The sequence below is a fragment of the Acinetobacter rudis genome (assembly GCF_031157835.1).
Taxonomy (GTDB): Bacteria; Pseudomonadota; Gammaproteobacteria; order Pseudomonadales; family Moraxellaceae; genus Acinetobacter; species Acinetobacter rudis_A.
In genome coordinates this window covers 1-94739 of the sequence record NZ_JAVIDR010000012.1, presented here as the reverse complement: position 1 = coordinate 94739, position 94739 = coordinate 1, and the positions used below count along the sequence as shown (strand labels likewise).

The 94739-nt window shown below is 38.3% G+C and carries 85 protein-coding genes and 1 riboswitch; of the genes, 45 read left to right on the top strand and 40 right to left on the bottom strand.

The window, feature by feature from the left end; genetic code table 11:
* On the top strand, positions 1 to 126 hold a 126-nt coding region (locus RFH42_RS11545; protein WP_308975781.1), incomplete at its 5' end, for a zinc ribbon domain-containing protein.
* A 13-nt stretch (positions 127 to 139) separates the two neighbouring features.
* On the opposite strand, the gene RFH42_RS11540 is transcribed toward RFH42_RS11545, so the two are convergent.
* The 3 genes from RFH42_RS11540 to RFH42_RS11530 all read right to left on the bottom strand — a co-directional run bounded on the left by RFH42_RS11540 (position 140) and on the right by RFH42_RS11530 (position 4838).
* Complete coding sequence (locus tag RFH42_RS11540; RefSeq protein ID WP_308975777.1) at positions 140 to 1921, bottom strand: acyl-CoA dehydrogenase C-terminal domain-containing protein; 1782 nt, start codon at positions 1919 to 1921, stop codon at positions 140 to 142.
* A 242-nt stretch (positions 1922 to 2163) separates the two neighbouring features.
* Positions 2164 to 3966, bottom strand: coding sequence for an acyl-CoA dehydrogenase C-terminal domain-containing protein (locus RFH42_RS11535; RefSeq protein WP_308975776.1), 1803 nt, complete (start codon positions 3964 to 3966; stop codon positions 2164 to 2166).
* 314 nt (positions 3967 to 4280) lie between these two features.
* Positions 4281 to 4838: a hypothetical protein gene (locus tag RFH42_RS11530; RefSeq protein ID WP_308975775.1), complete on the bottom strand. Its 558-nt coding sequence runs from the start codon at positions 4836 to 4838 to the stop codon at positions 4281 to 4283.
* 186 nt (positions 4839 to 5024) lie between these two features.
* On the opposite strand from RFH42_RS11530, the gene baeS reads away from it, so the two are divergent.
* Together baeS and RFH42_RS11520 are read left to right on the top strand one after the other, a co-directional pair.
* Positions 5025 to 6641 (top strand): sensor histidine kinase efflux regulator BaeS, encoded by a 1617-nt coding sequence (gene baeS, locus RFH42_RS11525; RefSeq protein WP_374990755.1) that lies wholly within the window; start codon positions 5025 to 5027, stop codon positions 6639 to 6641.
* A gap of 29 nt (positions 6642 to 6670) precedes the next feature.
* On the top strand, positions 6671 to 7360 hold the full coding sequence (locus RFH42_RS11520; protein ID WP_308975772.1) for a response regulator: 690 nt from the start codon (positions 6671 to 6673) through the stop codon (positions 7358 to 7360).
* 376 nt (positions 7361 to 7736) lie between these two features.
* Here RFH42_RS11520 and RFH42_RS11515 read toward each other — a convergent pair whose 3' ends face one another.
* From RFH42_RS11515 to RFH42_RS11495, 5 genes are all read right to left on the bottom strand, one after another.
* Positions 7737 to 9179 (bottom strand): protein adenylyltransferase SelO, encoded by a 1443-nt coding sequence (locus tag RFH42_RS11515; protein ID WP_308975771.1) that lies wholly within the window; start codon positions 9177 to 9179, stop codon positions 7737 to 7739.
* A gap of 99 nt (positions 9180 to 9278) precedes the next feature.
* Complete coding sequence (locus RFH42_RS11510; protein WP_308975770.1) at positions 9279 to 9923, bottom strand: hypothetical protein; 645 nt, start codon at positions 9921 to 9923, stop codon at positions 9279 to 9281.
* Between the two features lie 179 nt (positions 9924 to 10102).
* A complete protein-coding gene (locus RFH42_RS11505; protein WP_308975769.1) occupies positions 10103 to 11269 on the bottom strand; it encodes an acyl-CoA desaturase in 1167 nt (388 codons plus the stop codon).
* 313 nt (positions 11270 to 11582) lie between these two features.
* Positions 11583 to 12161: a cob(I)yrinic acid a,c-diamide adenosyltransferase gene (locus RFH42_RS11500; protein ID WP_308975768.1), complete on the bottom strand. Its 579-nt coding sequence runs from the start codon at positions 12159 to 12161 to the stop codon at positions 11583 to 11585.
* Positions 12162 to 12241: 80 nt separating this feature from the next.
* The gene (locus RFH42_RS11495; protein ID WP_308975767.1) at positions 12242 to 14086 is read right to left on the bottom strand and encodes a TonB-dependent receptor plug domain-containing protein; all 1845 of its coding nucleotides are present in this window, start codon (positions 14084 to 14086) and stop codon (positions 12242 to 12244) included.
* Positions 14087 to 14122: 36 nt separating this feature from the next.
* A riboswitch (cobalamin riboswitch) is annotated at positions 14123 to 14342 on the bottom strand.
* A 139-nt stretch (positions 14343 to 14481) separates the two neighbouring features.
* Between RFH42_RS11495 and RFH42_RS11490 the strand changes: the two genes are divergently transcribed.
* From RFH42_RS11490 to RFH42_RS11465, 6 genes are all read left to right on the top strand, one after another.
* Positions 14482 to 15123: a phosphoribosylanthranilate isomerase gene (locus tag RFH42_RS11490; protein ID WP_308975766.1), complete on the top strand. Its 642-nt coding sequence runs from the start codon at positions 14482 to 14484 to the stop codon at positions 15121 to 15123.
* Entirely contained in the window at positions 15107 to 16336 is a 1230-nt protein-coding gene (trpB, locus tag RFH42_RS11485) for a tryptophan synthase subunit beta (RefSeq protein ID WP_308975765.1), read from the top strand. The genes RFH42_RS11490 and trpB overlap by 17 nt, the downstream gene beginning before the upstream one ends.
* Positions 16337 to 16347: 11 nt before the next feature.
* The gene (locus tag RFH42_RS11480; RefSeq protein ID WP_308975764.1) at positions 16348 to 16857 is read left to right on the top strand and encodes a DUF1543 domain-containing protein; all 510 of its coding nucleotides are present in this window, start codon (positions 16348 to 16350) and stop codon (positions 16855 to 16857) included.
* Between the two features lie 338 nt (positions 16858 to 17195).
* Positions 17196 to 18839, top strand: a complete 1644-nt coding sequence (locus tag RFH42_RS11475; protein ID WP_308975763.1) for a nitrite/sulfite reductase — start codon at positions 17196 to 17198, stop codon at positions 18837 to 18839.
* Complete coding sequence (locus RFH42_RS11470) at positions 18832 to 19317, top strand: DUF934 domain-containing protein (RefSeq protein WP_308975762.1); 486 nt, start codon at positions 18832 to 18834, stop codon at positions 19315 to 19317. Before RFH42_RS11475 ends, RFH42_RS11470 begins: the two co-directional genes overlap by 8 nt.
* 123 nt (positions 19318 to 19440) lie before the next feature.
* Positions 19441 to 20742, top strand: a complete 1302-nt coding sequence (locus RFH42_RS11465; RefSeq protein ID WP_308975761.1) for a hypothetical protein — start codon at positions 19441 to 19443, stop codon at positions 20740 to 20742.
* A 45-nt stretch (positions 20743 to 20787) separates the two neighbouring features.
* Here the strand turns inward: RFH42_RS11465 and RFH42_RS11460 are convergent, their stop codons facing one another.
* From RFH42_RS11460 to RFH42_RS11450, 3 genes are all read right to left on the bottom strand, one after another.
* Complete coding sequence (locus tag RFH42_RS11460; protein ID WP_308975760.1) at positions 20788 to 21219, bottom strand: VOC family protein; 432 nt, start codon at positions 21217 to 21219, stop codon at positions 20788 to 20790.
* A 129-nt stretch (positions 21220 to 21348) separates the two neighbouring features.
* A complete protein-coding gene (locus RFH42_RS11455; RefSeq protein WP_308975759.1) occupies positions 21349 to 22524 on the bottom strand; it encodes a thiolase family protein in 1176 nt (391 codons plus the stop codon).
* A gap of 83 nt (positions 22525 to 22607) precedes the next feature.
* Positions 22608 to 23165 carry a GspH/FimT family pseudopilin gene (locus RFH42_RS11450; RefSeq protein ID WP_308975758.1) on the bottom strand — a complete coding sequence of 186 codons (558 nt, stop codon included), beginning with the start codon at positions 23163 to 23165 and terminating at the stop codon, positions 22608 to 22610.
* 948 nt (positions 23166 to 24113) lie between these two features.
* On the opposite strand from RFH42_RS11450, the gene omp38 reads away from it, so the two are divergent.
* Both omp38 and RFH42_RS11440 read left to right on the top strand, forming a co-directional pair.
* Positions 24114 to 25169 carry an outer membrane protein Omp38 gene (gene omp38, locus RFH42_RS11445; RefSeq protein ID WP_308975757.1) on the top strand — a complete coding sequence of 352 codons (1056 nt, stop codon included), beginning with the start codon at positions 24114 to 24116 and terminating at the stop codon, positions 25167 to 25169.
* A gap of 139 nt (positions 25170 to 25308) precedes the next feature.
* On the top strand, positions 25309 to 25767 hold the full coding sequence (locus RFH42_RS11440) for an OmpA family protein (protein ID WP_308975755.1): 459 nt from the start codon (positions 25309 to 25311) through the stop codon (positions 25765 to 25767).
* A 54-nt stretch (positions 25768 to 25821) separates the two neighbouring features.
* On the opposite strand, the gene RFH42_RS11435 is transcribed toward RFH42_RS11440, so the two are convergent.
* The 5 genes from RFH42_RS11435 to RFH42_RS11415 all read right to left on the bottom strand — a co-directional run bounded on the left by RFH42_RS11435 (position 25822) and on the right by RFH42_RS11415 (position 31903).
* Complete coding sequence (locus RFH42_RS11435; RefSeq protein ID WP_308975753.1) at positions 25822 to 27027, bottom strand: RtcB family protein; 1206 nt, start codon at positions 27025 to 27027, stop codon at positions 25822 to 25824.
* A gap of 314 nt (positions 27028 to 27341) precedes the next feature.
* Complete coding sequence (locus tag RFH42_RS11430; protein ID WP_308975752.1) at positions 27342 to 28820, bottom strand: amino acid permease; 1479 nt, start codon at positions 28818 to 28820, stop codon at positions 27342 to 27344.
* A complete protein-coding gene (locus tag RFH42_RS11425) occupies positions 28817 to 29857 on the bottom strand; it encodes a class I SAM-dependent methyltransferase (protein WP_308975751.1) in 1041 nt (346 codons plus the stop codon). Before RFH42_RS11425 ends, RFH42_RS11430 begins: the two co-directional genes overlap by 4 nt.
* Positions 29858 to 29924: 67 nt before the next feature.
* Positions 29925 to 31304 carry a uracil-xanthine permease family protein gene (locus RFH42_RS11420; RefSeq protein WP_308975750.1) on the bottom strand — a complete coding sequence of 460 codons (1380 nt, stop codon included), beginning with the start codon at positions 31302 to 31304 and terminating at the stop codon, positions 29925 to 29927.
* A 176-nt stretch (positions 31305 to 31480) separates the two neighbouring features.
* Entirely contained in the window at positions 31481 to 31903 is a 423-nt protein-coding gene (locus RFH42_RS11415; RefSeq protein ID WP_308975748.1) for an Lrp/AsnC family transcriptional regulator, read from the bottom strand.
* 397 nt (positions 31904 to 32300) lie between these two features.
* Between RFH42_RS11415 and RFH42_RS11410 the strand changes: the two genes are divergently transcribed.
* The 5 genes from RFH42_RS11410 to astE are packed head-to-tail and all read left to right on the top strand — an operon-like array spanning position 32301 to position 38390.
* Positions 32301 to 33512, top strand: coding sequence for a bifunctional succinylornithine transaminase/acetylornithine transaminase (locus RFH42_RS11410; protein ID WP_374990752.1), 1212 nt, complete (start codon positions 32301 to 32303; stop codon positions 33510 to 33512).
* A 15-nt stretch (positions 33513 to 33527) separates the two neighbouring features.
* Complete coding sequence (gene astA / locus RFH42_RS11405) at positions 33528 to 34553, top strand: arginine N-succinyltransferase (RefSeq protein WP_308975745.1); 1026 nt, start codon at positions 33528 to 33530, stop codon at positions 34551 to 34553.
* Positions 34554 to 34559: 6 nt separating this feature from the next.
* The gene (gene astD / locus RFH42_RS11400; protein WP_308975744.1) at positions 34560 to 36029 is read left to right on the top strand and encodes a succinylglutamate-semialdehyde dehydrogenase; all 1470 of its coding nucleotides are present in this window, start codon (positions 34560 to 34562) and stop codon (positions 36027 to 36029) included.
* Positions 36030 to 36045: 16 nt separating this feature from the next.
* Positions 36046 to 37383, top strand: coding sequence for an N-succinylarginine dihydrolase (astB, locus tag RFH42_RS11395; protein ID WP_308975743.1), 1338 nt, complete (start codon positions 36046 to 36048; stop codon positions 37381 to 37383).
* Positions 37384 to 37397: 14 nt separating this feature from the next.
* Complete coding sequence (gene astE / locus RFH42_RS11390; RefSeq protein WP_308975742.1) at positions 37398 to 38390, top strand: succinylglutamate desuccinylase; 993 nt, start codon at positions 37398 to 37400, stop codon at positions 38388 to 38390.
* Positions 38391 to 38460: 70 nt separating this feature from the next.
* Here astE and RFH42_RS11385 read toward each other — a convergent pair whose 3' ends face one another.
* A complete protein-coding gene (locus RFH42_RS11385; protein WP_308975740.1) occupies positions 38461 to 39333 on the bottom strand; it encodes a hypothetical protein in 873 nt (290 codons plus the stop codon).
* A gap of 803 nt (positions 39334 to 40136) precedes the next feature.
* Between RFH42_RS11385 and typA the strand changes: the two genes are divergently transcribed.
* Both typA and mscL read left to right on the top strand, forming a co-directional pair.
* Positions 40137 to 41993 carry a translational GTPase TypA gene (typA, locus tag RFH42_RS11380; RefSeq protein WP_308975739.1) on the top strand — a complete coding sequence of 619 codons (1857 nt, stop codon included), beginning with the start codon at positions 40137 to 40139 and terminating at the stop codon, positions 41991 to 41993.
* A gap of 171 nt (positions 41994 to 42164) precedes the next feature.
* Positions 42165 to 42596: a large conductance mechanosensitive channel protein MscL gene (mscL, locus tag RFH42_RS11375; protein ID WP_308975737.1), complete on the top strand. Its 432-nt coding sequence runs from the start codon at positions 42165 to 42167 to the stop codon at positions 42594 to 42596.
* Positions 42597 to 42644: 48 nt separating this feature from the next.
* Here mscL and RFH42_RS11370 read toward each other — a convergent pair whose 3' ends face one another.
* Both RFH42_RS11370 and mutM read right to left on the bottom strand, forming a co-directional pair.
* Positions 42645 to 42929, bottom strand: coding sequence for a peptidylprolyl isomerase (locus RFH42_RS11370; protein ID WP_308975736.1), 285 nt, complete (start codon positions 42927 to 42929; stop codon positions 42645 to 42647).
* A 10-nt stretch (positions 42930 to 42939) separates the two neighbouring features.
* Positions 42940 to 43782 (bottom strand): bifunctional DNA-formamidopyrimidine glycosylase/DNA-(apurinic or apyrimidinic site) lyase, encoded by an 843-nt coding sequence (gene mutM, locus RFH42_RS11365; RefSeq protein ID WP_308975735.1) that lies wholly within the window; start codon positions 43780 to 43782, stop codon positions 42940 to 42942.
* 144 nt (positions 43783 to 43926) lie between these two features.
* Between mutM and RFH42_RS11360 the strand changes: the two genes are divergently transcribed.
* The gene (locus RFH42_RS11360; protein WP_308975734.1) at positions 43927 to 45045 is read left to right on the top strand and encodes an NADH:flavin oxidoreductase/NADH oxidase; all 1119 of its coding nucleotides are present in this window, start codon (positions 43927 to 43929) and stop codon (positions 45043 to 45045) included.
* A 20-nt stretch (positions 45046 to 45065) separates the two neighbouring features.
* On the opposite strand, the gene RFH42_RS11355 is transcribed toward RFH42_RS11360, so the two are convergent.
* The 5 genes from RFH42_RS11355 to ygfZ all read right to left on the bottom strand — a co-directional run bounded on the left by RFH42_RS11355 (position 45066) and on the right by ygfZ (position 50540).
* Positions 45066 to 45866, bottom strand: a complete 801-nt coding sequence (locus RFH42_RS11355; protein WP_308975778.1) for a tetratricopeptide repeat protein — start codon at positions 45864 to 45866, stop codon at positions 45066 to 45068.
* A gap of 239 nt (positions 45867 to 46105) precedes the next feature.
* Positions 46106 to 47263: an esterase-like activity of phytase family protein gene (locus RFH42_RS11350; protein WP_308975733.1), complete on the bottom strand. Its 1158-nt coding sequence runs from the start codon at positions 47261 to 47263 to the stop codon at positions 46106 to 46108.
* A gap of 340 nt (positions 47264 to 47603) precedes the next feature.
* On the bottom strand, positions 47604 to 48311 hold the full coding sequence (locus RFH42_RS11345; RefSeq protein ID WP_308975732.1) for a DsbC family protein: 708 nt from the start codon (positions 48309 to 48311) through the stop codon (positions 47604 to 47606).
* 82 nt (positions 48312 to 48393) lie between these two features.
* Positions 48394 to 49806 (bottom strand): DKNYY domain-containing protein, encoded by a 1413-nt coding sequence (locus RFH42_RS11340; RefSeq protein ID WP_308975731.1) that lies wholly within the window; start codon positions 49804 to 49806, stop codon positions 48394 to 48396.
* Positions 49807 to 49817: 11 nt separating this feature from the next.
* On the bottom strand, positions 49818 to 50540 hold the full coding sequence (gene ygfZ / locus RFH42_RS11335) for a CAF17-like 4Fe-4S cluster assembly/insertion protein YgfZ (protein ID WP_308975730.1): 723 nt from the start codon (positions 50538 to 50540) through the stop codon (positions 49818 to 49820).
* Positions 50541 to 50797: 257 nt separating this feature from the next.
* Here ygfZ and acnD point away from each other — a divergent pair, with 257 nt between their 5' ends.
* Both acnD and RFH42_RS11325 read left to right on the top strand, forming a co-directional pair.
* Entirely contained in the window at positions 50798 to 53392 is a 2595-nt protein-coding gene (gene acnD, locus RFH42_RS11330) for a Fe/S-dependent 2-methylisocitrate dehydratase AcnD (protein WP_308975728.1), read from the top strand.
* Positions 53393 to 53522: 130 nt separating this feature from the next.
* Positions 53523 to 54005 carry a DUF2569 domain-containing protein gene (locus tag RFH42_RS11325; protein WP_308975727.1) on the top strand — a complete coding sequence of 161 codons (483 nt, stop codon included), beginning with the start codon at positions 53523 to 53525 and terminating at the stop codon, positions 54003 to 54005.
* 92 nt (positions 54006 to 54097) lie between these two features.
* On the opposite strand, the gene RFH42_RS11320 is transcribed toward RFH42_RS11325, so the two are convergent.
* Entirely contained in the window at positions 54098 to 56158 is a 2061-nt protein-coding gene (locus RFH42_RS11320; protein ID WP_308975726.1) for an OPT family oligopeptide transporter, read from the bottom strand.
* Positions 56159 to 56501: 343 nt separating this feature from the next.
* Here RFH42_RS11320 and RFH42_RS11315 point away from each other — a divergent pair, with 343 nt between their 5' ends.
* From RFH42_RS11315 to RFH42_RS11290, 6 genes are all read left to right on the top strand, one after another.
* A complete protein-coding gene (locus tag RFH42_RS11315; RefSeq protein ID WP_308975725.1) occupies positions 56502 to 57167 on the top strand; it encodes a pseudouridine synthase in 666 nt (221 codons plus the stop codon).
* Positions 57168 to 57383: 216 nt separating this feature from the next.
* Complete coding sequence (locus RFH42_RS11310; RefSeq protein WP_308975724.1) at positions 57384 to 57755, top strand: ribonuclease E inhibitor RraB; 372 nt, start codon at positions 57384 to 57386, stop codon at positions 57753 to 57755.
* 118 nt (positions 57756 to 57873) lie between these two features.
* The gene (locus RFH42_RS11305; RefSeq protein WP_308975722.1) at positions 57874 to 58422 is read left to right on the top strand and encodes a GNAT family N-acetyltransferase; all 549 of its coding nucleotides are present in this window, start codon (positions 57874 to 57876) and stop codon (positions 58420 to 58422) included.
* Positions 58401 to 58877 (top strand): GNAT family N-acetyltransferase, encoded by a 477-nt coding sequence (locus tag RFH42_RS11300; RefSeq protein WP_308975721.1) that lies wholly within the window; start codon positions 58401 to 58403, stop codon positions 58875 to 58877. The genes RFH42_RS11305 and RFH42_RS11300 overlap by 22 nt, the downstream gene beginning before the upstream one ends.
* 99 nt (positions 58878 to 58976) lie before the next feature.
* Positions 58977 to 59321: a zinc ribbon domain-containing protein YjdM gene (locus tag RFH42_RS11295; RefSeq protein WP_308975720.1), complete on the top strand. Its 345-nt coding sequence runs from the start codon at positions 58977 to 58979 to the stop codon at positions 59319 to 59321.
* 231 nt (positions 59322 to 59552) lie between these two features.
* Positions 59553 to 60017, top strand: coding sequence for a YybH family protein (locus tag RFH42_RS11290; protein WP_308975719.1), 465 nt, complete (start codon positions 59553 to 59555; stop codon positions 60015 to 60017).
* On the opposite strand, the gene RFH42_RS11285 is transcribed toward RFH42_RS11290, so the two are convergent.
* Positions 60014 to 60952 carry a tRNA dihydrouridine synthase gene (locus RFH42_RS11285; protein ID WP_308975718.1) on the bottom strand — a complete coding sequence of 313 codons (939 nt, stop codon included), beginning with the start codon at positions 60950 to 60952 and terminating at the stop codon, positions 60014 to 60016. The genes RFH42_RS11290 and RFH42_RS11285 overlap by 4 nt on opposite strands.
* A gap of 111 nt (positions 60953 to 61063) precedes the next feature.
* Positions 61064 to 61873: a cytochrome C assembly family protein gene (locus RFH42_RS11280; protein ID WP_308975716.1), complete on the bottom strand. Its 810-nt coding sequence runs from the start codon at positions 61871 to 61873 to the stop codon at positions 61064 to 61066.
* A gap of 144 nt (positions 61874 to 62017) precedes the next feature.
* On the opposite strand from RFH42_RS11280, the gene ffh reads away from it, so the two are divergent.
* Positions 62018 to 63424 carry a signal recognition particle protein gene (gene ffh, locus RFH42_RS11275; RefSeq protein WP_308975714.1) on the top strand — a complete coding sequence of 469 codons (1407 nt, stop codon included), beginning with the start codon at positions 62018 to 62020 and terminating at the stop codon, positions 63422 to 63424.
* Between the two features lie 68 nt (positions 63425 to 63492).
* Here ffh and RFH42_RS11270 read toward each other — a convergent pair whose 3' ends face one another.
* From RFH42_RS11270 to RFH42_RS11245, 6 genes are all read right to left on the bottom strand, one after another.
* Positions 63493 to 64200 carry a hypothetical protein gene (locus RFH42_RS11270; protein WP_308975712.1) on the bottom strand — a complete coding sequence of 236 codons (708 nt, stop codon included), beginning with the start codon at positions 64198 to 64200 and terminating at the stop codon, positions 63493 to 63495.
* Positions 64201 to 64451: 251 nt separating this feature from the next.
* Positions 64452 to 64745, bottom strand: a complete 294-nt coding sequence (locus RFH42_RS11265; protein WP_308975711.1) for a protealysin inhibitor emfourin — start codon at positions 64743 to 64745, stop codon at positions 64452 to 64454.
* A 31-nt stretch (positions 64746 to 64776) separates the two neighbouring features.
* The gene (locus tag RFH42_RS11260; RefSeq protein ID WP_308975709.1) at positions 64777 to 65871 is read right to left on the bottom strand and encodes a M4 family metallopeptidase; all 1095 of its coding nucleotides are present in this window, start codon (positions 65869 to 65871) and stop codon (positions 64777 to 64779) included.
* Positions 65872 to 66504: 633 nt separating this feature from the next.
* On the bottom strand, positions 66505 to 67128 hold the full coding sequence (locus RFH42_RS11255) for a LysE family translocator (protein ID WP_308975708.1): 624 nt from the start codon (positions 67126 to 67128) through the stop codon (positions 66505 to 66507).
* A 50-nt stretch (positions 67129 to 67178) separates the two neighbouring features.
* Positions 67179 to 67916, bottom strand: a complete 738-nt coding sequence (locus RFH42_RS11250; RefSeq protein ID WP_308975707.1) for a type III pantothenate kinase — start codon at positions 67914 to 67916, stop codon at positions 67179 to 67181.
* Positions 67913 to 68698 (bottom strand): biotin--[acetyl-CoA-carboxylase] ligase, encoded by a 786-nt coding sequence (locus RFH42_RS11245; RefSeq protein ID WP_308975705.1) that lies wholly within the window; start codon positions 68696 to 68698, stop codon positions 67913 to 67915. Before RFH42_RS11245 ends, RFH42_RS11250 begins: the two co-directional genes overlap by 4 nt.
* 226 nt (positions 68699 to 68924) lie before the next feature.
* On the opposite strand from RFH42_RS11245, the gene RFH42_RS11240 reads away from it, so the two are divergent.
* From RFH42_RS11240 to ftn, 6 genes are all read left to right on the top strand, one after another.
* On the top strand, positions 68925 to 69725 hold the full coding sequence (locus tag RFH42_RS11240) for a sulfite exporter TauE/SafE family protein (RefSeq protein WP_308975704.1): 801 nt from the start codon (positions 68925 to 68927) through the stop codon (positions 69723 to 69725).
* A gap of 149 nt (positions 69726 to 69874) precedes the next feature.
* Positions 69875 to 70570 (top strand): GntR family transcriptional regulator, encoded by a 696-nt coding sequence (locus tag RFH42_RS11235; RefSeq protein ID WP_308975703.1) that lies wholly within the window; start codon positions 69875 to 69877, stop codon positions 70568 to 70570.
* Between the two features lie 10 nt (positions 70571 to 70580).
* The gene (locus RFH42_RS11230; RefSeq protein WP_308975702.1) at positions 70581 to 74030 is read left to right on the top strand and encodes an AAA family ATPase; all 3450 of its coding nucleotides are present in this window, start codon (positions 70581 to 70583) and stop codon (positions 74028 to 74030) included.
* A 1-nt stretch (position 74031) separates the two neighbouring features.
* A complete protein-coding gene (locus RFH42_RS11225; protein WP_308975700.1) occupies positions 74032 to 74967 on the top strand; it encodes a cell division protein ZipA C-terminal FtsZ-binding domain-containing protein in 936 nt (311 codons plus the stop codon).
* Positions 74968 to 75026: 59 nt separating this feature from the next.
* Positions 75027 to 77060, top strand: coding sequence for an NAD-dependent DNA ligase LigA (ligA, locus tag RFH42_RS11220; RefSeq protein ID WP_308975699.1), 2034 nt, complete (start codon positions 75027 to 75029; stop codon positions 77058 to 77060).
* A 330-nt stretch (positions 77061 to 77390) separates the two neighbouring features.
* Positions 77391 to 77855 (top strand): heteropolymeric bacterioferritin subunit Ftn, encoded by a 465-nt coding sequence (gene ftn, locus RFH42_RS11215; RefSeq protein ID WP_308975698.1) that lies wholly within the window; start codon positions 77391 to 77393, stop codon positions 77853 to 77855.
* A gap of 65 nt (positions 77856 to 77920) precedes the next feature.
* Here the strand turns inward: ftn and phoA are convergent, their stop codons facing one another.
* Together phoA and RFH42_RS11205 are read right to left on the bottom strand one after the other, a co-directional pair.
* On the bottom strand, positions 77921 to 79372 hold the full coding sequence (phoA, locus tag RFH42_RS11210; protein ID WP_308975695.1) for an alkaline phosphatase: 1452 nt from the start codon (positions 79370 to 79372) through the stop codon (positions 77921 to 77923).
* A 282-nt stretch (positions 79373 to 79654) separates the two neighbouring features.
* A complete protein-coding gene (locus tag RFH42_RS11205; protein WP_308975694.1) occupies positions 79655 to 80224 on the bottom strand; it encodes a peroxiredoxin in 570 nt (189 codons plus the stop codon).
* Between the two features lie 120 nt (positions 80225 to 80344).
* Between RFH42_RS11205 and RFH42_RS11200 the strand changes: the two genes are divergently transcribed.
* The 5 genes from RFH42_RS11200 to bioD all read left to right on the top strand — a co-directional run bounded on the left by RFH42_RS11200 (position 80345) and on the right by bioD (position 85026).
* Positions 80345 to 81061, top strand: a complete 717-nt coding sequence (locus tag RFH42_RS11200) for a hydrolase (RefSeq protein WP_308975692.1) — start codon at positions 80345 to 80347, stop codon at positions 81059 to 81061.
* A gap of 98 nt (positions 81062 to 81159) precedes the next feature.
* Complete coding sequence (gene bioA / locus RFH42_RS11195; protein WP_308975691.1) at positions 81160 to 82449, top strand: adenosylmethionine--8-amino-7-oxononanoate transaminase; 1290 nt, start codon at positions 81160 to 81162, stop codon at positions 82447 to 82449.
* Positions 82440 to 83597, top strand: a complete 1158-nt coding sequence (locus RFH42_RS11190) for an 8-amino-7-oxononanoate synthase (RefSeq protein WP_308975689.1) — start codon at positions 82440 to 82442, stop codon at positions 83595 to 83597. The genes bioA and RFH42_RS11190 overlap by 10 nt, the downstream gene beginning before the upstream one ends.
* An 8-nt stretch (positions 83598 to 83605) precedes the next feature.
* Positions 83606 to 84385: a malonyl-ACP O-methyltransferase BioC gene (gene bioC / locus RFH42_RS11185; RefSeq protein WP_374990834.1), complete on the top strand. Its 780-nt coding sequence runs from the start codon at positions 83606 to 83608 to the stop codon at positions 84383 to 84385.
* The gene (gene bioD / locus RFH42_RS11180) at positions 84382 to 85026 is read left to right on the top strand and encodes a dethiobiotin synthase (RefSeq protein WP_308975686.1); all 645 of its coding nucleotides are present in this window, start codon (positions 84382 to 84384) and stop codon (positions 85024 to 85026) included. Before bioC ends, bioD begins: the two co-directional genes overlap by 4 nt.
* Positions 85027 to 85089: 63 nt before the next feature.
* Here bioD and rluB read toward each other — a convergent pair whose 3' ends face one another.
* Genes rluB through RFH42_RS11165 form a run of 3 tightly spaced genes read right to left on the bottom strand, consistent with a single transcriptional unit; the run spans position 85090 to position 87555 of the window.
* Positions 85090 to 86139: a 23S rRNA pseudouridine(2605) synthase RluB gene (gene rluB / locus RFH42_RS11175; RefSeq protein WP_308975685.1), complete on the bottom strand. Its 1050-nt coding sequence runs from the start codon at positions 86137 to 86139 to the stop codon at positions 85090 to 85092.
* Positions 86140 to 86179: 40 nt separating this feature from the next.
* Positions 86180 to 86767, bottom strand: a complete 588-nt coding sequence (gene scpB, locus RFH42_RS11170; RefSeq protein ID WP_308975684.1) for an SMC-Scp complex subunit ScpB — start codon at positions 86765 to 86767, stop codon at positions 86180 to 86182.
* A complete protein-coding gene (locus RFH42_RS11165) occupies positions 86764 to 87555 on the bottom strand; it encodes a segregation and condensation protein A (RefSeq protein ID WP_308975683.1) in 792 nt (263 codons plus the stop codon). The genes scpB and RFH42_RS11165 overlap by 4 nt, the downstream gene beginning before the upstream one ends.
* Positions 87556 to 88347: 792 nt before the next feature.
* Between RFH42_RS11165 and RFH42_RS11160 the strand changes: the two genes are divergently transcribed.
* Positions 88348 to 89901 (top strand): class I SAM-dependent methyltransferase, encoded by a 1554-nt coding sequence (locus RFH42_RS11160; RefSeq protein WP_308975682.1) that lies wholly within the window; start codon positions 88348 to 88350, stop codon positions 89899 to 89901.
* A gap of 87 nt (positions 89902 to 89988) precedes the next feature.
* Here RFH42_RS11160 and RFH42_RS11155 read toward each other — a convergent pair whose 3' ends face one another.
* Together RFH42_RS11155 and RFH42_RS11150 are read right to left on the bottom strand one after the other, a co-directional pair.
* Positions 89989 to 90606, bottom strand: coding sequence for an L-threonylcarbamoyladenylate synthase (locus RFH42_RS11155; protein WP_308975680.1), 618 nt, complete (start codon positions 90604 to 90606; stop codon positions 89989 to 89991).
* An 83-nt stretch (positions 90607 to 90689) separates the two neighbouring features.
* The gene (locus tag RFH42_RS11150; protein WP_308975679.1) at positions 90690 to 91352 is read right to left on the bottom strand and encodes an elongation factor P hydroxylase; all 663 of its coding nucleotides are present in this window, start codon (positions 91350 to 91352) and stop codon (positions 90690 to 90692) included.
* A gap of 97 nt (positions 91353 to 91449) precedes the next feature.
* On the opposite strand from RFH42_RS11150, the gene RFH42_RS11145 reads away from it, so the two are divergent.
* From RFH42_RS11145 to acpP, 5 genes are all read left to right on the top strand, one after another.
* Entirely contained in the window at positions 91450 to 92007 is a 558-nt protein-coding gene (locus tag RFH42_RS11145; protein WP_308975678.1) for a YceD family protein, read from the top strand.
* Between the two features lie 74 nt (positions 92008 to 92081).
* The gene (gene rpmF / locus RFH42_RS11140; protein ID WP_004723964.1) at positions 92082 to 92267 is read left to right on the top strand and encodes a 50S ribosomal protein L32; all 186 of its coding nucleotides are present in this window, start codon (positions 92082 to 92084) and stop codon (positions 92265 to 92267) included.
* A 147-nt stretch (positions 92268 to 92414) separates the two neighbouring features.
* Positions 92415 to 93401, top strand: a complete 987-nt coding sequence (fabD, locus tag RFH42_RS11135) for an ACP S-malonyltransferase (RefSeq protein ID WP_308975676.1) — start codon at positions 92415 to 92417, stop codon at positions 93399 to 93401.
* Positions 93398 to 94132: a 3-oxoacyl-ACP reductase FabG gene (fabG, locus tag RFH42_RS11130; RefSeq protein WP_308975675.1), complete on the top strand. Its 735-nt coding sequence runs from the start codon at positions 93398 to 93400 to the stop codon at positions 94130 to 94132. The genes fabD and fabG overlap by 4 nt, the downstream gene beginning before the upstream one ends.
* An 86-nt stretch (positions 94133 to 94218) precedes the next feature.
* Complete coding sequence (gene acpP / locus RFH42_RS11125) at positions 94219 to 94455, top strand: acyl carrier protein (RefSeq protein ID WP_016655185.1); 237 nt, start codon at positions 94219 to 94221, stop codon at positions 94453 to 94455.
* Positions 94456 to 94739 lie beyond the last annotated feature (284 nt).

The window sequence follows — 94739 nt, the reverse complement described above, 5'->3', positions numbered from 1 at the left end:
GGACTTGGAATAAGAGAATGGCAGTGTCATGAGTGTGGTAGCTCATGGGATCGGGATATAAATTCCGCACTGAATATACTTGCGCTTGGACATAAGCGTCTAGCAGTAGGAATCACCCCCATTTAAGGGGGTGAGGATGTCAAGATTGTGTAGTAAAGTAATCTTCACTAAAGCCCATGATGACTTCACAACCTGATTTTATCTTCATAATACGTGAGTTAAGGTCTGGTAAAACACGTTGGATAAAGTAGTGTGTTAGCGATAACTTGTTGCTATAGAATTCACCTTGTTTTGCATAAGCTGCATTGGCGATACGAGCGAACATGTAAGTAAAGCTGAGCAAGCCAACTGCATGTAAATAATCAATTGCTGCAGCATTAGAGAAATCTGGATTTTCAGCAGCACGCTCAATAATACGTTGAGTAACCATTTCAATTTCAGTTGCTACATCGAGTGTTGCATCTTTTATAAAGTTAAGATCCGTATCTAACTCATTTGCAAAATCACGAATTTCAGCAATATATTCGGCAATAAACTCACCATCGCATTTAATGGTTTTACGACCAATTAAATCTTGTGCTTGAACACCATTGGTGCCTTCGTAGATTTGAGCAATACGCAAGTCTCTAACACATTGCTCCATACCCCATTCACGAATAAAGCCATGCCCACCAAAGCACATTTGTGCATCGAGTGTAGCTTGGAAAGCAGTATCCGTCAGGAATGCTTTTGCAATTGGTGTTAGTAAGGCAACACGATTATTTGCTTTAGATACTGCTTCGGCATCAGTAGAGAATTTTGTGATATCAAGTTGTTGACCTACATAAACAGCAAATGCACGAGAAGCTTCGTTATTTGCACGTGCATTGAGTAGCATACGACGAACATCGCCATGCACTAAAATACTGTCAGCTGGTTTCTCTGGAGATTTGGCACCTGTTGTGCTACGTCCCTGAATACGATCAGTCGCATATTGAGCTGCATTTTGGTAGGCAAATTCAGATGCACCTAAGCCTTGTATACCCATAGATAAACGTTCATAGTTCATCATGACAAACATTGCTGCAAGCCCTTCATTTTCTTTACCAACAAGAAAACCTTTCGCACCATCAAAGTTCATTACGCAAGTTGCAGAAGCCTTGATACCCATTTTATGTTCAATAGAGCCTGGTCCAACACTATTACGCTCACCAAGAGAACCATCAGCATTGACTAGAAATTTTGGAACGATGAAAAGTGAAATACCACGTGAACCAGCTGGTGCATTCGGTGTTTTTGCTAGGACAAGGTGAATAATGTTGTCCGCAAGGTCGTGGTCACCACCAGTGATGAAGATTTTAGTTCCAGTAATTTGGTAACTGCCATCACTGTTAGGTTCAGCTTTAGTTTTAATAATACCGAGGTCTGTACCTGCATGTGGTTCAGTCAAACACATAGTCCCAGACCATTCACCTGAATAAATTTTAGGTAAATACGTTTCTTTTTGTTCTTGAGAAGCATAGCTGCTGAGTGCCATACCTGCACCAACAGAAAGTAGAGGGTAGAGCATGAAAGAAGGGTTGGTTGCGAATAGCATTTCATCTGCTAGAACAGTAAGCATTTTAGGCATGCCTTGGCCGCCCCATTCTTCATCTGCAGCGAGCCCAATCCAACCGCCTTGAGCATATTGATGAAATGCTTCTTTAAAACCAGCAGGAGTGGTTACTTTACCATTTTCAAAATGCGCACCTTCTTCATCACCACTACGGTTTAAGGGTAGCGTCACGTTTTGTGCAAATTTGGCCATTTCTTCCAAAATTGCCTCAGCTGTAGCAGCATCGACATGGGCAAGATTCTCATTTGCTTGCCAAAATTGTTCAGCTTGAAAAACATCATTGAGAATGAAACGCATATCAGCGAGAGGCGCATTATAAATTGGCATAGTTGATCCACCTATATTGTTAAGTCACTCGATTAGAGTCATATCCATGTTTCTTAGCTTATGACGAGACTGTCAAATCTAAGATTGTTTTTTTATTCCAAACTATAGTCGTTTTATTTGCCTCTGTGAGGTTTCGCTATATAAAGCGACAAATAAAAAACAGACCACGTTACTTATATAGAAAAAGAACGGCCATTACTATGACCGTCCCCTCAATTTACGCAATTAATGACATGTTTATCTTAAAATGCGAAATGTTCAGCATCGAGTGTCATCAATGGTTCTAGGCCACCTTCGATCACATCAACATGTGAGCGAACGCGTGGTAATATTTTCTTGAAATAGAAAGTTGCTGTAGTTACTTTGGCATTATAGAAGTCAACTTCTGTGCTACCAGCAGCAAGTTGTTGTTTCGCAACAACTGCCATATGTGCCCATAGATAAGCTAAAGTCACATAACCAGAGAAGTACATGTAATCAACAGCTGCAGCACCCACTTCATCTGGGTTTTGCATTGCACGCATTGCGATCTTCACAGTGAGATCACCCCATTCTTTATTGAGTGCAGCTAAAGGCTCAATAAATGCTTTAACTTCAGCATTGTCTTTATTTGCTTCAACAAATTTATGAATGATCTTGGTAAAATCTTTAAGCATTGCACCTTGAGTTTGTAGGACTTTACGACCTAATAAGTCAAGTGCTTGAATCTCAGTAGTACCTTCATAGAGACATGCGATACGGGTATCACGAACAATTTGTTCCATACCATGTTCTGAAATAAAGCCATGACCACCAAAGACTTGTACACCATGTTTTGCTGATTCAGAGCCAGTTTCAGTTAAGAATGCTTTGGCAATTGGAGTGAGTAAAGACAAAATGTTGTCAGCAAATTTACGTTCTTCCTCAGTTTCACCCTGTTCAACGATATCTGCATATTGAGATAATAAGTAAACAAGTGCACGACCACCTTCAGCATATGCTTTTTGAGTTAATAGCATATTGCGTACAGCTGGATGGACAATAATTGGATCTGCTTCTTTTTCAGGTGCTTTAATTCCAGAAAGTGAACGCATTGCTAAACGGTCTTTAGCATAAGCCAATGCACCTTGGAATGAACCTTCTGATGCTGATAAACCTTGAACGGCAGTACCAATACGGGCAGTGTTCATAAAGGTAAACATACAGTTTAAACCACGGTTTTCAGGTCCAATGAGGTAGCCTTTTGCATGATCAAAGTTGATTACGCAGGTTGCATTACCATGAATACCCATTTTGTGTTCGATTGAACCACAGCGTACATTGTTACGATCTAGAATATTGCCTTCTGCATCAACATTAAATTTCGGCACAATAAATAATGAAATGCCTTTAGTGCCTTTCGGTGCACCTGGTAGGCGAGCAAGAACAACGTGGATGATGTTTTCAGCCATGTCATGTTCACCAGCTGAGATAAAGATTTTCTCGCCAGAAATTGCATAACTACCATCTGCATTTGGTTCAGCTTTACTACGAATGATACCAAGGTCAGAACCTGCATGTGATTCTGTTAGACACATTGTGCCTGTCCACTCACCTGTAACAAGTTTTGGTAAATACGTTGCTTTTTGTTCATCTGTACCATGATGTTCAATTGTACGAATGGCACCATGAGAAAGGCCAGGGTACATGCCCCATGCCCAGTTTGCAGTACCAACCATCTCTGAGATAACCGTACCAAGAGAACCAGGCAGACCTTGACCACCATGTTCTTCAGGAACTGCTAAAGAAGGGAAGCCAAGTTCGATATATTTTTGATAGGCTTCTTTAAATCCAGTTGGTGTTGTTACAACGCCATCATCCCACTTACAGCCTTCGCGGTCACCAGTTTGATTGAGTGGTGACAGTTCATTTTCACAAAAGTCAGCAGCAGCTTCTAAATACTGGTCGAGTAATTCGCGACTTACGTTGTCTTTAAACGCAGGTAGTTTTGAATAATGTTCTTCAAAATTGAGTAATTCGTGTAAAACAAATTGCATATCACGTAAAGGCGCTTTGTATTGCGGCATAAGAGATTCCTCAACCCTGGCTAAACCAGATTATTTTTTAAAAATGGTAAACGTCATCATTGACAACTTATTTCTTGTCATACATCGTGCAACAACTCATGGCGTGGCACAAGCGTTTAACTGTGAAAACGTAGTGACTCTAAAGTCAAAAAAAAAATTCACAGTAAGGATTAAATCCTTTAAGTGTAAATAGTTATAGCTGATTCTAGGTTAAACGAAATGTCAAAATCGTAAAAATATATGTCGAAAAAAAAGACGCTTATAGCGTCTTTTTTTTTTAATTTTTTCTGCAAGGAATATTTAAACTAAAGTCATTAGCCATGTTTAACTGTTTGCATATGTTCAGGTTGATATTGTAATACGCATTGGCCTGTTAATTTTTGGTTGTTATATTGAACTTGTACAGTTTGTCCAGCGGCTTGGTCTTGACAAGCAGATTGAAGTTGGGCCCGTAGAGCTTGGCGTTCTGTACGTTTAGCTTGACGTTGTAGTCTGATTTGTTCACGTTGTTCAATGGTCATTTGATTAAAAGCTTGGCGTGATAATCGTTCTGTTGCTGTTAATGTTTGTCGCAGGAGCGTTTTACTGTTGTCATCTAGTTTGAACTGAACTTGGCATTGCCCAACTTTAGTATGATGGCCTTGTTTAAATACGACTGAGTCACCAACTGCTTTACCATCACAGGCTTGTTGGCGTTGTTGTTGCCATTGTTGTTTTTGTTCTTCACTCATCCCATGGTGTTTCATACCATATAGATGACTCTGTGTTGTTTTGAGAGGATCAGTTGTATCACGAGTAGATTGACAAGCACTGAGCATGCCCATGATAAGAAGACTACTACCTAATAAGCCAAGTGCTTTTAAATGTTTCATAGACCAGAATCCTTACAGCGTTCACCGAGTAACTTTGCGTTAAAGATTAAGTAATAATGATGTAGAAACAATGTAGGTATTTTACCGTGATTGTCGGGTAGAATGCTGAAATAGTAGGAATTGTGAGAGTCTTTTTTGAAAAATTGTCGTATCCCCATTGCGTTACGTGTTTTTGTCACAGTTTTAATGACAACATTGGTCATTATTACTGTGAGCTTAGGCGTGTTGCATTGGACGATGCAGAGAAGTTTTACTAAATATGTTGCTGATGTAGAACTACAGAAACTTGGGCATCTCAATGAAAATTTGGCTGGCGTGTATCAGGCCTACCATGATTGGGGTAATGCAATTCAAGCACAGATTCTACAGATTGAAGGTGAAGCGGCGCCAGATGATTATGATAAGTTATCTCAGTGGTGGTTACGCCGTCAGTATGACATTGCTTTACAACAGCGCTATTTCTATGAACATTCTTATGTTGAAGGGGATGCTCCTGAAATTAATAATACGGCACTACTCGATCAACAAGATCTTAAAGTATTAAAAGAAAACCTACCTTCAGAGTATCGGCCTTTTGAGGGGTTAAAATTTCCCTTAAGTGCAAATCAAAATTTTTATCGCACCAAATTTAAAGATCGCCCACGCAACACAGAACCAGAAATTGTCGTTAACCATGGTGGGAAGTTAAATAAGCGCATTATTGCAATGCCGGACCAGTTGGGCTTGAGCTCACGGCTATCTCTCTATGATGCAAATAAAAATTTCATTGTTGGTGAGCGTTCAGATCAAGAGTTATCTTATCAGCCTATTTGGGTAGATGGGAAAATTGTCGGATATTTAGGTTTAAAGTCTGTTTTGGGGCAAGACGATGCTTTAAGTATTAACTTTTTTAGTAACCAAAAACGTTATTTGTTCTTGGTCTATATTTTAACATTTTTGGTTAGTTTGGTTGCGGCGCTCGTATTGGCAACTTATTTTAAAAAACCAATTCAACGTTTACTTAATGCAGCACGTGAACTTACTCAAGGTAATTATCAGCATCAAGTGAAAATTAATCGTAATGATGAGCTTGGTGATTTATCTAATGAAATTAATCAGCTGGCTGAAATATTAGATCAACATGAGCGCTCACGTAAACAATGGGTTGCAGATACCTCACATGAATTAAAAACACCTCTTGCTGTATTGCAGGCACAAATTGAAGCTATGCAAGATGGTATTCGAAAAGCAAGCCCTGAACATTTAGAAGCAATGATGCGTCAGGTGATGAGTTTAAAAAAATTAACTCAAGATTTAGCTGCTTTGGCTCAAGCCGATGCACAGCAATTGACCTGTTATTTAGCAGTTATTGATCCATGGGAAGTGATTGTTCAAGAGGTGGATAATTTTAGACTTAAGTTTGAAAAAGCTCAGATTGAAATTAGGTTAGATGGGTCTGGGGCTCAAGTGTTGTTAGACCGAGATCGCTTTAAACAAATCATCGTAAATCTGTTAGCAAATAGCGAACGTTATACAGAAACAGGTGGAATTATTCATTTGCATACTGAGCAGACTCAAACTCAATGGACATTATATGTTGATGATAGTCCGTATGGGCTGAGTGATGATCAGTTGGCACAACTTGGAAAACGTTTTTATCGGGTTGACGACTCTCGTACTCGATCAACAGGGGGTACAGGATTGGGCTTGGCTTTGTCATTAAAAATTGTTCAAGCTTTGGGTGGTCACTTGGTGTTTGAACATTCACCGTTGGGTGGGTTACGTTGTAAACTTACTTTTCAAAAAAATAATGGCGTTGAATGACGGTCATACGATTGGTAAAGGATAATGTTATGAAATATATAATGTTGGTTGAGGATGAAGTTGAATTAGCGCAACTGGTACGAGACTATTTGGAAGCAGCTGGATTTGAAGTTGGTATGTTTCATGATGGGCAAGAGGCTTACCAAAGTTTTCAACAACGTAAGCCGAGCTTAATGATCTTAGATCTGATGGTTCCTCGTATGGACGGTTTGACTATTTGTCGAAAGGTGCGTGAACAAACTGATCTGCCCATTATCATGGTGACTGCACGTACAGAAGAAATTGATCGCGTTTTAGGGCTTAATATGGGTGCAGATGACTATGTGTGTAAACCTTTTAGTCCCAAAGAATTAGTGGCTCGTGTACAGGCTGTTTTACGCCGTTTAGAGCGTAAAGTTGAACCTGAGACTCATGATCTCTTTAGAATAGACAAAGCTCAACAGCGTATCTGGTTCCAGCAAAAAGCTTTAAGTTTGACACCAACTGAGTTTCGATTGTTAGAACTATTTCTAGAGCATGTTGGGCAAGTATATTCGCGCTCACAACTACTCGATCATATTAATCCGGATAGCTTTGATGTTGCAGATCGAGTTATTGATAGTCATATTAAAAATCTACGCCGTAAAATTGAAGAAGTAACGGATACGGGAAATCGTCATGAGTGGGTTCAGGCGGTTTATGGTGTAGGTTATCGCTTCGAGTATCCAAGCGACATTTAAAACGATTCTGTCGTTCAACAAAAAACGCTTTGAGTTCTTTATTGCTCAAAGCGTTTTTTGCGTTTTTATTGGCCAGCCAAATAAACGACGGAAACTGTTTGTACAACTAATCATCGTGAAAAGATTCTAGTTTTAAATACTCAGGATGATAATTTAATCATTTTTTGAGGACGAAAAAGCATTGCATGGATAACATACAAAATAAAGCGGAACCCTTAGTTTATAGGGTTTCTAAGAAGCATGTTTGCAAATAGACACAAGTTTATCCACAGAAAATGTGCATAACTTTTCAATACATGTTTAACATGTTTTTTAACATAAGTAAAATCTTATTTGACTGATTGGTTGAAAAATAGTGTGTGATCAAAAAGCTGCCCTAAGAGGAGCAGCTAACAGAGATTTCTGCTTGATCACTGGCTAATGGCGCGAGATCAGCCGCGTGTTCGAGGTCTGGCTGGTGTGTATAAGGTTGAGTTAAAAGTTTGAATAACCGATCTAGCTCAGAGAAATCTCCTGCTTCTGCTGCTTGTATAGCAGTTTGCGCCATATGATTTCTTAAGATATAACGAGGATTATGTTGTTTCATTTCAGCATCGAGTTGATGTTGATCTTGGTTTTGACGTATAGCATGGTATTGCTCAACAAACTGATCAAATTGATGTAAATTCAAACAGTCATCTCGAAGTACTTGCCATTGTTTTTCTTGTAAACGAATGAAGCTTTGCGTGTAGTCTAGTTGCTCACTTTGTAAAATATTAAGAAAGCTCATTGCACATTGAAAGCTGTCTTTATGAAAGTGGGGGAGCCCCATTTTGGCACAGAGGCCTTGCTGATAACATTCTAAAAAGGTGGGTTCAAACTGAGCCAGACAGTTGGAGAGGTCTTGTTTAAACTTTTCCTTTTCAGATGCTTGGGCTAAAGGTATGAGATTATTAATCCATACCCAGAGGTTCCAATGAGCAACACTTGGTTGTTGTTGGTAGGTATAACGTCCATGGTGATCGGAATGGTTGTTAATCCAGTTTGGACGAAAACGCTCCATAAAGCCAAAAGGGCCAAAGTCGAGCGTTGAGCCAGTAATATTTAAATTATCAGTATTCATCACTCCATGGGCAAAGCCATGTAGTTGCCAAAGCGCAATCATTTTTGCTGTGCGGCAAATTACATGTTCAGCAAAAGCAAGCACTGGTTGTTCTTCATCTAAGCACTCTGGATAGTGCCATTGAATACAATGCTCAACAAAGTCTGCAAGCAGTTCCGGAGCATATTGATTGATCCATTCAAAATGACCTAGCCTGATATGGCTATCTGCTGTGCGTAAAAGCATGGCACCTGATTCAATTTTCTCACGTTGAATCGCTTGAGTGGATGTTGTAAAACCAATTGCATTACTTGATGGAACACCTAGTGCATTTAGTGCATGTCCAGCGAGATATTCTCGAATGACCGAACGTAGTACGGCACGACCGTCTCCCATGCGTGAATATGGTGTTTTACCTGCCCCCTTAAGATGTAAGTCTACAGTTTTGCCATGACGATCTTGTAGTTGAGCAACCAATAGACCACGACCATCCCCCAGTTGACCTGCCCACTGTCCAAATTGGTGGCCTGCATAGACCATGGCTAAACTTGGAAAATCAGCAAAGCTTTTTTGGCCACTACAATACTTAACCCATTGTTGTTGTTCTTGTTCGCTCCATTGTAATTCTTCTGCTAGAGCTTGATTAAAGTGGCCTGCTTGAGCTCCAGTAAGAGGTTGTGCAGCCTGTTGGTGATACAGTTTGGGATTGAGTTGAGTGTATTGCGAAATAATCTTCATGATATGCAAAGAGGCAATAGAGATTGATGGTTTTGACTATAACAAAAAAATGCGCATCATAAGTAATACTATGCATTAGTCTTTGTTTAAATTGATATTTTATTGGGGTGGTGAAGCGAGTTCTACAGGGACATTACAGTCACTGAAGGTCCATAGACTGGGTTTAAATGTACTTGGTGGGATGGGGAGATTTTTATCATTATAGATTGTTCTTAAGTCGAAATTATTGAGATGGACATTTAAATAGTTTGTTTTGGAGCAGGTGATGGCTTTTCCAGTTTTATCGGTAAAATGATAGTCCTCAGCTAAACGTAGGAAACCTGTTGTAGGTGCAATTTCAATGATGGATATACCATTAATAGTGACTAGATAAGGAAATTGAATGTCCTCAACATCATTTAAATCGGCTGGTGCATTGTATTGATAGCCTTGGGGGATATATTTACGAATCTGTGTCCCTTTAGGCAAAACAATTTCACCAAAAGGTGTGGCTTCTTTTAGGGTAAAGTATCGGTTCTTATCTTTATCTTTTTCAAATCGAACAAATTCTGCATCCTCTTTCATGGCCCAGAGAATTAACAGTAGAAATAAAATAAATAGCACCATAGGGCTATATAACAGATAGCGCTGCCATTTTTTTAAAGGAGGAACAAGTAATCCTAAACGTGTATATTTACATCGCCAAATCATATAGTAAGCCGCTGATCCAATACTGAGCAGTGCAAGCATGATCAATATGAGCAAAATATTAACTCCTGTATTGGTGACAGTAATATTAAACTATAAATATACAGGGAATAGATAAGGCAGAATTTTAGATTTGATGGTGGACAGAGTGATTTGATAAAAAATTATAATGAGATGTTAAATGTTTATCATAAGGTAATCCACCACTAGAGCAAGTGTCTAGTAGTGGAATCTAATTAGTCAGAAACTGCATTTTTTTTGATAGAACGCATCAGTGTTTCTAAGCGTTCACGATGGAAACTTAACTTCTGCTCAACCAATTGGAAATCAACAGTGAGTTTAATATCCATATTATGGATCTTTTCTGCAACAGCTGCTTTCTTTGCTTGAAGCTCTTGTTCTTTTAACTTTGCCCAATCATTTAAGGTATGTGTGAAAGCCTCATACTCTTGAGCGACTTTTTGTTTCATTGCATTAAGGTCTGCATTGACATCGTGGCCATAAACAGCAAGATCTTGTTCTGCATATTTAAATCGCATCGCCAACTCAGCTTTTTTGATATTAAAGCTAGGGATACGACGAAGATTTTTTGCTAAACCTACTTTAGAGCAAGACCAAATGAGCCATTTTGTTGGATCATATTGCCACCACTTTACTCCGTTACGGTAGTCGTATTGGAAAATATGGTGATAGTTATGATAGCCCTCACCCCAAGTTGCAATTGCTAACCAGAAGTTATCACGTGCTGTATTTTCATCTGTATATGGGCGTTTCCCCCACATATGACAAAGTGAATTAATGAAGAATGTAACATGATGACTTAGAATTAAACGGACTAAACCACCTAAAAGCACTACACCCCAAAGGTCACCTACAGCCCAACCTACAGTACCTAAAATAACAACATGAACAGCAATTACTAAGGGTACATAGTATTTATGTTGGAACATGACTAATTTGTCATTGAGTAAGTCTGGTGCATTTTTAAAGTCTGGTTCTGCTGCTGGATAGTTGCGTAGCATCCATCCCATATGTGCGTACCAAAAACCATTATTAATCGAATACGGGTCTTTATCTACATCATCGACATGACGATGATGGGTACGGTGACCCGATGACCAAAACAGAATACTATTCTGAACAGCAAAAGTACCAGCAAGCATTAAAATAATTTTTAATGGGAGAGTCGCTTCATAGGCTCGATGTGCCCATAAGCGGTGATAGCCCGCAGTAATCCCAAGACTACTGACGCCTAAAAGAATAAACATGCTCAACCATGCTGCTAAACTAAAATCGTTATAGTAGGCATAAACTGGGATCGTAATTAAAGCAAGGACTGGTAAGAAGACCAGCGCAAAAATTGCAATCCAGTTGATTGGGGCTTTGGGTAGGGGAGGATTCATCTCCAACAGCACTCCTAAAAACCTAAGAAGGAAGGCAAAACAAATACAAATTATAGTTCAGCGCAGATGCAAAGCGTACTCATTTTTGCACTATAACTTTCGGCCAAATAATAGCACGAGCTCATATGTATTCACTAGTATTATTGTACATTTGTATTTATTTAAGTGTAATGAAAATATAGTTTGTCATGATGTAAATATGTAGTGTGTTTACTTTTAAAAGTAATATATTGATCATCAAGAAAAATTATTCTTGATGATCGTTTTTTATGTCAGAGATATCCACTATTTTAGTCAGGATTTTCGTTGTTGCTTAGATACTTTCGTTGATATTTTTTTGCCACAAGACCTCGCTGCCACCATGAATACGTTGTAGGCTGCGAGAGGCTACAAATAACCAATCTGAAAGACGATTAAGTAATTGTAATGCTGTATTTTCAATATTTTGATCACGTTGTTGTAAGCTTACTAGACTACGTTCTGCACGTCGGCATACAGCACGTGCTTGGTGAGCATAACTACAACTTAAATTGCCAGCAGGTAAAATAAACTCTTTGAGCATAGGCAGATGCTGGTTCATTTGATCAATTTCACTTTCAAGGTATTCAATACAAATCGGTTGTAATAATTTGTAGTTAGGAATACATACCTCACCCCCTAAATCAAATAACCAGTGTTGAATAAGACTTAGAGATTTTTCCCATTGATCTTGTTCAGTGATATCACTGTTTACGATCTGGGCTCGTAATACACCAATGATGGCATTTAACTCATCAACATCACCGAGTGTTTGGATACGAAGGTCGTCTTTAGCTACACGAGAGCCATCTCCAAGACCTGTACTTCCTGAATCACCTGTACGTGTATAGATTTTGCTTAAACGATGTCCCATTGTGAGTTCCCTATAATAAAAATGGATAATGTCTGGCTGACATTATCCATAATATTGATCAAGACTACAGTATTGGATGTTTAGTATTTAAATGTCACACCAGCTGAAGCTAAGCGGCCACCATTCACATACCAATCTGATGAAGGAAAGTTGTTATGAACTTCACGGTATTGAACATCACCTATATTTTGGATATTACTAAATAGTTTTATGTTTGGGTTAATGTTCCAATATGCATTTAAATCAATGGTTGCATAACCAGGGACACGAATTGGGTTAGTGGAATTACTGGCATTTGAATGAGATCTGGAGACGAGCGTTGCACTAATTCCATAAACTGGATTTTCTAAGCCAGCATTTATTGTAAATGTGTTTTTAGGCCGATATGCGATTTCTATACCAGTTGTTTTATTTTCTGTTTCGACATAAGCATATTCGCTAGATACGAACCAATCATCTTTTTTCCATTTTAAAGCTAATTCACCACCAGTAAAGTTTGCTTTTTGAATATTCTCATTGATGTCATTGGTATATGTAATTAGATTATCCAAGTTAGTGCGATAAACAGAGAGACTAGTAAGTAGGTTGTCTGTAATGTAGTGATCTAATCCCAGCTCATAGGAAACACTTTCCTCAGGTTTTAGTTGTGTGTTACCTCCCCATTGTGAATATAACTCATTCAATGACGGTGCGCGGAAAGCACTTCCAATATTGGCATATACACTAGTAGATGGTAGCACTTGGTATCGAATTGCACCCTGACCAACAGTATGTGTGCCAAATTTATCATTATCTTCTAATCGAATACCCACTTGAGTATTTACTCGATCAGATTTGAATTGATGCTGAATATAATAGCCTGTGGTATCTATCGTTTTCTTATTATCCTGAATGGTATTGCTGTCATAACGAGCATTGAGAAGGTTTACGCCAAACAAAACATTTTGTTTTGGGGTGAAATTCCAGCGCAAGTTAATATCACCCTCATTATTTTCAGTATTATAGTGGGAAGCATATACAGGTACATTTTGTTTATCTTTTACATTTGAGTAACGTGCATTAATCGTAAAATCAGAGTTTAAAATATATGCAATTTTAGCGTTGATAAGTTGGTTTTCAAATTGACGTGGTGCTGTATTTCGTATGTAGTCATTACTAAAGATATTAGTTCCTTTGTTCTGACTGATCGCTAAACTTGAATCAATTTTATTTTCTTTGAAATAACCTACTTTGGCATTGAATCCTTTTTGATCAAAAGATGCTTTGTCAGAAGTCGATTGGCTTTCAAAAATACGAGTACCATCACTTTCTAAACGTTGTCCACCTATTTGTGCATAAAGCCCATTGTCAGCAACTAAATCTGCATTGGCAATTACCTTATAGGTTTGATTTTCACCATAGATGCCGGTTAGTGAGGCACTTGTTTTTTCAGGTTTTTTTGAAATTAATTGTATGACACCACCTACTGCATCACTCCCATACTGTACTGATGCTGGGCCTTTTAAAATCTCGATTTGTTGAATATCAGTTGTATCTAAGAAACCTGTATATACAGGTGCGAGATCATTTTGGCTATTGATTCGCGCACCATCTTTTAACAATAAAGTATGAACAGATTTTGTTCCCCGTAAAGATAATTCTGAAGTCTGACCTAAACCACCATTTTGTTTAATAAAAATACTGGCTTCTTTTTGTAATAGGTCGGATAGATTGATTGCAGGATTTTGAGAAATTTCTTGCTGATCAATGACATTCATCCGTGCAGGAACTTTTTCAATTTCTTCTGCTGATTTAGATGCAGTAACAACTAAAGTAGGAAGAACTACACGTTCTTGTTGATCGTTAGCCGCAAAGGTTGTACTGGTTGCACACATTGCTAGAGTGATAGCACTTACAAGTGTGCTGTATTGAAAAATAGATGACATGATCGACTCCATACATTCACCCCCCGTGAATGTTTGATGATGAGAGAGCAACAAGCAGGTTTCCGGACTTGAGTATGAGCAAAATGACGGCACCGTAGTCATTTGCGTACATATCGACCTTCCCACACCAAAGGTGCAGTGGTTTAAGTGGTGACTTATTGGATATGTATTCATTCTTACCGTTGCGGGGGCAGTTTTGGCTTCAACCAAATTCCCTATACCGATGTGTGGTAAGACTCGTTGCAATTTTTGCGCAGTATAAAGACTGTAGTTTATTTAAACAATAAAAAAACGGCTTTGGTGGTTAAGATTTAGCACGACATGACAAAATTACATTACAATGCCATTTCATGGAAATTTTGCTTTAGTTTTATATAGTTCAAATGGATACAACGATGCGTACTCGTGTCAAAATTTGTGGCATTACTCGTGTAGAGGACATTCACGCTGCTGTAGAGGCTGGTGCCGATGCAATTGGTTTGGTTTTTTATGCGCCAAGTCCACGCGCAGTAAATGTAGAGCAAGCCAAATTGTTAGCCGAACACATTCCACCTTATGTCAGTATTGTGGGATTGTTTGTCAATGCGGATGCTGAGGAAATTGCACAGGTACTGCAACAGGTTCCGGTTGATGTGTTACAGTTGCATGGCGATGAAACACCCGAGCAATGTCAACAGATTGCGCAGCGTACTGGACGACGTTGGTATAAGGCATTACAGGTAAAACCTGCATCGGATATGGTTGCAGAAATTGCGTCATATCAACAGAGTGGAGCAAGTGCTGTATTACTTGATGCATGGCATCCAGAGCTGAAAGGTGGGACAGGTTTACAGTTTGACTGGAGCAAATTTCCACAGACTGATTTCCCATTGATTTTAGCGGGCGGGTTGCATGCCGATAATATTCAACAGGCCATTACTGTTACTCAGCCTTATGCAGTTGATGTAAGTGGTGGTGTAGAGTCAGCCAAAGGTATAAAAAATCAACAACTCATTCAACGATTTATGCAAGGAGTCCAAGGTGGATCAGCAAAATAATGTGATTGACTATAGCCAATTTCCCGATGCCAATGGCCACTTTGGTATCCATGGTGGGCGTTTCGTGTCAGAAACATTAATGGCAGCATTGCAAGATTTGGAAAAACTCTATTTTCGTATGAAAGAAGATGCGAAATTCCAAGCGGAGTTTGACCGCGATTTGGCATTTTACGTTGGTCGTCCAAGTCCGTTATATCATGCTGAGCGTTGGTCGGAAGTCCTTGGTGGCGCGCAGATTTATTTAAAACGAGAAGATTTAAATCATACAGGTTCGCACAAAGTAAATAATACAATCGGTCAAGCGTTATTGGCTAAGCTTTCTGGTAAAAAACGTATTATTGCTGAAACAGGTGCAGGCCAACATGGTGTGGCAACTGCAACAATTGCTGCACGTTTAGGTATGGAATGCGTTGTTTACATGGGTGCCGAGGACGTTAGACGTCAAGCAATGAATGTCTATCGTATGCGTTTATTGGGTGCAACGGTTGTTCCTGTAGAAAGTGGTTCAAAAACATTGAAAGATGCCATGAACGAAGCCATGCGTGATTGGGTAACCAATGTGGATAATACCTATTATGTAATTGGTACTGCGGCTGGACCACACCCATATCCTCAATTGGTTCGTGATTTCCAATCGATTATTGGTCGTGAAGCACGTAAGCAAATTTTAGAACAAGCAGGCCGTCTTCCTGATGCATTGGTTGCTTGTGTGGGTGGTGGTTCGAATGCGATTGGTTTGTTTTATCCATTCTTAAATGATACCAATGTCAAAATGTATGGTGTTGAAGCGGCAGGTCTAGGTATTCACACAGGTAAGCACTCTGCACCATTAAATGCTGGGCATGTTGGTGTATTACATGGTAACAGAACCTATTTAATGTCTGATCCACAAGGTCAAATTATTGAAACGCATAGTATTTCAGCCGGTTTAGATTATCCGGGTGTTGGTCCTGAACATAGTTTCTTAAAAGACATGGATCGTGTGCAATATATGCCAATTAACGATGCAGAAGCATTGCAAGGTTTCCGTGATTTAACCCAGATTGAAGGCATCATTCCAGCCTTAGAAAGCTCGCATGCAATGGCTTATGTGACTAAGCTGGCGCCAACTATGTCTAAAGATCAAATTATTATTGCGACGGTATCGGGTCGTGGTGATAAGGATTTAATGACTGTTGCGCGTATAGATGGTGTTGAAATGGTTGATATGTAAGGAATTTGTTTATGCTAAGCTTGTTTGTTGTTATGTTGGGTGGGCGTCATGCTAAAGCCAATACTGAGGTACATGATGTAGTACTTGCTGTTGGTGAGAGCTTGGAACAAGTCTATCCACAGTTAAAACAAGCTTGGTTTGGCGAAGCAAAGGGTTTACATATTGACGCATGGGCTCAAATTCGTGGTGTCAGTTTTGAAGGTCAAAATTATCAGTTACGATTTGAGCCCAATGCAGCTCCCCAATCTGAAGAGAAGTTATATTTAATTAATCTTGGGGGCTATGATCCAAAAGAGTTTGGTGAATTACATCGTTATGTTTTAGTGGTCGCTCAAAATGAAATGGTGGCTAAAGTTAAAGGTAAGCAATATTTTGCTGCCCATTGGCAAAAACAACATACAGATCGCGTACTAGAGGTCGATGATTGTTTGCATATTAGTGAAGTGCAGGGGCAGTTTGTACATTTGAGTCAGGGTGATTTTGCTAGTAATCATTGGGAAAACTGTTATCTCACAATTTAGTGTTGATGACTTGATAATAAAACTCAGATCAGAATACGGATTGTTTGAAATGTAAGTTTAGCTTGCATAATGCAATAAAAAATAGAATGCCTAGAGTTTTATGAAGAAATCCCCATTCAAGTTCAACTCTATCAAATATGCAAAAATGTGATATCTATTTGAGAATAAAGTAAAACTCCTGATTTATGCGCGTCATTTAAGCAAAATCATTGCTTAGCCAACAGTTACACCGCCTATATTTGGAAAACTTCTAATAAGTATTAAGAAAATACATTTATCTGATACATGAATAATCGCTATGCTAGCCGTCTTATTCAGGAACTGACTAGCTAATCGCCATGTACTTATATACTGACTTCGATCAGCAACTGATCAATGAACGAGTTGCGCAATTTCGTGATCAAACACAACGCTATTTAGCAGGTAAATTGACGGAAGATGAATACCGTCCATTACGTTTGCAAAATGGTTTATATGTGCAACGTTATGCACCGATGTTACGTATAGCTGTACCTTACGGTTTAATGAATTCGAAGCAGCTTAGAAAAGTCGCTGAACTTGCAAAAAACTATGACCGTGGTTATGCACATGTTTCTACTCGCCAGAATATTCAATTTAACTGGCCAGCTTTAGAAAATGTTCCTGATATGTTGGCAGAATTGGCAACAGTACAAATGCACGCCATTCAAACATCAGGAAACTGTATTCGTAATACAACCACTGACCAATATGCAGGTGTTGTTGCTGGGGAAGTAGCCGATCCACGTCCAACTTGTGAGTTGATTCGTCAGTGGAGTACTTTCCATCCTGAATTTGCTTTCCTACCGCGAAAGTTCAAAATTGCTGTTTCTGCTTTGTCTGAAGTTGATCGTGCTGCAGTCTCTTTTCATGATATTGGTGTTTATATTGTGAAAAATGATGCTGGTGAAATTGGTTATCAAATTAAAGTGGGCGGTGGATTGGGCCGCACACCAATTATTGGTGTGGTGATTCGTGAATGGTTGCCAAGAGAAGACCTGATTGCATATTTAGAAGCAGTTTTGCGTGTTTATAACTTGCATGGTCGTCGTGATAATAAATATAAAGCACGTATTAAAATTTTGGTGAAAGCATTAACACCTGCAGTATTCGCTGAAAAAGTTGAAGCTGAGTTTCAACATACTGTGAAAACACTAAAAATTCAGGCTGATGTTTTGGAAAAAATGGATCAGGAGTTTCTACCATTTAGTTATCAAAATTATACCGATGAAGACTTTAGTGCATTATTTGCTGAACATCCGAAGTTTAAACAGTGGTTCAATATTAATACCCATGCACATAAAGTGAAAGGTTATCGTGTTGTAACGATTTCACTGAAACGTGCAGGTGTCGCACCAGGTGATATTACCTCTGAAGAGATGAATGTTATTGCAGATCTAGCAGATCAATATACCTTTGGTGAGTTAAGAACAACACATGAGCAAAATATTGCTTTGGTTGATGTACCACAAAAAGATTTATTTGCTTTATGGCAAGTGCTTGAACAAAATAATTTAGCTCGTGCTCATATTGGTTTTATTACCGATATTATCTGCTGTCCAGGTGGGGATTTTTGTTCACTGGCTAACGCAAAATCAATTCCAATTTCAGAAGCCATTAGTCGCCGCTTTGATGACCTAGATACAGTTTATAATTTAGGCCGTATTGATTTAAATATTTCAGGATGTATGAACGCATGTGGTCATCATCATGTAGGAAATATTGGAATTTTAGGTGTAGATAAAAAAGGTGCTGAGTTCTATCAAATTACACTTGGTGGTAATGCTGATCATGATGCTTCACTTGGTGATATTTTAGGGCCTTCTTTTGCCGCAGAAGTCGTTCCTGATGTGATAGATGAAATTCTCAATACCTATTTAGATTTGCGTTTAGATAAAGAAGAATTTATCGAAACTTATCGCCGTGTTGGCATTCAACCATTTAAGGAGCGTGCATATGCTTAATACTGCATTGGCTGTACTCAATAAAGATGGCAGCATCGTAGAAAATAGCTATCAATTGCTCACTGAGGATGGTCAAATTCCAGTAGGTGATGTTGTGCTTACCACTTCACAACTTGATGTACTTGGACAAGTGAAAGGTAAAAAAGCGCTTTATCTTACAGTTGATGATTCACCAGAGTCACATGTATTTCCACTTGCCCAATTGGATACTATCTTTATTGAGTTTGCTGGTTTTAATGATGGTCGTGGTTATTCTTTTGCTGCACTTTTGCGTCGTCAAGGTTTTCAAGGTGAATTACGTGCTGTTGGGGATATCTTTAAAGATGTCCTCAATTATCTGAAACGCTCTGGCTTTGATAGTTTTGTAATTAAAGAAGGTAAAGATATTGAAGAAGCCGCACAAGGTTTAAAAGATTTCACTCATCCTTATCAAGCTTCGACTGCTGTAGCACAGGCGAGTTATCAAACTGGGGCATAATAGCTCGGTATAACTGCGCAATAAAAGCTGGATTTTATCCAGCTTTTTTATGCAATAAAATAAGTTAAAATTTATATAACTAAACTATAATTGAGAGAGAATGATAATTGTACTGAATAGAAAATGAATGAGTTTGAACAGTTAAAATTATATTTAACCAATCGGGATGGATATTTGCGTCAAAAATCGCTTATTGCACTAAAAAATAATTTTAAACCTGATGTTTTTCCATTGTTATTGCGTTGCTTAAGTGATTATGTGGAAGCTAATCGGCAAGCTGCAGAAGAAAATTTGAAAGTTTGGAGTAAACAACAAGGTTTTTCTAAACTCTGCATTGATTATTTTGAAGATGTCGTTGCTATACAAGATCGTGTGAGGAGAATGCGTGATATTGAACAGATCATCTTTGAAAGTATTCTTTCTAATCTAGGTTATTTACAACAAGTGATGTTTGGTCAACAAGGTCATCGAGTTAGATCAATTTTTCAGCATGTTAAAAAATATCAATGGATCAATTTGCTTGAGTTAGAGCGATTGTGTAAGTTCGCAAAAGACCCAATGCTGAGGGTGTTTTGGTTGCAAGGTGTACTTCATAGAAATCAAACTGATGAGTTAAAGAACGAGTTTAGACAAAGTTCGTTTGGGGATATTCAACGTCAGTTATTACAGACATTACACCTTAATGGTAGTTTAGAAACAGAAACATTATTGTTGGCTTGGCAGAGTAAATATAAGTCTGTTATGGATTATGCATGCTTTGTACTAAAGGGGAGAGGTTTTAATTTTAAGGCATATTTTAATCAATACCCTATCAGCTCATTAGATAACCATCAGGAAAAAATAAGAGTTCGTCAATTGATGCTGATGAAATGGGATAAGAATGAGTTGCTACAATTAATCTCATTAACCTCCAATGAGGAATTACGAGCTCATGTTTTAATATCGAGTTTGAAAAGTAATTATTTAAGTATGGAGGATATAATTTATTTGTCTACTTTGACGTATGTGCAATTAAATTTTAGTTTGCAATATATTGAATGTTTGCTTCGAGCCTTAACTAAACAAATTACAGTTGATGAGCTGACTATACTACTAGGATTAACTCATGAATGTCCAAGTTTACTATCCAAGTTGGGATATCTAAAATATTTGGATTATTGGGATCGTCTATATTGGATTATTTGTTTAATTGAAGATGATCGCGAACATCAGCCTCAGGTTGCTTATGATTTGCAACAGTTGTTGGATGAGGCTATTCGAGATGGGCGTTATGTGCTTTTCGCACCAGATTCTAGTTGGTTGCCAGCTAGAATAGAGCGTGTCTATGCCGCTATACTTCAACATTTTCAAAAACAGATTAGCCCACTCCAGTTATCTGATTATCAGAAAATGTTGAATATTTTAAAGAAGCGTTGTTCTCTTTAATAAGAACAACGCATTAGCAGAACGATAGGGATTGTTGGATGGATCTTACTGACAGTTGATCATCCAGTGAATTCCAAATTGATCTATAAATGAGGCGTAAAGTGCGCCCCAGAATGTTTGTTCTAGAGCCATTTCGATTTGACCACCTTGAGAAAGTACTGCAAATAAACGATGAGCTTCAGCTTCCTCACCGGCAGTAAGGTTTATGGAAATATGATGATTATTGCCTTGTACGAGTTGTATATTCTTTTGGGTACAGAGCGCTTCAGTATAATCTGAACCCATAAGAACAGTGTATTCGTTGATGGGTAGAGAAACATGCAGAATATAGTCTCGTTCCTGTGCGCTGAGTGCGTGTTCAGTTGGGATTTCCCCATAACGTTTTAATAGGGAGAATTCTCCTCCAAAAGCCGTTTTATAAAAATTAAAAGCAGCTTCGGTTTGACCTTTAAAGCTCAAGTAGTGGTTAAGTTGCATAGTTTTCACCATTATGGTTATTGTGACGTTATTATGAATTGTGTGGGTGATGGATATAGATAATAAAATCAATCATAAAAAAATCCCACATATATTAATTTGCAGGATTTTTTTATTCATTTTATAGAACTATAAAATTTCAATTGCTACGGCGGTTGCCTCTCCACCACCAATACATAAAGTGGCAATGCCTTTTTTACCACCTGTACGTTTCAAGGCATGAATTAATGACAAGATAATTCGTGAACCTGTAGAACCAACAGGGTGGCCAAGCGCACAGGCACCACCGTGAATATTTACTTTTTCAGGGTCGAGTTTGAAATCATCAATTGGACACATGGTCACCATTGCAAAGGCTTCATTAATCTCCCACAAGTCTACATCTTGAGCATTCCATTGAGTTTGCTGTAGGACTTTTTCAATTGCACCGCCTGGTGCAATGGTAAACTCTGAAGGATGACGTGAGTTAGATGCATACGCTACAATTTTGGCTAGAGGTTGAAGACCTTTAGCTTGTGCATTTGCACTTGAGGTGAGTAAGAGGGCAGAAGCACCATCAGAGATAGAACTGGCATTCGCAGCTGTAATAGTTCCATCATGTGCAAATGCTGGACGTAACGTTGGAATCTTCTCAATATTTGCATTAAAGGGTTGTTCATCGCTATCTACTGTCACATCACCTTTTCGAGTAGAAATAGTGACAGGAACTATTTCATCTTTGAAATAACCTTCTGTAATGGCTGTTTTAGCACGATTAAGTGATCGAATGGCAAATTCATCCATTTGTTCTCGGCTATATGCGCGTTCATTTGCCATGTCTTGTGCAAATGAACCCATGAGGCGACCCGTTTCTGCATCTTCTAAGCCATCAAAGAACATATGATCTTTTAATTCACCATGTCCCATACGGTAACCAGCACGTGCCTTGGTTAATAGATATGGAGCATTACTCATAGATTCCATACCCCCGGCAATTACTGTTGTTGCTGATCCGGCTTTGATCATATCTGCAGCCTGCATGACTGCTTTCATTCCCGAACCACAAAGTTTATTAATTGTGACGGCTGCTGTTGTGTCAGGAAGACCCGCTAAACGCATAGCTTGGCGTGCAGGGCCTTGCTTTAACCCAGCAGGTAAGACACAGCCCATAATGACTTCTTCAACATCCTCTAATGCTACACCTGAGCGAGAAATTGCAGCTTGTATGGTTACAGCACCCAGTTGTGGGGCTGTTTGGGTAGATAGACTTCCTTGAAAGCCACCCATAGCAGTACGTGCTCCATTAACAATTACAATCTCAGTCATTCTAATTTCTCCATTTGTTTTTAAGTCATTTTCCCAATAAGGAGTATATAAAAAAAGCTGATCGAGTACAGAAATTTTCCTGACTAACAAGCTTTTGTTGGTATGTGACTTAAATGTCCCATCTGATTTAGTATCAGATCGAAGCTAAGGTGAGGATTGATTTGGCTACAATAGCGAAATCGTCCATTTGATCCCCGTGGTAAACCTGTATCTGATTGAAAAACGATTTGAGTCTTATGTGTGCTGTTCCCATACCAATTAAAAGTACCATATTTGATATTCATTTCGAGGTGAGAAATGATATGTTCATTTTTATTTAATTGACGGTCTTTATTGCGATCTATATAAACAATTAAACCCTGTGCCCATTGTTGTTGATCACAATGAATCAAGTTGTTCGAGGCACAGATGATTAGATCTTGATTGGAAATAAAAGCTTGATTTCGTGCTAGATGGAGCTGTTGTTGAATAAGACTAGATATATTTTTAGCTTCAAGTTGTGCTGCTATTTTATTGAAGAATGGAATGCTCAGAAAGTACATGACGATGATCATACTCAAACAAGCCATAAGCTCTAGTAGCGTGATTCCTTGATCAATTTTATGGTTTGGATTTCTATTATGTTTATCATTATAGGCCATTATTTTGTTTTGACTCATTTATATATTGAAAGCTGATTGGGGATATTTGCATCGGGGGGAAAGAAGTTGATTTCACCTTAATTGCTTAAAATCTTGTGCCTTATCATATTTTCACTTTACTTGTGTTGTATAAATTATAAGGTAAAGTGACCTTGTTTAAATTTTAAGTTGTTGAGTGAGCAATGTTGTCTAAATTAATGAATAATAATGTTTAAATTGATAATGTCATTTCGACCATCATAATAAGCATAAAATTCAGTTTATTATGTTGTGAATGTAGACTATTTCTTAAATTAAAAAGTATGTGCTTTTATGTTGATAATCTTAAATGTTTTTAAAAAACAATGCAGTATTGATGTTTTCTAAAATAAGTTTTTGTATTTTTTTAATGAATAATCCTGCCAAATGAGTGGTATTTGCAAAATTTTGTTTTAATAAACAATCAAATATATTTTAAATTATTTATACAAGTGTTAAAGTGTAATCAAGATGAAAATATATACAGTGTTCATTGGGTTATACCGAATGGACAGGTCTAGTGTAAAATGAAGGCTTATGGGGCTGTATATCTTGAATTATATGGTGATCATGAAAATAACTTAATTTGTTTTTGAAAAGAAAGAATGATCGATAAGGTTAAAATTTTTTTACTATCGTTCTAGAATACTGTTAATATAGCGCGGTGGGAAAATGAGCATAAGCTATTCATAGTACTGGTCGTGTGAAAAATTACGGAATTACAACGGAAATTGTAAGTAATTTTGTCAATAATTTGCATGATTAAGCTTATCAGGCACTTGGAATATGTTCGAAGTGTTTGTATGATTCAACGTGAGTAGCTTAAAAATAATACTGGGGCGTCATCATAGCGTATGGAATGCCCATCTCAGGTAGCTAAAATATTTTAGGCTGAGCTTGAACAACAATTGTTATCTCTGGAGGAAATCCATGAAACTGAGTCGTATCGCACTTGCTATGCTAGTTGCTGCGCCATTAGCTGCGGCTAATGCTGGTGTAACTGTAACCCCTTTACTTTTAGGTTACACATTTCAAGATACTAAACACAACAACAGCCGTGACCATTTAACTAACAATGGTGAAATGCAAGACGATTTATTCGTTGGTGCTGCTATTGGTGTTGAATTGACTCCATGGTTAGGTTTTGAAGCAGAATATAACCAAGTTAAAGGTGATGTTGAAACTCGTCAAGGCATGAACAATGCTGAGTACAAACAACAACAAATCAACGGTAACTTCTATGTTACTTCTGATTTGATCACTAAAGACTATGACAGCAAAATTAAGCCATACGTATTGTTAGGTGCGGGTCATTACAAATATGACTTTAAAGGTGCTTCTGCTGACGAAATCGGTCGTTTCAATCGTGGCATGAAAGAAGAAGGTACTTTAGGTAATGCTGGTTTTGGTGCTTTCTGGCGTCTAAACGATGTATTGTCTCTACGTACTGAAGCACGTGCTACATATAACATCGATGAAGATTTCTGGAACTATACAGCTCTTGCTGGTCTTAACGTAGTTCTTGGTGGTCACTTGAAACCTGCAGCTCCAGTTGTAGTTGTTGCACCAGTTGCACCAGTTGCTCCTGTAGTTCAAGAGCCTAAAGAAGTAATCGAAGATCTTAACATGGAACTTCGTGTGTTCTTTGACATCAACAAGTCAAACATCAAAGATCAATACAAGCCAGAAATTGCTAAAGTTGCAGAGAAACTTAACGAGTATCCAAATGCAACTGCTCGCATCGAAGGTCACACAGATAACACTGGTCCTCGTAAGCTAAACGAACGTTTATCTTTGGCTCGTGCTAACTCTGTTAAATCTGCACTTGTAAGCGAATACAACATTGATGCTTCACGTTTGTCTGCTCAAGGCTTCGCGTGGGATCAACCAATCGCTGATAACAACACTAAAGAAGGCCGTGCTATGAACCGTCGTGTATTCGCGACTATCACAGGTAGCCGTACAGTTCTTGCTCAACCACGTTAATTCGTAGTTGCAGTAATAAGACTGTAATTCTTGAAAAAAAGCGACTCATTTGAGTCGCTTTTTTTTGTCCATTTTAATAAACCACTCAAGGTGTGATACAGTTTCTTTGTAGAGTCGATGAACAAAACAAAGAGATATTATGAAAAATTTGATTTTATTGATTGGTTCAGCTGTTTTTTTTACAGCGTGTACACCTGCACCAGTAAAAACGACCACCAATGCTAAGATGGGCCAAAGTTTGCCTTCTTTAAAAGAATTACAGCAGGGTGTAGCGATATATTTTAAGAATAATTCAACACAAATTGTGGAGCGTGATTTGGTTTATGTGGGGGAGGTTGCGGAGATATTACTGTCTAATCCACGGGCAATTGTTTATATCACTGGGCATACAGATTCAATTGGAAGTGATGCTGTGAATAAGCGGGTTTCTATGCAGCGCGCTAATATTGTGAAAACACGTTTAATGACACAATATAGTGTTAGCCCAAGTCAAATCATTGCGGAAGGCGTGGCTTCTGCTCAACCTATCGCGGACAATAGTACAGCTGAAGGACGTGAAAAAAACCGTCGTGTAACATTAAAGTTGAAACTAAATTAATGAGATTGAGCATATGCATGGTGTAAGCAAATGCGCACCATGCATATGTTTAGACTAGCCTTTAATACAAAGGACTTGTTTTAGTGTATGAACCACTTCAATCAGGTCTTCCTGATTGGCCATTACTTCGTGAATATCTTTATATGCTCCTGGAATTTCATCAACAACCCCTTTGTCTTTACGACATTCAATTCCTTCAGTTTGTTGAATTAAGTCCTGTTGGTTAAAGCTGATCTTGGCTTTAGAGCGACTCATTTTACGTCCTGCCCCATGTGAACAAGAGCAAAAAGACTCTGGATTACCTTTACCCTTAACAATAAAAGAAGCTGCACCCATTGAGCCTGGAATGATGCCATACTCATCTTTACCTGCACGAATAGCTCCTTTACGTGTGACATAGACCTCCTCATCAAAATGAAGCTCTTTTTGTACATAGTTGTGATGACAGTTGATTGCTTCTTTGGTCATTTGAAAACTAGGGAGTAGTGGACGGATTGCTTCCAAAATGAGGCGCATCATTTCACGACGGTTTTCGTATGCGTATTCTTGTGCCCATTCCACAGCTTCAAAGTAATCATCAAATAAACTTGATCCTTCTGTAAAATAAGATAAGTCTTTATCTGGTACATGGCCGAAACGATGTTGAGCTTCTTTTTTTGCACGCTCAATAAAATAAGTACCAATAGCATTACCTAAACCACGGCTACCTGAGTGCAACATGACCCAGACATCCTGGTTTTCATCAAGACAAAGCTCAATAAAATGATTACCACCACCTAAGGTACCTAATTGTTTTTGCCATGTTGAATTAAAATGTCGAAGCATGCGTGTTAAACTAGGGTGCTTACGTGTAATAACTTCGAGCCGCTTTTCCATTGGTGCTAATGTGGAAGCTTTAGCGCGAATTTGCTTGTGCATTTCAAAACCAACTGGCACTTTGCGTTCAATCGCATTACGTAAGCCACTTAAGTTATCGGGCAATTGGTCAGCCTTTATACTTAGACGTAGTGCATTCATGCCACAGCCAATATCTACACCTACAGCAGCAGGAATAATTGCCTGTTTAGTGGGAATGACACTTCCGACAGTTGCACCTTTACCTACATGTACATCTGGCATAACTGCAATATGTGAATGAATAAATTGTAGTTGTGCCATTTTTCTGAGTTGAGTCAGACTTTGTTCATCCACATCTGTCGTGAAAATTTTTACTGGAACGCCATATACTGCTTTGGCGTTCAAAATCATTTTAATGCCCATTATTTTTCTCTATAAATAAATTGATTTGTTGTTTTGCTATGTGCGAAAAGTAGGCATAAAAAAACCTAGCGAATGCTAGGTAATGGTCTAGATTCGGACACAGCAATGAAGCGAGTGTCCGTGAGTTGACGTCTGCTTCATTTAATTAAAATTGTTTTCCTGTAAAAGCATGACGTCCTCCTATAAATATTGGGCTTAACTTTAAACATTGTAGTTAAGTTGTGGCGCGAAGAATATAGAGCAATATTTTATTTGTCAAGTTATTTAAATGAGTGAAAAAAAATGACTCCTCATATGGGGAGCCATTTTTCAGCTTAAGGTGACTTCCGATCTACTTCAATTGGATGTACATCCATCTCTTTATACGAGATCAATTTTGTTTTATTTTTCCACTTATAGCCTAACCAAATGACTAAGAAGAGGGGAATACTGATGTATGTTGAAAGCAGTCCAACCCAATCAATTTTTCCACCAATAAGTGCTTGGTAGTTCTGCCCCAAGATAATGATTGAACACAAGATAAAAGCAAACCAAGGTGCAAATGGAAAGAATTTTGCTTTGTAAGCTAAGTCTTCAATTTTATAACCTTGAGCCAAGTATCCTTTACGGAAACGATAGTGTGAAATGGCAATACCTAACCAAACAATGAAACCACACATACCTGACATGTTGAGTAGCCAAGCAAAGACTTGTTGCTCACCAATAAACGTCGTTAAAAAGCACAGTGCCGCAACCGCAGTTGTTGCATAAAGTGCGTGCATTGGTACGCCACGCCGGTCAAGTTTAGAGAACCATTTAGGTGCTCGTCCTTGTTTAGCCATGTCAAATAACATACGTGTTGAAGAATACATGCCAGAGTTACCAGCGGATAAAATGGCTGTTAAAATTACCGCATTCATCAAACCAGCAGCAAAAGCGAGCCCTGCTTTTTCATAGAGTAAGGTAAATGGTGAAAGAGCAACGTTCCCTACAGTCCCTTCAGCAGCTAGTGTTAGATTGGGTTCGTTATACGCAATTAATGTACCAATAATAAAGATACAAACGATATAAAACAGGAGGATACGCCAAAAGATTTGTTTAATTGCAAGTGGAATAGTTTTCTTAGGATTTTTTGATTCACCTGCGGCAACACCAACCATCTCCGTGCCTTGGAATGAGAATCCTGCAATCATCGCTACACCAATCATTGCTTGCAAACCGCCAACAAAAGGTGCATCACCTATGGTCCAGTTTTTAAGCACGCTTTGTGTTGGGTCAAGCATGATTTTACCAATCATATAAAGACCAATGACGATAAAGAAAATAATTGCAACAACTTTAACCAGTGAAAATATAAATTCACTTTCACCAAAGCCTTTAACGGTGAGTGCATTAATTAAAAAGATGATAGTGAGGAACAAAGCACTCCAGTAAAATCCTGGAATGTCGGGGTACCAAAATTTCATGATGAACTGTACAGCAACCAGTTCAAATGCCACCGTAATTGCCCAGTTATACCAATAGTTCCAACCTAGAGCAAAGCCAAAACCTTCCTCAACATACTTGTTACCATAGGTGAAAAATGCACCAGAGGTTGGATTGTGGGTGGCAAGTTCACCTAAACTTGTCATTAAAAAATAAATCATGAGTCCAATTAAGGCATAGGCCAAAAGGGCACCACCAGGACCTGCTTTTTCAATGGTGCTTCCTGAAGCAAGAAATAATCCTGTTCCAATTGAGCCACCAATGGCAATCATGTTTAAATGCCGCGCACTGAGCTTACGCTGCAGTGTGGGATGATCAGTTGCGCTCATTGTGGCTCCTTAAACGTATGTTGAGAGGTACAGGCATAGATGACTTTAAATCCATTTTGATCTGTTTTAATCTGTGCTTGTCCAAACTGTTGTTCAATGATACTGGCATAGTTTAAAAATCGATTTGCTACAATCCATAGTTCACCTTGAGGTTTAAGATGAGCTTTTGCTGTTTGGCAAAGATTTTCACTTGCTGCATAGTTGGTATGAATACCTTGGTGAAATGGTGGATTGCTAATCACAGCATCAAGTCCGGTCGGAGCATCCTGAATACCTGTTACAGCATGTAAATGCAAACGAGAACGGTCAAGTTGATTGCGTTCGAAGCTCAGTTCAGTCGATTTGAGAGCAAAAGCATCGACATCAAGCGCATGAATAATATTGTGATCATTTAATTTTGCTAGACAGCAAGACAATACACCAGCTCCACAACCAAAGTCGGCGAGTGTACCTGATTTTACTTGTTTTAGATAAGGTAAAAGTACAGCTGTACCAATATCTAAATGATCTTGACTAAAGACGCCAGGTAAGGCGCAAATTTCTAAATTGAATTCATCTGTTTCAATTGAATAGTTTTTAATCCAACTTTCAATAGGGAGAGGGGAAATATTATGTTCAAGCGTAGCTTGCCACATTTGACAATGTCGAGCACTGTCCAGTTTGAACGTTTTGCCATAATTTTTAAGTTGTTTAGCAGCACGTTCAACCCCTCCTTTTTTCTCACCTACCAAAAAGATATTTTGACCAATATCAAAATGGCTGATGACTTGATGGAGAATATATTCCAGTAGATTTTTTGATTTGGGTACAAAGATAATCGCTTGATCAAAAGGTTGAGCTGGGAGCTCAACAGCAAAATGTGAGTTATGCTGCATTTTACAATGGTACAAATGGTCAGCGTAATTCCAAGTCCAAACTGTTGCATTAATATCGGCATCGAGCTGATCAATAAGTTGATCAGCTGGAGCATTAATAAATAGAACTCGCCCATTAAGAGCATGCTGTTGTCGAATGACAACTTCACTTCTAGTATCCATATCTTTCACTTTTTAATGTCGTGGCGTTGTTATCGCTCAAAATCATTGTGTAGTTTTTAATGTCCATTTAATTTTTTGTAGCAGGCAAAACAAAATTTAAAATCAGAGCTGCTATACCGCCAGTCGCAACGCCTGAACTAAAGATATTACGCGCTAATTCGGGAAGGTGTTCAAGAATTTGTGGTACTTGTGCGACACCCAATCCAAGTGCTAAAGAAATTGCAATGATTAATAAGGCACGACGATCTAAATGAATTGAAGACAAGATATTAATGCCAGACGCAGCTACAGCACCAAACATGACCATTACTGCACCGCCAAGCACCGCTTGTGGAACGGCTTGAATAACACCAGCGACTACAGGAAATAGGCCAAGAATAATCAGTAAAATAGCAATCCATATTCCGACGAAACGGCTAGCAACACCTGTAAGTTGAATTACACCATTATTTTGTGCAAAGACTGAACTAGGGAAGGTGTTAAAGATTCCTGCTAAAAATGAATTTGCACCATTGACCAAAACACCACCTTTGATGCGTTGCATCCACATTGGGCCATCAATAGGCTGATTGGAAATTTTTGAAGTTGCGGTTATATCACCAATTGCTTCTAATGAGGTCACTAAATAAATAAAAGCCATTGGTATAAATAAACCCCAATCAAAACTTAATCCAAAATGCATTGGCGTTGGAATTTGTACTAAAGGTAGTTGATTTAAATTAGAGAAATCTAAATAGCCCATTATGCCTGCAAGGACATAGCCTAAAATGAGAGCGATTAAAATCGCCGAGCTTTTAATCCATACAACAGGAATACGATTTAAAATAATGATCAAGCCAAGTACGCTACAAGACATAATTAAGTTATCTACACTTGCAAACGTGTTATTTTGCATGGCTTGATAACCGCCCCCCATACTCACTAGTCCCTCTTTAATAAGCGTTAAGCCAATTAGCAGAACTACAATACCGGTTACGAGAGGCGTGATAAAACGTTTTACCCATGGGAGAATTCGGGAAACCCCCATTTCAATAAATGAACCCGCAATAACAACACCAAAAATGGCAGCCATGACTTGGTTAATTGGTGTGCCAGAAGCAACCATTAAGCTACCAATACCAATAATTGGCCCAATAAAATTAAAACTCGTGCCTTGTACAATTAATAAACCAGCACCTAAAGGTCCTACTTTTTTACACTGCAAAAATGTGGCAATTCCAGAAATAATTAAAGACATCGACAAAATCATATTGGTGTCTTGTTTAGATACGCCTAGGGAAACACAAATAAGTAAGCCTGGCGTAACAATCGGAACAATGATCGCAAGTAAGTGTTGCAAGGCTGCAAAAAAAGCAATCCATGCTTTAGGTTGATCATTTAAACCGTAAATCAAATCTGTAGATTGTTCAGCATTGTGCTTAGATGAGGAAGGTGCGGGCTTGGACATGGAACTCTGGTGTGTCGGGTGACAAGAATGCGCTATTCTAATCGACAGCGGCGATCTTGGAAACAATAATGCCAATTATAAAAAAGTTATTGTGTTTGGGGGAGGGTTAACGAATTGCTATATCTTATGAAATTACAATAAATATCTATAAAAAAGTAAGGGTTAGTCAGTTAAATTTAGTTTTTATAAGTCGTAAGTAAAATACTCGTTTCGCTGAAACTGACACCTGTAATGGTTCGTATTCGATCTAAACTTTGGTCAAAACTTTCCAGATCCTCACAATGTAATTCAACCAATAAATCCCATTTGCCATTAGTAGAGTGAATAGTATTTACCGTTGATTCAAGACGTAGCGTTTTTATAACTTGATGTGTTTTATTACCCTCTACTCGAATGCTCACCCAAGCACGTATAAGTTTTTTTTCTATCTGTGGGCGTATTTTAATGGTGTAGCCAGTAATAATACCTTGGGTTTCTAATAGCTCAATCCGTTTTTGTACAGTTGCACGAGAAATACGTAGTGTATTGGCAAGTTCCGTAATTGTCATTCGTGCATTGGCACGTAAAAGTCCTAATATTTTATTGTCCGTATTATTCATTTTGATGTGGACTCTGATCATTTTGAAAAAAATATAACTCATTATAGGCAATTTTTTAACTTTTTTAGATCAAAATGATTAATCATACTAGTTCTAAGGTGTAGGATCAGAAGTGTAGTTTTTGGAGCTACACCAGTGTCAGAAGGCTAACAATAGTATTCTGATATAGAAATGTATTGCTTTTGCGGTAAATCAGGACGTTTCCCGTGAGTCGCAGAGCTTTTTCCTGTAAATCTATTTATGTTGTTTGTAGTGTACCGTGTTAGCAAATAGCTTATTTGATTTTAGACCGACATGGTTTATTGCACTGTATAAATAAGTTGTTGAGATGGATTTTACATTACTTAAGTTAAGTAGATTCCTGAAATCAATTTAAGTCAAATTTGAGAGGATGACGATGGTTCAACAAGTAACCCGCCAAGATTTTAATGAGTTGATGGTGCCTATATATGCACCTGCTGATTTTGTTCTCGTTCGTGGTGAAGGATCTCGAATTTGGGATCAAAATGATAACGAATATATTGATTTTGCTGGCGGTATTGCGGTCAATGGTTTAGGCCATGCTCACCCAGTTGCATTAAATGCACTGACTGAACAGGCACAAAAGCTTTGGCACTTAGGAAATGGTTATACAAATGAACCTGTATTACGACTTGCCAAACAACTGGTTACTCATACATTTGCAGACAAGGTTTTCTTTTGTAATTCAGGTGCAGAAGCCAATGAAGCAGCATTAAAGTTGGCACGTAAAGTTGGTTTAGATCAGGGTAAAGGAGATAAAAGTAAGATTATTGCATTTAAAAATGCATTTCATGGACGTACTTTGTTTACTGTAACAGCAGGTGGTCAACCCAAATATTCACAAGACTTTGCACCATTACCACAAGGCATTGAGCATATAGCATTTAACGATATTGAAGCTGCTCGTGCTGCAATTGATGATCATACCTGTGCTGTTATTGTTGAGCCTATTCAAGGTGAAGGTGGTGTGATTGATGCTACACCTGAATTTTTACAGGCTTTACGTCAACGTTGTGATGAGACCGGTGCAGTTCTTATTTTTGATGAAGTTCAAACAGGAATGGGGCGTACAGGTGCTTTATATGCATATATGAACACAGGCGTGACTCCTGATATTTTAACCACAGCAAAAGCTTTAGGTGCAGGTTTTCCAATTGGTGCCATGTTAACAACCAATAAGTTTGCTCAGCATTTTTCTGTAGGCGATCACGGTACAACATATGGGGGTAACCCATTGGCAACTGCGATTGCGGGTGCCGTATTTGAGTTCATAAACCGTGAAGAAATTTTGACTGGGGTTAAACAACGCCACCAAGCTTTTGTTGATGGTTTAAATGAATTGAATGAAAAATATCAATTGTTTGAAGAAATTCGTGGTCAGGGCTTGTTACTCGGGATTGTATTGAAGCCTGAATATGCTGGGAAAGCGAAAGACATTGTTCAACTCGCAAGTGAAGAAGGGTTGTTGGCATTGGTTGCAGGTCCGAATGTTGTTCGTTTTACACCTTCATTGATTATCCCTCAACAAGATATTACAGAAGGACTTAAACGCTTTGGCCAAGCTTTAGCGCGATTTAAATCTAAATAAAAAGGATATTTGCCTATGATGATTATTCGGCATGCAGAGTATAGGGATCTTGATGATATTTATGCTTTGGTTGTCAAATCAGGTGTAGGCATGACTTCATTGCCACAAAATAAAGAAGCAATGGCAACACGTCTAACTCGGACACGCAGTACATTAGAGGGCCAGTTGGCTAAAGGCGAACAGGGTTATTTATTTGTACTAGAAGACACTGAGTTACAACGTGTTGTTGGGATTAGTGCGATAGAGGTTGCGGTGGGTTTACTCGAACCTTTTTATAATTTTCATGTGGGGCAACAAGTACATGCCTCACAAGCATTGAAAGTTTATAAGACACTCAATACCTTATTTTTAAGTAATGACTATACAGGGTGCAGCGAATTATGCTCCCTGTTTTTAGACTCAGATTTTAGAGCAAATAATAATGGTAAATTTTTGTCTAAAGCACGGTTATTATTTATTGCGGCATTCCAGTCATGTTTCGAACCAAAAATTATTGCAGAAATGCGTGGTGTTTCAGATGAGGAAGGTCATTCGGTTTTTTGGAATGCATTAGGACACCATTTTTTTAATATGGATTTTGCGACAGCAGATTATTTAAGTGGCGTGGGACAGAAAGTCTTTATCGCGGAGTTAATGCCACGTTTTCCTCTGTACATTGATCTTCTACCAGTTTCTGCTCAGCAAGTGATTGCACAAGTACATCCACATACTCGTCCTGCTTATCATGTGCTTCAGTCTGAAGGATTAGCATATCAGGGGTATATTGATATTTTTGATGCAGGCCCGTCCATAGAGGCTGAACTTAAAAACTTAAGGGCAGTGAAAAACAGTCAACATGTTCAAGTGAATATTGTTGATCAACAACAAAAAACGAATATAAATTATCTGGTTGCGAATGATCAATATCAAGATTATCGCGTTATTTTAACGAATACTATTATTCAACAAGGTGTCATAGAGCTCAGCCATGAACAAGCTCAGGCACTTGAAGTAAAACAAGATCATTGGGTGCGAGTACTGTCATTAAATGCATCGGAGTAAAATATTATGTCACAAGGAAATCTATTCATAGCAGGTACCTGGAGGCGTGGACAGGGAGAGGCATGGATAAAACGAAACCCTGTTGATCAACAAGAAATTTGGCGTGGTTACGAAGCAACTGCTGAAAATATTGACGAGGCTGGTTTGGCTGCGAGGTATGCATTGAGTGGTTGGGCCAGATTACCCTTGGCACAACGCATTACAGTTGTTGAAACCTTTGCAGCTTTACTTGAACACAATAAACAATACTTAGCCGAAATTATTAGTCGAGAGACGTCAAAACCCTTGTGGGAAACACTCACTGAAGTTCAGGCAATGATTGCAAAGGTTGCAATTTCAATTCGTGCATATCATCAGCGCACAGGTGAAACATCAACACCAATAGATGCTGGTACTGCTTCATTACGACATAAACCCCACGGTGTATTGGCTGTATTTGGTCCCTATAATTTTCCAGGACATTTACCTAATGGTCACATTATTCCAGCACTCATTGCTGGTAACACAATTATTTTCAAACCCAGTGAATTAACACCGTGGACAGCTGAAGAAACTTTGAAATTTTGGCAACAGGCAGGTTTACCTGCTGGTGTAATTAACTTGGTACAAGGTGGGCATACTACAGGAAAAGCCTTATTACAGTCAGAACATATTGATGGTGTTTTATTTACTGGAAGTGCAGAAACAGGACATTTACTCCATCGTCAATTTGCTCATAGTCCAGAGAAAATTTTAGCCTTGGAAATGGGGGGAAATAATGCCCTGATTATTCATGATTTTGCTGAAGTGGATGCAGTGGTTAATTTAACAATTCAATCAGCATTTATTTCAGCTGGACAGCGCTGTACTTGCGCACGTCGTTTATTGGTTAAACGTGGTGTTGAAGGTGATCAATTTATTGAGCGTCTTGTTGAGATTTCTGAGCGTCTACAAGTTGGAGATTGGAATCAAGAACCACAACCTTTTATGGGTGGCGTGATTTCCATACAGGCAGCCGAGCAAATTTTAAATGCTCAACAAGCATTGCTTAACCTCGGTGCAAAAGCATTGTTATTAAGTAGAAAAATAAGAGATAACAGTAGCTTACTTAGTGCTGGAATTTTAGATTTATCAGATGTGGTGGATGTACCTGATCAGGAAATTTTTGGGCCAATCACGTGTATTTATCGTTATGACGATTTTGAACAGGCTCTAAAATTAGCCAATGCAACACGCTTTGGTTTATCCGTAGGTTTGGTTTCACAAGATCGGGCTTTATTTGAGCAATTACTACTTGAAGCGCGTGCTGGAATTGTGAATTGGAATAAACCATTAACAGGTGCTTCTAGTGCAGCACCATTTGGTGGTGTTGGTGCTTCCGGTAATCATCGAGCCAGTGCTTTTTATGCCGCAGACTATTGTGCTTGGCCAATGGCTTCACTTGAGGCTGAACAGCTGAGTTTACCATCACAATTATCGCCTGGCATTGTGCTGTAGTGAGTGGAGGAAAAAGATGTCTGGATATGAAATGAATTTTGATGGTCTAGTCGGACCTACGCATCATTATGCAGGTTTATCCTACGGTAATGAAGCATCAACCAAATATAGTATGCAAACCTCCAATCCTAAATTGGCTGCAAAACAAGGTTTGCTTAAAATGAAGGCCTTATCTGATTTAGGCTTGTTACAAGGAGTGTTAGCACCGCAAGAACGGCCTGATTTAGCAAGTTTACGTCGATTAGGTTTTGAGGGTTCGGATCAGCAGGTGATTGCTGAGGCAATGCGTCAATCACCAAGTCTCTTGTCTGCACTGAGTTCTGCATCTTCAATGTGGACAGCAAATGCAGCTACTGTCTCACCTTCAGCGGATAGCGCCGATAGTCGTGTGCACTTTACAGCTGCAAACTTAAATAATAAGTTTCACCGTTCAATTGAGCATCCCACAACAAGTCGCATTTTAAAGGCAATTTTTACGGATGAGCGATATTTTGCGCATCATTCTGCTTTGCCCTCCGTTACATTATTTGGTGATGAAGGTGCAGCAAATCATAATCGTCTCGGTGGTGCTTATGATCAAGCTGGTGTGCAAGTATTTGTTTATGGACAACAGTTTTTATCAGGTGGAGTAGGACCAAAACGCTATCCAGCTCGACAATCTTTAGAGGCGAGTCAGGCAATTGCTCGATTACATCAACTTGATATGAATAGAACGGTTTTTGTGCAGCAAAATCCAGATGTAATCGATCAGGGCGTATTTCACAATGATGTTATTGCCGTGAGTAATCAACAAGTTCTTTTTTATCATCAACATGCATTTGTTAACCAAACTGAAACACTGAATGAGATTACCCATAAACTTGCTCATTTAGGTCATCAGTTTATCCCTATAGAAGTACCGGTCAAGCGCATTTCCGTTGCCGATGCTGTCTCTACCTATTTGTTTAATAGTCAACTGTTAACTCGGCCCGATGGGGGGATGAGTATTGTCATCCCTGAAGAGTCTAGGCAGAACAGTGCCGTATGGGCTTACCTGAATGATATGTTAGATATGGGCACGCCTATAGATGATATTCAGGTTTTTGATTTAAGGGAGAGTATGCGTAATGGCGGTGGGCCTGCATGTTTGAGATTACGGGTTGCGTTAAATGATTTAGAGTTTAGTGCTATTAATCCTAAGGTGGTCATGAGTGATGCGCTGTTTACCCGTTTAAATCAGTGGGTTGATCACTATTATCGCGATAGGCTCTGTCAAGCAGACCTTGTAGACCCTGAATTATTGAATGAAAGCCGTAGCGCCTTAGATGAACTTACACAGATATTGGGCCTCGGAGCAGTTTACTCTTTTCAATAGGATAAGGTGGCTAATTGATTGATTTCTTAGAATTACTAAAGTTGGATCAAACCGCCAAAATCACATGCGGTGAGACAGCTCAGCTACAGTGGGCCTGGCTAGGTGAGGGGATTCTTCAGTTTCGTCCACATCGTGACAGTGATACTTCATTGGTTTTATCTGCGGGTATCCATGGCAATGAAACTGCACCTATAGAGTTATTAGCACAGTTATGTCAGGATCTATTACAAGACAAATTAACTTTAAATGTAAATCTATTATGTGTTTTAGGTAACCCCTTGGCTATTCGAGCTGGGGTTCGGTATGTTGAATACGATATGAATCGAATGTTCTGTGGTGCATATCAACAACTAGAAAGTGTGATTGAAACGCAACGTGCCGAATATCTAGAACAATTGTTATGTGACTTTTATCTATCCGATGCAAAAACTAAGCGATATCATCTTGATTTGCATACAGCTATTCGCAAGTCATATTTAGAAACTTTCGCATTGTTACCATTTCAGCAGCGAGCTTATGATACTCAATTATTGCAGGCAATAGAGGCGGCTGAGTTAGATGCTGTAGTTTATCATCAGGCTGTAGGGACTACATTTACGCATTTTAGTTCGTCGAAGTTACAGGCAGAGAGTGTGACGTTGGAGTTAGGGAAAGCAAAATCTTTTGGAGAGAATAATTTATCTGATTTCAATGCAATAGATCTTGTTATAAGACAATTCGTGGAAGCTAAAGACTTTTCAGTAAGGAAAAAACCAGTTATTCGTCATTTTAAAGTGGTTGATTCAATTGTAAAAACCGCAGAAGACTTTCAGTTAAATTTAGCTGATGACGCACCTAATTTTACTGAATTTCATTTTGGGGATGTTATTGCAACTCAAAACCATGCTGCGCAACAAGCTATAGATTATATTGCTCATTTGAAAAGTGTATTTATTTTATTTCCAAATAATCATGTCAAAATTGGGTTACGTGCTGCTCTTGTTTTAGAAGAGTTGGAGTTAACCTAACATTTGACTTGTTTAAACAAGGTTGGTGCTATGTTGGCTATATTGTATAGCCAACATAATCTAGTAAAAACTAAAAATTACAGGTCATTGAAGCTAAACCTTCATATTTGGCTTGATTTGCTATAGTAATATGATAAGAAGCACCTAGTACTATACTGTTGTCTCCATTTTTAGAAACAGCCAATAAACCATTTTGATTGCTTTGACCAGATTGTGTACTAATACCTAACATATTAAAGTTATTGTAGCTATTTGAATAATCACTCCAAGGTATTGAACCTAAATAAGTCGTTTCACCATTATTGGTTTGGACGGTAAACTGTGCATTAATTCGACCATCTTCTTTAATATTTATGCTTGCATTGCGAATAGTCGGAGTAATAAAGTTACTATTGTTACCACCATTTGTGAGTCTAGCTTGAGTGCTATTCAAGTCTGTACATTGAATAGTTTTACCATCAGCAATAAGTTTCTTTGCTAAAGGGGTATAAACAAAATAATAATAGGAGTCATTTACGTATTTAGAAAGTTCAGTTGTTTCTACTTTTCCAGTCTTACTATCTGTTTTTTCAACAATAGCTTTTGCTAAACGAGCAAGAGCATAGTTTTTATTTCCTTGAATTTCTTTGGCAATAATATCACCTTTTATTTGATAAGCATCAAATGAGGTAATAATCCCTTTTAAATCTTGTTTTACTTCAGTGTCACTTACTAGACCTGTAGAAGGTGCGAAACTATACAGGACATTATATTTATGATTTAGATCTAGTGGCTCTATGACTGATCCTGTTGATTGACCTAGATCATCCTTAGGATTGGTGGTTTGTCCACCATTACCGTTACCAGAATGTGTATCTGAGCCATTTGAATCACCATCACTACCGCCACAAGCACTGAGTAGAAAAGCCGAAGAAATGAGTGTAATAAGTAATTTTTGTTTCATTTTTAAATACCTTATTTAAAATATCTTTTTTTCAATTACATTTGAAAAAAACGATTATATAAGTTTATCTTTTTTATTGAATTTTAATTTCGTTATTCATCAGTAAAGTGGATATTAAAAAATAATTAAACTCGATTAAATTAACAAGGAAGGTCAGTAAAAATGCTCAGCTATGATTTTGTTATAATAGTATTGAAATTATATGTTTGGTTTTACATATACTATTGTTTTATAATTGTTTTTCTGGGGTCTTTTAAAATGGGATAATGAGCGGTATTTTATAGTTAATTTCAAGAGTAATGTGAAAATTTGACTTTATAATATTATCTTATTTTATGTTTTAAATAATGATTTGAAATATCTAAAAAAATAATCACATATGTTTTAAACAGTTCGAAAAATATAAAAATTATAGTTCGTCTTTTAAATATAAAAAAAATTGAACAATGAGAGCGATTTTGTTCAATTTCTAGCGTTGTTTTTTCTTCGAAAATGTAAGTTACTATGCTATACTTTGCGCCCTCACACTGGATACTGGGCGGTATTGGGCTGGTGTGAATGGACAAGACAAAATATTAATCCCCCATATTTTTTTAGATCTAGCATTCGCCCAAGCGATGCTAGAGTAGCCTAGTGAACCTCAAAAACTTGTGATGTTTCTAAATCATTACATTGCAAATGCTTTGTAAAAAAAGTTTATTGAATTTTCGCTAGTCTGTATAATTCGCACCAACTTAATTGTATAAGCTATTGCGCAATTGAGGATGTACTTTCAATTGTGTATATATCTGGCTGAGATTTTTATGACCGATTCAAATTCTTCAAACAATATCAAGACATTGCGTAATATTGCAATCATTGCGCACGTCGACCATGGTAAAACGACGCTTGTCGATAAACTGTTACAACAATCTGGTGCGCTCGGTGAACGTGCAGGTGAAATTGAACGTGTCATGGATTCTGGCGCGATTGAAAGTGAACGTGGTATCACCATTTTGGCGAAAAACACCGCAATCAAATGGTTAGATAAACGTACAAATACTGAATACCGTATTAACATCGTCGACACCCCAGGACACGCCGACTTTGGTGGTGAAGTAGAACGTGTAATGTCTATGGTTGACTGTGTTTTACTTTTGGTTGACTCACAAGAAGGTCCAATGCCACAAACTCGTTTTGTGACACAAAAAGCCTTTGCACGTGGTTTAAAACCAATCGTTATTATTAACAAAGTTGATAAGCCAAGCGCACGTCCAGACTGGGTAATCGATCAAGTATTTGATTTGTTCGATAACTTGGGCGGTACTGATGAACAATTGGATTTCCCAATCGTTTATGCTTCTGGTCTTCGTGGTGTTGCTGGTCCTTCACCAGAAGAACTTGCTGAAGATATGACACCTTTGTTTGAAACGATTGTTGATATCGTTGAACCACCAGCAGTTGATGTTGATGGTCCATTCCAAATGCAAATTTCATCACTCGACTATAACAGCTTCGTTGGTGTAATCGGTGTAGGACGTATCCAACGCGGTTCAGTAAAAACCAATACACCTGTAACTGTCATTGACAAAGAAGGTAAAACACGTAACGGTCGTATTCTTAAAATCATGGGTTACCATGGCTTAGACCGTGTGGATGTTGATTCAGCTGCTGCTGGTGACATCGTGTGTATCACTGGTTTAGACGCATTGAACATTTCAGACACTATCTGTGATCCAAAAAATGTTGAAGCACTTCCTGCATTGTCAGTTGATGAACCAACTGTATCGATGACTTTCCAAGTGAATAACTCTCCATTCGCTGGTCGTGAAGGTAAGTTCGTAACTTCACGTAATATTCGTGAGCGTTTAGATCGTGAATTGATTCACAACGTTGCACTACGTGTTGAAGATACTGATAGCCCAGACCGTTTCAAAGTTTCAGGTCGTGGTGAGCTTCACTTATCTGTATTGATTGAAAATATGCGTCGTGAAGGCTTCGAGATGGGTGTTTCTCGTCCGCAAGTAATCATGAAAGAAATTGATGGTCAAACACAAGAACCGTATGAAAACGTGACTTTTGATATTGAAGAACAACATCAAGGTCCAATCATGGAGCAAATGGGTAACCGTAAAGGTGAACTCACGAATATGGAAGTTGATGGTAAAGGCCGTATCCGTATTGAAGCGACTGTTCCTTCACGTGGTTTGATCGGTTTCCGTTCTGAATTCTTGACTCTTACTTCTGGTACAGGGATCATGACTTCTAGCTTCTCTCATTATGGTCCAGCAAAACAAGGTGCTGTAGCTAAACGTCAAAACGGTGTATTGATCTCTATGGTTAATGGTACTTGTTTGGCATTTGCTTTATTCACTTTACAGGATCGTGGTCGTCTATTTGCTGAACCACAACTTGAAGTGTATGAAGGTATGATCGTGGGTATGAACTCTCGTTCAGATGACATGGTTGTTAACCCAACTAAAGCAAAACAATTAACAAACATGCGTGCTTCTGGTACGGATGAAGCGTTAACACTTACACCTGCAATTAAATTTACGCTAGAACAAGCGCTTGAATTTATTGAAGATGACGAGTTAGTTGAAGTTACACCTAAGTCTGTACGTATCCGTAAAAAATTCTTAACTGAAAATGATCGTAAACGTGCTGCTCGTGGCATGTAATTGATCTCAGTTTGATCAAACCGCAGTTCCAATGAACTGCGGTTTTTTTGTTTTAAAAGCTATGTAGTTGATGAAAAACATAGCACTCTCTATGCCCTGTAATGAATGGGTTGTGGAAGTTAATATATACTGCTTCACACTTAAAAACATGTCTAATAAGAGGAGTCCAAGATGAGTATTATTAAAGAATTTCAAGAGTTTGCAATTAAAGGCAATATGATTGATTTGGCTGTTGGTGTCATTATTGGTGGTGCTTTTGGTAAAATCGTAGATTCGTTAGTAAAAGATATTATTATGCCATTGGTTAGCGTTTTGACTGGTGGTGGCGTTGATTTTACGCAAAAATTTATTGTGCTTGGTGATAACCCAAATAACCTTCAGTCCTTAGATGCTTTAAATAAGGCAGGGATTAACGTTCTGAGTTATGGTAATTTTATTACAATTGCTTTGAATTTTTTAATCTTAGCTTGGGTTGTATTTTTGATGGTGAAAATGCTCAATAATATTCGTCGTAAACAGCAACCTGTGGAAGCAGCACCTGTTGCAACACCTGAAGATATTGCTTTATTACGTGAAATCAGAGATGAATTAAAGAAACGCTAAGGCTTATCCCTATTTTCTCTCCTAGAGTAGAGAAAATAGGGAATATTTTTAATACTGCATACGAAATTTAATTTCAACTAAATGGAAGCCAAATTGGCTTTTAACTGGCCCATGTAGTACATGTTCAGCTGCACTAAATACAAGTTTATCAATCACAGGAACAAGCTGGCCTTTTTTTACTTCTCCTAGCTCACCACCTTTGCTAGCGGATCGGCAGGTCGAGTATTGTTTAGCTGTTTTATTAAAGTCAGCACCCGCTAAGATTTTGGCTTTCAATTGTTCTGCAGTCACTTTATCTTTAACTAGAATATGTCGCACAATCGCTGTTTTCATAGTGGTTTCCTTATTTTTGTGATGCTTTCACAATTGCTGAGATCTGATGCAGTGGCTGACATTGAGGGCAAAATACGCTAGCACGTTGACCAAGTTTGATATTTTCTAATGTCGTTTCACAGTGAACACACATTTCACCTGCACGGCCATAGGCCAGTAGTGTTTGCTGAAAATAGCCATTTTCTCCCATTGCATTACTATAATCTTTTAAGGTTGTACCCCCTAGGGTAATCGCCTGTTGTAAAATACGCTTAATTTCTGCAACAAGCTGAGTAATTTGTAGCATAGTCAAACTTGATGCAGCTTGGGCAGGATGTATACCAAGTAAATGTAAACACTCAGTCGCATAAATATTGCCTACTCCAACTACAATATGATTGTCCATTATGGCAACTTTAATGGCGACTTTTTTATTTTTGAGTTTATCGGTTAAATATTCTGCATTAAAAGTACTTGAAAGTGGTTCAGGTCCGAGTGGATCAATGAGCTTATTTTGACTTTCATCATTTAACCATAAAATGCAACCGAAACGTCGAGGGTCATGATAGTGAAGATCAATGTCCTCAAAATGTATGACCAAATGATCGTGTTTTCGTCGTTCACTATTTGGTTCACAAATGCGAAAACTACCAGACATGCCTAAGTGCCAAAGCATTTTATCTTGTTCAAACTCGGCCAAAATATACTTTGAACGTCGGGTTAATCCAACGAGTTTCTGACCTTTTAATTTGCTTATATCATTTGGAATAGGCCAGCGTAAACGAGACTCGTATGTATCAACGGCCAAAACTTTTTGATCAAGCAAAGGAAGTAAACTTGTTTTGGTGGTTTCGACTTCAGGTAATTCAGGCATAGCGCTTTGTGTACTGGATTAAATATGACTTATTCTAAGAGAGTTTAAACTTTGGATAAAGTTGTAATATGAGATTGATCATTATATGTTGATCATGCTGCAATAGAAACTCAACAGTTAAGGCTTTTACTTAGGATGGTAGACATGCCGTTATTATTTAAAAAGATACATTTTTCAAAACTAGAATTGGATAATAGAATCATTATTGCCCCAATGTGCCAATATTCAGCTAACTTAGAAGGTGAAGCGAGCTATTGGCATGAGCAACAGTGGGGGAGTTATGCATTATCTGGTGCAGGTATGTGTGTCATTGAAGCAACAGCTGTTCAAGCCCAAGGGCGGATTAGTTATGCCGATCTAGGATTGTGGAATGATCAACAAGCGCAAGGTATAAAAAGTATTTTAGATAAAATACGCCAAATTTCACCCATGCCTTTTGCAGTACAACTTGCCCATGCAGGTCGTAAAGCATCCACAGAAAAGCCTTGGTTGGGGCGTGATCAGGTTCCTGTTGATCATGCACATGGTTGGCAAACAGTATCGGCAAGTGATTTACCTTTTGAAGCTGGACAACAGCCACCACACGCTTTGAGTTTAGACGAAATACAGTGCTTAATTGCAGATTTTGCTCAGGCAGCAAAACGAGCAGTAACTGCTGGTTTTAGTTTAATTGAAATTCATGCAGCACATGGTTATCTGATTCACCAATTTTTATCGCCTTTATCGAATCAACGTGATGATCAATATGGTGGAAGTCTAGAAAATCGTATGCGCTTGTGTCTAGAGGTGTTTCAGGCCATGTTGGAAGCTGTACCTGAAGGTTTTCCTGTTGGAGTGCGTCTCTCTGCACAAGATTGGGTTGAGGGAGGGTGGAATGTTGAAGAGTCTATTAGTTTAAGTCAGCAATTAGAAAAAATGGGAGCAGCGTATATTCACGTTTCTTCAGGTGGCTTAGATGTTAAACAACACATTACTTTAAAGCCTAATTACCAAGTACCTTTTGCCGCTGCCATTAAAAAACATGTAAATATTCCAGTCATTGCTGTGGGGTTAATCACTGAACCTGAGCAGGCTGAGCAAGTATTGCAAGCAGGTGAGGCAGATGCAATTGGCCTTGCACGCGCGATGTTGTACGATCCGCGTTGGCCTTGGCATGCAGCTGCGCAGCTCAATGCACAGATTGCAATTGCTCCACAGTACTTACGCTGTCAGCCACATCAATATAAAACCTTATTTTATCCGTTTAACATAGCGTCTAACTGACGCTATGTGAATGAGTAGATCTATTTCTTGCTCGATTTGCTCTGCTCAGCAATCATTTTATTGACCAACTCTAGGCGCGCTTTGGCTTCTGGAACATTTTGTTCAGCCAAGGCTGCATAGATTTGTTGTGCTTCTGGTAAATTTTGTTGAGTGACATTGCCATTGGTAAACATATTGGCAATGGCCATAAGTGCTGGAATATAGCCTTTTTTACCTAATTCCTGAATTTGGTTTAAGCCTTGTTCAATTGTTTTCTGGTCTTTATTTTTAAAACCGAGACTAATATCGTATAACGCTTTTGCATGTAATGCTGGGTAGTTGCCTTGTTTGATTAAAGGTTCAAGTTTCTTGAGTGCTTGCTGGTCAGATTTTGCTGTACCTTCTGAGAATAACAATACTGCAAGTTCGACCGTAGCATCATTAAAACCTTGATTTGATGCTTTTTCCAAATATTCACGTGCTTTCTTATCATCTTGTTTAAGGCCTAATCCGCCTGTTGCATAGTTTTGAGCTAAGACATAGTTTGCAATAGAGTAGCCCTTTTTACCTGCCTCTTCATAAAGCTGTAGTGCCTTGGTATTACTTTGCGTTGTTCCTTGACCAATTTGGGTGAGATAAGCCAAGTTATATGTTGCTTGAGCATTGCCAGCTTTGGAAAGTCGCTCCAGTTCTTGATAAGCACCTTTAAAGTCTTTGGCTTGAACTAGAGTTTGAACATTTTTAAAAGTTGGATCTATTTCAAGATTGGAATTGGCTGGTGGTGCAGCAAATAAATGTTGACTTGATAATGCAATTAGAGTGGCAAGTAAAAGTTTTTTCATAGTCATGCTCAGCCTATATATAAGGCAATCCTTGAGTTAATGTTATGGATTCATTGTTGATAGTAATCTAGTTATTTTACTACGAAAGGATGGAATTGTATCTTTCATGTTTAATGGTGCTGAGCGAGGATAATGTTTATAGACGGGGATAGTGGGTTAATATTATTTAAATCAATTGCACTAAATGTGCTTAAACACATTACAGTGCTGAATAAACTGTAATGTGCAAAATAAGAAAATTAATTAGGAATGACTTCAAATGCAATAAACTGAGTTGTTTGTTGCTCTGAGAAGTTGTTGTCTGCGACTAGAATTAAACTACGGTGACCATTATTTAAGGTTGGTCCCCAGCTAATTGCTTCGATATTATCGAGTTTAATATTGTGATAATTCAGCGGCATTTCCAACAGTAACTGTTTTTTCATGGCTGTATATTTGGCATTCTTGAGTCCTTCGACTTTTTGAATATCTGTTGTGTCTTGGGCAATTTGAGTCTTATAAAGACGAATTGTATTGCCAATACCATCTGCAAAAGCACGTTCTACAGCAATAAACTCATTCTCAGAAATGGCGAATAATTCAGATAGACCATTATCTGCAGGATAACCTCCAACTTTACTTGGATGTGGTATTTTTTCTAGTTTATATGCATATTGTGCTTGGCTTTGATAGTTCTTAGGATCAAGTTTCATAATCCGAACAATACCACCTTGTTCTAAATTACTCACTTCTCCATCTTGAATTAAACTATCTTCATTGGCTGTAAATAATTGCCCTTTTGGGGTAAGCGTTAATGATTCAAATAATTTATTACTACGACCGCCAGTGGTTTTATTATCAACATAATGAAAACCAACAGGGAGATTGAAGTCTGCGACATACTCGCCATTGAGTTTGTATTCACGAACAAATGGTTGAATGAGGTGGTCGGGAACGAAGTTACCCTCACTTGAGATATAAAGGTGACCATTGGCTGCAACACGAATAGACTCTGGGTCCATACTGCGTTGATCTGAAGGTAGAAACTGATTTTTTTGATCGCGTAAGTAGATCATATTTTTGATCTGTACTTGCTTGATTTTAGTTTGATCTAGTTCAATCGCAAGTTGATAAAAACGTGGAGCACCGCGTTCTCCACCACGATCATCAGAAATAGCCCAATAACGTCCTTGCTCATCACGATCTAAACCTGAGATTCCTCCAAATTCAACACCGTTATACATGGTCTTTGTTGGAATACTATAATCACCAATGAGTTTTAAACTTTTCACTTCATTGTTTGAAGTCGTTATTGAGCTATCATTTTGCTCATCATTGTTGCAGCCTAATAGGCCAAGACTCATCATTGAGAAAGCACCACATAGCATGATGTGCCTGAGATTGAGTTTTGTAGACATGAATATTAAATCATTAGATAGGGTTTATTGAGTATGAGAAATCATCATTGCAGCTTAATGAATCCCGATTTAAAGAGAGAAGATAAAATGCAATGAATTATAAATAGCCTAAGTTGATGAATAATATGAAAGAATATTTAGTTGAACTGAGAAGCATAGTCAATGAAGAAAACTAAAATTTGAGTCGAGTTATTTTAATTAGGAGTATATTTTTAAGCTTTACTGGTGTTTATACGATTATTTTTAGAAGTGATTTGAGCTGATACAAAATGTCTCCGTGAAATAAAAAGAGACATCTTTGTGATGTCTCTTTTAATGCAATTAACTCAGCAATGAATCGTTATTTAATTTCATTTAACATCATTTCAAGTTCAGTCGCAGGTAGGGCACCAGAAATACGGCGGCCATCTTTTAGGAAAAAGGTTGGTGTGCCTGTAACTTCGAGCTTTTTGGCCAATTCAAGATTTTTATCAATTGGATTTTTACAACTATCTTTCGCTGTTGGGGCTATGCCTTTCAACGTGTAATCTGTCCATGCTTGATATGGCTGACTTGAACACCAAATTTGTTTTGAGGTCTTATCTGCCGTTGGATGTAGAGAGGTGATAGGATTTATAAATAAATAAATCGTAAGGTTATCCACTTTATCCAATTCTGCTTCTAATTTTTTACAGTATGGGCAGTCAGGATCACTAAATAAATAGATTACTCGTTGTCCCTTACCTTTAACTTTTTTTATAGCCTGATTGAGCGGTAATTTTGAAACATCAATGCTGCTGAGTACTTGTTGGCGTTGTTCAGTGATATTCACTTGGTTGGGTAGATCAATTAGATTACCCACCAAAAAGTATTTTGCGTCATCATTGGTATAGACAATTCTTCCGCCCATATAAACTTCATAAATATCTTTGAATTGGGTTGTATTTACGCTATTTACTGGAATATCAGGGAAATTTGTTTTTAAATTTTTTTGTACTGTTGCGATGTCCGCATGAGCAGTGCCTAAAGTGGCAATACTGAGTAGCAAAACACTGAGCCAAGATTTCATCTTCATTCTCTTCAAAATCAATTTGGTCATATTGCCAAAACTCGATTTTAAAGAAAAGAAATGAATTGTAATATCCCTATTTCTAGAAGGGTAGTGCAATAAAGCCAAATAGCAGCTTTCGATATTGCGTTGTTGCTTTTAAAATCTCTTTTGCTTTGACAGCGAGTAATTTGTCATTTCGCACCAATTGTCTTATGTCATCAGGTCTTAACTCATCATGTATTAAGTGATTCAGCGTTTCACGATCTGCAATCAGATAGAGTGTTTGTTGAATGAGCTGTGTAGAACCTAGTCGATCAAAATAGTAGTATTGATTCCCTTTCTTCCAAACTTCTGCATAGTGATGAGTGGTGACATTCGCCACTTTCTCCCATGGGCCTGTAGCTGCATCTTCTAGCTGGTATAGATGTGTTGAGCGTGAAATAAGTCCAGGGCCTTTACGTCCACCCCAACGCTCTGAACCTTGTAAGAAATAGGTTTGGTTGTTGTAACTAAAAATTAGTGGTGCTATTTCTTGCCATTGTCCCATATTAAAGGGATTATCAGCTGCTCGTTCTATCTGTTTTGTTTGATTGTCATAATAATAAACGCCGCTTTTAGAGAGAAAGAGGGCGTGATTAACATGACCACCATAATGACTTATAACTTGATAAGGCGCTAATTTTTTATTAAAAGCTAGATGGTTAACAAAAACTTGTCCTTGCGTTGGGTCATACAAATAGGCTTGGTCTAAACCATCAATATAGAAACTATAAAGTTGATCGTTGGAGGCTAATGCAAGTTTATTGTGCTTAAAATACACTGATTTATGGTCTTTAAAAAACTCATAACTTAAGCGTATTGATTGATCATCTTGTGGTACAACAATGGCGCTAAGTTGTGCTGGATTGGCCTCTGGCATTTCTAGACCTTTATAATACACTTTCTGTCCATTGCTTAAGATGTCGGCATCTAAAATAGCCGTATAGGGTTGTGCTGAAGGGGCTAAACGAACCTGTTCATAGATATAGGTTTGCGGTTTATTGGCAAAGCCCCAACCATATAACCAAGTCTGTTTAATTTCTGAAAAACCAGATAAATCAGGATTACGTTGGCTCATTGATGCGCAATACACTGTATTTTGACCATCAGAGAAATAGTTGTGATCTAGTGCTTGAGTCTTTTTAGGATTAAAACCAGCAACAACTAAATTTCCACAGTAAGCATATTGCCGATCAACAGCAAATTGTCGATTCTGATAGCGACCATCACTGTTTAAACTGTGAAAGCTTTGAGGATCTGCTTGGGGAATAACATAATCACCGTTACTTGGCACACTGGCGTAAATTTTTCCCTGATAGCGCGTATAAATGCTGTTCTGAATGGATTGGCCATGATGGCTGAGTTCAATACTTGATACTTGGTCTTTTTCAAGTAAAAAACCAGAAATGAACCCAGCCACAGCCAAAATAACGCTGCCCAAGAAAACATAAACGATCAGATTTCTTTTTTGCATATGTCTAGTATTTATTGTGGGCGTGCAACACTACCATTCAGTGGTTCTGGTAAGTCGATATTTATGAGATCTAGCTCATGCAATGCATCAGGTTTAGCAATGACCAAAGCAATATAACCATGACTTGTGCTCATACTGTTGACAATTTGAACATGATTACTGAGTTGTGTAGCGGGCGCTGGGGCTTCACCTTGACCTTGAATGAGATGTAACCAACTTTTGGGCTGTGCTTTGAACCAAAGGCGTGCCACGATTTCTTGGCCCAAATAACAACCTTTGTCAAAATGCACACCATCACGTTGATGTAAACGTAATTCTTGTGGTTGAAAAAGTTCAGCTGTTGCCGCTGTGATCCACGCTTGCCCAGAGCTAATCGCTTGTTCTTCCCAAGCAGTAATATCGCTTTCATTGCTTGAAAATTCTGTTTGAATTCCTTTGACTTGAGGGTAAACCACTCCAGTGGCTTCAAGCTTCATTTTGGAGAAGGCACCATACTTTTTGATATGCAAGGCTAAAGCTTCTGCTTGGTCTTGGGTTGAGACAATTTCAAAATGTTCAGTATTGATTTTTTTTAACCATAAACCAAATAAGATTCGTCCTTTTAGATTACAAATCGCCGTGTAATGCGTGACATTCTCAGCGAGAGCCTCCGTATTTAGGGTCAATTGACCTTGTAGAAATTTCTGTGCATCTAGGCCAGTAAGGCTGAACGATGAGAAAGCTAAACTCGACATAAGGACTCGCAAGTTGAAATCTAAGACTAAAGAATAAGAATGATTTTTACATATTTTTCAAAAAAATACCCAGTTCTATTAAAAAAAACCAGTTAAGTGTAACTACTTGTTTCCAAAACCCCTGTTTTTGTACTTAACTATATGAAATATAAAGGATTTGGGAAATGGGTTTTCCACAGCGTACAATGCCCTCGAACTCATACTAATGATACACCCATTACAGGGTCTGAAAATAACGATGCACGAGGCACTAAACTATGAATACGAATTATCGTAAACCACTGCAATCTACCCAGCTAGACTATTACGATGTGCGTCAAGCAGTCGAAGATATCCAGCCAGGCGCATATGTAAAATTGCCATATACTTCAAAAGTCTTAGCTGAACAATTGGTTCGTCGTTGTGATCCAGCGCTTTTAGAACAATCATTAAAACAGTTGATTGAAAATAAACAAGAGCACGATTTTCCATGGTATCCAGCACGCGTGGTTTGTCATGATATTTTGGGACAAACAGCCTTGGTTGATTTGGCAGGGTTACGAGATGCGATTGCAGATCAAGGTGGTGATCCAGCTAAAGTTAATCCAGTGGTGCCGACCCAGTTAATTGTCGACCACTCATTGGCTGTTGAATATGGTGGCTTTGATCCTGATGCTTTTGCAAAAAACCGTGCAGTAGAAGACCGTCGTAATGAAGATCGTTTCCATTTTATTGAATGGACAAAAACTGCATTTGAAAATGTTGATGTTATTCCAGCAGGGAACGGCATCATGCATCAAATTAACTTAGAAAAAATGTCACCAGTGATTCAAGCACGTCAAGGTGTTGCTTTCCCTGATACTTGTGTAGGAACGGACTCACATACGCCACATACCGACGCACTAGGGGTAATCTCTGTTGGTGTTGGTGGTTTAGAAGCAGAAAATGTGATGTTAGGCCGTGCATCATGGATGCGTCTGCCAGATATTATTGGTGTTGAATTAGTTGGACAACGTCAAGCAGGCATTACTGCAACTGATATCGTATTAGAATTAACAGCATTTTTACGTAAAGAACGTGTAGTTGGTGCATATCTTGAGTTCTTTGGTGAGGGTGCTGATAGTATGTCGGTGGGAGATCGTGCGACGATTTCTAATATGACGCCAGAATACGGCGCTACAGCAGCAATGTTCTATATCGATGAAAATACTATTGATTATTTAACATTAACTGGCCGTGAATCTGAACAAGTTAAATTAGTTGAAAGCTATGCTAAAGAAATAGGCCTTTGGGCAAGTGACATGAAGCAAGCTCAATACCCACGAGTTTTACGTTTTGACCTATCTAAAGTAACACGTAATATTGCAGGCCCATCTAACCCACATGCACGTGTTGCAACAAGTGAGCTCAAAGATAAAGGTATTGCTGGTGTTGTAGAAAACCGTACAGATGGTTTAATGCCTGATGGTGCAATTATTATTGCTGCGATTACTTCATGTACCAATACCTCGAATCCTCGTAATACCGTTGCGGCTGGTCTATTAGCTCGTAAAGCTAATGCGCTTGGTTTGCTTCGTAAACCTTGGGTGAAGTCTTCGTTTGCACCAGGCTCTAAAGCGGCTGCTTTGTATTTAGAAGAAGCTGGCGTATTAAAAGATCTGGAAAAACTAGGGTTTGGTATTGTTGCTTATGCATGTACAACCTGTAATGGGATGTCAGGCGCACTCGATCCAAAGATTCAACAAGAAATTATTGATCGTGATCTATACGCTACAGCGGTATTGTCTGGTAACCGAAACTTTGATGGTCGTATTCACCCTTATGCAAAACAAGCATTCTTGGCTTCTCCGCCATTGGTTGTTGCTTATGCAATTGCAGGTACGATTCGTCTAGATATTGAAAAAGATGCTTTGGGTACAGACCAAAATGGTCAGCCAGTTTATCTCAAAGATATTTGGCCTTCAGATGCTGAAATTGATGCTCTAGTAAAGACCTCTGTGAAGCCAGACCAGTTCCGCAAAGTCTATATTCCAATGTTCGATTTGGGCGAAAATGAACAGGCAGACAGCCCACTTTATGATTGGCGCCCTCAAAGTACTTATATTCGTCGCCCACCGTATTGGGAAGGTGCATTGGCTGCACCACGTACTTTAAGCCATATGCGTCCATTGGCAATTCTCCCTGACAACATTACTACTGACCATTTGTCACCATCAAATGCCATTATTATGGACAGTGCTGCTGGTGAGTATTTAGATAAAATGGGTCTCCCAGAAGAGGACTTTAACTCTTATGCGACACATCGCGGTGATCATTTAACTGCGCAACGTGCGACATTGGCTAACCCTAAATTGTTTAATGAAATGGTTCTGAATACTGATGGCACTGTTAAACAAGGTTCATTGGCTCGTGTTGAACCAGAAGGCAAAGTCATGCGTATGTGGGAAGCAATTGAAACCTACATGAATCGTAAACAGCCTTTGATTATTGTTGCGGGGGCTGATTATGGTCAAGGTTCAAGCCGTGATTGGGCTGCAAAAGGTGTTCGTTTGGCAGGTGTAGAAGCGATTGTTGCAGAAGGTTTTGAGCGTATTCACCGTACTAACCTTGTAGGTATGGGGGTGCTTCCACTCGAATTTAAAGCAGGAACAGATCGTAAAACATTAAAACTAGATGGCACTGAGTTATATAGTGTTATTGGTAATATTGCGCCGCGCTCAGATCTGACTTTAGTCATTGAACGCAGTAATGGTGAAAACGTTGAAGTTCCTGTGACTTGTCGTTTAGATACAGAAGAAGAAGTACATGTTTATGAGGCTGGTGGTGTATTACAGCGCTTTGCTCAAGACTTCTTAGAAGGACAAGTTGCCTAAGCGTAAAATACCTTTAAATCTTTAAAGGTATTTCATTAATTTTAATATTTAAAAATCCTAGAGTTAATCTCTAGGATTTTTATTATAATGAGAAACTTATCACAATAATTAAGTAAAAGGTTAATTGAAAATGAGTAAAAGTGAAGAATTAAAAGGTTTAGGTGGATGGTTAATTGTGGTGGGAATAGGTTTATTTCTCTCCATCGGCGCACTGATTTATATGGTATTTCCTTTACCTAATCTTTTAAACAATGAGATGTGGGTATTTCTTACGGAGTATCAGCCTGAAATTTATAATGAAAAAATGAAACAAATGCTGTGGGGAGTAGTAGCTGCAAATGGTTTATTAATTGCTGCATATTTATATTTAATTTATTTGTTTTTTAAAAAGCATTATTTATTTCCTATAGCTTTTATCACGATACAAATCATTTCCTTTATTACAATGATACCTGTGGTTTATGTTTTCTCACTTTTAGATCCGACAGAACACATTCAAATTTTTGATAAAGATTTTTTTCGTTCAGCAATATACAGCATAATTTGGATTGCCTATATGGTGAAATCAGTACGTGTGAAAAATACTTTTGTTGAAGGTCGAAAAGTTAGCTGAGCATTGGTATTTCTAGTTTAATACTCAATGAGAAGTAATTGAAGTTGGCCCCCTCTTGCTGGTATAAGAAGAGGGGGGATAATGCATTGATTTTACTTTCTTAAACAACGCTGAATAAAGATAATGATGGTGGTAATGATACAAGCGAGCCCTAGCCATTGTGACATTACACTCCAGTTTTCAAGCTTTAGTGCTAATGGTGCGTCACCTTTACCCATATTGAGTGAAATGACGATAACGAGGGCCATGAAAATTCCCATTAAACTCTCTCCAACAATTAAACCTGCTGCAAAGAGTGTACCGCGCCGTTCAACATTTTTAAGATAGCTTCCATCTTGATTAAAAGGACTTTGAGTAGCACGTTGTTTAATCCACCAAAACATTAATGCACCAATAAATAAGGGGGTGTTAATTGCTGGAGGAAGGTAAATACCCATACCTACGGCAAGGACGGGCATACTCATATGATTATGACTGAATGCTTTTATAAGTGTGTCAATAATGATCAGAATAATCCCAAGGGCAACACCAATGAGAATATAAGTCCATTCAAGTTGTTGAGTGAAAATACCTTGAGCAATAGTACGAATTAACAGCGCTTGTGGTGCTGCTAAAGCTTGTTGAGGGTCCATATCACTACGTGGCAAAGTGCCAGTAAATCCATAGGCTTGGTAAAGTAGGTCTAAGACAGGTGCAATAACAATTGCGCCAGCAATACAGCCAATAATTAAGGCAATTTGTTGTTTCGCAGGGGTTGCATAGATCAGGTAACCTGTTTTCAAATCTTGTAGATTGTCATTTGAAATACAGGCAATAGCAATAACTGCTGTACTTGCAAATAAAGCGAGAGCTGTTAGAAACTGTTGGTTTTCGATACTTTGTAATAGTCCTTGTTGCTGGCCAATAAGGAAAAGGATGATTGAAAATGCCAAGATAGCCAAAATACCTATACTGGAAATTGGGCTTGAAGATGAACCAACTAAACCCGCCATATAGCCACAGGCAGCTGCAACTAAAAAGCCCATTAGCATTGTAAATAGCGTCAGTAGTAAGACAATACCCCAAGCTGTTATTGGTGAAAGGGTGGAGGCAATAACAAAATGGGCAAAAGTAAAAAAGAGAATAAATCCCATAAGCACAATGAGGACTAACATGGTGCGAGGACTTAAGTCTGTTTCCGCGCGGCTACGTTTGACAACTTGGTTAGATTCAAAAAAAGAAGTGAATGAAAGGCGGATGCCTTCGAGCATAGGTTTAAAAAGTGTAAGAAGTGTCCAAATAGCAGCAATACCGAGTGTGCCTACCCCAATCATACGGACTTTTTCAGCCCAAATTTGTTGAGCAAAATCGACCATATTTAGATCAATTGCTGGTGCACTAATACCTGTAAAATAAGGAACGGCAATTCCCCAAGCGATGACTGTACCAATAAGTACGGCAACGCCAGAGGCGAGATTGATTAGTGAACCTGCACCAAGCAGTGCAAGTGAAAAACCGATAGGGAGCTGGAAGATACTATTGCCAAACTTGAACCAATAGCTAGCACTATCGCCAATAATACGTAGCCCATTACTACAGAAACTGACACCAGCAGCAAGAAGGCCACCATAGAGAATCTCTTTGATGGATTGTTGGTTATGGTTTGCTAATGGTTCCTGAATGCATTCACCATATTGATTGGCAACCACACCGCGTGCTCCATTTTTTAATATTTCTGCAGCAGCAATGCCTTCTGGGTAAGGAAGCGTGCTGTTGACCACCATCACGTAACGTAATGGAATACTAAAGATCACGCCTAATATGCCACCGCTTAGGCAGATTAGGGTGGTTTGCCAAAATGGAAAAGATTGCCAATAACCCAGCATTAATAAGCCAGGTAAAACAAAAATAACAGAAGATAAAGTACCCGCAGCTGAGGCTTGGGTTTGCACCATATTATTTTCAATAATGTTGCTATCTTTAGCAAATCTGAGTACTGCCATTGAAAGAACAGCAGCAGGAATGGAGGTTGCAAAGGTGAGTCCAACCTTTAAACCTAGATAAATGTTGGAAGCTGTGAAGATGAGAGTAATACAGATACCAAGTAAGATGCCACGAATGGTGATTTCTTTTAGGCCTTGATAGGGATCATTTAAGTCATTATTTTTATTCATATACTATCCTTAAGAGGTATAAGTGATAATAAATTGCTTTGAATTGTCAATTTAATGATGTCATTGTGCTATGTATTATAGAATCAGTGACTAAGAATAATAATGTAATAAAAATGACTATTATAATCGTAAATATTTGTTTAATATGATTTTTTTGTGTGAAAAATCAAACTATCTATTTGGTTTTTATTGAATTAATTTTTTAAGATAAATAAAGTTTTTTTTGTCCTTTAGTTGAAATGCTTGTATAGCGTTTAATTTATTTTGTGTGTAGAACCTTGACGTTGACAGGAGTTAAGGCAGTTGGTAGTTTGCACTCCCGTTGCTGATTGAGTGTGCATTGATGCCTTTAGATCCAAATTTTATCTATAGTCCACCACAAGGTGATCTATCTGTTGTGTATGAGGATGAAGATTTACTTGTGATTGATAAACCTGCAGGCTTATTGTCAGTTATGGGGCGTTTACCCGAACATCAAGATAGTGCTTACTTACGTGTATTGGCCCGTTATCCCTTGGCTAAGGTGACACATCGTTTAGATATGGCAACCTCGGGAATCTTACTTTTTGCAAAACATAGAGATGCTGAGGTGGCTGTAAGCCGTATGTTTCAAGCACGTACTGTGAAAAAATACTATGTGGCTTGCGTACAAGGGCGGTTACAAGGGCAGGGGAAAGTTGATGTTCCGCTTATTGCAGATTGGGAAAATCGCCCTCAGCAAAAAGTTGATTTCGAATTTGGTAAATCTGCACAGACTTTGTATCAAGCTCAGTCTTATCATGAAATGCAAGATATGACGCGTGTATTACTCCAACCAATAACAGGTCGTTCTCATCAGCTCCGAGTGCATATGCAATATATTGGGCATCCTATAATGGGGGATCGAATTTATCATCCCGAAGGCTTAAACTCAGATTTTTCACGCATGTCTTTACACGCTTGTGAATTAATATTTAATCATCCACTTACAGGGCAGTTATTAGATTTGCAATCTCAAGTGCCATTTTAATCATGAGCATTCATTCGAACGATATTTTTGAATGAATATACCAAATGAACATTTACCTAGTTAAAGGGGTTTTAATTTGAGTTGAGACAAGCAACTTATTTTATGAAACCTCTAAATAAAAAGGATAAATTAATCTTTGTAGTGTCATAAAATTCTGTTAGTTTTATGGAGGGCGCATACGATTTTCAACACTATAAATAATGGAAGGATGCTCAGATGACACGTGATTATGAACTATTCCCTGATGATGATAATGGGCAAGTATTATGGCAAATGTTTGAAGATGGGGATGATTTAACTGAGCCTCATCAAGTCGAATTTGCAATTGTATTTAAAGATCAACAGCAATTAGAACAGTGTGCATTGCACCTACTTTATCAAGAACAAAAAGTTTCTTTTTATGATGATGAAGATTCAGGAACAACGGATTGGGTGCTGACTATTCATGTTGAAATGGTTCCTGAATATGCAGATATTCTTGATCTTGAAGAATGGTTTGTCAGTATTGCAGAACAATTTGATGGTGAATATGATGGTTGGGGATGTTTGGCAACCATTTATGATGATGAAATTATTGAAGATGAATAAAAATAACTAATATTTTTATAATGAGACATTCATTCAGAAGATTATTTTGGATGAATGTCTTGTTTATTACTCAGCAGAATATGTTTTAATTAAGGCTTTAAATTATTGTGCTGTATCTATGTCTGTAGAAATTGAACTTCGTCCCTTAGAGTCCACAGAAATTGACCTGATCTGGTCGCACATTGATCGTCGTGAATTGATTACACAAATGTATTGGCAAAATCAAGATGAGCTGGAAGCTTATGATTGCCATCATGATGTAGAAGCGTGGGACAAGGAAATGCTGCGTAAAGATCCTGCAGATTTGAAAAAAGCATATGCACAAGGAGCTGCATTTATTGGTGCTTGGGCTGGTCAACAGCTCGTTGGTATTTGTGTCGTTGCTCGCCGCCCAGTTGAAAGTATTAGTGGGGCTCATTTATTAAAATATTTCTATATAGATGCAAATCATAGAAGCTTAGGTATTGGAACGAAGCTGATGCGAGCCGCATTGGAGAGCGTACAAGCGTTTCATGGTGATGCATTGTATATTTCTTCTATCCCAACATGTAACACAGTTGATTTTTATATTAATCAGGGTGCAGAACTATTGGTTGTTCCTGACCCAGATTTGTATGAGCTTGAACCTGAGGATGTACATTTATTATGTCCAGTATCTATGCTGTAGATTTGAGTCAGGCTCTTGGTCATGAAATTCAAGATTTATTATTAGAGGCAGATCCCAATTGGCAACAGGTACAAGATTATCTTGTAAATGCCCAATTGTATGCAATGTCTATAGATGCTAAGCCCATTGCTGAAATATGTTTGGTGCCTTATCGCTGCGATGAGGTTGAAATTAAAAATCTGAGCGTGGATGAGCAATATCAGGGTAGGGGTTTTGCTAAGCAATTGATTAAGTATGCAATTGATATTGCTATACAGCAAAACTTATCAGGTATTTGGGTAAAAACAGGTAATTCTAGTTTAGATCAGCTTGCTCTCTATCAGAAAATGGGTTTCAGGATGCAACATATTGAAAAAGATATCTTTTTAAATTATCCACAACCTATATATGAAAATGGCATCCGTTGTCTTGATCAAGTAGCATTATTTATGTCGCTAAAAGACAATAAAAAATAAATTAATATTACATTATTGGGACTATTTCTTTACTCAATTAATTAATATTATGAAAAATCTTTAATTTCGGTCATAATGAGGCTTTTTAGGAAGGCTCATATGTCATTACCTAACTGCCCACAATGTCAATCAGAATACACTTATGCTGATGGAGAACTGCTTATTTGTCCTGAATGTGCACATGAATGGACTTTAACAGAAGCAACTCAAGAAGAAGCGACTACGGTTATTAAAGATGCTTTTGGTAGTGTACTTAGTGATGGTGACACGGTTACCGTTGTTAAAGACTTAAAAATCAAAGGATCATCTTCTGTTGTTAAAGTTGGTACTAAGGTGAAAAATATTCGTTTATTAGCGGATTCAAGTGATGGCCATGACATCGATTGTAAAATTGATGGTATTGGTGCGATGAAGTTGAAATCTGAGTTTGTTAAGAAAGCTTAGTTAATTTGTAAAGATGTTTACCTGAAATCGCCTTAGATTTCAGGTAATTTTAATTAAAAAAATGATTCTATTAGTATAAGTTGATAATGAGCTTTGACATTTTTTAAGTTTGCATCAGATTGGTTAGAAAAGCTAAAAACTATAAAACTCAATGAATTAGCTTTGTTGTGTTATATTCAAATAGAGTATTAAACAGGCTGATATATTTTAAAATTATAAAGGTGAATAAAATTGAAAAAGATTATTATCGAAGGTGATCATAAAATTGCTACAGAAGTTATAGATCAAATCGCATTATGGGATAAGGCAATCATCCGACAACAAGTAGATACCTTGATTGGCTACTGTAGTGAGAAGGTGAGTCTTTTTGATGTAAGTTCCCAAATTGATGGTATTCAAGAGTATCGGAAAGAGTGGGAGAAGTTGAGTCCATATTTTTCCCAACATATAGATATCTTGCGTCGTAATATCAAACTACACATTGCGACAGATCTTGCAGTGATGCATTGTTTAACCAAGGTAGTGGATGTTGCATCTGAGACAACCCTGGTTCCATGGTGTCGTACAACGTTATGTTTACAGAAACCGCAACAGCATTGGTTAGTTGTCCATCAACATATTTCTATACCTATTAATATGCAAACAGGTAATATTATTTTGATTAAAGATCAGCCTAAATTGAGGCTAGTTGTTTAAGCATGTTGGCTGATCTTAATTTTCTCGATAATTTCATCGAGTTTTTTTAGTCGTTTGATTTCATCCCAAAGTTGTTTGGCTTCAGGGTAGTGTTTTGACATCATACCTAACCATTGCTTATAGCGTCCTAGCATCCCAATTTCTGTTTTGCTGGGGCCATTGATAAACCGTAGTTGTAAATCGAGTAAATCTTTCCAAACGATTGACGCAGTATCACGGTTTTGACGAATATTTAAGCTTAAGTCAGGTGTAGTCACTGCACCACGGCCAAGCATGAGGTCTTGGCAATTAGATTCTATACGGCATTGTTTAGCATCTTGGTTGTTCCATATTTCACCGTTAGCAATCACATTAATTTTTAGTGCGGCACGGATGGGGGCAAGCTGTTCCCAATACGCGGGAGGAGTATAGCCTTCTGCTTTAGTCCGAGCATGGACGGTCAGCCATGACGCCCCCGCATCTTCAATGGCATGAGCATTCTCTAACGTAAAATTGCGATCCATATAACCTAAACGCATTTTAGCCGAAACAGGGATATGATGCGGAACGGCATCACGTACAGCTTTTACCAATTGATGTACAACATCTGGTTCATCTAATAAGATTGATCCACCTCGATGTCGGTTTACAGTTTTGGCTGGACAACCAAAGTTAAGATCAATTGCGGGAGCACCAAGCTGTACAGCTTTGACTGCATTGGCAGCCAGCATATCTGGATTATTACCTAAGAATTGAACATGGACAGGTGTACCAGCAGCTGTTTGACCATTGTTCTTCAGTTCTGGACAATAACTATAATAAATATGGTCAGGTAAAATTGAATCTGTAATACGAATGAACTCAGTAACACACCAATCGAAGTCTCCTACATGAGTGAGTACATCACGCATGATCGGGTCAGTTAAACCTTCCATTGGAGCAAGTATGAGTTTCAATGGCTTATCTCAGAGTCAACAAAACAGCCGTTATACGCATTTTCTATGCAATTGTCTAGTTTGCTTGGTTAGAAGATATAACCGTTGAATTGTAACAACGGTTATGGGGAATTAACGTGATAAAATCATTTCTAAAATAAATTTACTTCCAAGAAATCCAATCGCTAAAAGGAAGAAACCTGTAATGGTAAAGCGGATTGCTTTTACACCACGCCAGCCCAAACGATAGTGTCCAAGCAAAAGTGCACCATACACAAACCAAGAAATAATACTAAAAGCGGTCTTGTGTGCTAGGTGTTGCGCGAAGAAATTGTCAATGGTAAAGAAACCAAAGACTAAGGCGACGCTGAGTAAAGAAAACCCTGTAATCAACATATCAAATAACAAGGTTTCCATTGCTTGAAACGATGGAAGTAGGTTTACCCAAATACGATGTTTTTGTTTCTTTTTCAATTCGCGGTTTTGAAACCATAAAATCACAGCTTGAATGGTGGCCATGAGCAAGACAGCATACGCAGATAAAGACAAAATAATGTGAATATCTAGGCCAATAGAGTGATTTTCAATAAATTGATCTGGTTTGCTGAAAACAAAACCCATAATAAGACCACATGCTGCAACAGGGATTCCCAGTAAATTGAGCACCAATACAGGTCTAAAGGTACTAAAAAGCAATCCAAGAAGGAGCATAAGTCCTGAGGTAAAGGACATGAGATTAAATACGTCAAAATTCGTCCCTAGTGGGGTAAACATATCTTGACGAAGCACTAAAGCTTGTAAAACTAAACCTATGCTGGAAACAACACCAATAAACCACTGATTAGGAGTACGTTTCGACATTAACTGCGCAAATAAATACCAAAATGCTGTGGTATAAGCAAATAATGCTAAAATTGTGTAAACCAAGGGGAGGCTAATCATGTCAAACCTATTACTGGATGTTTAAAATTCATGTGTAGAGATATAAATTCCATGTGAACTCAAGTATCCTATAGCAACTTAAGCATAATTTTTCTTTTTTAAGTAAGAAATTTTTGCTACTAGCCATTTTAAGCGGAAATTGTAATGTTTGATACCTTAACAGAACGCCTCACGCAGAGTTTAAGAAATGTTACCGGCTCAGGGCAACTCACAGAAGATAATATTAAAGATACCTTACGTGAAGTGCGTATGGCATTGCTTGAAGCCGATGTCGCTTTACCCGTAACTCGTGAATTTATCGCGAAAGTTAAGGAAGAAGCATTAGGTCAAGAAGTAATGACCCAACTTTCACCTGGCCAAGCTTTTGTCAAAATTGTTTATGACGAACTCACCAAAATGATGGGTGAGGCCAATGAAAGCCTTGATTTAGCAGCAAAACCACCAGTTGTCGTTTTACTTGCTGGTTTGCAAGGGGCAGGTAAAACCACAACAGCTGCAAAACTAGCACGTTATTTAAAAGAGCGTCAGAAGAAAAAAGTAATGACTGTATCTGCGGACGTTTATCGTCCTGCAGCAATTAAACAGTTAGAAACTGTATCTAATGAGGTTGGTGCTGAGTTTATTCATTCTGAAGCAACAGAACAGCCAATTGATATTGTTAATCGTGCGATTGAACAAGCAAAAATTAAATTTGCTGATGTGTTAATTGTCGATACCGCAGGTCGTTTGCATATTGATGACGACATGATGGGCGAGATTAAAGCATTGCATGCCGCAGTTAAACCGACTGAGACATTGTTTGTCGTGGATGCAATGACAGGGCAAGATGCTGCAAATACAGCAAAAGCATTTAATGATGCATTGCCTCTTACGGGTGTTATTCTGACTAAGACAGATGGTGATGCACGTGGTGGTGCTGCACTGTCTGTTCGTGCTATCACAGGTAAACCTATTAAGTTCTTGGGCATGGGTGAAAAACTAGATGCACTTGAACCATTCCATCCTGAACGAGTTGCTCAACGTATTCTTGGTATGGGTGATGTACTATCCCTAGTCGAAGAAGTTGAACGTAAAATCGACAAAGAAAAAGCCGAAAAAATGGCTAAAAAACTGCAAAAAGGTGGCAGTTTTAACTTTGAAGATATGTTGATGCAGTTTGAGCAAATGAACAAAATGGGCGGCATGATGGGATTCCTGGACAAATTGCCAGGAATGAGCAATGCTGGCATTCAACAGGCGATTGAACAAGCGAATCCTGAAAAACAAGTGAAGAAGATGGAAGCGATTATTCAGTCGATGACCATCAAAGAGCGCCGTAATCCTGATTTAATGAACCCTAGCCGTAAAAAACGTATTGCTGCTGGTTGTGGTATGGATGTTGCGGAAGTGAATAAGCTGATTAAACAGCATGCTCAAATGGCGAAAATGATGAAGAAATTTGCTAATCCATCTGGTATGGCAAAAATGATGCGTTCATTGGGTGGCTTACAGAAGCAATTTGGCGGCGGAGGTGGTATGGGACCTTTGTTTGGTAATAACGACAAAAAGTAAGTCGATCTTTATCTTAGCTAAATTAAAGTCCATCGTTTGATGGGCTTTAATCTTTTGACTGGGGCAAGTTATTGCATTTGTGCTTCCCACAGCTTTGCATATTTTTCATTTAAGCTTTTAAGCTGTAGTACACAAGGATCTAGAGCAACATAATCTAGAGCAATACTACGCTCCATAAAACACGTTTGTGGGTTAAACGCCTGCCCATTTCTTCGCTGTGCTTTATAGTCAATGAGGTGCATACTGGTCGTACTGGTCAAATCAAAGGCTAAGACACCATTGCTATGCCAAATTTTGGTGTTAATGGTTTCATTTTCTAGGTTAACGATTTGTTCTAACAACAATTTTCCTTCTAATGAGTAGCCTGCAAGATATGTTATGCGATGATCTTTATTATAAATTTGTTTGTTAAAGTATTGCCCCTGCCGATTATAAAGCCGAATCTCACCTACGGCACTTTCTACTTGAAAACGATCTAAGTCTTTATTATCAGTTAAAAGGACAGGGGAGCTTTGTGCTTGATGATTGGCTTGGAAAAAGTCTTGAACCAAATAACCTTCATTCGATTTAGAGATTAAGACACGATAGATTCCCTGAGGATCAGCCGTTGGAGTTGATAAGGTTTGACCATGCTGTCGAGCTGAGAAGAAAGTAATGATGTTAGTGGCTTGAACAGCATTTTGTGATTGGTCTTTGGATATAGAGACCTCAGCTGCCATACTAGATACACTTAGACCAATTAAGATGCTACAACAAAGCTGCTTTAAGATTCTCATTATGTTGGATTTTCAATAAGTTTATTCGAAGTATAGAGAACTTATAATTTGATGTGAATAAAAAAGCAGATTAAAGCGAAATGAATAATTGTGTGGAGCATATAAACAGTTTTCTTACAAAAGAAATATATTGCTTACTCCACCATGCCAGGGAGAATAAGCAAGTTTATTATGCTTAAAGCTATTGATAACCGTATCTTATACCTTTCATTAAAGGATAATGCTTTAAGTTGAGAGAATGAGTAATGTCGTTAAATAATTTCATCCTTGATACAAGAAATCACTTTACTTGGTAGGTCCGTTTCTTTTGCTTCGACTTTATCAATCTTTCCATTTGGGGTTTGACGTATAAGTTGATACTTAAACTGATCAGACCGTGTAGGAAACTGATTTACAGTTTTCTGTTGATTAAACAAACGTTCTATTTGTTTAAGCTCCTCTATAGATAGGGAGGATGTGTTGATTTTACCGTGACTACGGATATAAGAATGGATACTTCCTACACATGCTAATCCTCCAAATCGTTCTACGTATATTATTGCCATAGTGAGAGCTGCCTTTTGTACAATTAAATAGTTATAAACCAACTGTAAGCCATGCTTGATTTACTGCCTTATAAACAGAAGTGTCATGTGCAAACATTTTTTTAGCTAGAAAACGAGTTCTATTTGCAAAAAATTGCATTTCCATCTGCGGGTTAGGGTCAAAAGCAACGAGTGCTTTGTACCAAATCTGTCCTACTTTTTCCCAACTATAACCTCCGACTTGCATGGCAGCTTGATAAAATGCAAAGTTAGCAATGCCACTACTTTCATGGGGATCCATTCCATCAACGTACTCTGAGAAATGAGCAGGTTGAGGTGAAAGACAACTCGGATCGGATGGATTTGATAAATTTCTCAGTGATCTAAAACCACGGTAAAGTGCCGCAGGACCTAGAATTTCTTTACCAATAAGCCAATCTGCATCATGTACATTTTGTTTGTTCCTCCACTGTTTAAACATTGAACCGAAAACATCGGCCATACTTTCATTCAGTCCTCCTGCTTGATTTTCATATTCAAAACCTGCGCTATATTGAATAAAACCATGACTAAGCTCATGGGCTATGACATCACTGGAGCTGGTAAAATCAATGAATAGGTTGCCATCACCATCTCCATAGGTCATTTGAATACCATTCCAAAAGGCATTGTTGTAAGCAACACCATAATGAACAGAAGAAACAATATCGATGCCTTGATCATCAATAGAGTTTCTAATAAAAACAGAATCAAAGAATTTAATAATGGCTTGGGTCTCAATAAGAACATGTTGTACCGTTGGATCATCTGATTCCTCTACCTTTAAAATTTCTGCACCAGGTAAACTGTAGCTATTTTTACAATCAAAAATAGTGACTTTGGAGGATGGGGCAAAAGTGGGATCTACTGCATCCAGAGGGCCCAAATGTCGTACAGTTTTACGGCATTTTTTTACTTCACGTCCTTTGAATTCACGCCAACTGTTATCTATCGTTATTTCATTCTTAAAATTTTGCTTTTGCTCTTGAGAGAAACTATTGTCCTCCAAAAAACGTTCGAATACCTTCGGGGGAATAATAAAACAAAAACATTGTCCTCGGTTTTGCTGTGCTTGTGCTAATTTCATTTTTAAGGAATGATTACTCATTTTTATCCCCTTTATTTTTATATGTTTGTTCTAGGATTTATTTTTATTTTTTTATGGTTTAGTTTGATATTTATAATTGGTTTTAAATGTACTTATTTAATTTTCAAATAAAGAACAGTGTTTTAATATTGGGGATTTATTTTAACAAGTAAAAAACAATCATTTAACCAGCCGTATTGGGCTATATGATTCAGCCATTGTGCTAATGTTTTCTATAAATCCTGTTCACAATAATATTATAGTTGTTTTAAATTTCAATAAAAGTTTTATATTAATTGAATTGTTGCTTTTTAATAAACCTTATAAACTTTGTTTTTAAACAAAACATATTTCAATTTCAAATTTTTTTCAAATAATAAATAGCTTACAATTTTAACTTAAATCTAATGGGTATTTTTTAACAATATTATTGACTCCATTTGCAGTGGAAAGTGTTGGTATTGTTACAAGAGTGATAATCAAAGCAGTATTGAGTGGGTCTAATTGAAAAACAACAAGATTAGTGGTAATTGAGCTTTCATACCTCTTAAAATAGAAAAGATCAATTATGCACTATGTTGAAAATACATATGCTCAACCCACTGTATATTTTATTAATATAAGAATTATATCCAAATGCGAAAATGATGTTGATTAAGCAGAGGGCTTTTTCATAAATGCCAATGCCAAACCAAAAGTAATCATAAGTACACCACTTATTTTATTGATCATGCCAAATCTTTCACGTTTTAACATTTTTACTAACTTAGCACCAAGCAAGGCATAACATAGTACTGCAAAGAATTCTAAACACAAGAAAATCACGCCTAGTGTCATAAAATCTGACCAGTAGTGATCAAGATGGATAAATTGCGGAAAGAATGCAGTGAAAATTAGAATTGCTTTAGGGTTGGCAATTGCGATATTAAAATCTTTTTTTATAAGTAATTTAATATCTTGATTATATGCAGTCATAGTTTCATCTTGCATATTCGCTTTACTTGTCAAAAGCTGGTAACCAATCCAAAGTAAATAGATTGCTCCAATAAATTTGATCATTAAAAATATTTGTGCAGATGCTGTGAGTAGGGTGCCTAGGCCTAAAGCTGTAATGAAAATTAAAATGATAAAAGCAAAAAAACGACCTAAATATGCTATTGCTGCTGACTTTAGCCCTTGTTCTGCTCCAATCATAATTGAAAGCACATTATTGGGACCTAGTACCATATTGAGTGCGAGACAAGCAGGTAAAAAAAGAAGAAATGTGTTTAGATTCATAGAAAAACCTCTGATAACAATATCTAAAGTTAAAGCTTAAATAGATTGTCCTAAGCAACAGATTTATTTTGATTTAAATACACTTTCAAGCCTTTGAGTAGCAGATCTTGTTCAACAATGGGATTGAAGCGTTGCAGATGCTCAGCAAAAAGGTTTGCATCACCACCTGTCAAGATGAGTTGGCGAGGATGTTGTTCTAAGACTTTCTCAATTGTACTCAGAAGGCCAAAGAATATACCATGATGTACGGCGTCAATCGTATTTCGCCCTGGGCTTAATTCATCAAATGCCACATCTGGTATTTTAATCCCTTTGGTATTTTGAATGAGGGAATCTCTCTGAAGATAGAGGTTAGGTAAAATATACCCACCAAGATGTTGCATCCCTAAAGTTAAGTCAATTGTCAAAGCTGTACCACAGCTCACAACACATAAATTTGTTTCGGGGGAGGCAACAGCCAAAACCTGTAACCAACGATCAATTCCTAATAACGTAGTATCATCATAACCACAACGTAGACCCGCATATTCTGCTTGAACTTGAGCACAAGTCATACGGATATTCATTGATTTCAAAATTTTTTTGATACGTTTGTTATTTTGCTTATCTTGTACTGAGGAAATACCAACCTCATCAAGCTTTAATCCCTTAAAGTGTTGAATAAGTCCGAGTAATAGATCGGCTGGTGATTGTAAATGTAGTTCTGCAACATGTTCTATGATTTGATTGTCTTCAGTGACCCAGTATTTAAGTCGGGTGTTGCCAATATCTAACCAAAGTCGTCTCATTGCGAAGCATCCGTGTTGTTTTGTAGACGTAAACGTCCGTGATAACAGGTTTGTAGTCCATTTACTGTTTCAATATTGAGGCAGCCTTGATCATCAATACCGCGAAAGATGCCAAAGAGCGTTTGTTGCTCCTGTTGGAGTACAACAGGTTGATCAATAAATGCTGCATAGTGATTAAATCGTTGTGCTAGATGCGTACAACCATGATTAAACCAGTGGCCAGCCTGTTGAATAGCTTGATAAAGTTCGCTTATAAGTAAAATACGGTCTAATGATTGAAGGCCGAGCTGAGATAATGAACAGACGGGTTGATCAATATTTTGTTCGTGTAACTGTGCTGTGCTAAAAGCGTGCAGGTTAATGCCCACACCAATAATTGCACGTTGTGTATCAAGTGGTTCTACTAAAATACCGCCCCATTTGCCTTGAATATGATATAAATCATTAGGCCATTTTACTTGTAATTGTTCTAAATTTTGTAAGCTCGGCATTTGTAAAATATTCAGGGCTGTTTCTAAGGCCAGACGGCCATCAAGTGGTCGCTGCGTTTGAAGTAAGCAACTCATATAGACATTACCTTGCGGCGATGCCCAAGCTCTTTGATGTTGGCCACGTCCTTGGCTTTGAATTTCACTACTGACTAAGATACTGTTGGCGCCACTTTGAGCAATTTCGCGTACATCTAAATTGGTTGAAGCAGTAGTTTTTTTTAAAACAAGAACTTCTGGGAGAAGTGCTGCTTGACTAAGTTGTTGGCGTAGTCGTTGGCTATCTAGGTCCATCATTATCTCATGTTGGATCAAAAATGATAACGGAGTTAAACATATCTTTTGGGGTAGGTGCAATATTTAACAACTGCTTAATTTCTAAGTCTATGCATATGATCTCAATATTATTTTCTAAAAAAAACATCTCATGATGCTATGATGTGCCACGTTTAAATCAGTAGATGCGTGATGATTATTCATTTACTGTTTAATTCGTTGTTTTTTACATGGAAATGACACTATGGAACTCCTGATTTATTTGGCTATTGGTGCAGTTGCTGGATTTAGTGCTGGATTGTTTGGCATTGGTGGTGGGCTGATCATTGTCCCAATTTTGTACTTAGTCTTTTTAAAGATGGGCTATGACCCATCCATATTAATGCATATGGCATTAGGTACTTCTTTGGCAACTATAGTCGTTACCTCCTTGAGTTCTGTGAGTGCACACCATAAAAAAGGCGCAGTACTGTGGAATGTTTTTGGTCATTTTTTACCAGGTTTATTGCTGGGCGCTTTTTTAGGTGCAGGCATTGCTGGGCGCCTAAGTGGAGAGGTTTTACAGCTGATCATTGGCGTGTTTGTACTGTATATGGCTTACAAAATGTTTACAGGTGCAAAGGTACAGGTGGATGAGTCGAGACATTTGCCTTCTGCGCCAGTACAGACTTTAGTTGGTGGTTTGATTGGTATTGCTTCAGCAATCTTTGGTATTGGTGGGGGGAGTTTAACTGTACCTTATCTCAATCGTTGTGGTGTTGTTATGCAAAAAGCAATTGCCACTTCTGCTGCATGCGGACTTCCGATTGCACTGTCTGGAGCCATTGGATTTATGTTCTTTGGTGAGCAAGCTTCTGGAGAAATTAAGGATGCAATTGGCTATGTGCAGATCTATGCTTTTCTTGGCATAAGTGTGATGAGTTTCATAACTGCAAAACTTGGAGCTAAAGTAGCACACATGCTTTCTCCGATATTGCTGAAAAAAAGTTTTGCAATATATCTGTTTTTTATTGGTATTTACTTTATCTATCATGGTATTAATTAAATACTATGCTTGTGAATGCCAACATATATTGATTTGCTAAATTTAAAAAATTTAGTTTAAAAGTGACATAGTCAGAATCACTTTAAATCAGTTACAAATGCACAATGGCCGTATAGATACAGGCGACAATAAATAACAATAGGTAATTTATGCATTTGAATGATATGGAAAATCTATCAGAGCAAATCGCTCAACGTATAAGTGAGCAGATAATAACTGGCGAACTTGTTGAGGGGGAGCGTATACAGGAGTTACGTATCGCGAAGGAGCTTCAGGTGAGTCGGGGTTCAGTACGTGAAGCATTACTGCTGTTAGAAAGAACACATTTGATTCAAATTTATCCACGACGAGGTGCAGTTGTGTCAGAAATGACGACACAACAAATTCGGGGGTTATTTGATTCAAGTACGCTGGTATTGACGTATATCGTGCAACGTATGAGTGATGTTTTACGTCCACATGAGGCTGCTGTTTTACGAACTATTTTTACGCAATTAGAACAACATGCTAAGCAAGGGAGCGCAGAAAAATTCTATGATGTTTTCTTCGGATATCTGGCTGAGCAACAAGATATGGTGGCTAATCCATATTTAATGAAGTTTTATCGCGAATTACTTCCGTCAGTACGACGTAGTTATTTTTTGACCTTAAATACCTCTAAAAGAGAGCTTCAAGAAGCATTAGAGTTATCTAAGTTGCTGATTGATGCTATTTTAAGCCGAAATTCGCAACAAGCGACTTTATTTATGGAAGATTTTTGCCGACACTTGTGCAACCTTGTGTTGGAATCTCTAACACGTATGAAACAAATTGAACTAGCATGGGCACGCAGATCGCGTCGATAATTGGAACTTTATGCGTTTAAGCAGCTTAAAACTCTCTGGCTTTAAATCTTTTGCCGATAGCAGTACTTTATCTTTTCGGGCTAATCGAACTGCGGTAGTAGGACCGAATGGTTGTGGCAAATCCAATGTTATAGATGCTATTCGTTGGGTAATGGGGGAGTCGAGTGCGCGACAACTTCGTGGTGGTAGCATGCAAGATGTCATTTTTACTGGGACATCAAAGCGCAAACCAGTGGGCATGGCGAGTGTTGAATTAAGATTTGACAACACTTACGGTAAGTTAGGTGGAGCATATAATGCTTATACTGAGCTTGCTGTACGTCGGCAGGTCACCCGTGATGGCAAGTCAGAATATTTTCTCAATGGTAGTAAGTGTCGTCGTCGTGATATTACCGATATTTTTTTAGGCACAGGACTAGGACCACGTTCTTATGCCATTATTGAACAAGGCATGATTAACCGTTTGGTAGATGCTAAGCCAGATGAAATGCGTGTGTTTATTGAGGAAGCTGCGGGTGTATCTCGTTATCAAGCACGTCGAAAAGAGACGCTGCAACATTTAGAACATACCCATTTAAATTTGGAACGTTTAGAAGATATTTCAAGTGAATTAAAGTCTCAGCTGAAGACATTAAAACGCCAATCTGAGTCTGCTGTTCAATATAAAACTTTAGAAACTGAAATACGCAGTTTAAAAATTGAAATTTTATCTTTTCAATGTGAACAAAGTACACGCTTACAAGAACAATATAATATACAAATGAATACATTGGGCGAGCAGTTTAAATTGGTTCGCTCAGAAATGACTACGGTTGAACATGACTTAGCGAGTACCAGTGAGCTGTTTCAACGTTTAATTCAACAGTCTATGCCATTACAACAAGAATGGCAGCAAGCTGAGAAGAAGCTTGCTGAAATTAAACTTAGCTTAGAGCAGAAGCAAAATTTACTACAGCACAATAGCCAAAATCTTCAACAACTCAATCAGCAAAAACAACAAACAAAAGAAAAAATTCAGTTACTTGAGTTGCAGTTAGAAACTTTACATGCTCAGCTTGATCAACAAACAGAGCAATCACAGCAATATGAATCTAGCACCCAACTTAAAGAGCAATCAGTACGTGCCATGCTATTGCAACAGGGTCAATTAAAACAGCAATTTGAGCAACAACGCCAGCTGATTGAAAAACAACAGCAACAACAGCAACAGATGCTGTCACAATCTGAGTATTTGGCAAAAAATATTCAGCGCATTGAACAGCAAAAAGAGACCTTGCAACTACAATTACAGCAAATTAAAAGTCAGTCTGTCGATGGTAGTATTGAGCAATTACAACAAGATAAAAACAACCAACAGGCTATTATTGAGCGCTTAGAACAACAATCTAAAGAAGCCGCTCTACATTTAGAGCAGTTACAGCAACAATGTATGCAACACAAAACTGCTGTGACACAACGTCAGGCGGAAGTGCAGGTATTACAAGCTGAACGCAAGACAATTCAAAAGCTGTTAGCGCAAAGCGCAACTAAAACAGTGAAAGAGCGACAACTATTGCAGCATTTACAATTGGCTGACTCGGCTAAAGCTCACGCGCATATTATTGAAAAGTTTTTAGCACGCTGGATTGACGCGACATGTTTGGATGCTGAGATGCCCTTTGAACAGAATGTTGCACGGCAAATGAAGGAAATAGAACAGGGTGGAGTGGCTAATTTTCAAGGGCTGATTGGTTTAAGTCAGTGGATTACTGCCCCACATTCTTCTTTATGGCAGCAGGTCTTTGTTACAGAACATCTAGAACAGGCATTAAATTTACAGTCACAACTTCAACAAGGACAGACATTGCTGAGCCTTGATGGTTATCATGTGGGATGTGATTGGGTGATTGGATTGCTTTACGATGAGTCGAGTCAGGTAGCACAAGGTGCACTGAGCCATCGTGTACGGTTGGAGCAGATTGAGCTTGAATTAGAGCAATTGACTGATGTCTATGAAGATGAACAAAAACAATTAGCTATTTTTGAACAGAATCAACAGGCTGTACAAGCAAAATTACAGCAAGATCAGCAACACTTTAAACAACAGCAGCAACAGCTACAAATGCTAGATATGCAGCTGGTTAAACAGCAAAGTGCAACTCAGGCATTTGAGCTACAAAGTCAACAACTGTACGATCAATTGCAACAGCTTGAAGTACAGTTAGAAGAAGATGCCATGCAAAAAGATGACTTAGAAATCGATTTGCATGCTTTATCGTTTAAACTTGAACAGACTCTTCCTGCTTATAAAGCACTTCAAGAGCAACTTGAACAGTTAAATGAACAGGTAGATGAAAAACAAAAGTTATTGCAACAATTACAACAAGAGTTAGAAACGACACGCCGTGTTGCAGGTCAAAATCAACAACAGGTGGAGTTGTTAGCAAAAGACTTATCTTTTACTCAACAACAACGCCAACAAATTATGTTGCAAATTGAGCAGGCTGAAACGTTTCTTGATCCAATTCAACTTGAGCTGCCTAGTTTAAAGACACAGTTTGATGAGCAATCACAACAAACTGAAAAATTACAAGAGACATGGCAGAATTGGCAAACCGAGTTACATCAAGTCCAAGAAAAACAACAACAGTTGACTGTCTCACGCCATCAACAGCAACAGCAAGATGAAAAATTACGTACGGAACTTGAAAGTCAACGTTTAGCTTGGCAAGCAGCAAAGTCTGATTTACAGCATTATAGTGAACAGTTAACTGAGTTAGAAACTGAGTTAAAAACTGGTTTAGAAATTGATTTAGAAACACACCAGCAAAAACTAGCTATAGCACAGCAGAAGTTTGCTAAATTAGGTGCAGTGAATTTGGCAGCCTCTGAAGAATATGTTGAGATTTCAGCACGGGCTGAACAACTTAATCTGCAAATTGAGGACTTACAAACAACAGTAGCCCAATTAAAAGATGCCATGAAGAGCATTGATCAAGAAACCAAGAAGTTGTTTATGTCTACATTTGATCAAATCAACTTGGAATTACAAAATCTATTTCCCAAAGTTTTTAATGGTGGTGAAGCTTCCCTCAGCCTTGAGGATGACTGGCAATCAGGTGTACGTTTGATGGCACGTCCACCAGGTAAACGCAATAGTTCTTTGGCACTTTTATCTGGTGGTGAAAAAGCTTTAACTGCTTTAGCATTGGTATTTGCAATATTTAGACTTAATCCAGCACCTTTTTGCGTGCTAGATGAAGTTGATGCACCGCTTGATGATGCCAATGTGGGAAGATTTTGTAATTTGGTAAAAGAGCTATCTGAGCAGGTACAATTCATCTACATTACACATAATAAAGTTGCAATGACAATGGCAACTGATCTTTTGGGAGTCACCATGCCTGAGCCTGGTGCTTCTAAACTGGTCAGTGTCAATTTGGAAGAAGCAAAAGAATATGGTCTAGTTGCGGAGTCATAGAATGCAAAATACTACAATCGTCGGAATTATTGTTGCAGTCCTCATCATGTTGTGGGGGCTTCGAATTTTTCTGCGAAAACCTGATGATGCAAGGCCATCATTGGAGACGCCGCTCCAATTAGATGAGGATACTCAACTGCCAATTATTCCACGTCATGTGCGTGATCAATTGCAAGGTCAAAATACTGCAGTAGAGATTCAGGCGACTGAATCAACAACTGAGGCTGCAAATGCTGTATCGGCTGCTGAGCCGCAAGCGGTAGCACCAGAGGCAGAAACCAAGCTTGTAGAAACTTCAGTTGAGGCGGTTGAAAATACATCTGATTCGGTGAAGGAAGCAGCTGGAATAACACAGCCTGAGACACCTACTGCAACTGAGGAAGTGAAGATTGTAGATACACTAGATCTGAATCAGAATATCGAAACAGCTGAAATCAAAGAATTTGAAGAAGAAAGTACGATTTTAGATAAACATTTACATGAACAACAACGTAATGATGACGAAAGTAGTTTAGCGAATGCGGCCAGTATCATTGCACTTAATGTTTATCCAAATCCACGTAAGGCTCTTTCTGGTGATAAGACATTAAAAGTTTTACTCAAATATGGTCTTCGTTATGGTGAGCTCTCTTGTTTTCATCGTTACGAAGAGTCTGAAGAAAGCAATACATTATTATTTTCAGTATTACGTATTACACCTGAAGGTCCAAGTGGCTTTGATTTAGAAGCACTTTCTGTTGAACAAGTGCAGGGCCTTGCTTTTTTCTTGGCGTTACCACATAAAGATGTGCAAAAAGGCTTTGACACCATGGTGAGCATTGCAGGTTTGATCGCGCGTGAAATTGACGGTGCGGTTTATGATGAAAATAATTTAGAATTAACAGCTCAACTCAAAGAGCATTGGCGCCATAAAGCAATTGACTATCGCGCTGAGTAAAGAGTAAAGCAAATACGTTTTTAACTGGCGGATTATCCGCCTTTTTCAATGGTGAAATTATGCAAACTACAACGGTCCTGATGCAAATGCGTCGACTAATTCAAATTATTGCACAGCATAACCACGCTTATTATGTGATGGATCAGCCGACAATCGAGGACAGTGAGTATGATCATTTATTTCACCAGCTAAAAGCACTGGAACAAGAACATCCAAATTTAATTCAATCAGATAGCCCAATATCAAAAGTGGGTGGTCAAGCATTAAGTAAATTTGAAACAGTGGTGCATCATGTGCCTATGCTATCGCTTGGTAATGTTTTTAACCAAGAAGAGTTATACGCTTTTGCTCATCGTCTTGAAGAGCGTTTGCCTCAACAAAAAATTGAGTACGATGTTGAACTTAAATTTGATGGTCTAGCGATATCACTTTGGTATGAAGATGGCATACTGACTCGTGCCGTGACGCGAGGAGATGGGGAAACTGGTGAGCTCATTACACAAAATGTTCATACCATTCGTAATTTGCCTAAGGTATTAAGTAGCGACAATTTGGAAATTCCAGCACTACTTGAGGTTCGTGGGGAAGTACTCATGCCTAAGGCTGGCTTTAATAAGCTCAATGCTGAACAAGAAGCCAAAGGGGATAAAACTTTTGCAAATCCACGTAATGCTGCTGCTGGGAGTTTAAGACAACTTGATCCACAAATTGCAGCATCTCGCCCTCTTGCATTTTATGCTTATGGAATTGCGCAATGTGAACCTTTGCATGATTTAACAACGATGTCGGCCAGTTTGCAATGGTTACACCAATTGGGGTTTGCAATTGGTGAATTACATTATGTTTGTGACAGCATTGAACAGGTTCAGCAACGTTATGAAGAAGTACAACAAAAACGTCCTGATTTAGCAATTGAAATTGATGGAATGGTCATCAAGGTTGATGATTTAAAACAGCAGAAACAGCTGGGTTTTTTGAGTCGTGAACCACGTTGGGCAACTGCTTATAAATTTCCTGCTGTTGCGGCATTAACCACTCTAGAACAGATTGATTGGCAAGTAGGACGTACAGGTACATTAACGCCAGTTGCACGTTTAACGCCAGTTGCTGTAGGTGGGGTCACTGTTTCTAATGTAACTTTACATAATATTGGTGAAATTCACCGTTTAGATGCACGTGTAGGTGACACGGTAAGTGTGTATCGAAGTGGGGATGTTATTCCTAAAGTTGAAAAGGTTTGGGCTGATTTGCGTTTAGCTGATCAGGAATATCAAATTGTGAGTTTACCTAGCCAATGTCCAGTATGTGCTTCACCTGTGGTGATGCCAGAAGGTGAAGCACTAGCCCGTTGTTCTGGTGGTTTATACTGTGCGGCTCAACGCATAGAGGCAATACGTCATTTTGTCTCACGTAAAGCAATGGATATTGAAGGCTTAGGTGATCGTTGGGCAGAATCATTATTGAACCTACAATTACTTGATAATGTTGCTGATATCTATCATTTGCATGAGCATCGTGAGCAAATGTTGGGTATAGAGAAAATGGGTGAAAAATCTGTACAAAACCTATTAGATGCAATTGAGATCAGTAAGAAAACCACTTTAGCTGCTTTTATTTATGCACTCGGAATTCGTGGAGTCGGTGAGACAACGGCTCGAATGCTAGCAAATACTTTTCAAACTTTAGAAGCATTAAGACAGGCAGATGTTGAGGGTTTGAAAAAAACACCTGATGTTGGAGATATTACGGCCGAGTGGATTTTTGACTTTTTCCAAGCAGAACATAATCTTGAAGTTGTTGAGCGTTTGATTGCGGCTGGCATTCATTGGGATGCACCGATTGCACCGACACGTCAGCCCTTAAATGGTGAAAGTTGGGTAATCACTGGGACCTTAAGTCAATTGAGTCGTGATGAGGCAACTCAAATGTTACAAGCATTGGGAGCACGTGTCAGTGGAAGCGTATCATCAAAAACGAAATGTTTGGTTGCTGGTGAAAAGGCGGGTTCTAAATTAGAAAAAGCCGAAAAACTCGGCATTCGAACAATGAGTGAAGAGGAATTCTTAGCTTTTATTGCGTCACATCAAGTTTAAACCGCTTATGATTTTTCGGTAGAGTAAAGAGGGTTGAGACTTACTCTATCAATAAAAAACTTAGTTTCTTCTTATTTAGGGTGAGAGATTGAGAGTGAGGTTGTATATGGTTACAAAAAAAAATACATCGTTTTGTGCTTTAAAACGTATGGTAACTTTCTACAAAATTGCCTCAACAGCTTATTTTCCTTACTAAAAATTAACTGAGTATGAAGCGAAATGCGTATGTTTCTCATTTTTATTTTATAAAAATCATAAACTTACGCATCTTTATTTTTGCATTCATTGGCAAATATGTTCATACTATTTGAAAAAATTGGAGAGAGCTCTATGCGTGGGAACCCAGAGGTGATTAATTATCTCAATATGTTGATTGGTGGTGAGCTTGCCGCCCGTGATCAGTATTTGATTCATTCACGTATGTATGAAGATTGGGGACTATCTAAAATTTATGAACGAATTGACCATGAAATGCAAGAAGAAGCACAACATGCTGATGCGTTGATTCGTCGTGTATTGTTTTTAGAAGGCACTCCGAACATGCAACGTGAAGATGTTGATGTCGGTACCGATGTTGTTTCTTGTTTGAAAGCCGATTTAAAACTTGAATATCACGTGCGTGAACAATTGGCACAAGGTGTTAAGCTATGTGAAGAGCATGGTGATTACATTAGCCGTGATATTTTACGTCAACAAATGGCAGATACTGAAGAAGACCATACTTATTGGTTAGAAAAACAAATTCGTCTGATTGAATTGGTTGGTTTACAGAATTATATTCAATCGCAAATGTAAACAACACAATGCAAAAAAGCAGTTCTTAGTGAACTGCTTTTTTATTGGAAGGATACGTTTAGGGATTATTTAATACCTAACGCGTTACGCATAATGAAGTACAAGTCTGTTTGGTCTAGTAAACCAGAAACGTTGGCAGCGTGTGGGCCATATGCTGCGGTACGAACTTGTGCACCTGTATGTTGCTGTGAACCTTCTTTGGTTGTCGCATAGTTGATGGTCATATCAGCATTGTCTTTAGTTAAAAGTTTAACGGTTTTACCAGGACTCGTGCTATCGTTTGGAATGATTTGGCTAGTATGAGCATGGTCTCCAGTAACAATGATCAATGTATCTGGATTTTTCTTAGCAAACTCTAAAGCAACTTGAATTGCTTCGTCCAGCTGTACTGTTTCACCAATTTGACCACAAGCATTTGCTGCGTGGTTTTGTTTATCAATAGAACCACTTTCAACTTGTAAGAAGAAGCCTTTTTGATTGGCTTGTAGTAACTCAATCGCTTTTGCAGTCATATCTTTTAGCTTCGGAGTAGAAGCGGTGAAAGCTGCGTTTGGTACGCATTTTTGTGATGGTAAAGTGTTACCGTTAAGAGTAGATTCAGGTCCACTCCAGATTACAGGTAAATTCCCTTGCGCAAATAAACCAAGCAAAGGTTTATTTTGGTCAGCAGATTGTACTTTTTTCAAATCTTCAAGTTTGTCGACGACTTGATAACCCATTTTTTTAGCTTGGCCAAGTAAAGTCATGCCTTTGTATGCGCCAGCTGTTACTGTTTCATCAAAAGTTTTGGCACCACCACCCAGTGTTACATCGGCTTTTGTAGTCAGCAATTGTTCAGTAATCGAACCTGGTCCATTGTTTTCAAGAGCGAAGTTTTTGCAGTCATTTAATGTTTTAGCAGGACCATAGCAGCTACGTTTATTGATTTGAGCAACAAGTGCTGCTGGTGTAGCATCTTGCAATTCTGTTGTCGTGACGTTACCTGTTGCATAACCTGCTGCTTTGGCAATTTTCAGAATAGATGTTTTTTTATTATCTTTAATATCTACACCTAAAGCACCGTTGTAGGTTTTAGTTCCTGTTGCCCAAGCAGAAGCAGAAGCTGCTGAGTCTGTGACATAATCAATATTACTATTTGTTTTATCTAGAGAGTAAGTGGTATATGCACCTGTGAATGGTAATACATCGAGGCCTTTAAAATAGCCTGCTGCACCTTCAACATAGTTACGTGCAGAGGTAATTTCTGATTCACTTGTACCATCGCCAATGAATAAAATAACGTGTTTAACTTGACGGTTATTAATAGAAGCTTTAAGTGCTTCAGCACGGTCAGCTTTTAAACGTGTAGCACCACCAAACTCAGCAATATCACCTTTGCTGCTTGGGTCGAGCAAGGCACCATTTGACGCTGGTGGGGTGACAGGTTTTTCAGGACCTGTAGTGGTAGAGTCTTTATCATCATTACAAGCTGTCAATAATGCAATCAGTACAGGTAATAAAAGGAGTTTAAATTTCACTAGTGGACCTCAGGTATTTGTTTTAATGGCCCGAATGTAATGAATTAATGTGACAGAAAGTTCTCAGTTTTATGAAGAATTTATGTCAATAAATAAGAGGAGTGGTTAAATCAATTTAAATTGATTAATTTTAAAAAAGTTAAATTTATTCGAATAGTTGTGAAATTGTGGGTTTAAGTGAAAAAAAATTAATCATCATTGAAATAGAGCTGATCTTCCTTGATCTAGCCTATTGTATTGGATCTACTCATTAGAGTTGAGCAGTATTTTTGCTGATCACTTTTAAGGGGTTTTGAGGCGCTGAATGTCTTTGAGAATTTCAGCCGCATGTGATTGTGTGTTTACACTGGTGTAGTGGTATACAACAGTACCAGCTGGATCAATTAAAAAACTTTCTCGTTTTGCAATTTTGACGAAACCAAGATTTTTAACTAGCCCGTATTGACCTGCAAGTTGTTGTTGATCATCGGCAAGTAAAGCAAATGGGAGGTCAAGTTTTGTTGAAAACTTTTGGTGGGACTGAACATTATCTAAACTCACACCTAAGATGACTGCATTATTTTTTACAAATTCAGGATAGAGGCTTTTAAACTGATTGGCTTCTTGGGTACAACCTGGCGAGTTATCTTTAGGATAAAAATACAATACCAGCCATTTGCCTTTATATTGTTTTAGTTCATGCCATTGCTGATTTTGGTCTTGTAATTTAAATTGTGGAGCTGCTTGGCCAACCCATTGTTTCTGCTGTTGCTCAAAAGCATTCAATGGATTGCTTTCAGCGTGGGCTTGAGTATAAGGTGCTAAAATTAACCCACATAGGGCAGCAAGAATAGTAGAGTTCAGTTTTTTCATTAGTTGCTACCATGGGTAAGAAATTGCGTTAAATATTAGCAAAATTTGTGGGTAAATGGAGTGTTGAGATAATGGATAATACTTGGGAAGAGGTAAGTTTTATTGTGAATGGCGAAAATGATGTTAAAACGTATTTTATTGATTAGTGGTTGGGGTGTTGGGCCTGAAGTATTGGCAAACTTTGTGGATGCTCTAAGGCAGCAACAATTTCAAGTTACCCTGATCAATATTTTTAATCCTGATGATCCTGTTGAGCATAAACAGTATGTTGAACTTGCGCAGCAATATGATGTGTTAATGGGGTGGTCTTTGGGGGGGCAGTTGGCAAGTGTTTTAGCCAATGCAGTATGGCAATTAACAGGTGAAGCTAAGATTTTGATTACGCTAGCGTCAAATCCCTGTTTTGTACAAAACGAGTATTGGCAAAAAGCGATGCCTCGGACAGCATTTTTAGCCTTTCAACAATCTTATATAGATGATGCAAATGCGTGTATAAAACGATTTAGTTACTTGATTTGTCAAGGAACTCCTCAAGTAAAACAAGATTGGTTAACTTTGCAAAGTTTGATGAAGCGACAAGATTTTGCACAAATGAAGCAAGGTCTAGAAACCTTAAGCCAATTAAATACGGTGGAGATCTTGCAAAATTATGTGGGCCAGCAGTTTCATTTTCTTGCTCAACAAGACCAATTGTTAACTCCTCAAATAGCCACAGATTTGCGTAATTTAGCTGCAAAGTTCTTAAAAATAATTCTAGTAGATGGCTCGCATGCCTTTCCTGTGACAAATCCAGAGCCAAGTGCAGAGCAAATTGTGCAAATATGTCAACAACTCTAGTCAGATCAGTCAATATTTGGATGTTATCGCAATTTATTTTTATTATTCGCTGGCGTATGATCAAAATACATTTGTAGTAACGAAGAATAGTGTTCAGGATGACCGACGAATTTGATTTGAAACATATATGGCATCCCTATACATCAATGACTCAACCATTGCCAAGTTATAAAGTAAAACGTGCATATGGTGTAAATATAGAGTTGGATGATGGGCGTACGTTAATTGATGGTATGGCTTCATGGTGGTGTGCAATTCATGGTTATCATCATGCTGAACTAGATCAGGCGGTGACAGCGCAATTACAGTCGATGTCGCATATTATGTTTGGTGGATTAACACATCAACCTGCCATTGATTTGGGGAAAATCCTGCTTGAGATTACACCTGAACCATTGGATAAAATTTTCTATGCCGATTCAGGTTCTGTTGCTGTCGAAGTTGCGCTTAAAATGGCAGTGCAGTATTGGACAGCTCAAGGAAAAACAACAAAAACTAATTTTATCACTACACGCTCTGGGTATCATGGTGATACATGGAATGCAATGTCGGTATGTGATCCTGTTACAGGTATGCATCAAGTCTTTGGTGCAAGTTTAGCGCAACGTATTTTTGTGCCTGCACCTAAAACAGCTTTTGATCAGCCTTGGGACCCAGATGATATTCTTGAATTAGAGCAGACACTTGCTGAGCAGCATCAACATATTGCGGCATTCATTATTGAGCCAATTGTTCAAGGTGCTGGAGGGATGCGTTTTTATCATCCCGAATACTTGCGTCAAGTAAAACGGTTGTGTGATCAATACAATATTCTATTAATTTTTGATGAAATTGCGACTGGTTTTGGTCGTACAGGTAAGTTGTTTGCATGGGAGCATGCCCAAGTTGTGCCAGACATTATGTGTATTGGTAAAGCACTTACAGGTGGCTACATGACTTTGTCTGCAACCCTGACAACAACTCACGTTGCTGAAACTATTAGTCGTGGTGAGGCTGGTGTCTTTATGCACGGACCAACGTTTATGGCCAATCCCTTAGCATGTGCCGTTGCTATCCGTAGTACCGAATTGTTATTGTCGCAAGATTGGTCGACTCGAGTTCAAGACATTTCAGCACAGTTATTACAAAAACTCAGTCCATTAAGTCAATTTGCTCATGTTCAACAGGTTCGTGTACTGGGTGCAATTGGTGTGGTTGAACTGAAACAAGCAGTGAATATGCAAGTCTTACAACAGCAGTTTGTTGAGCATGGTGTATGGATTAGACCCTTTGGTAAATTGGTTTATCTAATGCCACCTTATATTATTAGTGAAAAAGAATTAGATTATTTGCTCGATCAAATCGTTAAAGTGGTGAGTCAAATGGATGTAGAGCAACAATGCAATTAATCGATCATTATGCTGCACAATTAGAAAGTCTTAAACAACAGGGCAATTTAAGACAGTTTACTCAATTTCATCAACAAGGACGTCAGATTGAGATTGCAGGGCGTAGCATGCTCAATTTAGCATCGAATGACTATTTAGGCTTAGCTGCAGATGAGAAGCTTAGAGAAGCTTTTTTTGATCAGACACCTACTTCAGAAAGAGTAATGAGTAGTAGTTCGTCCCGCCTATTGACAGGCAACTTTGCTGCTTATGAATATTTTGAGTATAGTTTATCGCAGGCTTTTCATGGTCGTGCCGCCTTATTATTTAATAGCGGTTATCACATGAATATTGGGATTTTACCTGCGATTAGTGATGGGCGTACTATAATTTTGGCCGACAAACTTGTACATGCCAGTATGATCGATGGTATTCGTTTATCAAGTGCCAAATATATACGATTTCGTCATAACGATATGCTGCACTTACAGCAATTACTTAAACGTTATCAAGATGATGGTAATTTTGATCGTATCATTGTTGTGACTGAATCAATTTTTAGTATGGATGGTGATGAGACTGATCTAAGTCAACTTGTCCAGTTAAAAAGACAGCATAATAAAGTCATGCTCTATGTTGATGAAGCACATGCCATCGGTGTTCGCGGTGCGAAGGGGCTAGGATGTGCTGAGCAATATCAAGTGATTGATGATATTGATTTCTTGGTGGGCACGTTTGGTAAAGCCTTGGCCTCTGTTGGAGGTTACTTGATTTGTCATCCTGTATTGCGTGATTATTTAATTAATCATATGCGTCCTCTTATCTTTAGTACTGCTCAACCACCTATATGTATGGCTTGGACTCAATTTATTTTTGAGCATATGCAGCAGCTTCAGCAACCAAGACAACATTTACAGGTACTGAGTCAATTTTTACAACAACAATTACATAACAAGGATTATTTTTGTCCATCAACAAGCCACATTGTGCCTGTTATTATTGGTGATTCGAAAGATACCGTTGAACGAGCTAAACAGTTACAGCAGATTGGTTTTTATGTCATGCCAGTTCGACCACCAACTGTACCACAGCTGAGTTCTCGTTTAAGAATTTCATTAAATGCAATGATTTACCAACAAGATTTAGAGCAGTTGCTTAAGTATTTGTGAGACATTTAGTGAAAATTGATTCTTTAAGCATTGCTCAGCGTTTTGCTAAAGCAGGGGAAAGTTATCATCAGCATGCAGTTGTTCAGAAACAAATTGCATTTAACTTGGTACAACTCATGCAGCAAAATTTACCACAGCCTATTTCAGGTCATTATTTAGAAATTGGCTGTGGTTCGGGGCATCTAAGTCATTTATTACTTAGTGCAACTCAACAGTTTAAGATTGATAAATATTATTGCAACGACTTATATGAAGAGGTACAACAGCATTTTACCGTAGACCCTCGGATAAAATGGCTTATTGGTGATATTGAGCAATTGGTTTTACCACAAGCATTACAACTGCTGATTTCCAGTTCAGCATTACAATGGATGCAAGATATTGATGCTTTATTTTCGAAAATACATACTGCACTAGCACCGCAAGCTTTTTTTTGTTTTTCGAGTTTTAGCCAAGATAATTTAAAACAAATCAAAGCCCTTACTGGTCAGGGCTTAGACTACTTGAGTCTTTCTCAGTGGCAGGCAAAGCTTGAGCAGCATGGTTTTGAAGTCATGGTGTTACAAGAGCAGGTTGAGCATATATATTTTTCCCATCCGCTTGAGATATTGAAACATTTGAAGGCGACAGGGGTAACAGCAACTTCACAGCATTATCGTTGGACGAAGCAATCTCTACAGCAGTTTTATTTAAATTATGAAGATTTTGCTGTGGCGAATGTACAAGGGCAATTGCAGTATCCGCTGACTTATCATCCATTTTATTGTATTGCACGGAGAACAACATGACAGGTGTGGTTTATTTTGTCAGTGGCATAGATACTGGTATAGGCAAAACATACACTACAGGCTATTTGGCTAAACTTTGGCGTGAACAAGGTCAAAATGTAATCACACAGAAGCTCGTTCAAACTGGTAATGTAGGGTTTTCAGAAGATATTGAACAACATCGTGCAATGATGGGAGTTGCAGCATTCCCAGAAGACCATGAATATCTGACCATGCCTGAGATCTTTAGTTATCCTGCTTCACCTCATTTGGCTTCTCAAGTAGATGGTCGTGCTTTAGATTTTCATAAAATTCAACAAGCAACGGCTACACTTGTTGAGCGTTATGAGGTGGTATTGCTCGAAGGAGCTGGTGGTTTAATGGTGCCACTAACCACAGAACAGCTCAGTATAGACTATATTGAACAGCAAAAGTTAGCAGTGATTTTAGTGAGTTCTGGGCGTTTGGGGAGTATAAATCATACTTTGTTAAGTCTAGAGGCACTACAGTGCCGTAAAATTCCACTCTATGCTTTGGCTTATAACCTGAATGATGAATCTCAAGATGCTTTAATCTCTAAAGATACAGCATGTTATTTAAAAAATTATTTGCAGAAACATTTTCCTGATGCACTTTGGATTGATATACCTGTGATGAACTGATTCACACAATAAAAAAGCCACGATCAAATTTGATCGTGGCTTTTTGGTACTTTAGGGCAGAACTTAGTATTTTTTAAAGCCTTTTTTCAGTACTGAAGATTTACGTTGAACGAAAGGTTTTTCTCGTTCATTGGTATTTGTTTGCTGCTCAGATGAGTAATTGCCCTGATAGCCTGTCTGTGCTTGTTGTTGAAAGCCACCACGATTTTGTTCATAGCGTGGGCGCTGTTCACGACGTGAACCATCAACATCTTGATTTTGTTCGCTATCACGACGTTGTTGACGTAAATAACCGCCACGACGAGCAGCTAAAGGCTTCTCTTGCATACGTTCAGTACGGCGTTTTGCCATACCAAAAAGACCCGTACCTTGGCGTGGTTTTAGATCAACCATTTTGCTTAGATTATCAATATCTGTTTTATCAAGCTCAGTCCAGCGACCTGTACGAAGTTCGCGCGGTAAAATAACTGTTCCATAACGTGTACGTAATAGACGACTTACTTTGAGACCTTGTGATTCAAAGATACGACGAACCTCACGATTACGACCTTCTTTTACTACAACTTGATACCAACGGTTAATACCATCACCACCAATTTCGGTAAATGATTCAAACTTCGCTGGGCCATCATCTAATTCAACACCATTGAGCATGGTTTGGCGGATTTTAGGTGTAACTTCACCCATAACACGCACAGCATATTCACGCTCAACTTCATTGGATGGATGCATTAGACGATTGGCAAGTTCACCGTCATTTGTAAACAGTAATAAACCAGTACTATTGATATCAAGACGACCAACCATGACCCAACGATCATTGGCAAGCGTAGGTAGATGCTCAAATACCGTTGGACGGTTTTCAGGGTCGTTACGTGAACAAATCTCACCTTCTGGTTTGTAATAGATGAGTACACGACGACGGATTTCGTCCTCAATTTGAAATTGAACTTTACGACCATCGATGCGAAGCTCATCACCAGGTTCAATACGTTCACCAACTTGAGCAATTTGCCCATTGACACTAACGCGACCAGCAGCAATAACTTCCTCCATATAACGGCGAGAACCTAAGCCAATTCGCGCTAACACCTTTTGCAATTTTTCACTCATGACAGATAACCTTAGAAGTAATCATCTACAGACCGCCTATTTAAGACCTAGATGCGAATGCATCTAAAGCATTAAATGCTTCCTTGGCATCCTGTAGGGGGGGCAGTTGGTCTAACGACATTAGACCAAATGCATTTAAAAAATGTAACGTTGTCACTAACAACGCAGGTCGACCTGGAATTTCTCTAAATCCAGATTCCTTAATCCAATTATGTTCAAATAACATTTTTAGTAGTTGGCTGTTATTTGAAACCCCACGTATTTGCTCTATGTCCGCACGAGTAACTGGCTGGTGATAGGCAATAACGGCTAAAGTTTCCAATAGTGATGGGGATAATTTATTCGGTCGTTCAGGCCACGTTTGTGCAATAACTGAACGATATTTGCTGCGCACTTGAAAGCGATAGCCTTGAGCTGTTTCAATGAGTTCCACAGCGCGATTATGTTGCATTAAAGCCAGTTGTTGTAAAAACTGTTGAAGTTGCGTCTTACTATACTGTTGTTGAAAAGCTTCTTTAAGACGCGCCAAACTCACAGGGGCATCACTGGCAAAAATAATCGCTTCGAGTTGCATAAGGATATCATGATGCTGTTCATTTGCATCATTAAATTGTGCATTGACAGTCATATTAACACGCCTTGAATTGCAAGTGGAGCTTCTATTCCAGAGGAAATAATAGAAACTTTTTGTTGTCGTGTAAGCTCTAGAACAGCCATAAAAGTGACAACCATACCTAGGCGACCTTGGCTGGGTTTAAGTAAATGTTCAAATTGCAATACTCCACCTTGGCTCAGAAGTGTTTCAATATATGCGATCCGCTCTTCCAAATGTACAGCTTCTTGTTCAATTTTATGAACTACAGGTTCGGGGCGATGAAATACACAAAGCATAGCTTCATGTAGTAGATCAATAGAATAACCTGTTTCTAGTTGTACTATTGCCCCTAATGCGACGTTAGTATTAAAAGTATCTCGTTCTAATACGGGTAATTTACCGAGATAGTCTGCTGCTTGTTTGATACGTAGGTATTTTTCTAAACGATCAATTAATTCCTGTTTAGGGTCTTTTTCAATATCTGGTAACTTAGGCTTAGGTAAAAGTAAGCGTGACTTTAAGTCAGCTAATAACGCAGCCATCACCATATAGTCTGCGGTCAACTCAATGTTGAGTGACTTCATCTGCTCCATATAGGATAAGTATTGTGCGGCAATAGGCGCAATTTCTAGTTGTAATAAGTCAAAACCATTTTTTTGTATGAGGTAAATGAGAAAATCAAGTGGTCCTTCGAAATTTTCCAGCAAAATTTCGAATGCAGCAGGTGGGATGTATAAATCCTCAGGGACAGTTTCTTGCCACTCATCTAAAACACGGATGTGTGATGCTCTGTCCGTTGTACTCTGGATTGCTTGAGTCATTACAGTTTTATTGCTACTTGATTTGCATTTTGTGTTGAAGTCAAAGCGAGTGATTACTTATAAAATGGGCATGCTTTGGGCAACAAACATATTAAGTTTAAGTTACGCAAAAAATCCCACCCATTTTAATGGAAAATTACAGTTGAAGAAATTACTAAAACTGTAAAAAGCTAAAAAAAATAAAAAATATCGAAGATCTTTTCTTTTTTTAAGTTAATTTGTTTATAAAATAAACACTTTATGTGCTTGGGTGTTATTTATTTCACATTGAAATCTACTAAGTCACCTGCTGAAAAAAGATTTAAGCCAAGAAAGTTGCTGCTAATGATACATTGTAACGTAATATATGATACGTGTTATATGTCGCGTATAGCAGGAAAAACACAAAAAAATGAATTGATTAGTAGTAGGCTGTTTGAAGTGTTATAACACAGTTGTATATAAGCTCATAAATACTAAGCGGTTTTAAGAAAAATATTTTAAAAGTATGCTGCATACTACACTGAGATTGTGACATCGATTTTTTAAACTAAAAAAACTAAGGCATGTTTCTAGTCATGCTGTTGAATAAATACATACGAATAAGACTCGAGATGGTGTTTTTGATGTGAATGATAAAGTCAATTTACTTACATTAATCTTTGATTTTTACTATTATTTTTTCTATTCATTTAAATATTTATTGAGTAATATCTAGGCATTATAAACATGAACACCATGTCTAATTATTAATAATTAATTGCTCATTCAAAATAATAGGTAGCAGTTAAAATTTGAACTAGAGGTGATAAAGTGAATACTGCTTGGAATAATGGGTACCAAACGACTGTAAATTATACATATGGTTACTATCGAGATTTGAGTCCAAATTATCAACGGTTCTGTATGCTGCTAAGGGGTGTGGATTGCGCTATAACTGATCAGGAACACACTCATTGTGAATTGGGTTTTGGGCAGGGGGTAAGTGTAAATATACATGCAGCATCTTCAGATGGCCTATATTGGGGGACAGATTTTAATCCAGCACATGCAGCCCACGCTCAAAAAATGGCGGCACAATGTGGGATAAAACATCAGTTTTTTGACGATAGTTTTGAAGAGTTTTTAAATCGCGAAGATTTACCTCAGTTCGACTCAATCAGTTTGCATGGTATTTGGAGTTGGATTAGCTATGAAAATCAACTTATTATTTTAAAATTCATCCGAAAACAATTAAAAGCCAGTGGTATTGTTTACATCAGTTATAACTGTTCTACAGGGTGGGCAGCAAACATGCCGATCCGTGAATTGTTTTATAGTCATTATAAATTTAATGGGAAAAGTAATAACCCAACGCAGAAAGTGAGTGATGCACTTGAATTTAGCCAAGCGCTTTTTGACCAACAGCCTTTATTTTTGCAAAGACATCCATTGGCTAAACATAAATTAGACGACTTAAAAAAACAAAATCCAAACTATTTACTGCATGAATATTTAAATCAGGACTGGCAGTGTTTTTCATTTCAGCAAATTGTACGTTTATTTGAAGATATTAAATTAAGTTTTGCGGGCTCAACAGATTTATCAACTTTAATTAATGAAATTCACCTAAATCAAGAGCAAAGAGAGTTTATTGATCAAATTGAGCATCCTATTTTTAAAGAACAATGTCGTGATTATTTCGTTGCCAATCAGTTCCGCCGAGATCTTTATGTACGAGGCAAAACTGATTTAAGCTCATTGGAAGTGAAAGAAAGATTAAGAAATACACATTTTATTTTTTTAACAACAATAGAAGCTTTACCCAGCACAATACAAGGGGTGCTCGGTTCTTTTGATTTAATTCATGATGTGTACGTGAAAATTGCTCAGCAATATGTGAAGCATAAGTATCGTCCAATCACGTTAAAGCAATTAGAAGAGAGTACAAATCTCAGCTATAAACAATTGTTAGATTCACTCGTTATTCTTTGTTATTTGGGTTTTGCCCAGCCTTGTCTAGATCAGATGCCCTCATCAAATACCTTGCACAAGTGCCAGTCTTTAAACCGTTATTTGGTGACTCAGGCTAAATTTCATAATAACTATCAAGTATTAGCAAATCCTTTAACGGGTATGGGGCTAGTTTATAATCAGTTTGAATTGTTAACTTTTTATGTCTACTTTATTGAAAAAATAACGGATAAGAATGGCATAACGCAGCGATTACAATTGATTTTTGATGATTTAGGGATGGTGTTGGTTGGTGAGGAAAATCAGCCTGTTGCTGATCGTGATGAAAATATGGCCTTATTAAATAAACAGATAGAATTATTATTTGATCGACAGAAGATTGATATTGTGAAGCAATTAAAACTCTTTGCTTAGGTCTAATAGTTTGTTGTTTTGAGTGCAATAAACCTAGTGCTTCAACAGAGAGTACTCGGTTTATTGCTGTATATAGGAATGTTTTATTTACTCAAAATGGCTCACATCACCAACACCACGCCTAATAATTTCTGGTTGATCTCCAGATAGGTCAATAATACTGGTCGTGGTTAAAGTTCCTAGGCCTCCATCAATAAATACATCAATCCGTTTTTCGAGTTGTTGTTCAATGTCATAAGGATCATCGAGTGGATATTCTTGGCCTGGTAAGATAAGTGTACTCGTTAATAATGGCTCACCCAATTCTTGCAGTAACATTTGACAAATGGGGTTACTTGGAATGCGAAGTCCAATGGTTTTTTTCTTAGCATGCATTAAGCGTCGTGGTACTTCACTGGTTGCTGGTAAAATGAATGTTGTCACTGCTGGCGTATTGGCTTTAAGTAGACGGTACATGGCATTGTCCACCTTCGCATACGTCGCAATTCCTGAGAGGTCTGCACAAAGTATTGCGTATTGATGTTTGTTACCAAGATCGCGAATTTGTGCAATACGATCCATCGCATTTTTATTCCCAATTTGACAACCAATTGCGTAGGCCGCATCCGTTGGGTAAATCACTACATCACCAGCACGGATTCGCTCAACGGCTTGACTGATTAAACGCGGTTGAGGATTGTCAGGATGTATTCTTAAGTGCAACATAATTTATGCTCCTGATGTGAGCGCTGATTGCTAACTCAGTGATTCACATGGGTTAATATTTGCACCATTATATCGTAAGTGGGTTAATTTAACATTTCACGACTAAATTCACATGCACTTAAAGGTTTACCTTGTCGTGTTGATAAGCAAATAAGCTGAATAAATTTAGCTGCATCTCGTGGTAGAGTCGCTTGACCTGAGAAATATTTGTCTACTTGAGCAAAAACATTATCTTTAAAGCTTTCACCTTGACCTGCTTCTCCTGTTAAGTTGTCTAGAGAAACACGGAATTTTCGTGCAAAGGCTGTGGCGAACATCCATTCAATTGCTTGCGGTACAATTTCTACTTTTTCAAAAAGTTGTTGTTGTTCAGCACTACGTCCATCTGGTGCATACCAGTATCCTAGATCAGGAAGTGTGCGACGGTGAGCACCAGCAATGCTCCAATGACTGATTTCATGCAGTGCACTATTGAAAAAACCATGGGCAAATTGAATGCGTGCTGGTTCAGTTAGTGTTGCTGGGAAATATTCAGGTTCAAAATCTCCACGCACTAAATGTACATTATGGTATGAAAACCAATGATTAAAGTGTAGAATGAGCCAATCTACTTGCTGCTGTTCTGTATGTTGATTTGCCCAAACAGCCAAAATTTGTTGTGCTGATTTTGGTGCATAATCCTTATGGTGTATAGGATTGCAGTCAGTTGATGTTATGACTTCAGCTTGCTTTTGCAACAGAGGCATGACTCGATTTACCCAAATGATCTGTTTAAAGAAGTACAAAATTGTATCTTAATCTTTGACAGAATAGCGATGAATTTGTAGAATTGCCGCCTTAATTATGTCAGCAAATACCTTTCCGGCACAGATTGAGCCGTTTAAATGGGCTGAACAAGGTTATTCATGGTCAGGAAATCTGCCCTTGTCTCGTTTTGTTCGTATTGCCCGTGAAGCTGTTGGACCAATTGATGATCAATTGATCAACATAGACTGTAAGCTATCAATGGATGCGTTTCATCGCATTGTGTGGCTTAGTGGTCGTTGTGAGACCCATGTTCCTATGGAGTGCCAACGTTGTTTGGAGCCTGTGGATATTGCGCTTGTTTCAGACTTTCACTTAGCCCTCATCGATGATGAGTCACTGATAGAGCGCTTGGATGAGGATGCTGATTTCATCGTCTTAGGTGAAAGTGAAGCAACAACCAAAGGGGACTATAGTACTCCTGCAACTGTTGATTTACTGTCACTGCTAGAAGATGAATTATTATTGTTGTTGCCTTTGTCACCTAAGCATACTGCTTGTGAACATAAGCACCAACCAGCCGAAGAAGAAGTTGTCGAAGAAAAACGAGATAATCCGTTTGATGTTTTGGCAGGTTTGAAAGGCAAACTGAGTTGATTTGTGTTAGACTACCGCGCTGGCATGATTCAATTTTTTTGATCCCATTTTTTCGATCTTTGTAAGGAGCCATCATGGCCGTTCAGCAAAACCGTAAAAGTCGCTCTCGCCGTGACATGCGCCGTTCACATGACGCTTTAACCGAGAATGCATTAACTGTAGACCAAACTACAGGTGAAACTCATCGTCGTCACCATGTGACTAAAGACGGTTTTTACCGTGGTCGTCAATTATTCGCTAAAGCAGCTGATGCTGAATAATTGTTGAAGCATTAAGCGTCAAGCTTAGTGAAAAAAAATGGGAGCGTAAGCTCCCTTTTTTTTGTTGTATTTCGCAATTAAAAAGTCTGGAATTCCGTGGTAAATTTCCGCATCGGAAACGAAAATAGATAATAGAAGGGACGTTATATGTCTGCTCAACAACTCGATCACACTGCTCAGGCTCAGAAAACTGCATTTATGTTTCCAGGTCAAGGCTCACAAAAGGTCGGAATGCTTGCTGAACTCGCAGAACAATTTCGCGGAATTCAAGAGACTTTTGCTGAAGCCTCAGATGCCGTTGGTTTTGATTTGTGGAATATTGCTCAAAGTGGTGAGGGTTTAGATCAAACAGAGAACACCCAACCAGTTTTATTGACTGCAAGTGTGGCGTTATGGCGTTTATGGTATGAACTTGGCGGTTTAGCACCAAAATTCCTTGTAGGTCATTCACTTGGAGAATATAGCGCGCTAGTTGCTGGTGGTGCAATGCGTCTTGGTGATGCGGCTAAATTGGTTAATTTACGTGGACAATTGATGCAATCAGCAGTACCTCAAGGTGAGGGTGCAATGGCAGCAATTTTGGGCTTAGATGACGCTAAAGTGGTAGAGCTTTGTCATCAAGCTACGTTAAATGGGGAGGGTGCCGTTGAAGCCGCTAACTATAATGCAGCGGGTCAAGTGGTTATTGCAGGTTCTAGTGCACTTGTACAAGTCGTGATGCTTGAAGCAAAGGCACAGTCTGGTAAAGCAATTGCATTACCTGTTTCTGTACCATCACATTGCTCACTTATGAAACCAGCTGCAGAAAAATTTGCTTTGGCTTTGGAACAAACTGCCATTGAGCTACCTAGTATTCCTGTAATACAAAATGTCAATGCAGCGGTTGCTACAGATGTAGCGCAATTACGTAGTGCATTAACCGCTCAGCTCTATCAATCGGTACAATGGACCAAAAGTATGCAGTTCTTACAAGATCAAGGCATTCAATATGTTGCTGAATGCGGTCCAGGAAATGTACTTGCAAATATGGCAAAACGTTTACCACAGATTGAAAAAGCTTTCCCATTAGATACACAAACTCGTATAGAAGATGCATTGAATGCCATCTTAGTGGCTGAAGGAAAAATTGCATGAAACAAGAACGTAAAGTCGCGTTAGTGACTGGAGCAAGTCGTGGTATTGGTGCTGCGATTGCGCAACAACTAATAAAAGACGGTTTTTTTGTTGTTGGCACAGCAACATCAACGGCTGGTGCTGAGAAATTAACGACTCAATTTGCTGAGCAGGGTGTTGGTGCTGTACTTGATGTACGTGATGGTGACGCGATTAATGATCTCGTTACTCATATTGAAGAACAATATGGCGCAGTAATGGTGTTGGTGAATAATGCTGGTATCACCAAAGATAATCTATTGCTACGTATGTCAGAAGATGACTGGGATGATATTTTAAATATTCATTTAAAAGCAGTATTCCGTCTATCTAAACGTGTTTTAAAAGGTATGACTAAAGCACGTTTTGGGCGCATTATTAATATTAGTTCAGTGGTTGCCCACTTTGCTAACCCAGGTCAAGCAAACTATTCTGCTGCTAAAGCTGGGATCGAAGCATTTAGTCGCAGTTTGGCAAAAGAAATGGGTAGCCGTCAAATTACGGTAAACTGTATTGCGCCTGGCTTTATTGCGACAGAAATGACTGAACAACTGAGTGAAGACATCCGTAAAAAGATGAATGATCAAGTTGCACTCAACCGTTTCGGTGAACCACAAGATATCGCAGATGCGGTAAGTTTCTTGGCTTCAGAGAAGGCAAGCTATATTACCGGTAATGTTTTACACGTAAATGGTGGTTTGTTTATGGCTTAATGTCATGGATAAACTATGAAAATTTTCAATATTCAATTAAACTACGGCCATGAAAAACGCCGCCACAAGCAATGAGGAGAATTCCTGTGAGCGATATCGAACAACGCATTAAACAAGCTGTTGCAGAACAACTCGGTATGAAAGCTGAAGAGATCAAAAACGAAGCATCTTTTATGGATGACCTAGGTGCTGACTCTCTTGATCTTGTTGAGTTAGTTATGTCTTTCGAAAATGACTTCGACATCACTATCCCTGATGAAGATTCTAACGAAATCACAACTGTACAATCTGCAATTGATTATGTAAGCAAAAAACTTGCGTAATTAATGCTGTAGACATTTTGTCTACAATTGAGGCTGCCTGTAAAGGCAGCCTTTTTTATACATTATTTATCCGATGGAGCGTAAAACCTCATCGTTCAGGATGAGGATATAAGTGACTGGCGTAAGCCATATGACATATTTCGTCGCTTAACCTTATGTTATAAGGCTTTTGGCATATTAAATTGCTATAATTTGGCTATGAAAACCCTTAAATTACGCATAAAAGACAAACATTGTAAGATGCTAGATCAGCTCGCATCAGAGGTTAATTTTGTCTGGAACTA

Excerpts from the sequence above, each read along its gene's own strand:
- RFH42_RS11415 (WP_308975748.1), bottom strand. The coding sequence starts at position 31,903 with ATGAATAATACGGACAATAAAATATTAGGACTTTTACGTGCCAATGCA.
- RFH42_RS11250 (WP_308975707.1), bottom strand. The coding sequence starts at position 67,916 with ATGAGACGACTTTGGTTAGATATTGGCAACACCCGACTTAAATACTGG.
- RFH42_RS11315 (WP_308975725.1), top strand. The coding sequence starts at position 56,502 with ATGCCTTTAGATCCAAATTTTATCTATAGTCCACCACAAGGTGATCTA.
- mscL (WP_308975737.1), top strand. The coding sequence starts at position 42,165 with ATGAGTATTATTAAAGAATTTCAAGAGTTTGCAATTAAAGGCAATATG.
- RFH42_RS11420 (WP_308975750.1), bottom strand. The coding sequence starts at position 31,304 with ATGTCCAAGCCCGCACCTTCCTCATCTAAGCACAATGCTGAACAATCT.
- RFH42_RS11490 (WP_308975766.1), top strand. The coding sequence starts at position 14,482 with ATGCGTACTCGTGTCAAAATTTGTGGCATTACTCGTGTAGAGGACATT.
- RFH42_RS11260 (WP_308975709.1), bottom strand. The coding sequence starts at position 65,871 with ATGAGTAATCATTCCTTAAAAATGAAATTAGCACAAGCACAGCAAAAC.
- ygfZ (WP_308975730.1), bottom strand. The coding sequence starts at position 50,540 with ATGTCGAGTTTAGCTTTCTCATCGTTCAGCCTTACTGGCCTAGATGCA.
- RFH42_RS11430 (WP_308975752.1), bottom strand. The coding sequence starts at position 28,820 with ATGAGCGCAACTGATCATCCCACACTGCAGCGTAAGCTCAGTGCGCGG.
- ffh (WP_308975714.1), top strand. The coding sequence starts at position 62,018 with ATGTTTGATACCTTAACAGAACGCCTCACGCAGAGTTTAAGAAATGTT.
- RFH42_RS11240 (WP_308975704.1), top strand. The coding sequence starts at position 68,925 with ATGGAACTCCTGATTTATTTGGCTATTGGTGCAGTTGCTGGATTTAGT.
- RFH42_RS11225 (WP_308975700.1), top strand. The coding sequence starts at position 74,032 with ATGCAAAATACTACAATCGTCGGAATTATTGTTGCAGTCCTCATCATG.
- fabD (WP_308975676.1), top strand. The coding sequence starts at position 92,415 with ATGTCTGCTCAACAACTCGATCACACTGCTCAGGCTCAGAAAACTGCA.
- RFH42_RS11475 (WP_308975763.1), top strand. The coding sequence starts at position 17,196 with ATGTACTTATATACTGACTTCGATCAGCAACTGATCAATGAACGAGTT.
- RFH42_RS11435 (WP_308975753.1), bottom strand. The coding sequence starts at position 27,027 with ATGGGCATTAAAATGATTTTGAACGCCAAAGCAGTATATGGCGTTCCA.
- RFH42_RS11265 (WP_308975711.1), bottom strand. The coding sequence starts at position 64,745 with ATGGCAATAATATACGTAGAACGATTTGGAGGATTAGCATGTGTAGGA.
- RFH42_RS11280 (WP_308975716.1), bottom strand. The coding sequence starts at position 61,873 with ATGATTAGCCTCCCCTTGGTTTACACAATTTTAGCATTATTTGCTTAT.
- RFH42_RS11165 (WP_308975683.1), bottom strand. The coding sequence starts at position 87,555 with ATGACTCAAGCAATCCAGAGTACAACGGACAGAGCATCACACATCCGT.
- bioA (WP_308975691.1), top strand. The coding sequence starts at position 81,160 with ATGACCGACGAATTTGATTTGAAACATATATGGCATCCCTATACATCA.
- acnD (WP_308975728.1), top strand. The coding sequence starts at position 50,798 with ATGAATACGAATTATCGTAAACCACTGCAATCTACCCAGCTAGACTAT.
- RFH42_RS11450 (WP_308975758.1), bottom strand. The coding sequence starts at position 23,165 with ATGGCCTATAATGATAAACATAATAGAAATCCAAACCATAAAATTGAT.
- scpB (WP_308975684.1), bottom strand. The coding sequence starts at position 86,767 with ATGACTGTCAATGCACAATTTAATGATGCAAATGAACAGCATCATGAT.
- RFH42_RS11425 (WP_308975751.1), bottom strand. The coding sequence starts at position 29,857 with ATGGATACTAGAAGTGAAGTTGTCATTCGACAACAGCATGCTCTTAAT.
- RFH42_RS11385 (WP_308975740.1), bottom strand. The coding sequence starts at position 39,333 with ATGAAACAAAAATTACTTATTACACTCATTTCTTCGGCTTTTCTACTC.
- typA (WP_308975739.1), top strand. The coding sequence starts at position 40,137 with ATGACCGATTCAAATTCTTCAAACAATATCAAGACATTGCGTAATATT.
- RFH42_RS11495 (WP_308975767.1), bottom strand. The coding sequence starts at position 14,086 with ATGTCATCTATTTTTCAATACAGCACACTTGTAAGTGCTATCACTCTA.
- RFH42_RS11480 (WP_308975764.1), top strand. The coding sequence starts at position 16,348 with ATGCTAAGCTTGTTTGTTGTTATGTTGGGTGGGCGTCATGCTAAAGCC.
- RFH42_RS11155 (WP_308975680.1), bottom strand. The coding sequence starts at position 90,606 with ATGTTGCACTTAAGAATACATCCTGACAATCCTCAACCGCGTTTAATC.
- RFH42_RS11460 (WP_308975760.1), bottom strand. The coding sequence starts at position 21,219 with ATGCAACTTAACCACTACTTGAGCTTTAAAGGTCAAACCGAAGCTGCT.
- RFH42_RS11145 (WP_308975678.1), top strand. The coding sequence starts at position 91,450 with ATGTCAGCAAATACCTTTCCGGCACAGATTGAGCCGTTTAAATGGGCT.
- RFH42_RS11410 (WP_374990752.1), top strand. The coding sequence starts at position 32,301 with ATGGTTCAACAAGTAACCCGCCAAGATTTTAATGAGTTGATGGTGCCT.
- RFH42_RS11295 (WP_308975720.1), top strand. The coding sequence starts at position 58,977 with ATGTCATTACCTAACTGCCCACAATGTCAATCAGAATACACTTATGCT.
- RFH42_RS11235 (WP_308975703.1), top strand. The coding sequence starts at position 69,875 with ATGCATTTGAATGATATGGAAAATCTATCAGAGCAAATCGCTCAACGT.
- RFH42_RS11325 (WP_308975727.1), top strand. The coding sequence starts at position 53,523 with ATGAGTAAAAGTGAAGAATTAAAAGGTTTAGGTGGATGGTTAATTGTG.
- RFH42_RS11350 (WP_308975733.1), bottom strand. The coding sequence starts at position 47,263 with ATGTCTACAAAACTCAATCTCAGGCACATCATGCTATGTGGTGCTTTC.
- RFH42_RS11530 (WP_308975775.1), bottom strand. The coding sequence starts at position 4,838 with ATGAAACATTTAAAAGCACTTGGCTTATTAGGTAGTAGTCTTCTTATC.
- RFH42_RS11320 (WP_308975726.1), bottom strand. The coding sequence starts at position 56,158 with ATGAATAAAAATAATGACTTAAATGATCCCTATCAAGGCCTAAAAGAA.
- RFH42_RS11150 (WP_308975679.1), bottom strand. The coding sequence starts at position 91,352 with ATGCCTCTGTTGCAAAAGCAAGCTGAAGTCATAACATCAACTGACTGC.
- omp38 (WP_308975757.1), top strand. The coding sequence starts at position 24,114 with ATGAAACTGAGTCGTATCGCACTTGCTATGCTAGTTGCTGCGCCATTA.
- RFH42_RS11520 (WP_308975772.1), top strand. The coding sequence starts at position 6,671 with ATGAAATATATAATGTTGGTTGAGGATGAAGTTGAATTAGCGCAACTG.
- RFH42_RS11455 (WP_308975759.1), bottom strand. The coding sequence starts at position 22,524 with ATGACTGAGATTGTAATTGTTAATGGAGCACGTACTGCTATGGGTGGC.
- astA (WP_308975745.1), top strand. The coding sequence starts at position 33,528 with ATGATGATTATTCGGCATGCAGAGTATAGGGATCTTGATGATATTTAT.
- RFH42_RS11310 (WP_308975724.1), top strand. The coding sequence starts at position 57,384 with ATGACACGTGATTATGAACTATTCCCTGATGATGATAATGGGCAAGTA.
- astB (WP_308975743.1), top strand. The coding sequence starts at position 36,046 with ATGTCTGGATATGAAATGAATTTTGATGGTCTAGTCGGACCTACGCAT.
- bioD (WP_308975686.1), top strand. The coding sequence starts at position 84,382 with ATGACAGGTGTGGTTTATTTTGTCAGTGGCATAGATACTGGTATAGGC.
- RFH42_RS11200 (WP_308975692.1), top strand. The coding sequence starts at position 80,345 with ATGTTAAAACGTATTTTATTGATTAGTGGTTGGGGTGTTGGGCCTGAA.
- RFH42_RS11515 (WP_308975771.1), bottom strand. The coding sequence starts at position 9,179 with ATGAAGATTATTTCGCAATACACTCAACTCAATCCCAAACTGTATCAC.
- RFH42_RS11245 (WP_308975705.1), bottom strand. The coding sequence starts at position 68,698 with ATGGACCTAGATAGCCAACGACTACGCCAACAACTTAGTCAAGCAGCA.
- RFH42_RS11505 (WP_308975769.1), bottom strand. The coding sequence starts at position 11,269 with ATGAATCCTCCCCTACCCAAAGCCCCAATCAACTGGATTGCAATTTTT.
- fabG (WP_308975675.1), top strand. The coding sequence starts at position 93,398 with ATGAAACAAGAACGTAAAGTCGCGTTAGTGACTGGAGCAAGTCGTGGT.
- RFH42_RS11355 (WP_308975778.1), bottom strand. The coding sequence starts at position 45,866 with ATGAAAAAACTTTTACTTGCCACTCTAATTGCATTATCAAGTCAACAT.
- baeS (WP_374990755.1), top strand. The coding sequence starts at position 5,025 with ATGACAACATTGGTCATTATTACTGTGAGCTTAGGCGTGTTGCATTGG.
- RFH42_RS11205 (WP_308975694.1), bottom strand. The coding sequence starts at position 80,224 with ATGAAAAAACTGAACTCTACTATTCTTGCTGCCCTATGTGGGTTAATT.
- RFH42_RS11300 (WP_308975721.1), top strand. The coding sequence starts at position 58,401 with ATGTCCAGTATCTATGCTGTAGATTTGAGTCAGGCTCTTGGTCATGAA.
- RFH42_RS11360 (WP_308975734.1), top strand. The coding sequence starts at position 43,927 with ATGCCGTTATTATTTAAAAAGATACATTTTTCAAAACTAGAATTGGAT.
- RFH42_RS11470 (WP_308975762.1), top strand. The coding sequence starts at position 18,832 with ATGCTTAATACTGCATTGGCTGTACTCAATAAAGATGGCAGCATCGTA.
- astD (WP_308975744.1), top strand. The coding sequence starts at position 34,560 with ATGTCACAAGGAAATCTATTCATAGCAGGTACCTGGAGGCGTGGACAG.
- RFH42_RS11370 (WP_308975736.1), bottom strand. The coding sequence starts at position 42,929 with ATGAAAACAGCGATTGTGCGACATATTCTAGTTAAAGATAAAGTGACT.
- RFH42_RS11345 (WP_308975732.1), bottom strand. The coding sequence starts at position 48,311 with ATGAAATCTTGGCTCAGTGTTTTGCTACTCAGTATTGCCACTTTAGGC.
- RFH42_RS11465 (WP_308975761.1), top strand. The coding sequence starts at position 19,441 with ATGAATGAGTTTGAACAGTTAAAATTATATTTAACCAATCGGGATGGA.
- RFH42_RS11230 (WP_308975702.1), top strand. The coding sequence starts at position 70,581 with ATGCGTTTAAGCAGCTTAAAACTCTCTGGCTTTAAATCTTTTGCCGAT.
- RFH42_RS11305 (WP_308975722.1), top strand. The coding sequence starts at position 57,874 with ATGTCTGTAGAAATTGAACTTCGTCCCTTAGAGTCCACAGAAATTGAC.
- RFH42_RS11255 (WP_308975708.1), bottom strand. The coding sequence starts at position 67,128 with ATGAATCTAAACACATTTCTTCTTTTTTTACCTGCTTGTCTCGCACTC.
- ligA (WP_308975699.1), top strand. The coding sequence starts at position 75,027 with ATGCAAACTACAACGGTCCTGATGCAAATGCGTCGACTAATTCAAATT.
- RFH42_RS11540 (WP_308975777.1), bottom strand. The coding sequence starts at position 1,921 with ATGCCAATTTATAATGCGCCTCTCGCTGATATGCGTTTCATTCTCAAT.
- ftn (WP_308975698.1), top strand. The coding sequence starts at position 77,391 with ATGCGTGGGAACCCAGAGGTGATTAATTATCTCAATATGTTGATTGGT.
- RFH42_RS11440 (WP_308975755.1), top strand. The coding sequence starts at position 25,309 with ATGAAAAATTTGATTTTATTGATTGGTTCAGCTGTTTTTTTTACAGCG.
- RFH42_RS11340 (WP_308975731.1), bottom strand. The coding sequence starts at position 49,806 with ATGCAAAAAAGAAATCTGATCGTTTATGTTTTCTTGGGCAGCGTTATT.
- rluB (WP_308975685.1), bottom strand. The coding sequence starts at position 86,139 with ATGAGTGAAAAATTGCAAAAGGTGTTAGCGCGAATTGGCTTAGGTTCT.
- RFH42_RS11500 (WP_308975768.1), bottom strand. The coding sequence starts at position 12,161 with ATGGGACATCGTTTAAGCAAAATCTATACACGTACAGGTGATTCAGGA.
- RFH42_RS11270 (WP_308975712.1), bottom strand. The coding sequence starts at position 64,200 with ATGAGAATCTTAAAGCAGCTTTGTTGTAGCATCTTAATTGGTCTAAGT.
- rpmF (WP_004723964.1), top strand. The coding sequence starts at position 92,082 with ATGGCCGTTCAGCAAAACCGTAAAAGTCGCTCTCGCCGTGACATGCGC.
- RFH42_RS11535 (WP_308975776.1), bottom strand. The coding sequence starts at position 3,966 with ATGCCGCAATACAAAGCGCCTTTACGTGATATGCAATTTGTTTTACAC.
- RFH42_RS11190 (WP_308975689.1), top strand. The coding sequence starts at position 82,440 with ATGCAATTAATCGATCATTATGCTGCACAATTAGAAAGTCTTAAACAA.
- mutM (WP_308975735.1), bottom strand. The coding sequence starts at position 43,782 with ATGCCTGAATTACCTGAAGTCGAAACCACCAAAACAAGTTTACTTCCT.